Origin of the sequence: Pseudothauera rhizosphaerae, assembly GCF_004801305.1 — a bacterium.
In the GTDB taxonomy this organism is placed as follows: Bacteria; Pseudomonadota; Gammaproteobacteria; order Burkholderiales; family Rhodocyclaceae; genus Pseudothauera; species Pseudothauera rhizosphaerae.
Map to the genome: position 1 here is coordinate 1 of NZ_SSOD01000015.1, position 115,343 is coordinate 115,343.

At 69.7% G+C, this 115,343-nt stretch carries 82 protein-coding genes and 2 riboswitches (1 of these 84 running past the window's edge); of the genes, 36 read left to right on the top strand and 46 right to left on the bottom strand.

What is annotated here, in order from left to right; genetic code table 11:
- Positions 1–365 precede the first annotated feature (365 nt).
- Together pssA and E6O51_RS16525 are read left to right on the top strand one after the other, a co-directional pair.
- On the top strand, positions 366–1,148 hold the full coding sequence (gene pssA, locus E6O51_RS16520; protein ID WP_136386111.1) for a CDP-diacylglycerol--serine O-phosphatidyltransferase: 783 nt from the start codon (positions 366–368) through the stop codon (positions 1,146–1,148).
- A gap of 239 nt (positions 1,149–1,387) precedes the next feature.
- Positions 1,388–2,923 (top strand): 2-isopropylmalate synthase, encoded by a 1,536-nt coding sequence (locus E6O51_RS16525; protein ID WP_136386112.1) that lies wholly within the window; start codon positions 1,388–1,390, stop codon positions 2,921–2,923.
- A 55-nt stretch (positions 2,924–2,978) separates the two neighbouring features.
- Here E6O51_RS16525 and E6O51_RS16530 read toward each other — a convergent pair whose 3' ends face one another.
- Positions 2,979–3,338 carry a DUF2069 domain-containing protein gene (locus E6O51_RS16530; protein ID WP_136386113.1) on the bottom strand — a complete coding sequence of 120 codons (360 nt, stop codon included), beginning with the start codon at positions 3,336–3,338 and terminating at the stop codon, positions 2,979–2,981.
- Entirely contained in the window at positions 3,335–3,934 is a 600-nt protein-coding gene (wrbA, locus tag E6O51_RS16535) for an NAD(P)H:quinone oxidoreductase (protein ID WP_136386114.1), read from the bottom strand. Before wrbA ends, E6O51_RS16530 begins: the two co-directional genes overlap by 4 nt.
- A gap of 113 nt (positions 3,935–4,047) precedes the next feature.
- Here wrbA and E6O51_RS16540 point away from each other — a divergent pair, with 113 nt between their 5' ends.
- Positions 4,048–5,268, top strand: coding sequence for a YihY family inner membrane protein (locus tag E6O51_RS16540; RefSeq protein ID WP_136386115.1), 1,221 nt, complete (start codon positions 4,048–4,050; stop codon positions 5,266–5,268).
- Here E6O51_RS16540 and E6O51_RS16545 read toward each other — a convergent pair.
- Entirely contained in the window at positions 5,256–6,731 is a 1,476-nt protein-coding gene (locus E6O51_RS16545) for a hypothetical protein (RefSeq protein ID WP_230976822.1), read from the bottom strand. The genes E6O51_RS16540 and E6O51_RS16545 overlap by 13 nt on opposite strands.
- Positions 6,732–6,967: 236 nt before the next feature.
- Between E6O51_RS16545 and rpsP the strand changes: the two genes are divergently transcribed.
- The 4 genes from rpsP to rplS all read left to right on the top strand — a co-directional run bounded on the left by rpsP (position 6,968) and on the right by rplS (position 9,054).
- Positions 6,968–7,216 carry a 30S ribosomal protein S16 gene (rpsP, locus tag E6O51_RS16550; RefSeq protein WP_136386117.1) on the top strand — a complete coding sequence of 83 codons (249 nt, stop codon included), beginning with the start codon at positions 6,968–6,970 and terminating at the stop codon, positions 7,214–7,216.
- Positions 7,217–7,236: 20 nt separating this feature from the next.
- Positions 7,237–7,743, top strand: a complete 507-nt coding sequence (rimM, locus tag E6O51_RS16555; RefSeq protein ID WP_136386118.1) for a ribosome maturation factor RimM — start codon at positions 7,237–7,239, stop codon at positions 7,741–7,743.
- Positions 7,744–7,797: 54 nt separating this feature from the next.
- Positions 7,798–8,574, top strand: coding sequence for a tRNA (guanosine(37)-N1)-methyltransferase TrmD (trmD, locus tag E6O51_RS16560; RefSeq protein WP_136386197.1), 777 nt, complete (start codon positions 7,798–7,800; stop codon positions 8,572–8,574).
- Between the two features lie 84 nt (positions 8,575–8,658).
- Complete coding sequence (rplS, locus tag E6O51_RS16565) at positions 8,659–9,054, top strand: 50S ribosomal protein L19 (protein ID WP_136386119.1); 396 nt, start codon at positions 8,659–8,661, stop codon at positions 9,052–9,054.
- 78 nt (positions 9,055–9,132) lie between these two features.
- Here rplS and lptG read toward each other — a convergent pair whose 3' ends face one another.
- Positions 9,133–10,215 (bottom strand): LPS export ABC transporter permease LptG, encoded by a 1,083-nt coding sequence (lptG, locus tag E6O51_RS16570; RefSeq protein ID WP_136386120.1) that lies wholly within the window; start codon positions 10,213–10,215, stop codon positions 9,133–9,135.
- Entirely contained in the window at positions 10,212–11,294 is a 1,083-nt protein-coding gene (gene lptF, locus E6O51_RS16575; RefSeq protein WP_136386121.1) for an LPS export ABC transporter permease LptF, read from the bottom strand. The genes lptG and lptF overlap by 4 nt, the downstream gene beginning before the upstream one ends.
- A gap of 147 nt (positions 11,295–11,441) precedes the next feature.
- On the opposite strand from lptF, the gene E6O51_RS16580 reads away from it, so the two are divergent.
- The 4 genes from E6O51_RS16580 to E6O51_RS16595 all read left to right on the top strand — a co-directional run bounded on the left by E6O51_RS16580 (position 11,442) and on the right by E6O51_RS16595 (position 16,880).
- Positions 11,442–12,944, top strand: a complete 1,503-nt coding sequence (locus E6O51_RS16580) for a leucyl aminopeptidase (protein ID WP_136386122.1) — start codon at positions 11,442–11,444, stop codon at positions 12,942–12,944.
- 5 nt (positions 12,945–12,949) lie between these two features.
- Positions 12,950–13,387, top strand: a complete 438-nt coding sequence (locus E6O51_RS16585; protein WP_136386123.1) for a DNA polymerase III subunit chi — start codon at positions 12,950–12,952, stop codon at positions 13,385–13,387.
- Positions 13,384–13,968 carry a hypothetical protein gene (locus E6O51_RS16590; RefSeq protein ID WP_230976823.1) on the top strand — a complete coding sequence of 195 codons (585 nt, stop codon included), beginning with the start codon at positions 13,384–13,386 and terminating at the stop codon, positions 13,966–13,968. The genes E6O51_RS16585 and E6O51_RS16590 overlap by 4 nt, the downstream gene beginning before the upstream one ends.
- An 89-nt stretch (positions 13,969–14,057) precedes the next feature.
- The gene (locus E6O51_RS16595) at positions 14,058–16,880 is read left to right on the top strand and encodes a valine--tRNA ligase (protein ID WP_136386124.1); all 2,823 of its coding nucleotides are present in this window, start codon (positions 14,058–14,060) and stop codon (positions 16,878–16,880) included.
- 81 nt (positions 16,881–16,961) lie between these two features.
- On the opposite strand, the gene E6O51_RS16600 is transcribed toward E6O51_RS16595, so the two are convergent.
- Positions 16,962–17,192, bottom strand: coding sequence for a sulfurtransferase TusA family protein (locus tag E6O51_RS16600; protein WP_136386125.1), 231 nt, complete (start codon positions 17,190–17,192; stop codon positions 16,962–16,964).
- 75 nt (positions 17,193–17,267) lie between these two features.
- Entirely contained in the window at positions 17,268–18,698 is a 1,431-nt protein-coding gene (locus E6O51_RS16605) for a beta-barrel assembly-enhancing protease (RefSeq protein WP_136386126.1), read from the bottom strand.
- 103 nt (positions 18,699–18,801) lie between these two features.
- On the opposite strand from E6O51_RS16605, the gene moaC reads away from it, so the two are divergent.
- From moaC to E6O51_RS16620, 3 genes are all read left to right on the top strand, one after another.
- Complete coding sequence (gene moaC / locus E6O51_RS16610; protein WP_136386127.1) at positions 18,802–19,281, top strand: cyclic pyranopterin monophosphate synthase MoaC; 480 nt, start codon at positions 18,802–18,804, stop codon at positions 19,279–19,281.
- Between the two features lie 63 nt (positions 19,282–19,344).
- Positions 19,345–19,764, top strand: coding sequence for a DUF2946 family protein (locus tag E6O51_RS16615; RefSeq protein ID WP_211091441.1), 420 nt, complete (start codon positions 19,345–19,347; stop codon positions 19,762–19,764).
- 138 nt (positions 19,765–19,902) lie between these two features.
- Positions 19,903–21,918 (top strand): TonB-dependent copper receptor, encoded by a 2,016-nt coding sequence (locus tag E6O51_RS16620; protein WP_136386129.1) that lies wholly within the window; start codon positions 19,903–19,905, stop codon positions 21,916–21,918.
- 45 nt (positions 21,919–21,963) lie between these two features.
- On the opposite strand, the gene E6O51_RS16625 is transcribed toward E6O51_RS16620, so the two are convergent.
- The 15 genes from E6O51_RS16625 to E6O51_RS16695 all read right to left on the bottom strand — a co-directional run bounded on the left by E6O51_RS16625 (position 21,964) and on the right by E6O51_RS16695 (position 46,279).
- On the bottom strand, positions 21,964–22,248 hold the full coding sequence (locus tag E6O51_RS16625) for a hypothetical protein (RefSeq protein ID WP_136386130.1): 285 nt from the start codon (positions 22,246–22,248) through the stop codon (positions 21,964–21,966).
- Positions 22,249–22,265: 17 nt separating this feature from the next.
- Positions 22,266–22,808, bottom strand: a complete 543-nt coding sequence (locus tag E6O51_RS16630) for a flavodoxin (RefSeq protein WP_136386131.1) — start codon at positions 22,806–22,808, stop codon at positions 22,266–22,268.
- A gap of 380 nt (positions 22,809–23,188) precedes the next feature.
- Entirely contained in the window at positions 23,189–24,325 is a 1,137-nt protein-coding gene (locus E6O51_RS16635) for a ribonucleotide-diphosphate reductase subunit beta (protein WP_136386132.1), read from the bottom strand.
- Positions 24,322–27,126, bottom strand: coding sequence for a ribonucleoside-diphosphate reductase subunit alpha (locus E6O51_RS16640; protein ID WP_136386133.1), 2,805 nt, complete (start codon positions 27,124–27,126; stop codon positions 24,322–24,324). The genes E6O51_RS16635 and E6O51_RS16640 overlap by 4 nt, the downstream gene beginning before the upstream one ends.
- A gap of 153 nt (positions 27,127–27,279) precedes the next feature.
- A riboswitch (cobalamin riboswitch) is annotated at positions 27,280–27,480 on the bottom strand.
- A gap of 84 nt (positions 27,481–27,564) precedes the next feature.
- Entirely contained in the window at positions 27,565–28,557 is a 993-nt protein-coding gene (locus E6O51_RS16645) for a helix-turn-helix transcriptional regulator (RefSeq protein WP_168735302.1), read from the bottom strand.
- 71 nt (positions 28,558–28,628) lie between these two features.
- Positions 28,629–31,718 (bottom strand): efflux RND transporter permease subunit, encoded by a 3,090-nt coding sequence (locus E6O51_RS16650; RefSeq protein WP_136386135.1) that lies wholly within the window; start codon positions 31,716–31,718, stop codon positions 28,629–28,631.
- Positions 31,715–32,896, bottom strand: a complete 1,182-nt coding sequence (locus E6O51_RS16655) for an efflux RND transporter periplasmic adaptor subunit (RefSeq protein ID WP_136386136.1) — start codon at positions 32,894–32,896, stop codon at positions 31,715–31,717. The genes E6O51_RS16650 and E6O51_RS16655 overlap by 4 nt, the downstream gene beginning before the upstream one ends.
- Positions 32,886–33,971 carry a CDF family Co(II)/Ni(II) efflux transporter DmeF gene (gene dmeF, locus E6O51_RS16660; RefSeq protein WP_168735303.1) on the bottom strand — a complete coding sequence of 362 codons (1,086 nt, stop codon included), beginning with the start codon at positions 33,969–33,971 and terminating at the stop codon, positions 32,886–32,888. The genes E6O51_RS16655 and dmeF overlap by 11 nt, the downstream gene beginning before the upstream one ends.
- Positions 33,972–34,058: 87 nt before the next feature.
- Positions 34,059–37,364, bottom strand: coding sequence for an ABC transporter permease family protein (locus E6O51_RS16665; protein ID WP_136386137.1), 3,306 nt, complete (start codon positions 37,362–37,364; stop codon positions 34,059–34,061).
- Complete coding sequence (locus tag E6O51_RS16670; protein ID WP_136386138.1) at positions 37,365–38,252, bottom strand: ABC transporter ATP-binding protein; 888 nt, start codon at positions 38,250–38,252, stop codon at positions 37,365–37,367.
- Between the two features lie 41 nt (positions 38,253–38,293).
- On the bottom strand, positions 38,294–40,105 hold the full coding sequence (locus tag E6O51_RS16675) for an ABC transporter ATP-binding protein (protein ID WP_230976824.1): 1,812 nt from the start codon (positions 40,103–40,105) through the stop codon (positions 38,294–38,296).
- On the bottom strand, positions 40,102–41,913 hold the full coding sequence (locus tag E6O51_RS16680) for an ABC transporter ATP-binding protein (protein WP_330997920.1): 1,812 nt from the start codon (positions 41,911–41,913) through the stop codon (positions 40,102–40,104). The genes E6O51_RS16675 and E6O51_RS16680 overlap by 4 nt, the downstream gene beginning before the upstream one ends.
- Before the next feature lie 25 nt (positions 41,914–41,938).
- A complete protein-coding gene (locus tag E6O51_RS16685) occupies positions 41,939–44,068 on the bottom strand; it encodes a TonB-dependent receptor (protein ID WP_168735304.1) in 2,130 nt (709 codons plus the stop codon).
- 73 nt (positions 44,069–44,141) lie between these two features.
- A complete protein-coding gene (locus tag E6O51_RS16690; protein WP_136386140.1) occupies positions 44,142–44,918 on the bottom strand; it encodes a class I SAM-dependent methyltransferase in 777 nt (258 codons plus the stop codon).
- Positions 44,919–45,121: 203 nt separating this feature from the next.
- A complete protein-coding gene (locus E6O51_RS16695; protein ID WP_136386141.1) occupies positions 45,122–46,279 on the bottom strand; it encodes an AI-2E family transporter in 1,158 nt (385 codons plus the stop codon).
- 223 nt (positions 46,280–46,502) lie between these two features.
- Between E6O51_RS16695 and E6O51_RS16700 the strand changes: the two genes are divergently transcribed.
- From E6O51_RS16700 to E6O51_RS16720, 5 genes are all read left to right on the top strand, one after another.
- A complete protein-coding gene (locus E6O51_RS16700; protein ID WP_136386142.1) occupies positions 46,503–47,162 on the top strand; it encodes a PEP-CTERM sorting domain-containing protein in 660 nt (219 codons plus the stop codon).
- A gap of 229 nt (positions 47,163–47,391) precedes the next feature.
- Positions 47,392–48,198 (top strand): ABC transporter substrate-binding protein, encoded by an 807-nt coding sequence (locus tag E6O51_RS16705; RefSeq protein ID WP_136386143.1) that lies wholly within the window; start codon positions 47,392–47,394, stop codon positions 48,196–48,198.
- A 99-nt stretch (positions 48,199–48,297) separates the two neighbouring features.
- Complete coding sequence (locus E6O51_RS16710) at positions 48,298–49,026, top strand: amino acid ABC transporter permease (protein ID WP_136386144.1); 729 nt, start codon at positions 48,298–48,300, stop codon at positions 49,024–49,026.
- Between the two features lie 2 nt (positions 49,027–49,028).
- On the top strand, positions 49,029–49,721 hold the full coding sequence (locus E6O51_RS16715) for an amino acid ABC transporter permease (RefSeq protein ID WP_136386145.1): 693 nt from the start codon (positions 49,029–49,031) through the stop codon (positions 49,719–49,721).
- Positions 49,718–50,452, top strand: coding sequence for an amino acid ABC transporter ATP-binding protein (locus E6O51_RS16720; protein ID WP_136386146.1), 735 nt, complete (start codon positions 49,718–49,720; stop codon positions 50,450–50,452). The genes E6O51_RS16715 and E6O51_RS16720 overlap by 4 nt, the downstream gene beginning before the upstream one ends.
- Positions 50,453–50,518: 66 nt before the next feature.
- Here E6O51_RS16720 and E6O51_RS16725 read toward each other — a convergent pair whose 3' ends face one another.
- Entirely contained in the window at positions 50,519–51,583 is a 1,065-nt protein-coding gene (locus E6O51_RS16725; protein ID WP_168735305.1) for a phospholipase A, read from the bottom strand.
- A 391-nt stretch (positions 51,584–51,974) separates the two neighbouring features.
- Between E6O51_RS16725 and atzF the strand changes: the two genes are divergently transcribed.
- From atzF to E6O51_RS16740, 3 genes are read left to right on the top strand one after another with little or no spacing between them, the layout of a single operon-like run.
- Positions 51,975–53,795, top strand: a complete 1,821-nt coding sequence (gene atzF, locus E6O51_RS16730) for an allophanate hydrolase (RefSeq protein WP_136386148.1) — start codon at positions 51,975–51,977, stop codon at positions 53,793–53,795.
- 15 nt (positions 53,796–53,810) lie between these two features.
- Positions 53,811–57,425: an urea carboxylase gene (gene uca / locus E6O51_RS16735; protein WP_136386149.1), complete on the top strand. Its 3,615-nt coding sequence runs from the start codon at positions 53,811–53,813 to the stop codon at positions 57,423–57,425.
- A 16-nt stretch (positions 57,426–57,441) separates the two neighbouring features.
- Entirely contained in the window at positions 57,442–58,149 is a 708-nt protein-coding gene (locus E6O51_RS16740) for a GntR family transcriptional regulator (RefSeq protein WP_136386150.1), read from the top strand.
- A 105-nt stretch (positions 58,150–58,254) separates the two neighbouring features.
- On the opposite strand, the gene metE is transcribed toward E6O51_RS16740, so the two are convergent.
- Positions 58,255–60,537 (bottom strand): 5-methyltetrahydropteroyltriglutamate--homocysteine S-methyltransferase, encoded by a 2,283-nt coding sequence (gene metE, locus E6O51_RS16745; protein ID WP_136386151.1) that lies wholly within the window; start codon positions 60,535–60,537, stop codon positions 58,255–58,257.
- A gap of 111 nt (positions 60,538–60,648) precedes the next feature.
- On the opposite strand from metE, the gene E6O51_RS16750 reads away from it, so the two are divergent.
- Positions 60,649–61,554: a LysR family transcriptional regulator gene (locus tag E6O51_RS16750; protein ID WP_136386152.1), complete on the top strand. Its 906-nt coding sequence runs from the start codon at positions 60,649–60,651 to the stop codon at positions 61,552–61,554.
- Positions 61,551–62,861, top strand: coding sequence for a sensor domain-containing diguanylate cyclase (locus E6O51_RS16755; RefSeq protein WP_136386153.1), 1,311 nt, complete (start codon positions 61,551–61,553; stop codon positions 62,859–62,861). The genes E6O51_RS16750 and E6O51_RS16755 overlap by 4 nt, the downstream gene beginning before the upstream one ends.
- 48 nt (positions 62,862–62,909) lie before the next feature.
- Here the strand turns inward: E6O51_RS16755 and mmsB are convergent, their stop codons facing one another.
- From mmsB to E6O51_RS16780, 5 genes are read right to left on the bottom strand one after another with little or no spacing between them, the layout of a single operon-like run.
- Positions 62,910–63,818, bottom strand: a complete 909-nt coding sequence (gene mmsB, locus E6O51_RS16760; RefSeq protein ID WP_136386154.1) for a 3-hydroxyisobutyrate dehydrogenase — start codon at positions 63,816–63,818, stop codon at positions 62,910–62,912.
- Positions 63,819–63,839: 21 nt separating this feature from the next.
- Positions 63,840–64,985 (bottom strand): enoyl-CoA hydratase/isomerase family protein, encoded by a 1,146-nt coding sequence (locus E6O51_RS16765; protein ID WP_230976825.1) that lies wholly within the window; start codon positions 64,983–64,985, stop codon positions 63,840–63,842.
- The gene (locus tag E6O51_RS16770) at positions 64,982–65,770 is read right to left on the bottom strand and encodes an enoyl-CoA hydratase (protein ID WP_136386155.1); all 789 of its coding nucleotides are present in this window, start codon (positions 65,768–65,770) and stop codon (positions 64,982–64,984) included. Before E6O51_RS16770 ends, E6O51_RS16765 begins: the two co-directional genes overlap by 4 nt.
- Positions 65,767–66,927, bottom strand: coding sequence for an acyl-CoA dehydrogenase family protein (locus tag E6O51_RS16775; protein ID WP_136386156.1), 1,161 nt, complete (start codon positions 66,925–66,927; stop codon positions 65,767–65,769). The genes E6O51_RS16770 and E6O51_RS16775 overlap by 4 nt, the downstream gene beginning before the upstream one ends.
- A 19-nt stretch (positions 66,928–66,946) precedes the next feature.
- A complete protein-coding gene (locus E6O51_RS16780) occupies positions 66,947–68,461 on the bottom strand; it encodes a CoA-acylating methylmalonate-semialdehyde dehydrogenase (RefSeq protein WP_136386157.1) in 1,515 nt (504 codons plus the stop codon).
- A gap of 180 nt (positions 68,462–68,641) precedes the next feature.
- Here E6O51_RS16780 and E6O51_RS16785 point away from each other — a divergent pair, with 180 nt between their 5' ends.
- The 4 genes from E6O51_RS16785 (at position 68,642) to E6O51_RS16800 (ending at position 73,251) form a co-directional block, all read left to right on the top strand.
- Entirely contained in the window at positions 68,642–70,114 is a 1,473-nt protein-coding gene (locus E6O51_RS16785) for a helix-turn-helix domain-containing protein (protein ID WP_136386158.1), read from the top strand.
- Positions 70,115–70,198: 84 nt separating this feature from the next.
- Positions 70,199–72,229 (top strand): ribonucleoside triphosphate reductase, encoded by a 2,031-nt coding sequence (locus E6O51_RS16790; protein ID WP_136386159.1) that lies wholly within the window; start codon positions 70,199–70,201, stop codon positions 72,227–72,229.
- 205 nt (positions 72,230–72,434) lie between these two features.
- The gene (gene nrdD / locus E6O51_RS16795; protein ID WP_136386160.1) at positions 72,435–72,632 is read left to right on the top strand and encodes an anaerobic ribonucleoside-triphosphate reductase; all 198 of its coding nucleotides are present in this window, start codon (positions 72,435–72,437) and stop codon (positions 72,630–72,632) included.
- Between the two features lie 13 nt (positions 72,633–72,645).
- Entirely contained in the window at positions 72,646–73,251 is a 606-nt protein-coding gene (locus E6O51_RS16800) for an anaerobic ribonucleoside-triphosphate reductase activating protein (protein WP_136386161.1), read from the top strand.
- 155 nt (positions 73,252–73,406) lie between these two features.
- On the opposite strand, the gene E6O51_RS16805 is transcribed toward E6O51_RS16800, so the two are convergent.
- Positions 73,407–74,084 carry a 2'-5' RNA ligase family protein gene (locus E6O51_RS16805; protein WP_168735306.1) on the bottom strand — a complete coding sequence of 226 codons (678 nt, stop codon included), beginning with the start codon at positions 74,082–74,084 and terminating at the stop codon, positions 73,407–73,409.
- Positions 74,085–74,179: 95 nt separating this feature from the next.
- A riboswitch (cobalamin riboswitch) is annotated at positions 74,180–74,386 on the top strand.
- Between the two features lie 107 nt (positions 74,387–74,493).
- Between E6O51_RS16805 and E6O51_RS16810 the strand changes: the two genes are divergently transcribed.
- The 5 genes from E6O51_RS16810 to E6O51_RS16830 are packed head-to-tail and all read left to right on the top strand — an operon-like array spanning position 74,494 to position 79,377.
- On the top strand, positions 74,494–76,314 hold the full coding sequence (locus E6O51_RS16810; protein WP_136386163.1) for a TonB-dependent receptor domain-containing protein: 1,821 nt from the start codon (positions 74,494–74,496) through the stop codon (positions 76,312–76,314).
- Positions 76,315–76,369: 55 nt separating this feature from the next.
- Entirely contained in the window at positions 76,370–77,146 is a 777-nt protein-coding gene (locus E6O51_RS16815; RefSeq protein ID WP_136386164.1) for an ABC transporter substrate-binding protein, read from the top strand.
- Positions 77,134–78,120, top strand: coding sequence for a FecCD family ABC transporter permease (locus tag E6O51_RS16820; protein ID WP_136386165.1), 987 nt, complete (start codon positions 77,134–77,136; stop codon positions 78,118–78,120). The genes E6O51_RS16815 and E6O51_RS16820 overlap by 13 nt, the downstream gene beginning before the upstream one ends.
- The gene (locus E6O51_RS16825; protein ID WP_136386166.1) at positions 78,111–78,839 is read left to right on the top strand and encodes an ABC transporter ATP-binding protein; all 729 of its coding nucleotides are present in this window, start codon (positions 78,111–78,113) and stop codon (positions 78,837–78,839) included. The genes E6O51_RS16820 and E6O51_RS16825 overlap by 10 nt, the downstream gene beginning before the upstream one ends.
- A 13-nt stretch (positions 78,840–78,852) precedes the next feature.
- A complete protein-coding gene (locus tag E6O51_RS16830; protein ID WP_136386167.1) occupies positions 78,853–79,377 on the top strand; it encodes an ATP--cob(I)alamin adenosyltransferase in 525 nt (174 codons plus the stop codon).
- Here the strand turns inward: E6O51_RS16830 and E6O51_RS16835 are convergent.
- From E6O51_RS16835 to prpC, 6 genes are all read right to left on the bottom strand, one after another.
- Positions 79,368–79,961, bottom strand: a complete 594-nt coding sequence (locus E6O51_RS16835) for a GntR family transcriptional regulator (protein ID WP_136386168.1) — start codon at positions 79,959–79,961, stop codon at positions 79,368–79,370. The genes E6O51_RS16830 and E6O51_RS16835 overlap by 10 nt on opposite strands.
- A gap of 177 nt (positions 79,962–80,138) precedes the next feature.
- Complete coding sequence (locus E6O51_RS16840; protein WP_136386169.1) at positions 80,139–80,999, bottom strand: isocitrate lyase/PEP mutase family protein; 861 nt, start codon at positions 80,997–80,999, stop codon at positions 80,139–80,141.
- Positions 81,000–81,026: 27 nt separating this feature from the next.
- Positions 81,027–82,220 carry a 2-methylaconitate cis-trans isomerase PrpF gene (prpF, locus tag E6O51_RS16845; protein ID WP_136386170.1) on the bottom strand — a complete coding sequence of 398 codons (1,194 nt, stop codon included), beginning with the start codon at positions 82,218–82,220 and terminating at the stop codon, positions 81,027–81,029.
- Between the two features lie 83 nt (positions 82,221–82,303).
- Positions 82,304–82,744 carry an endonuclease domain-containing protein gene (locus E6O51_RS16850; RefSeq protein WP_136386171.1) on the bottom strand — a complete coding sequence of 147 codons (441 nt, stop codon included), beginning with the start codon at positions 82,742–82,744 and terminating at the stop codon, positions 82,304–82,306.
- A gap of 218 nt (positions 82,745–82,962) precedes the next feature.
- Positions 82,963–85,584 carry a Fe/S-dependent 2-methylisocitrate dehydratase AcnD gene (acnD, locus tag E6O51_RS16855; protein WP_136386172.1) on the bottom strand — a complete coding sequence of 874 codons (2,622 nt, stop codon included), beginning with the start codon at positions 85,582–85,584 and terminating at the stop codon, positions 82,963–82,965.
- Between the two features lie 210 nt (positions 85,585–85,794).
- Complete coding sequence (gene prpC / locus E6O51_RS16860) at positions 85,795–86,949, bottom strand: bifunctional 2-methylcitrate synthase/citrate synthase (protein ID WP_136386173.1); 1,155 nt, start codon at positions 86,947–86,949, stop codon at positions 85,795–85,797.
- 164 nt (positions 86,950–87,113) lie between these two features.
- Between prpC and E6O51_RS16865 the strand changes: the two genes are divergently transcribed.
- Positions 87,114–88,574 carry a short-chain fatty acyl-CoA regulator family protein gene (locus E6O51_RS16865; RefSeq protein WP_136386174.1) on the top strand — a complete coding sequence of 487 codons (1,461 nt, stop codon included), beginning with the start codon at positions 87,114–87,116 and terminating at the stop codon, positions 88,572–88,574.
- 16 nt (positions 88,575–88,590) lie between these two features.
- Here E6O51_RS16865 and E6O51_RS16870 read toward each other — a convergent pair whose 3' ends face one another.
- Together E6O51_RS16870 and E6O51_RS16875 are read right to left on the bottom strand one after the other, a co-directional pair.
- Positions 88,591–88,968: a hypothetical protein gene (locus tag E6O51_RS16870; protein WP_136386175.1), complete on the bottom strand. Its 378-nt coding sequence runs from the start codon at positions 88,966–88,968 to the stop codon at positions 88,591–88,593.
- On the bottom strand, positions 88,965–90,674 hold the full coding sequence (locus tag E6O51_RS16875; RefSeq protein WP_136386176.1) for an AAA family ATPase: 1,710 nt from the start codon (positions 90,672–90,674) through the stop codon (positions 88,965–88,967). Before E6O51_RS16875 ends, E6O51_RS16870 begins: the two co-directional genes overlap by 4 nt.
- A gap of 214 nt (positions 90,675–90,888) precedes the next feature.
- Here E6O51_RS16875 and E6O51_RS16880 point away from each other — a divergent pair, with 214 nt between their 5' ends.
- Positions 90,889–91,437: a class I SAM-dependent methyltransferase gene (locus tag E6O51_RS16880; protein WP_136386177.1), complete on the top strand. Its 549-nt coding sequence runs from the start codon at positions 90,889–90,891 to the stop codon at positions 91,435–91,437.
- Here E6O51_RS16880 and E6O51_RS16885 read toward each other — a convergent pair.
- The 8 genes from E6O51_RS16885 to E6O51_RS16920 form a co-directional block, all read right to left on the bottom strand.
- Positions 91,434–92,576: an ABC transporter permease gene (locus E6O51_RS16885; protein WP_136386178.1), complete on the bottom strand. Its 1,143-nt coding sequence runs from the start codon at positions 92,574–92,576 to the stop codon at positions 91,434–91,436. The genes E6O51_RS16880 and E6O51_RS16885 overlap by 4 nt on opposite strands.
- A gap of 4 nt (positions 92,577–92,580) precedes the next feature.
- Positions 92,581–95,319, bottom strand: coding sequence for a ribosome-associated ATPase/putative transporter RbbA (gene rbbA / locus E6O51_RS16890; RefSeq protein ID WP_136386179.1), 2,739 nt, complete (start codon positions 95,317–95,319; stop codon positions 92,581–92,583).
- The gene (locus tag E6O51_RS16895; RefSeq protein WP_136386180.1) at positions 95,316–96,380 is read right to left on the bottom strand and encodes an HlyD family secretion protein; all 1,065 of its coding nucleotides are present in this window, start codon (positions 96,378–96,380) and stop codon (positions 95,316–95,318) included. The genes rbbA and E6O51_RS16895 overlap by 4 nt, the downstream gene beginning before the upstream one ends.
- An 11-nt stretch (positions 96,381–96,391) precedes the next feature.
- Positions 96,392–97,801: an efflux transporter outer membrane subunit gene (locus tag E6O51_RS16900; protein ID WP_211091442.1), complete on the bottom strand. Its 1,410-nt coding sequence runs from the start codon at positions 97,799–97,801 to the stop codon at positions 96,392–96,394.
- Positions 97,802–98,038: 237 nt separating this feature from the next.
- Complete coding sequence (locus E6O51_RS16905) at positions 98,039–111,964, bottom strand: filamentous haemagglutinin family protein (RefSeq protein ID WP_136386182.1); 13,926 nt, start codon at positions 111,962–111,964, stop codon at positions 98,039–98,041.
- Positions 111,965–112,307: 343 nt separating this feature from the next.
- Entirely contained in the window at positions 112,308–113,321 is a 1,014-nt protein-coding gene (locus E6O51_RS16910; RefSeq protein ID WP_168735307.1) for a FecR family protein, read from the bottom strand.
- Between the two features lie 136 nt (positions 113,322–113,457).
- Positions 113,458–113,967 (bottom strand): RNA polymerase sigma factor, encoded by a 510-nt coding sequence (locus tag E6O51_RS16915; RefSeq protein WP_136386184.1) that lies wholly within the window; start codon positions 113,965–113,967, stop codon positions 113,458–113,460.
- Positions 113,964–114,728, bottom strand: coding sequence for an STN domain-containing protein (locus E6O51_RS16920; protein ID WP_136386185.1), 765 nt, complete (start codon positions 114,726–114,728; stop codon positions 113,964–113,966). Before E6O51_RS16920 ends, E6O51_RS16915 begins: the two co-directional genes overlap by 4 nt.
- A gap of 278 nt (positions 114,729–115,006) precedes the next feature.
- Between E6O51_RS16920 and E6O51_RS16925 the strand changes: the two genes are divergently transcribed.
- Positions 115,007–115,343, top strand: partial view of a hypothetical protein gene (locus E6O51_RS16925; protein ID WP_136386186.1) — the 5' portion only. It continues 266 nt past the right edge of the window; 337 of the gene's 603 nt are visible here — the first part of the coding sequence; the start codon lies at positions 115,007–115,009; its stop codon lies off the right edge, out of view.

Sequence of the window (115,343 nt, forward strand, 5' to 3'; positions counted from 1 at the left end):
GTACTCCAACTCGGAAAAGCTCGATTGCATCGGCCCACGTCCTGTCATTCGAACACAGCCTCCATTATCTCAAGCGCATCTCTGTGCCGGGGCGCCGGCGGAGGAATAAATCAGCGATTCCCTAGGCGGTATCAGCACGATGGCCAGCTGTGCGAGGTCGATCAGAAGCGCGTCGATTTCGGCCTGGCAGCCGCCAGCCCGTGCAGCGAGCGATAATCGCAAGACAGTGGCATGGCGAAGCCCGGTTTTCTGCAGACCGGCCCTCGTCCATTGCAGTACCGGCCGCCGGGCCGCGCTTGCGGTAGAATCCTGCATCGACCCCCTGCGGCCTGCGCGGCCGCGCTCCTGGCGGATCCACTGCACCGATGACCCTAATCCCGATCGAAAAACGCCGCCGCGGCATCTACATCCTGCCCAACCTGTTCACCACCGCCGCCCTGTTCGCCGGCTTCTACGCCATCGTGCAGGCCATGAACAGCCGCTTCGAATACGCCGCGGTCGCCATCTTCGTGGCCATGATCTTCGACGGCCTGGACGGCCGGGTGGCGCGCCTGACCCACACCCAGAGCGCCTTCGGCGCCGAGTACGATTCCCTGGCCGACATGGTGTCCTTCGGCGCCGCCCCGGCGCTGGTCATGTACGAATGGGCACTGCAGGACCTGGGCAAGCTGGGCTGGATCGCCGCCTTCATCTACTGCGCCGGCGCCGCGCTGCGACTGGCGCGTTTCAACACCAACATCGACGTCATCGACAAGCGCTACTTCCAGGGCCTGCCCAGCCCGGCCGCGGCGGCCCTGATCGCCGGCATGGTGTGGGTGGTCATCGACAACGGCCTCACCGGCGAGGACGTGAACTGGCTCGCCTGCTTCCTGACCGTGTTCGCCGGCATCTCCATGGTCAGCAACGTGCTGTTCTGGAGCGGCAAGGACATCAACCTGCGCAAGAGCGTGCCCTTCATCGTGCTCATCGCGTTGGTGCTGGCCTTCGCGCTGGTCTCCAGCTATCCGCCGGGCGTGCTGTTCGCGCTCTTCCTGGGCTATGCCTTCTCCGGCTACGCGCTGTACGGCTGGCGCTGGCTCAACCGGCGCAGGCGGCGCGCCGAGGCCCAGCGCAACGGGCCGCCGAGCCAGGAACCCCACGACGGCTGAGGGGCGGGCCCCACGCTTGCACACGCTGCGAGAGCTGATCTATAGTCGGCCCATGATTTCCGAACGCGACTCCCTCCCCCCGTCGCTTCGCCCCCTGCCGGCGAGCCTGCTTCCGCTCGGCCCGCTGCTGCGCCCCGCGCGCTGACCATACATCCCCCTCCTCCGCTGCCCGTTCCCTGCATCCGCTGCAGGGAACGTCCGTATTCATCCGCACGAGACCTTCCCCGCTGGAGCCCGACATGAACGACCAACTGATCATCTTCGACACCACCTTGCGCGACGGCGAACAGAGCCCCGGCGCCTCCATGACCCGCGACGAGAAGCTGCGCATCGCCCGCCAGCTCGAACGCATGCGGGTGGACGTGATCGAAGCGGGCTTCGCCGCCGCCTCCAACGGCGACTTCGAATCCGTGCGCGCCATCGCCGAAGCGGTCAAGGAATCCACCGTCTGTTCGCTGGCCCGCGCCAACGAGAACGACATCCGCCGCGCGGGCGAAGCCATCCGCCCGGCCGCCCGCGGGCGCATCCATACCTTCATCGCCACCAGCCCCATCCACATGGAGAAGAAGCTGCGCATGACGCCCGACCAGGTGGTCGAGCAGGCGGTCAAGGCCATCGCCTGGGCGAAGGAATACACCGGCGACATCGAATTCTCCGCCGAAGACGCCGGCCGCTCCGAGATCGACTTCCTGTGCCGCATCTTCGAGGCCGTCATCCACGCTGGCGCCACAACCATCAACGTGCCGGACACGGTGGGCTACAACGTGCCCGAGCAGTTCGCCGCCACCCTCCGCACGCTGATCGAGCGCGTGCCCAACTCGGACAAGGTGGTGTGGTCCGTGCACTGCCACAACGACCTGGGCCTGGCCGTGGCCAACTCGCTGGCCGCCGTGCGCGCCGGCGCGCGCCAGGTGGAATGCACCATCAACGGGCTGGGCGAGCGTGCCGGCAACGCATCCCTGGAGGAAGTGGTCATGGCCGTGCGCACGCGGCGCGACGTGTTCCAGTGCGACACCGGTATCGACACCACGCAGATCGTACCCGCCTCCAAGCTGGTGTCCGGCATCACCGGCTTCCCTGTGCAGCCCAACAAGGCCATCGTCGGCGCCAACGCCTTCGCCCACGAATCCGGCATCCACCAGGACGGCGTGCTCAAGCACCGGGAAACCTACGAGATCATGCGCGCCGAAGACGTGGGCTGGGGCGCCAACAAGCTGGTGCTGGGCAAGCACTCCGGGCGCAACGCCTTCCGCTCGCGCCTGCAAGAGCTGGGCATCGTGATCGAGTCGGAGGACCACCTCAACCACGCCTTCGCCCGCTTCAAGGAACTCGCCGACAAGAAACACGAGATCTTCGACGAGGACCTGCACGCCCTGATGAGCGACGAGGCCACCACGCCGGAACTGGAGCACTACCGCCTGCTGTCCTCCCGCTTCCACTCGGAAACCGGCGAGACGCCGCAGGCGGAGATCACGCTGGCCGTGGGCGGCAACGAGACCCACACCTGCGCCGAGGGCTCCGGCCCGGTGGACGCGGCCTTCAAGGCCATCGAGAGCGTGGCCGGGAGCGGCACCGAACTGCTGCTGTACTCGGTCAACGCCATCACCACCGGCACCGACGCCCAGGGCGAAGTCACCGTGCGCCTGGCGAAGGACGGCCGCGTGGTCAACGGCCAGGGGGCGGACACGGACATCATCGTCGCCTCGGCCAAGGCCTACCTGAACGCGCTCAACAAGCTGCACAGCAAGCTGGAAAGGGTGAATCCACAGGTCTGAGCGTATCTCGCGCAGACCGACGGGGCGGATCGGCCCATGCCGGCCCGCCCCGTTTTCATTCGCCGGCCAGCTTCTGCCGCGACGGGGCGGTGAGCCGCGAGTAGAACATCGTGGAAAAGAACAGCACCAGCGCCAACGCCAGTTCGAGCGCCGCGAACACCCCCGTCAGCCCCGGGTCGCCGACCCGCAGCACGCCCTCGGTGAAGTACAGCAGGGACAGCATGGAGGTCCATTGGTACGTATAGCGCCGGCCGCGCAGGATGCCGAACAGGGGCGCCAGCAGCGGCAGGGCCTTCAGCGTGAGCCAGGAACCGCCCGGACGGATGGGCGCGAGCCAGCCTTCCCACAGCACGCACAGCACGATCAGTGCGATCAGGGCGGCGCTGGCCACCAGTTGCAGTACGGCAGGCCTCATCGCGCCTCCGCCAGCTTCAGCGCGTATTGCGCAAGCAGGCGCCCCTGGGCCTGGGCCAGCGCCGCTTCGTCCGCGCTCAGCACCGGGCTGCCGTCCTGGCCGGCCACGTGGCTGGCGCCGTAGGGCGTGCCGCCGCCGGACGTGGCGTCGAGGGCCGGCTCGGTGTACGGCAGCCCGGCGATCAGCATGCCGTGGTGCAGCAGCGGCAGCATCATGGACAACAGCGTGCTCTCCTGCCCACCGTGCAGGCTGGCGGTGGAAGTGAACACGCAGGCCGGCTTGCCGGCCAGGGTGCCGTTCGCCCAGGGGCCGGCCAGGCCGTCGAGGAAGTACTTCATCGGCGCGGCCATGTTGCCGAAGCGGGTCGGGCTGCCGAGGGCGAGTCCGATGCATTCCTCCAGGTCGCACGCTTCCACGTAGGGCGGGCCGTCGGCAGGAATCGCCTCCTCCACCGCCTCGCACACCGTGGACACCCGCGGCACGGTGCGCACCCGCGCGGCCGCGCCGGGCACCTGGTGCACGCCGCGGGCGATCTGCTCGGCCAGGGCGCGGACGGAGCCGCGGTGACTGTAGTAGAGGATCAGAATCTCTTTCATCGGAACGGGATAAAAAGACGGGGCCGGCGCTGCGCCGGTCGGGGCATGCCGGCTAGAATGCCGGGATTATACCGTTCGCCGGCAGCCCACCCGGGTCGCCGGAACCCGCATCGATGAAATTCCTGTACGCCGCCCGCGACCTCCAGGGCCTGCTGCTCACCCGCTTCCGGGCCACCCATTGCACGCAGGTCGCCGGCAGCCTGGTGTTCACCACCCTGCTCGCGCTCGTACCGCTGATCACCGTGGCCATCGCGCTGTTCAGCAACTTCCCCGGCTTCGCCGAGTTGGGCGATTCCCTGCGCGCCTTCCTGCTGGAGAACCTGCTGCCCGAGCGCGCCGGCCGCATCGTCACCAACTACGCGCTGCAGTTCTCCCAGAAGGCCGCCGGCCTGACCATGCTGGGCACCGCCCTGCTGGTGGTCACCGCGCTGATGCTGCTGTCCACCATCGAGCGGGTGTTCAACCAGATCTGGGGCGTGCGCCAGCCGCGCCCGCTGCTGTTCCGCATCGCGGTGTACTGGTTCGCGCTCACCCTGGGCCCGCTGGTGCTGGGCGGCAGCGTGTTCGCTTCCGGCTACCTGATCAGCGCCTCCATGCAACTGGGCCACCACGTGCCCTACCTGGGCGAACTGGCGGCCCGCCTGCTGCCGCCGGTCATGCTCGCGGCGCTGTTCAGCTATCTCTACTTCGCCGTGCCCAACCATCCGGTGCGCCCGCTGCATGCCCTGGCCGGCGGCATCGCCGCGGCGATCGCCTTCGTGCTCATGCAGCGCGCCTTCGGCCTGTTCATCACCCGCTTTCCGACCTACACGCTGGTCTATGGCGCCTTCGCGGCCCTGCCCATCTTCCTGGTCTGGCTCTACCTGTCCTGGGTCATCGTGCTGCTCGGCGCCCTGGTCACCGCCACGCTGCCGTCCTTCCTCGAACGGCGCCGGGTGGCAGCGCCCTTTCCCGGCGACCGCACCCATGCCGCCCTGAACATGCTGGTGGATCTCGCCCACGCCCAGCACGCCGGCCGCCCGGAGTCCTTCGCCACGCTGCGCACGGGCGCGAGCCTGGCCGACGACCAGTGCGAGAACGTGCTGGGCACGATGTGCGATGCGGGCTGGGTGGCGCGCACCGAGAACGGCGAGTGGGTGCTGGGCATCGCGCCCGAGCGCCTGCGCCTGTCGGACGTGATCGCCCGTTTCGCGCTGGCGCCCGAGTCCTGGCTGCAGGCCACCGCCGGTTCGCCCGCGCAGCGGGCGGCCGAACGCTTCGCCGCCGCCCTGTGCCAGGCGGACCTCACGCTCGCCGAACTGCTTGCCGGCGGCGCCGAAACTCACAACGGGTAGGGGTCGATCTCGTACTGCAGCAGTTCGATGTTCGCGGTCTGCATGTCCAGGCTGGTCACCCTGCCCTGGGCCACGTACAGGCGGCCCCCGTCGCTGATCAGGACGAAGCGCCGCGACGTGTAGGAGCCCGTCTGCACCAGGATGGCCGGACCGTGGCGCACGCCGGGCAGCGGCGGCAGCACCAGTGCCGGAGTCATGGTCTTCACGTCGCCGCCGCGGAAACCCACGGTCGCGGCCTCTCCGCCCTGGGCGATGACCTGCAGGCCGAGTTCGACCTGCTCGGCATCGTCGCTGCGAATCCAGCGCACGATGCACAGCGACCACGGCTTGCCCGCATGGGGGCGCAAGGCCAGCACCATGCCGGCGCTGAGCACGCCGGACACCCCGGACACGCTGATGATGGCGTAACCGCCGGGGCTTTCGTTGTACACCATCCACTCGGCGATGCGGGCGTGCTGTTCGCCGCGCTGGAACAGTTCCCAGATGGCGCGCAGGCCGGCGCACACCTGCACCGTGTATTCCTGGTGCTGGCGCGGGCTCTCGCGATACGGCGGCGCATTCCAGCGCTCGTGCATGCGGCGCAGCAGGGACAGCACCTCGACCGGGGTCAGGCCGGCGGGCAGGCCCGAATGCTCCGAATCGAGCAGTTCCACGTCGCGTTCCAGGCCGAGCACTTCGGCCTGCGCGATGCGCAGTTCCAGCCATTCCAGGCGATCGGCGACGGCTTGCGCGAGGGCATCCGAATTGAAATAGAACAGGCCCGGCGCTCCGCCCGAGCCGCGGCGCGACGCCGCCACCGGCGCCTCGTCCCGCGCCGGGTCCATCCAGTACAGGGAGGATTCCGGCGCCGAACGCACCCGCCCGACCCGCCCGTCGGCCTCCGCATTCTCCAGGTAGTCGTGCACCCAGACCAGCTCGCGCCCGGTCAGGCTCTCCGGCTGCAGCGCGGCGACCGCCAGAATGCGGCTGGCCGCGGCCAGCGCCGCGGCGCCTTCGCCCTCGGCACCGCCGCCGAACAGTTCGGCCAGACCGAACAGCGCATACACCTGCAGCCAGAAGCCCGTCGGCGGCTGGGCGCCTATCATGCAGGCAAACAGGTAGGCCTCGCCGGACAGACGCAATGCACGCTCGGTGAGTGCGCCGCGCTCGGCGCGCGGCGCCCCGAACCAGCGCCCGCGAACGTCTTCCAGCCCCAGTTGAAAGCCCGCCGCCAGATCGAGCAGGGCATCGACCAACCCTTCGACCGGTTGCCGCAATTCGGGCCCGAGCGGCAGCGGTGCGTTGAGCAGGCGGGCGCGGAAGCGTTCGGCGATGTCGCGCGCGCGCCAGTCCAGTTGCGTCAGGCAGTCCAGATACTCGTCGGCGGAGCGTACCGCCCCGCGCAGTTCGCGGACATGCGCCCGCAGCGCGTCAAGGTCGGCGGCCGGATCGTCGGCCGGCTCGGCCGCAAGCCAGGCCGTCACGGCCGATACCGAAGAAGATTGTTGTTCTGGCGCCTGCATCGTTAAGGGCTTTCCGCTGTGATCTGCGCATTCTATTCAAAATCGCCATGCCTCGCGGGTCATCGCCCGGCCGCCGGGCGAAAAAACCTCTGCCGACGGGCATCCCCGAGGGCGCCGGGGCCAAGATCGTACTTGTCTGCCCGGGCGCGATCCGCTATAGTTCCGCGTTTTCCGAATCTTCCGATCAGGATACCCAGATGGTCGTCATTCGTCTTGCCCGTGGCGGCGCCAAGAAGCGCCCGTTCTACAACATCGTCGCCGCCGAGTCGCGCAACCGCCGCGACGGCCGCTTCATCGAGCGCGTCGGCTTCTACAACCCCGTGGCTTCCGGCGCCGAGAAGAGCCTGGTGATCAACACCGAGCGCCTGAGCTACTGGCAGCAGAACGGTGCCCAGCTCTCCGACACCGTCGCCCGCCTGGTGAAGCAGGCTGCCGCGGCCGCCTGAGCGGTACGCAAGGCAGCACCATGATCGTACTGGGGCGCATCGTCGCCCCTTTTGGCGTTCAGGGCTGGGTCAGGATCCACCCTTTCGGGGATGATCCGCTGTCCTGGCGCAAGATGCCGCAGTGGTGGCTGGCTCCGGCCGACGACGTGCCCGACGAAGCGTGGCGCCCGATGACGCTGACGGGCTGTCGGGCGCACGGCAAGGGGCTGGCGGCCGCCTTTGCCGAGGCAGCGGACCGCAACGCGGCCGAAGCGCTGGATGGCTGGTACATCGGCGCCCCGCGCGAGGCGCTGCCGGCCACCGGGGCGGACGAATACTACTGGCACGATTTGATCGGGCTGGCGGTGGAGAACGAGGCCGGCGAGGCATTGGGCACGGTTTCCGGCCTGCTCTCGACCGGCGTGCATGATGTGTTGCAGGTGCAGGACGGCGAAGCCGAACGGCTGATTCCCTTCGTCGCCGCCTACGTGCAGGAAGTGGATCCCGCCGCCCGGCGCATCCGGGTGAGCTGGGAGAAAGACTGGTAGCGAGGAACAGCCTTGGCGAACGGCGAGGCGGCAGGCGGGGCAGGCAGCAATCCGATGCGGCGCTTCGACGTGGTGACGCTGTTCCCGGAGATGTTCGCCGCCCTCACCGGCAGCGGCATCACGCGGCGGGCGCAGGATCGCGGTCTGTACCGGATCGCTTTCCACAACCCGCGGGACTTCACCACCGACGTGCATCGCACGGTGGATGACCGTCCCTACGGCGGCGGGCCGGGCATGGTGATGCTGGCGGAACCGCTGGAGCAGGCGATCCGTCAGGCCCGCCGGGCGCAGCAGGATGCGCTGGGCCAGGCTGGACGGGTGATCTACCTGTCGCCCCAGGGGCGCAGGCTGGACCACGAAAAGGTATTGGCGCTTGCCGCGCAGCCCGCCCTGGTGCTGCTGTGCGGCCGCTACGAAGGCATCGACCAGCGCTTGCTGGACCGCTGCGTCGATGAAGAGGTTTCCCTCGGCGACTTCGTGCTGTCGGGCGGCGAGTTGGCGGCCATGGTGCTGCTGGACGCCATCGTGCGGCAGTTGCCGGGGGCGCTGAACGATGCGGATTCGGCGCGCGAGGATTCGTTCGCGGACGGCTTGCTGGATTGTCCGCACTACACCCGCCCGGAGGTGTACCAGGGCGAGGCGGTACCGGCGGTATTGATGTCCGGCAACCACGCGGCCATCCGCCGCTGGCGGCTCAAGCAGTCCCTGGGCCGTACCAGCCTGTTGCGCCCCGACCTGCTGGCCGGGCGCCGGCTGAGCAAGGAAGAATCAAACCTGCTCGACGAGTTCGAGCGGGAGCAGGAAGGAACGCCCGGCGCCGGCACGGACTGAGCGTTCCCTTACAAACCGCATCGCACCAGGTACGCCTGCTCTGCATGCAAGGCCAAAGGCCGTTAGATACGACAGGAGTCACAGATGAACCTGATTCAGCAGCTCGAACAGGAAGAAATCACCCGCCTGACCGAAGGCAAGACCATCCCCGAGTTCGCCCCCGGTGACACCGTGGTGGTGCAGGTCAAGGTCAAGGAAGGCAACCGCGAACGTCTCCAGGCCTACGAAGGCGTGGTGATCGCCAAGCGCAACCGCGGCCTCAACTCCAACTTCATCGTGCGCAAGATCTCCTCCGGCGAAGGCGTGGAACGTACGTTCCAGACCTACTCCCCGCTGGTGGCCAGCATCGAGGTCAAGCGCCGCGGTGACGTGCGTCGCGCCAAGCTGTACTACCTGCGCCAGCGTTCCGGCAAGTCCGCCCGGATCAAGGAAAAGCTCGACTACAAGGCGGTTGCGGCGAAGAAGCAGCAACAGGCCTGAGCGGCTGCAGGCAGGTAATGCGAAACGGGCCTTCGGGCCCGTTTCGTCGTTTACGCCGCCCGCGCAGGCGGGCGGCCTTCAGCGCCGCTCCACCGCGTACAGCAGCGCGCCGGCGGCGAGCAGGAAGAGCAAGCTGGGGGTGATCGCGGCCATCAGCGGCGGCCACGCGTTGATCACGCCGAGGCTGGAGAACAGGCCGTTGAGCAGGTGGAAGCCGACGCCGACCATGACGCCGATGAAGATGCGCACGTTCACCCCGCTGCTGCGGCGATCGTGCACGAAGGCGAAAGGCAGCGCCAGCGCGATCATCACCAGCGCGGCGAGCGGATAGGTGAGCTTCTTCCACAGCGCGATCTCGTAGCGCTCCGTGCTCTGCCGGTTCTCCTCCAGGTGGCGGATGTAGGCGTACAGCGCATTCACCGACATGCGCTCGGGGGCCACCATCAGCACGCTCAGCACCTCCGGCGTGAGTTCGGAACGCCAGGTGATCTCCGGCAGTTCGACCACGGCAGTGGCGTCGTCGCCGAAGCGGGTCTGGCGCACGCCGGTGAGCCGCCAACTGGCGGCCGCCACGTCGTAACGCCCGGATTCGGCCTCGCTGATGGAGACCATCTGGTTGTGCTCGTCGAACTCGAAGATGCGCACCCGCTCCATGCTGCGGTCCGGGCGCAGCGTGCGCGCATTGACCACGCGCGGACCGTCCTTGACCCACAGGCCGGAGCGCAGTTGCTGGGACACCGTGGCCTGGGTGGCCATCAGCCGCCACTGCTGGGCCGCACGTTCGGCCGGCGGCGCAAGGTATTCGCCGAACACGAAGGTGACGATCACGAACACCACGCCGATCAAGCCGAGAATGCGCACCAGCGCTGCGTTGGACAGACCCGAGGCGCGCATCACGGTGATCTCGGAATGGCGCGCCAGCGCGGTCAGCGCATACAGCGTGCCGATCAGCACGACGATGGGCATCAGCTCGTAGACCCGGCTGGGCAGCGTCATGAGCACGTAGATCAGCGCGTGATGCAGCTCGTAGCCCTGCTTGCCCACGTCCTCGAGTTCGTTGATGAAATCGAAGAAGGCGAACAGGCCCAGGAATGCCACCAGCACGAGTGCGGTCGCGGCGAAGATCTCGCGCGCCAGGTAGCGCCACAGCACGCGGCTCATGCGCGCGCCCGCCAGAACGGCGACACCGCCAGGCGGCGGTAGAACATCAGTGCCAGCAGCATGACGACCACCAGGTGCGGCAGCAGCACGCCGGCCTCGAACGGAATGCGCCCGCGCGCCACCCAGGCCTGGCAGATGGAAACCGCGTTGCTGTAGATCAGGTAGGTCAGCACGGCCACGATCAGGTTGTTGGTGCGCCCGGCGCGCGGATTGACGAAGGACAGCGGAATCGCCAGCAAGGCCAGCAGCAGCGCGGCCACCGGCATGCCGATGCGGCCGAGCAGCTCACCCAGGTTGCGCGCATCCGGTTCGGCGAGCAGTTCGGCGGTGGGCATGGCGCGGGTGCGCAGCGCGCGGCCGGCCACGGCGCGCGGCTCGACCAGCACCGAATAGCGGTCGAACTCCATCACCCGGTATTCGGCGGTGCCCGGCACGCCCTCGTAGCGGCGGCCCTGTTCCAGCACCACGTAGCGGTCGCCGTCCTCGTCCACGAGGACCGAGCCTTCGGCGGAAACGATCACGCCATGACGGCCGTTCTCGCCTTCGCTGCTGACGAAGACGTTCTTGACCTTCTCCCCCTCGCCGGCACCCACCTCGACGAAGAACACCCGCTGCGCCCCTGCCGATTCGCGGAACACCCCCGGGGAGACGCGGGAGCTGTCGTCGCGGCTCTCCAGACGGTCGCGATAGTCGATGCTCATGCGCTCGGCCCACGGCGACAGGAACAGCGTGGCCGCCGCGACCACGGCGACCAGCGGCACGGCGAAGCGCAGCACGGGACGGATCCAGGCGGTGAGCGGCACGCCTGCGGCGAACCACACCACCATCTCGGAATCCCGGTAGGAGCGCGACAAGGACATCAGCACGGCGATGAACACCGTCAGCGACAGCACCACCGGCAGGCGCGCCAGCGCGCCGAAGCCGATCAGCGCCAGCACCGCGTCGGAGGGAATCTTGCCCCCGGCCGCATCGCCCAGCATGCGGATCAGCACCGTGGTGATGAGGATGGCGAACAGCGCCACGAACACGGCGGCGGCCGAATGGGCGAATTCGCGCTGCAAGGCGCGCCGGAAGATCATTGCGCGGGAGGAAAGGAGGCCGAGGGGGAACCGGGGATTCTTGTTGTGCGAAAGGGCGTGGCGGCGGACTGGACTTTTGACGGCCTCGACGCGAAAGCGCCATAATCGGCGACGTTTCGCGACACGCCCCTTCCCAAGGAACAGCGCATGGAATTTACCATAAAGACGGCTTCGCCGGAGAAGCTCGCCACCGGCACCCTGGTGGTCGGCGTGCTCGCCGGCGAGAAGCTCACCGGCCCCGCCGCCGCCCTCGACAAGGCCGCCAAGGGCAAGCTCGCCGCCCTGATCAAGCGCGGCGACCTGGAAGAAAAGGCCGGTTCCCAACTGCTGGTACACGATCTGCCCGGCACCGCGAGCGAACGGGTGCTGCTGGTCAGCCTGGGCAAGAAGGAAGACCTGGGCGACAAGGCCTGGCGCGATGCGGTATCCGCCGCCGCCAAGGCACTCGCCGCCGGCCCCGCGAAGGAAGCCGCCGTATGCCTGGCCGACGTGGACCTGCCGAACCGCGACCTCGCCTGGCGCCTGCTGCAGGCCACCCGCCTGCTGGCCGACGGCGCCTACCGCTACGACGCCCCCAAGGCGAACAACGGCAAGGCCGCCAGGGAACGCGGCGCGCGCAAGGTCACGCTGGCGATCGCCGACAAGGTCAACGCCGAACTGGAAAACGCCGTCAAGTGCGGCCAGGCCATCGCCGAAGGCATGGCTCTGGCGCGCGACCTGGGCAACAAGCCGGGCAACGTGTGCACCCCCACCCACCTGGCGGAAACCGCCCAGTCCCTGGGCAAGCAGTTCAAGTTCAAGGTCGAGGTGCTCGACCGCGCCGCCATGGAAAAGCTCGGCATGGGGGCGCTCCTCTCGGTGGCGCGCGGCTCCCACGAACCGCCGCGCTTCATCGTCATGCAGTACAAGGGCGGCAAGGCCAAGGACAAGCCGGTGGTGCTGGTGGGCAAGGGCATCACCTTCGACACCGGCGGCATCTCCATCAAGCCCGCCGCCGAGATGGACGAGATGAAGTTCGACATGTGCGGCGCGGCCAGCGTGCTGGGCACCTTCAAGGCGCTCGCCCGCATGGCGCTGCCCATCAACGTGGTCGGCCTGATCCCGACCACCGAGAACATGCCCGGCGGCAGCGCCACCAAACCCGGCGACGTGGTCACCTCCCTGTCCGGGCAGACCATCGAAGTCCTCAATACCGACGCCGAAGGGCGGCTCGTCCTGTGCGACGCGCTGACCTATGCGGAGCGCTTCAAGCCCGTCTGCGTCGTGGATATCGCCACCCTCACCGGCGCCTGCGTGGTGGCCCTGGGCAAGATCCCCAGCGGCCTGCTCGCCAACGACGACGAACTGGCCGCCGAACTCCTCGCGCGCGGCACCGAATCCGGCGACCGGGCCTGGCAACTGCCCCTGTGGGACGAATACCAGGAACTGCTGAAGAGCAACTTCGCCGACATGGGCAACATCGGCGGGCGCTACGCCGGCACCATCACCGCGGCCTGCTTCCTCGCCCGCTTCACCAAGGCCTACAAGTGGGCGCATCTGGACATCGCCGGCACGGCCTGGCTGTCCGGCGACAACAAGGGTGCCACCGGCCGCCCGGTGCCGCTGCTGAGCCAGTTCCTGATCGCCCGCGCGAGCGGCGCCGGAGCCTGAGCCCCGTGCCCCGGGTGCAGTTCTACCACGACGCTCCCGACCGCATCGCGCTGGCCTGCGAGCTGGCTGCGCGCGCCTATGCGGGCGGGCGGCAGGTGGCGCTGCGCACGGCCGACGGCGCCCTCGCGCGACGGCTGGACCAGGCCCTGTGGAGCTTCGAGCAGCTCGCCTTCGTGCCCCACGTGATGGCCGATTCGCCGCTGGCCGCCGAGACCCCGGTGGTCATCGGCCGCGGCGACGCGCCCGCCGCCTGGCCGCACGGGGACATCCTGTTCAACCTCGCCGACGATCTGCCGCCGGACCTGGAACGTTTCCGCGTGGTGGTGGAGATCGTCGGCCAGAGCGAGGCCGAGAAGGCCCCCGCCCGCCAGCGCTACCGCCACTACAAGCAGCTCGGCCTGCCCATCCAGCCCTTCGACGCGGTGCGCCGGGAGGCGATGTGAACCCCTGGCAGCCCCCCTCTTCCCCCTCCCCGCTGCAGGAGGACGAGTTCCAGGAGGCCGACCGCCTGCTCGACCAGGCCGACGCCCTGCTCCGCCGCCATCGCACCGGCGATGCCTCGCCGGCCGGGCCGGAACCGGCGGAAGGCGACGACCTGCCCATCCTGACCGACGTGGTGGACGAGTCCGAACTCGATCTGCCGCTGGTGGCCGAAGCTCCGCCCACCGAACTGCCCCCCGACTTCGGTGCCCCGCCGGAGGCCCTGCCGCCTGCCCCGGCAGCGGACGCGATCCCCGCTCCCGCCCCGGCAGCGCCGGCCCCCGCCGGCACCGGCTTCGAAGCGCCCGCCCCCGATCTCCTGACCGAGCGCCTGATCCGCCTCGACACCGAGCTCTCGCGCGAAGTCGAACGCTGGGTCAACGTCGAGTTCCCGCAGATCCTCGCCCGCGAACTGGACCGCCTCACCCAGCGCATGCAGACGGAAATGCTCGCCCATCTGCGCGCCACCCTGCTCTCCGAGCTGTCCGACCGCATCAGCAACCTGCTCGACCACCAGACGCAGGAACCGCCGGCGCGGCGCTGATCCTCCTCCGATGCCGCCGCTGCGCGCACCGGGCGGAGCGGGCGCATCCGCTATAATCCGCGCTTTGCCTCAACGCGCTCTGGAACACCATGGAACTGGCCAAAAGCTTCGAGCCCGCCGACATCGAGCGCCGCTGGTACCCGGAATGGGAATCCCGCGGCTACTTCGACGCCGGCCTCGACAAGTCGAACCCCAACGCCTTCTGCATCCTGCTGCCGCCGCCCAACGTCACCGGCACGCTGCACATGGGGCACGGCTTCAACCAGACCATCATGGACGCGCTCACCCGCTACCACCGCATGAAGGGTGACAACACCCTGTGGCAGCCGGGCACGGACCACGCCGGCATCGCCACGCAGATCGTCGTCGAACGCCAGCTCGACGCCCAGGGCATCTCCCGCCACGACCTCGGCCGCAAGAAGTTCCTCGAAAAAGTGTGGGAGTGGAAGGAATACTCCGGCGGCACCATCACCCGCCAGATGCGGCGGCTGGGCACCAGCCCGGACTGGAAGCGCGAACGCTTCACCATGGACGAGGGGCTGTCGAAGACCGTCACCGAAACCTTCGTCCGTCTCTACAACGAAGGCCTGATCTACCGCGGCAAGCGCCTGGTGAACTGGGACCCGGTGCTGCACACGGCGGTGTCTGACCTGGAAGTGGTGCAGGAAGAAGAAGACGGCTTCATGTGGCACATCGCCTATCCGCTGGCCGATGGGTCCGGTTCGCTCACGGTGGCCACGACGCGGCCGGAAACCATGCTCGGCGACACCGCCGTGATGGTGCATCCGGAAGACGAACGCTACGCCCAGCTGATCGGCAAGACGGTGAAACTCCCCCTCACCGGGCGCGAGATTCCGGTTATCGCCGATGAATACGTGGACCGGGAATTCGGCACCGGCGTCGTCAAGGTCACGCCGGCGCACGACTTCAACGACTACGCCGTGGGCCAGCGCCACGGTCTGCCGGTGATCTCCATCCTCACGCTCACCGGCTCGATCAACGAGCACGCGCCCGAAAAATATCGCGGCCTCGACCGCTTCGACGCACGCAAGGCCGTCGTCGCCGACCTCGAAGCTGAGGGAATACTGGCCAAGGTCGACAAGCACAAGCTCAAGGTGCCGCGCGGCGACCGCACCGGCGTGGTCATCGAACCCATGCTCACCGACCAGTGGTTCGTCGCCATGAGCAAGCCCGGCGCGGACGGCAAGAGCATCACCCAAAAGGCGCTGGACGTGGTGGCCTCGGGCGAGATCAGGTTCTACCCGGAAAACTGGGTGAACACCTACAACCAGTGGCTCAACAACATCCAGGACTGGTGCATCTCCCGCCAGCTCTGGTGGGGTCACCAGATTCCCGCCTGGTACGGCGTCAATGGCGAGGTTTTCGTCGCCCGCAGCGAACAGGAAGCCCGCGCGCTGGCGGACGAAGCGGGCTACGCGGGCCAACTGGACCGCGACGAGGACGTGCTCGATACCTGGTATTCCTCCGCGCTGTGGCCCTTCTCCACGCTGGACTGGACGCCGGAGTGGCCCGCGCAGAGCAACCCCGCGCTCGACCTCTACCTGCCCTCCACCGTGCTCGTCACCGGCTTCGACATCATCTTCTTCTGGGTCGCGCGCATGGTGATGATGACCAAGCACATCACCGGGAAGATCCCCTTCAAGCACGTCTATGTGCACGGCCTCATCCGCGACGCGGAAGGCCAGAAGATGAGCAAGTCCAAAGGCAACGTGCTCGACCCCATCGACCTCATTGACGGCATCGGCATCGAAGACCTGGTCAAGAAGCGCACCTTCGGCCTGATGAACCCCAAGCAGGCGCAGAGCATCGAGAAGAAGACGCGCAAGGAATTCCCCGAAGGCATCCCCGCCTTCGGCACCGACGCGCTGCGCTTCACCTTCGCCAGCCTCGCCAGCCCGGGCCGCGACATCAAGTTCGACCTCGCCCGCTGCGAGGGCTACCGCAACTTCTGCAACAAGCTGTGGAACGCCACCCGCTTCGTGCTGATGAACGTGGAAGGCCACGACACGGGCCTCGCCGCCACCGGCCCCGCCTGCGGCGGCAGCGCCCCCCTGAGCTTCTCCTTCGCCGACCACTGGATCGTTTCCCGCCTGCAACGGGCCGAAGCCGAGGTGGCCGAACAGTTCGACGCCTACCGCTTCGACCTCGCCGCCAAGGCCATCTACGAGTTCGTCTGGGACGAGTACTGCGACTGGTACCTGGAACTGGCCAAGGTGCAGATCCAGGGCGGCGACGAAGCGGTCCAGCGGGCCACCCGCCGCACGCTGATCCGCGTGCTGGAAACCGTGCTGCGCCTGGCCCACCCGCTGATCCCCTTCATCACCGAGGAGCTGTGGCAGACCGTGGCCCCGCTGGCCGGCCACAAGGAGGCCGACAGCATCATGCTGGTGCGCTACCCGCAGGCCGATCCGGGCCGCCTCAACGCCGCCGCCGAGGGCAAGGTGGCCGAACTGAAGCAGCTCGTCTACGCCTGCCGCAACCTGCGCGGCGAAATGGGCATCTCCCCCGCCCAGCGCCTGCCGCTGGTGGCCGCGGGCGATGCCGCCGCGCTGCGGCCCTTCGTGCCCTACCTCGCCGGGCTGGCCAAGCTGGCCGACGTCGAGCTGGTGCCCGACATCCCGGCCGACGCCCTGGCACCGGTGGCGGTGGTGGGCGAAACCCGGCTGATGCTCAAGGTGGAGATCGACCTGGCCGCCGAGCGGGAACGCCTGGGCAAGGAAATCGCCCGCCTGGAAGGCGAGATCGCCAAGGCCGAAGGCAAGCTCGGCAACGCCAGCTTCGTCGAGCGTGCTCCGGCCGCGGTCGTGGCCCAGGAGCGCGAGCGCCTGGCGGGCTTCCGCTCCACGCTGGAAACCCTGCGCCCGCAACTGGCGAAACTGGCCGGCCGCTGATCGGCGCATCCCCCAAAGCGAACAGGCCACCCGCGGGTGGCCTGTGTTTTTCTGCCGCCGCATCGACGGCGCGGAAACGACTTACTTGCGCTTGAGGTAAAACTCGAAGGCCTTGTCCTCGGTTTCGCCCTGGCGCGCCAGGTCGTTGCCGGTCTGTTTGGCGAAGGCCTGGAAGTCCTTGACCGAGCCCGGATCGGTGGCGAGCACCCGCAGGATCTGGCCCGGCAGCATCTCGGCCAGCGCCTTCTTGGCGCGCAGAATCGGGAGGGGGCAGTTGAGCCCGCGGGCGTCTACTTCCTTGTCGAATTCCATCGGTCCTCGTCCTTGCTGTGGATCAGCGAATCGCCCGATTCTAATGGCTCGTGCCGCGTGCAGGAAGCGGCGTGCTCACTGCTGACGCTGGCGCCGCTCCTCGTCGTGCAGCGCTTTCAGTTCGCGGAGCCGCGCGTCCATCGCGGAGAGTTCGTAGAAATCCGCATCGCCGGCGCGGCGGCCGATTTCCAGTTGCTCGATGGCTGCGGGCAGCGCGCCCTGCAGCGTGTAGACCTCGGCCTGGGCGCGATGCTGCGCGGCCCGTTTGCCCAGCGCCGCATTGGCGCGCGCCAGCGTCTGCCACAGGCGCAGATCCTCGCTGCGCGACTGCAGTCCCTCGCGCGCCAGCGCCGCGGCCTCGTCGGCCTGCTCGCCGGCCAGCAGCGCGTCGGCCAACGCATAGCGCAGGCTGCGGCTGGACGGATGGGCCGTGTGCGCCTTGCGCAGGATGCCGATCGCCGCCGCCGGCTGGCGCGCGGCCAGTTCCGCCTCGGCCGCCAGCGTGGCGACGAAGGGCGACGTCTCTTCGGCAAGCAGCGCCTGCGCGCCGCGGCGCGCCTCCTCCACCTTGCCGGCCCGCAGTTGGGCGCGTGCCAGCGCGTAGCGTGCGGCGGCATCGGCCGAATCATTGGCAGCCTGCACCTCCAGCGCCTTCAGGGTGTCGAGCGGCATGCCGCTGGCCGCGCGCAACTTGGCGCGCACGAAGCGGAAACCGGACGAATCGACCACCTGACGGTAGCGCATCTGACTGACGCGGTTGCCCATGTCGGCGATACGCGAGGTCGTCAGCGGGTGAGTGCGCAGATAGTCGGGCGCGTCGTTCTCGTACAGCCGCCCCGCGCGCTGCAGGCGCTCGAAGAAGCTCGGCATGCCGCGCACGTCGAAACCCGCGCGCTCCAGGGTCTGCAGGCCGACGCGGTCGGCCTCCTGTTCGAGCTCGCGGGTATAGCCCAACTGCGACTGCAGCGCGCCGGCCTGGCCGGCCGCGAGCGCCGCCTCGCTGACCTGCGAGTTGCTGCGCGCGGCAAGGATGGCCAGCAGTACCGAGGCCAGCATCACCATGCTGGCCTGGCTCTGCTTGCCGACCAGTTGGGCGATGTGGCGTTGGGTGACGTGGGAGATTTCGTGGCCGAGCACGGAAGCGAGTTCGGATTCGCTCTCCGCGGCGAGGATGAGCCCGGTATGCACGCCGATGTAGCCCCCCGGCAGCGCGAAGGCGTTGAGCGTGCGGTCGCGGATGGCGAAGAACTCCAGGCTCTGCTGCGGATTGGGGCTGGCGGCGGCGAGCCGGCGGCCCAGTCCTTCCAGGTAGTCTTCCACCTCGGGATCGTCGAGCCAGGCCGGATCGCGCGCGCGGATGTCCTGCATGATGCTCCTGCCGATGCGCCGTTCGGTCAGCGGGGACAATTCACTCGCGGCCACGTCGCCGAGGTCGGGCAGGTCGACCGCGGAAACGGGAAAGGCCAGCGCGAAGCTGAGCACGAGGGCAAGGGTTCGGCGCATCATCGGGTGCTATGATACAGGCCGATCGGCCGGGGTTCCGCACGGCATGTATCGACATGTAGACGCGTGCCCGGACTCGTCTCCCCTCCCCATCTCCATACGTCCGATGAGCGACTCCCTGACCCACTTCGACGCCGACGGCCAGGCCCACATGGTGGACGTGGGCGCCAAGGCCGAAACCCGCCGCGTGGCCGTGGCCACGGGGCGCATCCGCATGCAGCCGGCAACCTTCGCCATGGTACAGTCCGGCAGCGCGAAGAAGGGCGACGTGCTCGGCGTGGCGCGCATCGCCGCGATCCAGGCCGCCAAGCGCACCGGGGAACTGATTCCGCTGTGCCATCCGATCGCCCTCACCCGGGTGGCGGTGGAATTCGAACTGGACGCGGCCGCGAGCACGGTGGGCTGCACCGTCACCACGGAAACCGTGGGCCGCACCGGCGTGGAGATGGAGGCGCTGACGGCCGCGAGCGTGGCCCTGCTCACCATCTACGACATGTGCAAGGCGGTCGACCGCGGCATGACGGTGGAGTCCGTGCACCTGCTGGAAAAACTGGGCGGCAAGTCGGGGCACTGGCGCGCCGGCTGACGCGCCCGATTTGACCAGGCTCAACGGAGGCCATGGCGGGGGCCTGATATACTCCGCCCCGTCATGAACCCCAGCGTGCGCTCTTCCCGCTCCTGGCGCCTGGCCTTGCGGCTGGCGCTGTTCGCAGTGCTCGCCCAACTGGCGCTGGGCATCGCGAGCACCCAGCACCAGGCGCGCATGCTGGCCGCCGGCCCGCAGGCCTGGGAGGCGATCTGTACGCCTGCCGGCATCGAGTACGTCGACCTCGACGCGCTGACGGGCGAACCGCCCCTCGACGACGCGGCCGCCCGGCTTGCCGGCGGCATGCAGTGCGCGGTCTGCGCCGCGGCCGCCCTGTCGGCCGCTCCGCTCGCCCAGCCTCCCGCATTCGCCCCCTTCGAGCCGTTTGCGGCCGCATTGCCGCAGCCGATTCCCGCCGTCGCCCTCCCCGCGCCGGCCCTGGCGCTGCGCCCGCCACCGCGCGCTCCGCCCGCCCTTTCCTGAGTCCATCCTCCGATCCGTTCCGCCGCCTGCCCTAGGCAGGGCCGCGCGCACCTGCGCGCTGCGGAACGCTCCAGCCATTCGTTGCGCAAGCCCCGCCCGACCGCGGAACGCCTGCGCACGCACTCAGGAATTCCATTCATGCAACATCGTCAAACCCGCCTTGCCGCGGCCCTGTTCGTCCTGCCCTTCGCCCTCCCCGCCGCGGCGGAGGAAGAACCCACCCTGGCACCCCAGGTGGTCACCGCCGCGCCCATGAGCGAACCGCTCACCGTGGTCACCGACCCGCGCGCCGCGCGCCAGCCCATCCCGGCCCTGGACGGCGCCGACATCCTCAAGACCGTTCCCGGCTTCTCGGTGATCCGCAAGGGCGGCACCAGCGGCGATCCCGTGTTCCGCGGCATGGCCGGCTCGCGCCTGAACATCCTGCTCGACGGCGAGAACATCCTCGGCGGCTGCGGCGGCCGCATGGACCCGCCCACCGCCTACGTGTTCCCGGACTCCTACGACCGCATGACCGTGCTCAAGGGCCCGCAGACCGTCGCCCACGGCCCCGGCAACTCGGCCGGTACCGTGCTCTTCGAACGGGACCGCCGGCGCGCCGCCGAGGCGGGCGGCGAGGCGCACGCCAGCCTCACCGCCGGCAGCTTCGGCCGCCTCGACCTGCTGGGCGACGGCCGCTACGCCACGCCGGATTTCTACGTGCGCGCCACCGCCACCCGCACCCGCGCGGACGACTACGAGGACGGCGACGGCAACGAGGTGCATTCCGCCTACAAGCGCTGGAGCGGCACCGTGGCGCTGGGGTGGACGCCGGACGACGACACCGTGCTGGAACTGACCTATGCCCGCAGCGACGGCGAGGCCGCCTACGCCGACCGGATGATGGACGGGTCAGAGTTCGACCGCGAGAACGTCGGCCTGCGCTTCGAGAAGCGCAATCTGTCGCCCGTGGTCGAGAAGCTGGAAGCGCAGGTCTACCGCAACTACATCGACCACGTGATGGACAACTTCACGCTGCGCGACGGTCCCGCCATGCCCGGCATGCGCATGGTGAGCAACCCGGACCGCCTGACCCGCGGCGGACGCGTGGCCGCCGACCTGCGCCTGGCCGACCCCACGCTGCTGACCGTCGGCGTCGATGCCCAGTCCAACGACCACACCGCGCGCTCGGCCATGGGCGCCAACGCCTGGGACGCCTACCACGACGCGAAGCGCCGCACCGACGCCACCTTCCGCAATCAGGGCGTGTTCGCGGAACTGCAGCACCAGCTCGGCGAGCAGGACCGCATCGTCGGCGGGCTGCGCGCCGACCGCTGGCGCGCGAAGGACCACCGCAGCGGCGCCATCGTGACCGCCGGAGAACGCCGCAGCGAGACGCTGGAGAGCGGCTTCGCACGCTGGGAGCATGACTTGGCCAAGGGCGCAGCCACCGCCTATGCCGGCCTGGGCCACGTGGAACGCTTCCCCGACTACTGGGAACTGATCTCCCAGAACAAGCAGAGCGAGACCACCAATAGTGCTTTCCTGACCAAGCCCGAGAAGACCACCCAGCTCGACGTGGGCGTGAGCTGGGAGGCCGGTGCCGTGTCGGGCAGCGTGTCCGCCTTCTACGCCGACATCGACGACTACATCCTCGTGGACAAGGTCACCAAGGGCGGCGGCATCACCTCGGTGCGCAACGTGGAAGCGCGCAGCTACGGCCTGGAAGCCGGCCTGGGCTGGCGCTTCGCGCACAACTGGCAGGCCGATGCCACGCTCGCCTGGGTACACGGCCGCAACCGGACCGACGACACCCCCCTCGCCCAGCAACCGCCGCTCGAAGCGCGCCTCGCGCTGAACTGGGACGACGGCACCTGGTCGGCCGGCGCCCTGTGGCGTTTGGTGGCGGCGCAGAACCGCGTGGACGAGGGCAAGGGCAACATCGCCGGCCTGGACATCGGCAAGAGCGACGGCTTCGGCGTGTTTTCCATCAATGGCGGCTATCGCGCCAGCAAGCGCGTGCAGCTCATCGCCGGCATCGACAACCTGTTCGACAAGCGCTACGCGGAGCACCTGTCGAAGAGCGGCGCCGACGTGCCCGGCTACGAGACCGACGTGAGGGTCAACGAGCCCGGCCGCACCCTGTGGCTGAAGGCTTCGCTCACGCTCGACTGAGTGCCCGCCCGGCCGCCGGCGCATACCGGCGGCCGGGCGTGATGCTCAGTGTCTGGGCGTGTTCTCGTCGGGGCCGAAGTGCTCCTGCTGCGCCTCGCGCCAGGCGCGCAGCAGCGTCTCGGCGCCGCCGCGCACCTCGCTGCCCGCGGCCGGATGTTCGGCCAACTGGGCAAGATGGCGCACCAGGTTGCGCATGCGTCCGCGGCACACCCCCACCATCGCCGCCTGGGACAGCAGGTGCAGGGTGCGGGCGATGGTCCGCCCGAGTTCGGCGTCGATCTCGCGCGCCTGGCCCGATGCCGTGAGCGGCGGAATCCTGCGTATCGCCATCTTGCTCTCCCGGGTCGTCAGAGCGGCAGGTCGAAGTCCGGCGCGATCAGCTTCAGCCACGCATTGAGCCGTGCTTCGGTCTGGTCGGCCTGGTTGTCCAGATCCAGGGCGAGGCCGACGAACTTGTCGTCCACGACCGCCTGGGAGGTGGTGAAATCATAGCCATCGGTCGGCCACGCGCCGACGATGTTCGCGCCGCGGTCGGAGAAGAAGTCGTACAGGAAGATCAGCGCATCGACGAACTCGTTCGCGTAGCTGACCTGGTCGCCGAGGCCGAACAGGGCGATGGTCTTGCCGCTGAAATCCACGTCTTCGATCTTGGGCAGGAATTCCTCCCAGCTTTCCGCTTCGGTGTCCGAGGACAGGCCGGGCAGCTGGCCTTCGCCCAGGGTCGGCGTGCCGAGGATGAGGTAATCGTAGGCGGCGAAGTCCTCCGCCGTGACCCGGTTCACGTTGAGCGGGTCGGCCACGGTGTCGTCGTCGAAGCGTTTCTTGATCTGCTTGGCGATCTTGCGGGTATTGCCGGTGTTGGTGCCGAAAAACAAGCCGATGCGAGCCATTGCCATTCCTTGTCGAGTTGGGGATCGAAGGGGCGCACTGTCGGCGCCCGCCTGCCAATATAGACCATTACAGCAGAGTGGTTAATTGTTGCGATCTATTCTCAACTAGTCAACGCATGGCGATGGTTTTTCGATCTTGCGAATGCTTCCTGTTTACGTATCATGGACCGCACGCGCGAGCCCGCCCCGCCCGGTCGAGGATGAAACGATGAGCAAGAAATGCTGCGAGAAGCGCAAACGCTGCAAGGCCTGCCCACGCCGCCGGGGCCGGAAGGGTTATTAATCAAATACCGTTCGGGCTGAGCCTGTCGAAGCCCGCTTTGGGCCAACGCCCTTCGACAAGCTCAGGGCGAACGGTGTCGCCCGTTCCTGCCGGACCGTCAATCCCAGCTCAGGGCGCCGCCGGTCTGGTACTCGGTGACCCGGGTCTCGAAGAAGTTCTTCTCCTTGCGCAGGTTGGCCTGCTCGTCCAGCCAGGGCAGCACGTTGCGCGCGCCCGGGAAGGGCTCGTCCACGCCGAGCTGGCGGGCGCGGCGGTTGGCGATGAAGCGGAACTGGTCCATGTGCAGGGCCGCGCTGTAGCCCAGGATGGGCTCGCGCAGGACGAATCCGGCGTAGGCGGCCTCCGCGGCCTCGGCTTCGTCCCACAGCTCGCGCAGGCGCACCGGGTCGAGGGCGAGGTTTTCCTCCTGCAGCAACTGGCGCACCACGCGGATGCCGAAGGCGCAGTGCAGCACCTCGTCGCGCATGATGTACTGCAATTGCTCGGCGGTGCCCTTCATCAGCCCGCGGCGCTGCAGCGCGAAGATGGGCGTGAAGCCGTTGTAGAACCAGCAGCCTTCGAAGATGCCGGCGAAGAAGAGGTAGGAGAGCGCGAATTCGTGCAGGTTGTCCCGGTTCGCCAGGTCGAAGTCGGAACGCATGACGCGCTCCAGGCGGCGGTTGGCGAGGGCGATCTTGCCGTGGATCTCCGGCACGACCCGGTAGCGGTTGTAGATCTCCTGCTGGTCCAGGCCGAGGCTCTCGATGCAGTGCTGGTAGGTCCAGGTGTGCAGCGCCTCCTCGTACACCTGGCGGGCCTGGTAGATCTGCAGCTCGGGCGCACTCATCTTCTCCATCACCGCCAGGCCGATGTTGCGCATGGCGAGGATGTCCGAGGTGGTGAGATAGGCCAGCACGTTCTCGAACACGTGGCGCTCGGCCGCGTTGAGCTTGTGATGGTAGTCGTGCACGTCCTGGGCCATGGAGATTTCCAGCGGCGTCCAGTGGTTTTTGTTGGCGTTGAGGAAGAACTCCCACGCCCACGGATAGCGGAAGGGGGCGAGCTGGTTGATGTCGGCCTTGCCGTTGACGATGCGCTTGTCGGCCGCGCGCACCGGGGCGAGGGCCGCGGGCGCCGGCCGGTCGGGGGCTGCCGCGGTGCCGGCGGCGGAACTCGCGGGGGTACGGTCCTGGGCGGGCGCGGCAGGCGTGCGCGGCGGAGCCGGCGTGTCCCAGTCGTCGAAGATGGCGCTCATTGGCAGGCCTCGCAGTCCGGGTTGTCGATGGAGCAGAACTTTGCCTCCGCCACGGGCGCGGCGTCCGGCGCGCCGGCCTTCTCCACCGCGGTGGCGCCCAGGGTGCGCAGGTAGTAGGTGGTCTTGAGCCCGCGCCGCCAGGCCAGGCGGTACAGCTCGTCCAGCTTGCGGCCGGAGGGCGCGGCCACGTACAGGTTCAGCGACTGGGCCTGGTCGATCCACTTCTGCCGCCGGGCAGCGGCCTCCACCAGCCACGCCGGGTCGATCTCGAAGGCGGTGGCGTAGCGGGCCTTGAGTTCGTCCGGCACGCGGTCGATGGGGGCGAGGGAACCGTCGAAGTACTTCAGGTCGGCGATCATCACCTCGTCCCACAGGCCGAGCGCCTTCAGGTCGGCCACCAGGTGTTCGTTCACCACGGTGAACTCGCCCGACAGGTTGGATTTGACGTAGAGGTTCTGGTAGTCCGGCTCGATGGCAGCCGACACGCCGACGATGTTGGCGATGGTGGCGGTGGGCGCGATGGCCACGCAGTTGGAGTTGCGCATGCCATGGCGGGCAATGCGGCCGCGCAAGTGCTCCCAGTCCAGCGCGGCGCCCCGGTCCACCTCCACGAAGCCGCCGCGGGCGCGCTCCAGCAGGTCCAGGGAATCCAGCGGCAGGATGCCCTGCGCCCACAGGCTGCCATCGTAGCTGGAATAGCGCCCGCGCTCCTCGGCCAGTTCGGTGGAGGCGAGGTAGGCGTGCCAGCACAGGGCCTCGGCGGAGGCGTCGGCGAAGGCCACGGCCTCGTCCGAGGCGTAGGCCAGCCCCATGCGGTGCAGGCAGTCGGAGAAGCCCATCAGCCCCAGCCCCACCGGGCGGTGGCGCAGGTTGGCGGCGCGCGCCTTGGGCGTGGCGTAGTAGTTGATGTCGATGACGTTGTCCAGCATGCGCATGGCGGTGCGCACGGTGCGGGCGAGCTTGTCGTGGTCCAGCACCCAGCGGCCGTCGCGCTGCACCAGGTGGGCGGGCAGGTTCACCGAGCCCAGGTTGCACACCGCGGTTTCCCCGGCGGAGGTGTTGAGGGTGATCTCCGTGCACAGGTTGGAGCCATGCACGACGCCGACGTGCTGCTGGGGCGAGCGCAGGTTGCAGGCGTCCTTGAAGGTGATCCACGGGTGCCCGGTCTCGAACAGCATGGTGAGCATCTTGCGCCACAGTTGCAGGGCGGGAATCTTCTTGAACAGCTTGAGTTCGCCCCGCGCGGCCCTGTCTTCGTAGGCCGTGTAGGCGGCCTCGAAGTCCGCGCCGAACTTGTCGTGCAGGTCGGGCGCGTCCACCGGCGAGAACAGCGTCCACTCCCCGTTGTCCATGACCCGCTTCATGAACAGGTCCGGAATCCAGTTGGCGGTGTTCATGTCGTGGGTGCGGCGGCGCTCGTCGCCGGTGTTCTTGCGCAGTTCGAGGAATTCCTCGATGTCCAGGTGCCAGGTCTCCAGGTAGGCGCACACCGCGCCCTTGCGCTTGCCGCCCTGGTTCACCGCCACCGCGGTGTCGTTGACCACCTTGAGGAAGGGGATCACCCCCTGGCTCTTGCCGTTGGTGCCGCGGATCAGGCTGCCCAGGGCGCGCACCGGCGTCCAGTCGTTGCCCAGCCCGCCGGCGAACTTCTGCAGCAGGGCGTTTTCCTTGATGGCCTGGTAGATGCCTTCCAGGTCGTCGGCCACCGTGGTCAGGTAGCAGGAGGACAGTTGCGAGTGCAGCGTGCCGCTGTTGAACAGCGTGGGCGTGCTGCTCATGAAATCGAAGGAGGACAGCAGGTGGTAGAACTCGATGGCGCGCGCGTCCCGGTCGATCTCGTTCAAGGCCAGGCCCATGGCCACGCGCATGAAGAAGGTCTGCGGCAGTTCGATGCGGCGGCCGTCCACGTGCAGGAAGTAGCGGTCGTACAGGGTCTGCAGGCCCAGGTAGTCGAATTGCAGGTCGCGCCCGGCCTTCAGCGCCGCGCCCAGGCGGGGCAGGTCGTACTCCGCCAGGCGCGGGTCCAGCAGGCCCGCCGCCACGCCGCGGCCGATCAGCGCGGGGAAGCATTCGGCGTAGCCGGCGGCCATGTCCGCGTGGCTGCGTTCCGCGCCCAGCGCTTCCACGCGCAGGATGTCCAGCAGCAGGCGCGCGGCCACGCGGGAGTAGTCCGGCTCGCGCTCGATCAGGGTGCGGGCGGCCAGCACCAGGGACTGGCGCACGGCGTCCACCGGCACGCCGTCGTACAGGTTGTGCAGCGCGTGCTCCAGCACGGTTTCCGCCGACACGCCGGAGAGGCCCGCGCAGGCTTCCGTGCAACGCGCCAGCAGCGCGGCGCGGTCGAGAGGAACGCGGCGGTCGCCGTCGGTGACGTGCAGCAGCGGGCCGGTTTCCCCCTCGCCTGCGGTCTGGACGGCGGCGCGCTCGGCGGCGCGGCGCTCCCGGTACAGCACGTAGGCGCGCGCCACGTCGTGCTCGCCGGAACGCATCAGCGCGAGTTCCACCTGGTCCTGGATGTCCTCGATGTGCACCGTGCCGCCACCGGGCAGGCGGCGGGCGAACGCCTGCACCACGACGGCGGTCAGGCGTGCGACCAGGTCGCGCACCCGCGCCGAGGCCCCGCCCTGCCCGCCTTCGACGGCGAGAAAGGCCTTGGTCATCGCCAGCGCGATCTTCTCGGCATTGAAGGGCACCACGGCGCCGTTGCGGCGGATGACCTCGAAGGACTGCAGTTCGGCCAGGGCCGGGATCGGGTGCCGGAGGGTGGATGGGGTGGATGTGTCGCCTGCGACTGCCTGCATGCTTGCTCTCCCGCAGCATCGGGAACGGCATGCCGGCATGACGGAAGGCGGGAGGCCGCGGGCGCCGGAACCGGCCGCGGCGGGCAGGCCCGCGCGCTTCCGCCATGGAGACACCCCGCTCCAGGGTCAGAAAACCCGGCCGCACAAGAAAAGCGGACCGGAACCGCGCCGGCAGGTCTCCTGGCTCACGGGTCTTCGTCCTGCACCGGCCTTCCCGGAAGCGATGCCTTCCAGTGGCGTGCTGCGGTGGCGGACTCGCCGTTCACAGTTGCGGGGGCAGCTCCGGCATCGGCACACGGCCTGACCGGATTCCCTTCTCATCCCCTGTGGGGAACCGTCGCGTGGCGCAGTGTATCTCCGGCAGTGTGGCGTCGGCAAGGGGCGAAACACTATCTGTTGATCAGATTTGTCAATGAAGCCCCATATCTAGTCAGGAGACTACTTCAGACTGGAGGGCGCGATGCCGTGGATGCGCCTGAACGCGGCGGCGAACTGCGCGGGATTGGAGTAGCCGACGAACTGGCAGGCCTGCAGCACCGTCATCCGCCCGTTCTCTATCAGCTCGCGCGCACGACCCATGCGCGTGTGGCGCAGGAAGTCGCCGATGGTCTGCCCGGTGACCTGGCGGAAGGCCGTCTTCAGATAGCATTCGTTCAACCCCACCCGGCGCGCCAGCGACGCGATGGTATGGGATTGGGCGAATTCGTGGCGCAGGATGTCGATGGCGTCGTCCACCGCGACGCGATGCCTGGGGCGCGGCACCCTGGTGCGCGAATGCGCGCCCAGGCAGCAGGGGCCGGCCAGTGCGGCGACGAACTGCAGCGCCGCGCCTTCGATCTGCAGGCGCCCGACCGCGGATTCCGGTGAGGTGCCGAGCAGTGCCAGCGCCGTGCGGATGCCGTGGCGCTGGCAGGCGTGGCGCCGGTCGAGCACGGCGTAGCAGCGGTCCGGCGAGGGCCGCAGCAGGCCGGAATGGCCGGCAAGCGGGCGGCCGCCGAACAGTTCGTCGACCAGCGGCGCCGGAACGTCGATGGAAATGCCCTGGAAGGTTTCGTTGGGCGGGTACCGGTAACGCACCACGTGGTCTTCGTTCGCGTGCATGTGCTTCAGCGCCACCATGCAGCCCTCATAGGCGTGCCCGCCGCTGCCCGGCGTGGAGAGATGCATCGAGCCGGACAGCAGGATGCGCACGCTCAGCCACTCGGTGCGGTCGGTATAGGTGGTGTCGTAGGCTTCCCGGAAGGAGTAGGTGCAGCGCCCGATGGCGATGCCGTGGTCGATCTGGTAGAGGTCCATCCAGCCCTCACCCGCATCCGGCGTGACGCCGTAGCGCGCGTAATGCGGCGCCTGGGCGCCGTCATGGGCGGTTTCGGCAAAGACGTCGATGTCCCGGAGCACGGAACGGTAGTGCTCGAAGATGGTGTCACTCATGATCCGCGCCCTCCCGAGAAGATGAGAATGATAATCATGACTGACATCCACATCAATCCGGCCCGGCGTCCTCAGGCCGGGCGCGCGCCGCGGGCAGCCTCGCCCCCGGCCGGGCGGCGCAGCACGCGCCGCAGCCATTGCTCCACGTCGTCCGTGCACGTGAACACCGCCGGCACGACCAGCAGGCTCAGCAGTGTCGAGGTCATCAGCCCGCCGATCACCGCGATCGCCATCGGCGAGCGGAAGCTCATGTCCGCCCCGCCCAGGCCCAGGGCCACGGGCAGCATGCCGGCGCTCATGGCCAGCGTGGTCATGATGATGGGACGGGCGCGCTTGTGGCAGGCGTCCAGCAGCGCGTCGATGCGGGAGAGGCCGCGCTCACGGCGGGCGACGATGGCGTATTCCACCAGCAGGATGGAGTTCTTGGTGGCGATGCCCATCAGCATGATGAGCCCGATCAGCGAGGGCATGGACAGCGCCTGCCCGGCGAACAGCAGGCCGGCGAAGGCGCCGCCCAGGGACAGGGGCAGCGCGGTGAGAATGGTCAGCGGGTGCAGCAGGTCCTTGAACAGCAGCACCAGCACCACGTAGATGCTGACCACGCCGGCGATCATCGCCAGACCGAAGCTGGCGAAGAGTTCGCCCATGATCTCGGCGTCGCCCACGTCGATGGCGCGCACGCCGGGCGGCAGGGCCCGGATGGCCGGCAGCGCCTGCACGGCGGCGGTGGCCTGGCCCAGCCCGACCTCGCCCAGTTCGATCTCGAAGTTGATGTTGCGCGTACGGTCGTAGCGCTTGATGACCGCCGCGCCGCCGCCCATCTCCACGCGGGCGACCTCGTTCAGGCGCACCGGGCCGCTGCTGCCCGGCACGTCCAGGCGTTCCAGCAGCGCCAGGTCTTCCCGCGCGCCGTCGTCCAGGCGCACCAGGATGGGAATCTGGCGCTCCGGCAGGTTGAGCTTGGGCAGGTACTGCACGTAGTCGCCCACGGTGGCCACGCGCAGGGTGTCGGCGATGGCGGCGGTGGTCACGCCCAGGTCCGCAGCGCGGGCGAAGTCCGGGCGCACCACGATCTCCGGGCGCACCAGGCTGGCGCTCGACCCGATGTTGCCCAGGCCGGGGATGGTGCGCAGGTCGCGCCCCACCGCACGGGCGGCCTCGGCCAGGGCCCGCGGGTCGTCGCCGGCGAGCGCCAGGATGTACTTGTCGTTGGACCCGCCCAGCCCCACCCTCACCCGCAGGCCCGGCAGGTCGGCCAGGGCCGCGCGCAGGCGCTGCTCCAGTTCCTGCTTGCGCGGGCGCTCGCCGCGCGGGGCCAGGCGCAGGGTCAGCGTGGCGTGGCGCACCTCGCCGGAATCGCCCAGGGCAAAGGGGTCGGCGCCCGCGCTGCCGCCGCCGATGGTGGTGTAGATGCGCTCCACGTGGCCCACGTCCAGGGCCCGCTGGCGCGCCAGTTCGGCCGCCGCCAGGGTGTCCTGCAGGCGGCTGCCGGGGGGCAGTTCCAGCTTGATCTGGGTCTGCGCGTTGTCGTCGGGCGGGATGAAGCCCGAGGGCAGCAGCGGAATCAGCGTGAGCGAACCGATGAAGAAGGCCAGCGCCGCAGCCAGCGTGATCCGCCTGTGGTGCAGGCACCATGCGGCCAGGCGCATGTAGGCCGCGAGCCAGCGCGGCTCCCGCGCCTCGCCGCGGGCCGGCTTGAGCAGGTAGGCGGCCATCATGGGCGTGAGCAGGCGCGCCACCACCAGGGAGGCGAACACGGCCAGCGCGGCGGTCCACCCGAACTGCTTGAAGAACAGCCCGGCGATGCCGCTCATGAAGGCGGTGGGCAGGAACACCGCGATCAGCGTGAAGGTGGTGGCGATCACCGCCAGGCCGATCTCGTCGGCCGCCTCCATGGCCGCCTGGTAGGGCGTCTTGCCCTGCTTCAGATGGCGGACGATGTTCTCCACCTCGACGATGGCGTCGTCCACCAGGATGCCGATCACCAGGGACAGGGACAGCAGGGTGATGACGTTGATCGAGAAGCCGAACAGATGCATGCCGATGAAGGCGGGGATGACCGACAGGGGCAGCGCCACGGCCGAGATCAGCGTGGCGCGCCATTCGCGCAGGAAGAGCCAGACCACGGCCACGGCGAGCAGCGCGCCCTCGATGAGCATGCGCATGGAGCCGTCGTATTCGTCCCGGGCCACGTCGACGAAATCCACGGTCTGGGTGAGCTGCAGCGTGGGATGCGCGCGCTGGATTTCCGCCAGGGCCCGCAGCACGCCCTCGCCCACCTCGATCTCGCTCGCGCCGCGGCTGCGGGAGACCTCGAAGCCCACCACGGGGCTGCCGTCCAGCAGCGCCGCGGAGCGCACTTCCGCCACCGTGTCGCCCACCGTGGCGAGTTCGTCCACCCGCACGCGGCGGCCGTTGCCCAGCGTGAGTTCCAGGGCACCGATGTCCGCCGCGTTCCCCACCGTGCCCAGGGTGCGCACCGGCTGCTCGCCGCCGCCCAGATCGGCCCGCCCGCCCGCGCTTTCCATCTGCACCCGGCGCAGTTGCTGGGACACCTCCAGCGCCGTGGCGCCCAGGGCCTGCAGGCGCACCGGGTCCAGCGCCACGCGCACCTCGCGGGTGGCGCCGCCCACCCGCGTCACCGCACCCACGCCGGGCAGGGCGAGCAGACGCCGGGTCAGGGTGTCGTCCACGAACCAGGACAGGGCCTCCACGTCCATGTCGGGCGCAGTGAGGGCGAAAGCCTGGATGGGCTGGGCGGACATGTCCAGCTTGTTGACGATGGGGTCGCGCAGGTCCGCCGGCAGGTCGGCGCGCACGCTGCTGACGGCCGAGCGCACGTCGTCCACCGCCTCCTGCAAGGGCTTCTCCAGGCGGAACTCGGCCAGGATGGTGGCGCTGCCGTCCAGCAGCGTGGAACTGATGTGGCGCAGCCCCTGGATGGTGGCGATGGCGTTCTCGATCTTGCGCACCACCTCGCTTTCGAGCTGTTCCGGCGCCGCCCCCGGCAGGCTGACGCCGACCGTCACCATGGGCAGGTCCATGTCGGGGAAGTTCTGCACCTTCATGGCCCGGAAGGCCATCAGGCCGGCCGCCGTGAGCAGCACGAACAGCATGGCCGCGGCCAGCGGATTGCGGATCGACCAGGCGGAGAAATTCATCGGCCGGCCGGCACCACTTGCACCACGTCGCCGTCGTCCAGGAAGGCGCCGCCCCGCTCCACCACCTGCGCCTGGGCCGTCAGCCCCTGCACCGCGACCCGCTCACCCTTGTGCGGACCGGGCTGCACGCGGACCAGGCGCACGCGCTTGCTTTCCGCTTGCTCGTCCACGACGAACACGTGGCTGAAGCCGTCGCGCACCACGACGGCCTGCTGCGGCACGGTGAGGGCACCCTGTTCGCCGAGCAGGAATTCCCCGCGCGCGAACATGCCCGGCCGCAGGGCGGCGGCCTGCTCCCCGGCGTCCGGTTTGCCGGCGTCCGGTTTGCCGGCGTCAACTCCCGGCAGCGGCGGCAGATCCACGTAGACGAGGGCGTAGCGCGTGTGCGCATCCACCGTCGGGGCGATCTGGCGCACCCGCCCTTCCACCCATTCTTCCCCCCGCTCCCCGCCGCGGGCTGCCACGCGCGCCATCAGCCCCGGACGCAGGCGGGCCAGTTCGGCCGCGCCCACCTGGGCGCGCCATTCCAGGCGCCCCTGGCGCAGCAGGCGGAAGAGTTCGCCGCCCATGCCCACCACCGCCCCCACGCTCGCCACGCGGGCCGAGATCACGCCGTCGTCGGGCGCCAACACGCGGGTGCGGCGCAGGCGCAGTTCCTGGGCGGCCAGTTCGGCGCCGGCCACTTCCACGCGGGCCTCGGCGCTCTGTTCCGCCGCCAGGTGGCGGGCCACCTGCTGCTGCGCCATCGCTCCGCTGCCGGCGAGGTTCCGCGCCCGGGCCGCGTTGTCGCGGGCCTCGATCAGCAGGGCCTGCGCCTCGCCCAGGGCGGCGCGCGCCCGGGCCACGTCGGCGCGCACCATCTCGTCGTCGAAGACCGCCAGCACCTGCCCGGCGCGCACCCGGTCGCCCACGTCCACGAGGACCTCCCGCAGGCGCAGGTCGGCCACGTCGGAGCCGATGATCGCCTCCTGCCAGGCGGCCACGTCGCCATGGGCGGCCAGCGTGAGCGGCAGGGTTTCGGCCCGGGGCGCGGCCGTGGTGACGGCCAGCGCGGGCCGCGGCGGCGCATCCGGCGCGGCCGCGGCCTGCGGCGCGCGCACGGCGATCCAGGCCAGAACCGCGCCCAGCAGGGCCAGTGCAAGGGCGGCGACTGCGATGTGCCGGCGTTCAGGACGCATGCGCGGACCGGTTGGTGCAGCGTTCACAGCGCTCCACCTCGATGATGGGGTGATGGACATGGGCCAGTCCGTGCAGGCGGGCGCGGTAGTCCGCGGGCGTGGCCGGAGCGTGGCTGACCACGCTGGCGACCAGCGTCCATGCGCCCTGCCCCACCGACCACAGGTGCAGGTCCACCACCCGCGTGCCCTCCACGCTTTCCAGCCGTTCGCGCACCTGGCTGCGCAGGCTGTCCGGGCCTTCGGCGTCCAGCAGCACGGCGCCGGTCTGGCGCAGCAGGCCCACGGCCCAGCGCAGGATCACCAGGGAGGCCACCAGCGCGATGACCGGGTCCAGCCACCACCAGCCCCACAGCCAGGCCGCGAGCAATCCGATGATGGCGGCCACGGAGGTGACCGCATCCGCGATCACATGCACCAGCGCGGCCTTCAGGTTGTGGTCCTGGCGCGGTGCGTGCGCATGGGCGTGTTCGTCGTGGTCGTGGTCATGCTCGTGCTCGTGGTCGTGGTCGTGGTCGTGGTCGTGGTCATGGCCATGGTCGTGATGGTGGGCGTGGGCGTGCCCATGATCGTGGTCGTGCCCCCCGGCGAGCAGCCAGGCGGAAGCCAGGTTGACCACCAGGCCGACCACCGCCACCGCCATCGCTTCCAGGGGCCGCAGGGGCTGCGGTTCGATCAGGCGCCGGACGGACTCCACCACCAGCCACACGGTGGTGGCGCCGAGGAAGAGCGCACTGGTATAGGCCGCCAGGTCGCCGATCTTGCCGCTGCCCAGGCTCAGGCGGCGGTCGTCGGCGTGGCGGCGCGCCAGGTAGTAGGCCGTGCTGGCCAGCCCCAGCGCCAGGGCGTGGCCGCCCATGTGGATGCCGTCGGCGAGCAGTGCCATGGAACCGGTGATCCAGCCGCCGACGATCTCCGCCGCCATGGTGGCCAGCGTGAGCAGCGTGACCCACAGGGTGCGGCGTTCCGCCTCGTGCTTCCCGCCCTGGCCGAAATCGTGGGGGTGATGGCTGTGGCGGACGGTTTCGCACCGGGCCGGGTATTCGGGCAGCGAGTGGGCGGTCATGATGGCAAGCATGCGGGACGCGATGGAGGCTAAGGATAATCCAGAGACGGTTCATCCGGCGCGGCGTTTCGATGGAGGCCGGGCACGCCGGCCGCCGGGCTAGGGCCGTTCTGCGTTGTCCGCGGGCTCCCTCTCGTAGGCAGGCCAGTCATCGAGCAGCAGGGAATGCGGCGCGGCGGCGGGCACGCTCCAGGGCACGGGCGCGGCGTCGACGCCTTCCCAGCCGCCGTTGCGCCATTGCCAGCGCTCGCCGCTCACGGCGCCGTCCCGCCGGTGCAGGTCGACGGCATGGGGCGGGCCGAGGAACAGGGCCGCCTGGTCCGTGCCGGCGGCCTCGCCCAGCGGGCCGGCCACGTCCTGGCCGGCGCGCACCGCCGCCAGCAGCGCGGCGAAGGATGCCGGGGTCTGGCGCGCGCTCCAGGCCAGCGCGGCGAGCGGCGCGTATTGCGCGGCCCAGCCGTCGGCCAGGGCGGTGGACAGCGGGCCCACCGGCACCTCCGCCGCCGCCAGATCCTGGGTCACCCGGACGGCGCCGCGCCCCAGCAGGGCTTGCAGCGCGGCGGCGCCATCGGCCTCGGCCACGCACAGCAGACCCAGGGCGCCGGGCAGTCCTGCGCTCAGCCAGAGCGCGCCGGAGCCCTGGCGCAGATCGGCGGCGTCGAGCACCGCCCGCCGGGCGAGCGCGGCGGCGATATCGACGCGGCGCACCTGGCGGCCGGTCCCCTCGCCGGCGACGTCCCAGTGGGGCGCTTCGGCGAGCAGCAGCACATTGGCCGCCAGCGCGGCGTCCTCCGTGCCGGGCGGCAGGCCGCGCGGCCACTGGGCCACCGCCGCGACGGCCGGCACCCCGTCCAGATGCCGTGCGACGCAGGCGCGCATGGCGGCCAGGTCGTCGGCGATCACCGCGGCATCGGCGCCGCGGCCGGCGTCGTGGATCAGCACCACGCCGTTCGCCTCGGTGCGGCGTGCGTCCTCCGGCGCGTGCAGCGCGGCGAAGTCGAGCAGGCCGTCGATTTCGCCGCCGTGGACCTCGGACTCGCCTTCGATACCCACGCGCCAGCGCCAGCGGCCGGCCGGCGCCACCGCGTCGGCGGGCAGCGATGCGGCGTAGGCCGGCAGCACGAACCCGGCCGGCAACCCGTGGCGTTCGCGGTCGGCGGGGACGCGCGGCACGCGGCCGGCGTCGAGGCCGAGGCGCGGCATCACGTCTTGGGCACGCAGCCACCAGGCGTCGCCCACCAGCCATGAGGGCCGGCGCCCGGCGTCCCAGCCCGCGGCCGGCAGGCGCCAGGCGATCTCGACCGTGCAACCGGCGTCCCCGGCGCAGGCGGACAGGGGGATGGACAGGTGATCGTCTTCCGCCGTCGCCGCCGCCGGCTGGCCCGCGACGCGCGCCGCGACGAGTTCGAAGCCGATCGGCAGCAGGGCGTGGAGTTCGCCGCCGGCGGCGCGCACGCCGTCCAGCCGCCAGTCGCCGCGCAGCTCGCGCGCGGCCGGACGGACGGTCAGCGCGACCTCGCCGCCCGCCACCGAGAACGCGCCCTGGCGCGGCAGCCAGCGTTTCTCCCAGGCGGCGTCCTTGGCCAGGGTTTCTTCGTCCGTCTCGTAGCCGCCCTCGACGACGTAGCGCTGGTGCAGCCATGCCGACAGGCCGCCGATGGCGACCACGCCGGCCACGGCGCCGATGCCGGCCAAGCCGAACGCGCTGGCGCGCAGGTGCCGCAGGCGCGGCCGCCAGCCGAGGTCGGTGCCGCGCCGGGTCGCCAACGCCGTCACCGCCAGCAGCAGCCCGGCCACGGCAAGCTTGAAGCCGTCGCTGGCGAGAAGCTTTTCGCACCAGGGCGCGAAGCCGGTCAGGCCCGACAGCGCGATGGGGACGCCAATGCCGATCTGGTGCGGCGGATAGTTGATCACTTCGGTCTCGAAATTGACCACCGCGATGAAGGCGGCCAGCACCGCCGCAGCATGGGCGGTGCCCGCATGGCGGATCAGCGCGTGCAGCAGCAGCGTGATCGCGGCCAGTTCCAGGATCGGGGGCAGCAGCACGGTGAGTTGATAGGCGAGCGGCAGGACGACGCTGGTCGAGCCGCCGGTCAGGAGGCCGACCAGGGCCGCACCGAGAGCCGGCACCATCACGCAGGCCGTGCTCGCCGCCAGCGCGGCGGCGGCGCGGCCGGCCAGGCGCACGCCGTCCGGCGCGGGCGCGGCGTCGAACATCTCGACCAGGCCGGGCTGTTCGTCGCGGCGTGCGATCAGGCCCACCAGCGCCGCGACCATGAAGACGATGATGAGGTAGAAGGTGCGCGACAGCACCGGCGAGATGAATTCCGGCCGGGCCACCATCGGCCCCCAGGCATGCTGGACGCCGTGCACGAAACCGGCGGCGACGGCCAGCACGACCAGCAGGCCCAGGGTCGGCCACAGCCAGCGCCGGGCGAGCACGTACCTGACCTGCCAGACGGCCTCGGCCAGCGCGGCGCGCAGCCAGGTCGCGCGGACGACCGGGCCGGGTAGCGCGGCGCGTTCCGCCGCCGGTGCGCGGGCGTTCCGGCGCGGCGCAGCGGCCCTCTCCGCGCGGCCGAGCACCAGCGCCTCGCGGCTCGCCCGTGCCACGGTAAAGGCGAGCAGCAGCAGCGGCAGCAGGCCCCAGATCACCCGGTTCCAGGCCAGCGCCGGCACCAGCGGCAGCAGCGCGGTGCTCTTCTCGTGGGGCGTCCAGTGGTCCACGACCCGGTGCTCGACCTCGGCGAAGCCCGAGGGGTCGAGCACGGTGACCAGGAAGGGGTCGGCATGGCCTTCCTTCAGCACGATCATCGACACCATCCAGAAGGCCATCAGCGCGGCGGCGACGGCGAACGGACCGCCCACGCCGCGGGTCTTCATCGCCGCGACGAAATACAGCGCGCCGGCGCCCGCCGCCAGCGGCAGCGTGAAGATCAGGAAGGCCCAGCCGAAGGCGAACCAGGGCAGCGGCGCGACGGAGCCGGGCGGCAGCGCGCCGGCCGCTTCGAGCAGCGGTGCGCACAGGAAGCCGGCGATCTGCGAGGTGCCGAGCACCAGCGCGACGCCGAGCGCGCCCACGTAGCGCGCCGCCAGCAGCGCGCGCAGGGAGACCGGCGCGGCCAGAACGATTTCCTGGAGCCGCACGCCGCGGTCGCGCACGATGGGCTGGGCGAACACCCACGCCCAGGCGAAGAACAGGAAGAAGGCGTCGCCGGCGGTCATCAGGTAGACCAGGGCCGGCGCATTGCGCGGGATGTCCACCGCGCCCATGCTGCGCAGGCTGTCGGCGCTGGTCATGACGAGCAGGATGTAGCCGGTCAGCACCAGGTAGACCAGCGGCACGATGCCGTTCCTGAGGCCGGCGCGGAATTCGTGCCAGGCCTCGCGCAGGAGGAAGTCCATTCAGGCCTCCTCGTCACTGAGGCCGGCGGCGGCCAGCGCGACGTGGTAGGCGTCTTCCAGGCTGGCGCGGTGCGGCGCGAAATCCCCTCCCGGTGCGGAATCGGCCACCACCACGGCCAGCGTGCCGGCCGGCACCGCGGTCAATTGCACGGCCTCCGGCAGCGCCTCGCCGCGCGGCACCACGCGCGACCACAACCGGCCTTCCAGCGCCGCACTCAATTCCGCAGGGGTGCCTTCCGCGACGATGCGCCCGCGCGCCAGGATCGCCAGCCGGCCGCAGAGGTTCTCCACGTCCTCGACGATGTGGGTGGACAGCAGCACCACGGCCTCGGCGGCCACGTCGGCCAGCACGCGGTGGAAGCGATTGCGTTCGGCCGGGTCGAGCCCGGCGGTGGGTTCGTCCACGATGAGCAGGCGCGGCGAGCCGATCAGCGCCATGGCGATGCCGAAGCGGCGCAGCATGCCCCCCGAATAGTCGGCGACGGCACGCCCCGCCGCGTCGGAAAGGTTGACCCGTTCGAGCAGCACCTCCACCTCGGTGCGGCGCGCGGCGCGGTCGGTGCGGCCCTTCAGCCAGGCGAAGCGTTCGAGCAGGTCGCGCCCGGAGACGCCGGGGTAGGCGCCGATCTGCTGCGGCAGGTAGCCCAGCCGCGCACGCAGGCGCTGCGGCGCGGCCAGCACGTCCTCGCCGTCGAGGTGGATACTGCCCCCATCCGGGGTCTGCAGCGTGGCCAGCGTGCGCATCAGGGTGCTCTTGCCGGCGCCGTTGGGGCCGAGCAGGCCGTAAAGGCCGGGCGCGACCGTCAGGTCCACGCCGGCGAGCGCCTTGACGCCGTTGCCGTAGGTCTTGGTCAGGCCGCGGATCGCCAGGCCGGAGGGGTTGGACATGGAGGAGTCTCTCCGTTCTTGGAATGGGGTCGGGAAAACGTTCAGGCGGAAGCCGGCGCGGTCGCACCCGGCAGGTGCCAGTCCTTGACCCGCGCCTGCGCGTCCCACATGGCGCGGTAGCGGCCGCCGGCGGCGAGCAGTTCGGCGTGCCGCCCCTGTTCGACCAGGCCGCCGCCGTCGATGACGAGGATGCGGTCGGCCGCGGCGATGGTGGAGAGCCGATGGGCGATGACGATGACGGTCCGGTCACGCACCAGGGCGTCGATGGCCTGCTGCACGGCGACCTCGCTCTCGGTGTCGAGCGCCGCGGTGGGCTCGTCCAGGATGACGATGGGAGCATTCTTGAGCATGGCGCGGGCGATGCTGATGCGCTGGCGCTCGCCGCCGGAGAGCCGCCCGCCGATGTCGCCGACGCGCGTTGCGTAGCCCTCGGGCAGGCGGGTGATGAAGTCGTGGCAGTAGGCGGCGCGGGCCGCGGCTTCCACCTCCTCGTCGGTGGCCCCGGGCTTGGCCATGCGGATGTTGGCGAGGATGCTGTCGTCGAACAGATACACGTCCTGGAACACCGCCGAGATCAGCGCGTTGAGCCTGTCCGGCGGGATGGCGCGGACGTCCACGCCGCCGATCAGCACGCGCCCGCGCTGCGGGTCGGCGTGGCGCATCAGGAGCCGCGTGACGGTGGTCTTGCCCGCGCCCGAGGGGCCGACCAGGGCGCTCAGGCTGCGCGCCGGCAGGGTCGCGTCGAAGCCCCGCAGCGCCGGGCCGTCGCCGCGGGCGTAGCAGAAATCGACGTCCTCGAAGCGCACGTCGAAGGACTGCGGTTCCTGCGCCGGGGTGAGTTGCGGCAGCGGTTCGATGGCCAGCAGCGCCTCGATGTGGCGCAGCGCGGCTTCGGTCAGGTCGATGACCTGGGTGTAGAGTACGAAGGTCGCCAGCGGCTCGGCGAAACGCATCACCACCACCAGCACCGCCGCCAGCACGGCGATCTCCAGCGTGCCCATGACGGCGAAGGTCACCCCGGCGCAGGCCACCAGCAGCATCGCCAGTTCCATGACACTGGCCATGACCAGGTTGGGCTTGGCCCCTTTCTTCTGGCCGATGGCCTGAATCTGCTGCAGGTGGGCCAGGCTTTGCCGCAGGCGCTGGAACTTCTCCCCTTCGCGGCAGGCCGCGCGCAGCACCGGCAGCCCCTGGGTGTATTCCAGGATGTCGGCGCTGGTGCGGCGGTGGGCCTCGGCCACCATGCGCTTGCCCCGGCCGAAGGCCGGCCGCCGCCAGCGGTAGAGCGGGATCAGCAGCGGGAAGGTGAGCAGCAGGATGAGGCCCAGGCGCCAGTCGATGGGCAGCAGGGCGAGCGCGACGACCACCGGCGTGATCAGTGCGGTGGCCATCATGTTGGCGATGGTGAGCACGTAGTGGAGGTTCTCGTCCACGCTGCCCAGCAGGGTCGAGTTGATTTCGCCCGCACGTCTGTCCTGCAGCACTTCGAGCGGGATGCGGCGCAACTGCTCGCCCAGCAGGGTGCGCAGCTCGTGGGTGTTGGCCGTCATGTCGCCGCGGTAGTCGAAGCCCTGGGCCCACCAGCGCAGCACGGTGCTGACCAGCATCAGCACCGTCATCGCGGCGAGCCAGCCCAGCGTGGCGCCGGCATCGCGCTGCGTCAGCAGGGCTTGGAACAGGGGCGGCAGGCAGGCCAGCGCCAGGCCCTGGACCGCCGCGGCCAGCGCCAGCCCGATGAGGCTGGCGCGCAGTTGCGGCGCATGGCCGCGGGCGCTTCTCAGCAGTTGCCGCCAGGTTTCGGCGAGCGGCGTCACCGCCATGGAATCCGCTGCGGGGGATGTCATCCCGGTCATGGTGCCGTTCCTTCCGGTACTCGGGCGGTATCCGCAGACGCGGTGCCGCCCAGCGCCCAGTGCTGGGCCTTCTCGTAGTTGCCCCACAGGCGCGCATACACGTCGTGGCGGGCGAGCAGTTCGTCATGGCGCCCGGCCTCGGCCAGGCGGCCCTGGTCGAAGACCAGGATCTGGTCGGCATCGCGGATGGTGGACAGCCGGTGCGCCACCATCAGCACGGTCTTGCCGCGCATCAGGTTCGACAGCGCCGCCACCAGCGCGGCCTCGTTCTCCGGATCGGCGAAGGCGGTGGCCTCGTCCAGCACCAGGATCGGCCGGTTCTGCAGGATGGCGCGGGCGATGGTGATGCGCTGGCGCTGGCCGCCGGAGAGGAAGATGCCGCGCTCGCCCGCGGGCGTGTCGTAGCCCTGCGGCAGCGCCATGATGAAGTCGTGGGCCTGCGCCGCCTGCGCCGCGGCGATCACGTCTTCGAGCGGCGCGTCGGGCCGCCCCAGGCGGATGTTGTCGGCGATGCTGTCGGAGAACAGGAAGGTGTCCTGGAACACGAAGGCCACCTGCGTCATCAGGGTCTCCGGCGCCATCCCGCGCACGTCCACGCCGCCCACCAGGATGCGTCCGGCGGTCACGTCCCAGAAGCGCGGGATCAGCCGCGCCACCGTGGTCTTGCCCGCACCCGAGGGGCCGACCAGCGCGGTGACGCTGCCCGGCGGCGCACTGAAGCTCACCTCGCGCAGCACCTCCGGGCCATCTTTCGTGTAGCGGAAGCTCACCGCCTCGAAACGCACGCCGGCGTCGGCCGGGCGCCTGGCCGAAGCGGCGTCCGGCACGGGCATGGGCGGCGTGGCGAGCACTTCGTGGATACGCCGGATGCTGATGCCGGTCTTGTTGACCAGGTGCTTGAGGGACATCAGCGGCAGCATGGATTCGGCCATGCCGCTGCCGATCAGCAGCACCGCCAGCCAGGTGGCCGGCGCCAGCGCGTCGCGCCAGACGAGCCAGGCGCCCAGCCACAGCAGCACCGCCAGCGTGGGCATGGGGTTGAGGATGGCGAGCGAGAAGCGCGAGGCGAAACCGGCCTGGCGATACCAGCGCGTGACCATCTCCAGATAGCCTTCCAGCGCGCGCTGGTAGCGCCCGAAAGTATCGTTGCCCGAATCGAAGGTGCGCACCACCGGCATGGCCTGGACGAATTCCACCACCGCGGCGCTGACCCGCTCGCGCGCTTCGTTGTACTGGCGCATCAGCTCGGTGCTGTCGCGCATCGCCAGCCCCAGCACGATGAAGCCGAACACCAGCACGGCCGTGGCAGCCAGCGCCAGGCGCCAGTCGAGCAGCCACAGCGCGACGAAGGTGGCGAGCGGCGCGACGTAGGCGCGGGCGTAGAGCGGCGTGCTGTCGGCGACGAACACGTGCAGGGCGCGCACGTCGTCCTGCATGATCTTGGCCAGCGCGCCGGATCCCATCTGCTGCGCCCAGCCCAGGGGCACCCGCGCCAGGTGTTCGGAGAGGCGGGTGCGCAGGATGGTCTCCAGGCGGAAGGCGGCGTAGTGCGACTGGTTGAAGGCGAGGAGCCGCAGCGTGTAGGCCGCGACGGTCAGCGCCGTGGCCGCCGCCAGTCCGTGCCATGGCCATTCCCCCGGCCGGGCGAAGAGTTCATGCACGACCCAGGCCAGCGCGCCCAGGGCCAGCAGCGAGGCCAGCGCGCTCAGCGAGGCCAGGAACATCGCAAAGCGTATCTGCCCCCGCACCGGGCGCATGATGGCCCAGACGCCGGGGACGGCAGCGGTCGTGGTGGTGCGATCGGTCACGGAATCTCCTCCCGGCGCGGCCGCTTCAGAAGCTGTAGCGGGCGCCGACGCCGATCTTGCGCGGGGCGCCGAAGCTGGCCATGGTGATGGCGTAGTTGGACATGAAGCCGCTGGTGTATTCCTCGTCCGTGGCGTTATGGACGTAGGCGTAGAGATCCCAGTCGGCGAAACGGTAGCCGGCCTTGAGGTCGACGGTGGTGTAGCCGTCCTCGCGCGCGAAGCCCTTGACCGCGTCGTCGTAGAACATCACGCGGCCCACATTCCTGACGTCGACGCGGGCGTAGGCGCCGCCCGGCGACAGCCACGCCGCGCTCAGGCGCAGGGTGTGGGACGGCGTGTTCTCGATCTTCTTGCCGTCGAAGTCGTGGGTGCCGGCGTCGTAGCTCTTGTACTTCGCGTCGATCACGCCCAGCGCGCCGCCCAGTTCCCAGTTGCGGACGGGGTGCCAGGTCAGCTCGACCTCGGCGCCGGTGGAATGGGCCTTTCTGGCGTTGCTGGTGGTGTAGAGCGCGCCGACCGCCTTGTAGATGTGCACGTCCTCGATGTCCATGTGGAACAGGTTGGCGGCCACGGTGAGATGCTCGCCGCGGCCCCTGATGCCGATTTCGTAGTTGTCCGAGATCTGCGGCTTGAAGCGGTTGTCCGCCACCGCGCCGCTGCTGGAGAAGTAGTTGTAGCCGCCGGGCATGTAGCCTTTGGAATAGGAGACGTAGGCCGTCCAGCGCGGGTCGATGGCGTAGCTCAGCGCGGCGCGGGGCAGGAACTGGTTCCAGCGCTTCGTGTCCTCCATGCCGTACATCGCCGGCCCCGCCATGCCCACCGGCAGGTAATAGGTATCGACCTGGAATTCCTTCTCGATGCTCTGGTAGCGGCCGCCCAGCGTCAGTTCGGCCTTGCCGAACGGATAGATGATCTGTCCGAACAGCGCGTGGGTCTGCGTGTCGGTGGTCGAATCGGCGTTCATCTCGAAATTGCCCAAGGGAGGCACGGGCATCTGCATGCCGTAGGGGCCCTGGTCGTGGCTCTCCTTTTCGAAATACACGCCCGCCACCCAGCGCAGGCCCGTGGTGGCGCTGCTCGACAGCCGGATTTCCTGCGACCAGGTTTCCGTCTCCGAGTGGTTGAACTGGGTCAGCCCGGCATAGAGCGGATTGACCCCGAAATCGGCGTCGTAGATGCCGTCCAGCGTGAAGGTCTTGTGCGTGGTCACCGAATCGAGCGTCACCGCGCCCATGCGATACGTCAGCAGCAGGCTTTGTGCGTCGGTGTCGCCCTTTTCCTTCGGCGCGACGTCGTAACTGGCCTTTTCCGCCGCGTCGCGCTTGAAGAAGCCGAGCGGCGAGCCGCCCGGTCCGGCCTGGGTGCCCTCGTACCAGCGCGCCGTGTAGCGTTCCTGCGACAGTGCGAGCTTGGCGCTCAAGGCGGTGTTGGGCGTCCACAGCAGATAGGCGCTCAGCTTGTCGTTGTCGTGGGCCGAGGCATCCTTCTTCATGCCCGGCCAGGTGTTCTCGATCCAGCCGTCGCTGCTGCCGTACTGTCCGTTGATCCCCGCGTACAGGGCATCCTTGACCAGCGCGCCGCTGGCGTTGAAGGTACCCAGCCGGCCGTCGTCCTCGGCGATCTCCACGCCGGCGGTCCCGTGCCAGTCGTTCTCCGGCTTCTTGGTGACGATGTTGATGACCGCGCCGATGGCGTCCTTGCCGTAGAGCGAACCCTGCGGGCCGCGCAGCACTTCGATGCGCTCGACGTTGGCGAGCGACGGGTCGAAGCCGTAGCGGCTGGAATAGGCCACGCCGTCGATGTAAACGACGATCGGATTGTTGTTGGTGAACATCGAGGCGTTCAGGCCGCGGAAGCTGATGCCCATGCCGTGGCCGCCGGCCGCGTTCGAGTACATGTTGGGGATTTCGCCGAGCAGGTCGGCGACCTTGTTGATTCCCCGCTCCTCCAGCGTGGCGCCATCGATCACGGTGATGCTCTGGGGCACGGACTGAACGTCCTGCTCGATCTTGTTGGCGGTGACGGTAACCGGGGACAGGGTCGCCGCATCCGCCTGCCCGCCCGCGTCGGCGGCCGGCGAGCAAGCCGGTGCCATCGCTAGGATGGCGGCGGCTATGGCGTTCAGGGGAAAGCGTGGGCTCCTCGTTGCGGGCATGATGTTCCTCAAGGATTGGGGATGCGGAAAATCGGGGATCTCGCAGAAGGCCGGCACGCCCCTGCGCATTCCTTCATCGGGCGGACGAACGGCTTCTGAGGCGCACGATGCCCGGCATGAAGGCGCGCAGCATGGGGATGCGCGCGAAGACGGACATGTACCGGCCCGGCCCGACGCGGAAATTGCGGTAGGGCATGGCCCGCACCTCCTCGATCGCCGGGCTCCAGCCACGCAGCGTTGCGGGCGCGTCATGCAGCGCGATGCCCCAGGGCATGGGCGGCGCCTTGTAGTGGGGGGTGCGCCAATAGCCCTGCACGGTTTTCCTGGAGAACCAGACGGGAATGGTGTCGAACATGAATTCCACGCCGGGAAAGCGCTCGACCAGCGCAACGGTCAGCCCGCGCACCGTACTTTCGTCGAAATACATCAGCAGGCCCTGGGCGGTGACGAAGACTTCGCCGGCGGGAATCTCATCCATCCACGCCGGGTCGAGTGCGCTGCAGCGGACATGCCGGCAGCGCTCGCCCGCGGGCAGGAAGCGCTCGCGCACCTCGATGGCCTCAGGCACGTCCACGCACAACCAGCGCACCCTGCCGTCGTCGATACGCTGGAACTGGGTTTCCAGCCCGCAGCCCAGTTCCACCACCGAGCCGCCCGGATGCGCCTGCATCCACGCCGCGACGGCTTCGTCGAACATCAGCGAACGCACTGCGTGGGAGGAATCTGCCGGACCGAAGCTCTGCCGGTAGTCATAGGGAATCGCACGGTAGATGCGCTCGGCCTCCGGGTCGCGCAGCATCGCGTCGGGCCGCAGCGATTCGCTCGCACGATTGTGCAGTGTCCACAGCATGGTTTCCGGGACACCGGTGAGGCGGGGGGAAGCGGACGGCATGGTCGTCGGTCTGGCAAGGGATACGAATGAGAAGAGTTCGCATTTTTCTCATTCGCACCCATCCGCTCCACCCGAAGCGGGAACGAACGACCCCTGGCGGGAAATACTTGCCGGACAGCCCGCCCGGCACCGGGCTGCGGCCGGCCGGAACCGCCGCGGCCTCAGTCGGAGGCGGCCTTGGTCCCGGGGGCGGCCACGGGGTATGAGGGCGGCGCCTCGCCCGCCGCGGGCGCGGCCTGCGGCAAGGCCTCGGGCACGGCGCCTGCGGGACTTTCCATGCCGTGCAGCCATTCGCGCCAGATCGCCACCAGCAAGGCCATCAGCACCGGACCGACGAAGAGGCCCACCAGCCCCATGGTCTGCACGCCGCCCACCAGGCCGAAGAAGGTGGGCAGGAAGGGCAGCTTCACCGGGCCGCCGACCAGGCGCGGGCGCAGGGTCTTGTCCACGATGAAGAGCTCCACCGTGCCCCAGGCGAACAGCCCCAGGCCGGCGACGAGGTTGCCGGAACCGACCAGGTACAGGGACACCAGCGTGAAGGAAAGCGGCGCGCCGCCGGGAATCAGCGCCATGAAGCCGGTGGCTACGCCCAGCAGCACCGGCGAGGGCACGCCGGCGATCCAGTAGGCCACGCCGAGCACCACCCCTTCGCCCAGCGCGATCAGCCCCATGCCGGTGACGGTGGCGCTGACCGTGGCCGGCACCACGCGGGAGAAACGCTGCCAGCGCAGGGGCAGGATGCGTTCGCCGACCACGTCGATCTGCGCGGCGATGCGTTCGCCGTCCTTGTAGACGAAGAACAGCGTGATCAGCATGAACAGCGTGGTCAACGCGAGGCGGAACAGATCCCCGGTGACGGTGAGCAGGGTGCGGTAGATGTTGCCCAGATGCTCGCCGCTGAAGACCTGCACCCAATGCCCGAGGGCCTGCGGTTCGCCCAGGTGCTCGCTCCAGTAGCCCGCCAGCCGCTCGCCGACCACCGGCAGGGAACTGATCCACGCCGGCACCGGCGCGCCGGTGCGGTTGGCTTCCAGCAGCCAGGCGATGAAGTTGCCCGCCTCCTTCAGCGCGTAGTGGAGCGCGACGGTCAGCGGCACGATCAGCGCGCAGATGACCACGACGATCGCCACGCTCGCAGCCAGGATGGTGTTGCCCCTGCACGACTCGACGCCGCGGCGGTACAGCGGCCAACTGGCGAAGCCGATCACCAGCGCGGCCAGCACCGGCACCAGGAAGCCACGCAGGAAATAGGCTCCGGCGACGAGGATCAGCAAAAGCAGTGCGCGAACGACGAACGGGGCTTGCAGGACGGGCTGCATGACGGGCGGCGGAGCGGATGACGGACAGGACTATATACCGGATGGCGGCCGCCTTGCCCGTTCTGCGCGCCGACGGGATCGGTGTCGGCGTGCTTTACATAGTTCTTAGGTCGTATTTCATTTTTCATTTTTCGACAATGACTTACACGCTTGGCATGGAACGTGCTGCTCGCCTGGCATACGCCGGGCACCCGCCTGGCTTTTCCAAGAAAGGGGATCACTCATGAGCTCATTTTCTACCCGCGCGGTTCGCGGCACCTTCTCCAGGTTCCTGTGCGCCATCGCCGCGTGCTTCGCCATCGGCCAGGTGCAGGCGGCCGTCATCGCCCAGGACCTCGGCACCGATGCACCGCCTGCGACGCTGGGCGGGTACACGCTTACCCCGTTCGGCGACGACGGCATCGGTCTCTTCACCGACATCACGTCGCTCGCATCGCCCCTCGGCGGCAGCCTCACGTTCGGCACGGCCGTCAACGCCCGGGAGATCGGATCCGGCTGGGCGACCTGGAGCCACGGCTACACCGGCGACGTCTACTATTCGAATGGCGCATTCTCGCTGGCCATCGACTTGCCGGCAGGCACCGGGGCGTTCTATCTGTACGTGGAGCCCGATCCGTTCGACCTCTACAGTTTCACGATTACGGCGGACGACGGCACGTCGCTCACCAATGAGGCCCACGGAGATGCCGGCGCCCGTGGCTGGGGCTTCTGGGCCACGGCGGGAGAGCAGATCGCGTCCTTGCTCATTACGTCCAGCGTGAACTTCGCGGTCGGCGGGTTCGGCATCGCGTCCGCCACGGCCAGCGTGCCGGAACCGACGACGCTGGCGCTGATCGGTGCGGCGGCGCTGGCCTTCGGTGTGGGCCGCCGCCGGCGCGCCTGAGCCGACCGACGAACCACCCCGTCACCCGGTAGCACCAGGATCGGAAACCCGCAGGGCCGCAAGGCCGTGCGGGTTTTTTCTTGTATCGAGCCAGCCCCGTCCGCGCTGCGAAGCAACGCAGTTTTTCATGGTTCCGCACCATTATGGGGCTGCCTATCATCGGCTCACCATGGAGCCCGGCAGGCGCCCCGGACCCCATGGGCAAGAACAACTTTCCGGAGCTGCAAACATGATCAGGAAATTCCGCTTCCTCGCCCTGCTCGCCCTGTCGGCCCTGGCCGGCGTCGCGCAGGCCGATCGCCTCGACGACATCAGGAAGGCCGGCGTGCTGCGCGTGGCCGCCTTCGACAGCAACCCGCCGTTCGGCTTCGTGGATCCCAAGAGCAAGCAGATCGTCGGGCTGGACGTGGATTACGCCAGGGAACTGGCGAGCAAGCTGGGCGTGAAGCTGCAACTGGTGCCGACCAACCCCGCCAACCGCATTCCGCTGCTGTCGGCCAACAAAGTGGACATCGTGCTGGCCAACTTCACCATCACCGAAGAGCGCGCCAAGCAGGTCAATTTCAGCATCCCCTACTTCGCCTCCGGCCAGCAGTTCATCGCCAAGAAGGGCACCCTCAAGTCTGCCGACCAGCTCGGCAGCCTGCGCATCGGCGTGGACAAGGGCACCACCAACGAGATCGTGCTGCGCGAGAAATACCCCGGCGCGACCCTGGTGGCCTACGACGACACGCCCTTCGCCTTCACCGCCCTGCGCAACGGCAACGTGCAGGCCATCACCCAGGACGGCCCCAAGCTGATCGGCCTGCTCGCCAACGTGCCGGACAAGGAGAACTACGAAATCCCGCCCTTCTCCATCTCCGACGACCTGATCGGCGCCGGGCTGCCCAAGGACGAGACCCGCTTCACCGAATACGTGAACGCCTTCCTGCGCGAACTGGAAGCCAGCGGCAAGGCGCAGAAGATCTACGATGCGTGGTTCGGCCCGAGCACCAAGACCCCGCTCACGCGCATCTTCCGCATCGGCGACAAGTAAGAACGCGCTTTCCGTTTCACCGGGCTCCGCGCGGTCCTCGGGCCGCGCGGAGCCTTTTCTTGAGTTCCGCTTCACCCGCGCGCAGCCCGCGCCTCTCCCATGCTCGACCAACTGCTCGCACCGAAATACGTCGGCTGGCTGATCGATGGTTTCTACGTCACCCTGGCCGTGTCCGCGCTGGCCTCGGCCGCCGCCACCGTGCTCGGCCTGCTGCTCTGTCTGGCCCGCCTCGCCCCCACGCGCTGGCTGGCGTGGCCGGCGCTGGCCTGGCTGTCCCTGTTCCGCAACACGCCGCTGCTGGTGCAGCTCTTCTTCTGGTACTTCGGCCTCGCCGCGCTGATGCCCCAGGGCCTGCTGGAATGGCTGAACACGCCCCACCACTGGCACCTGGCCTTCTTCGGCGTGCGCTGGCCGCCCTTCGAATACGTGGCCGGCTTCACCGGCCTGACGCTCTTCACCGCCGCCTTTATCGCCGAGGAATTCCGCGCCGGCGTGCGCGGCGTGCCGCCGGGGCAGGCGGTGGCCGCCCGCGCGCTGGGCCTGCGGCCGTGGCAGGTGTGGCGTTACGTGGTCATTCCCCAGGCCTTCCGCATCGCGCTGCCGCCGCTGCTGGGCCAGTACATGAACGCGGTGAAGAATTCCTCGCTGACCATGGCCATCGGCTTGGCGGAACTGTCCTACGCCTCGCGCCAGGTGGAAACCGAGACCTTCAAGACCTTCCAGGCCTTCGGCATCGCCACCCTGCTCTACATCGGCACCGTCGCCGTCATCGAGCTGGCCGGGCAGTGGGTGCAGCGCCGCCGTCCGGCGCTGGGGGCGGTGCGCTGAACATGGATTTCTCCGTCATCGCCGACAACCTGTCCTACTTCCTGCTCGGCGCCTGGCCCCACGGCCCGCTGGGGGGCGCGGCGCTGACGCTGGTGCTGAGCATCTCTTCCGCACTCGCCTCGGGCGCGCTCGGCCTGGTGCTGGGCGTGGCGCTCGCCACCACGCACGGCCCCGCCCACCAGGGCCTGGTGCTGGCGCTCGGCTTCTTCCGCGCCATTCCGGTGCTGATGCTGATCTTCTGGACCTATTTCCTGCTGCCCATCGTGTTCGGCTTCAACGTGCCGGGCACGGGCACCGTGGTGGTGGCCCTGTCCCTGATCGGCGGCAGCTACCTCGCCCACTCCGTGTATGCGGGCATCGCCAGCCTGCCGCCGGGGCAGTGGCAGGCCGCCGCCGCGCTCGGGCTGCGGCGGGCAGATGCCCTGCGCCACGTGATCCTGCCCCAGGCCCTGCCCATCATGCTGCCGTCCTTCCTCAACCAGTGGATCGCGCTGATCAAGGACAGCTCGCTGGCCTACGTGATCGGCGTGGGGGAACTCTCCTTCGTCGCCACGCAGGTGAGCAACCGGGAGATGGTCTATCCGACCGAAATCTTCCTCTTCGTCGCCCTGCTCTATTTCATCATCTGTTCGTCGCTGGAACTGGGCGCCGGGGCCATCGCCCGGCGCTACGGAAGCGCGGAGAAGCAAACATGATCCGCATCGAGAACGTCTCCAAGTGGTACGGCCAGGCCCGCGTGCTGGCCGGCTGCAGCACCCGCATCGCCGAGGGCGAGGTGGTCGTGGTGTGCGGCCCCTCGGGATCGGGCAAGTCCACGCTGATCAAGACCATCAACGGCCTGGAGCCCTTCGACGAAGGGACCATCGTCGTGAATGGCGTCTCCGTCGGCGCGCCGGGGACCGACCTGCCCCGGTTGCGCGCCCGGGTCGGCATGGTGTTCCAGAGCTTCGAGCTCTTCCCCCACCTGACCGTGCGCGAGAACCTGGCCCTGGCCCAGGTCGTGGTGCTCGGCCGCAGCCGGGACGAGGCCCATGCCCGCGGCCGGGAGTACCTTGCCCGCGTCGGCCTGGCCGGCTTCGCCGACCGCCTGCCCGCCCAGCTCTCCGGCGGCCAGCAGCAGCGCGTGGCCATCGCCCGCGCCCTGTGCATGGACCCCGTGTGCATGCTGTTCGACGAGCCCACCTCGGCCCTGGACCCGGAGATGGTCGGCGAGGTGCTGGACGTGATGGTGGAACTGGCCGGCGAAGGCATGACCATGGTGTGCGTGACCCACGAGATGGGCTTCGCCCGCAAGGTGGCCGACCGGGTCATCTTCATGGACCAGGGCGCCATCCTGGACGACTGCCCCAGCGAGGAGTTCTTCGGCAACCGCGCCGGGCGCCCGGAGCGCGCGCAGCAGTTCCTGGCGCGGGTGCTGTCGCACTAGGACCACCACCGAGGCCATGCCGCATGGCACGGCCTCGCGCGGGGGCACTCACTCCGCCGGGGACCGTCAGAGCCGGTCGGTGAGGATGACGCCCAGCCCCACGGAAGTCTGCCGCCAGTTGTAGTCGATCAGGCTTTCGCCATAGCCGGAGAACAGGCGCACGTAGCCGCGCAGATGCCCGGCCAGCGGGAAGCTCCAGTCCGCATGCACCGACCCCCTGCTGTTCCTGAAGGTGCTGCGCAGCTTGAGGGAATAGAGGTGCCGGCCGTGGCGGTAGACGCCCACCAGCTCACCGCGTCCGACGTAGTCCTCGATGTCCCGGTTGTCGTCTTTCTCCCTCGATTCGGGGATGCGCCACCAGGGCCGGAACCACAGGGCCAGGTCGCCGTACTCGGCACCGACCTCGGCAAACACCCGGTCCCAACTGCGGGACAGGGGTTCGGAGCGGCCGTTGGACTGGTGTACGTAGCCGAAGGATGCGTAGCGCAGCTTCAGTCCGCCCAGGCTGCCGTTGAGGGGGCCGACCCACATCACCTCCGGCTCGTAGTTGGTTTCCCGGAAAGGGCGCGAGATGTCGCCGTTGAAGACCTGCCAGTTGCTTTGCTGGGTGTAGCCGAGCCAGATGTTGCTGCCGGTGGCGAACACGTTGCTCAGCAGTTTGGTCTTGAACGAGAACTGGAACTTGACCTCGTTGGAGTCCAGTTCCAGGTCGGGCGTGGACGTCCGGGCGATGAGCGGCTGGAAGGGACGGTTGTTGGGACGGTCGGTGACCTTGTAGATGACGTAGTTCTGCCGGTGGGGGCGCAGGCCGAAGGTGCCCCGGTCGGTGTCGGCGGTCAGTTCCCAGCGCGCCTGCAGCGCACTGGTGGTTCGCGCCGCATCGTGGGCCGGATCGGCGAAGCTGGCGCTCGGCGGCTCGGCCGGCGGTTCGGCCTGCAGTTGCACCGCCAGGGGCGAATCGGGCTGGTCGGAAAGCTGGTCGGCGAGCCGGAAGGCGATGCGGTCGTAGCAAGCGAGCCGGGCGGCCTCGTCGGTGACGCGCGCGCAGGCGGCGACCTCGTCTGGCTCCACGGCCTGGGCGGCGGGCCAGGCGCAGGACAGCAGCGCGGCGGCTAGCGATGTTCTTTTCATGTCTGTCCTCACAAAGGGCGTGAGCAGGCATCGGGTTGAGGGAATCGCCGACCGGCCGCCCAGCCCTGGCAAGGACGCGGCGATGCAGTCGAGCGGCCGGGCCATTATCGCCTCGATGTCCTGCCGCTCGGACAGGCGTTACTTCTGCAGATGATCCGTGGGCCCCGCCCTGCCGCATCATCCCGCCGGGATCGCATTCGCTGCACCGCGACGGTGCCGGCCCGCAGCGCGGCGCCCCGAATCGGGGCACCTGGATGCACTGCGTTCCGGGGCTCCGGAACGTCCCCCACCCTTGCCGCTTCAACGTTTCGGGCACGAAAGGCGAGCATCCCCATGGATTGGCATCGAATCTGCCTATTGGATTCCAACTTGTATACAAGAGGAATCCATCATGCAGGCAAGCCGTTCCACGATACCGTCCCCCGCCACGACTTTGGACGAGTGGCGGGCGCTGTACCGCAACGGCCGTCCGGTGGCCGAAGTGCTTGCGCCCTTTCTCGACCTGCCGACGGACGACCCGGCATGGATCGCCTGCCTCGATCCGCAGCGCCTGCAGGCCCAGCTCCAGGCGCTGGCGGCGCGGCTGGCGGAAGTGGGCGGCGACACCGCGAAGCTGCCCCTGTACGGCGTGCCCTTCGCGGTCAAGGACAACATCGACGTGGCCGGCTGGCCCACCACCGCCGCCTGCCCGGCCTTCGCCTACGTGGCCAAGAAGGATGCGGGCGTGGTCGCGCGCTTGAGGGCGGCCGGCGCCATCGTGGTCGGCAAGACCAACCTGGACCAGTTCGCCACCGGCCTGGTCGGCGTGCGCTCGCCCCACGGCGCGGTGCCCAACAGCTTCGATCCCGCCTACGTCTCGGGCGGTTCCAGTTCCGGATCGGCTTCGGTGGTGGCGCGCGGCCTGGTGCCGTTTTCGCTCGGCACCGACACCGCCGGCTCCGGCCGCGTGCCAGCGGCGTTCAACAACATCGTCGGCCTCAAGCCCAGCCGCGGCTGGCTATCCACCGCCGGCGTGGTGCCGGCCTGCCGCACGCTGGACTGCGTGTCGGTGTTCGCGCTGACCGTCTCCGACGCGGCGCAAGTCGCCGAACTGGCCGGCGGCAGCGATGCTGGCGATCCCTACTCCCGCGCCTTCCCCGCTGACGCGCCGGCCGCGCTGCCGCCCGCGCCGCGCCTCGCGGTGCCGGCCAGCCCCGAGTTCTTCGGCGACGCGAAAGCGGCTGCCGCATTCGAGCGCGCCCTGGGCGAACTGAAGCATTGCGGCGCTGAACTCGTGCCCATCGATTTCTCTCCCTTTGCCGAACTCGCCGCCCTGCTCTACCAGGGGCCGTGGGTGGCCGAGCGCCTGGTGGCGGTGGAGGCGACGCTGGCCGCCCACCCGGAAGCCATGCACCCCGTGGTGCGCGGCATCGTCGAGGGCGGCCGCGCCTACAGCGCCGCCGACACTTTCAAAGCCGAATACCGCCGCGCCGCACTGGCGCAGCGCATCGCCGCCGTGCTGGCACAGGTCGACGCGCTGGTGGTGCCGAGCACGCCGACCATCTACACCATCGCCGAGGTCGAAGCCGACCCGCTGTGGCTCAATTCGCGCCTGGGCACCTACACCAACTTCACCAACCTCGCCGACCTGGCTGCGCTGGCGCTGCCCGCTGGCATGCGCGAGGACGGCCTGCCCGCCGGCATCACGCTGATCGCACCGGCCTGGCACGACCGCGCGCTGGCCGACTTCGGCCGCCGCTGGGAAGCCGAAATGGCGCCGCCGCTGGGCGCCACCGGGCACCCCGCGGCAGCCCGGTCCCTCACGCCGCCCGCGGCCGGCGTCGTCCGCCTGGCGGTGGTCGGCGCCCACCTCAGCGGCATGCCGCTCAACCACCAGCTCAGCTCGCGCCGCGCCGCCTTCGTCGAACGCACCCACACCAGCGCCGACTACCGCCTGTACGCGCTGGCCGGCACGGTGCCGCCCAAGCCGGGGCTGGCGAAGGCGCAGGCAGGCGCCGCCATCGAGGTGGAACTGTGGGACGTGCCGCTGGCCGCCTTCGGCAGCTTCGTCGCCGAGATTCCGCCGCCGCTGGGCATCGGCACGCTCAGCCTGGCCGACGGCCGCGAGGTCAAGGGCTTCATCTGCGAAGCACGCGGGCTGGAAGGCGCGCGCGACATCACCGAATTCGGCGGCTGGCGCGCCTATCTCGCCAGCCTGAAAAAGAACGACTGATCCAGGGGAAATCCGATGTTCCATACCGTACTGATCGCCAACCGCGGCGAGATCGCCGTGCGCGCCATCCGCACGCTCAAGCGCCTCGGCGTGAAGAGCGTGGCGGTGTATTCCGACCCCGACCGCAACGCCGCCCACGTGCGCCTGGCCGACCAGGCCATCGCGCTCGGCGGCGACAAAGCCGCCGACAGCTACCTCGCCACCGAACGCATCCTCGCTGCCGCGCGGGAAAGCGGCGCCCAGGCCATCTACCCCGGCTACGGCTTCCTGTCCGAAAGCGCGGACTTCGCCGACGCCTGCGAAGCCGCCGGGCTCGCCTTCATCGGCCCCACGCCCCACCAGATCCGCGAATTCGGCCTCAAGCACCGCGCCCGCGAACTGGCCGCCGTCGCGGGCGTGCCGATGACGCCGGGCAGCGGCCTGCTCGCCAGCCTGGACGAAGCGCAGCGCGAAGCCGGGCGCATCGGCTACCCGGTGATGCTCAAGAGCACCGCGGGCGGCGGCGGCATCGGCCTGTCGCGCTGCGCCGACGCGGCCGAACTGCAGGCCGCCTTCGCCAGCGTGCAGCGCCTGGGCGAACACTTCTTCAAGGACGGCGGCGCCTTCGTCGAACGCTGCGTGGACCATGCCCGCCACGTCGAGGTACAGATTTTCGGCGACGGCCAAGGCAAGGTCGTCGCCCTGGGCGAGCGCGACTGCTCCATCCAGCGCCGCAACCAGAAGGTCATCGAGGAAACGCCGGCGCCCGGCCTGCCCGAGGCCACCCGCCGCGCGCTGCACGCCGCCGCCGTGCAACTGGGCGAATCGGTGGGCTACCGTTCGGCCGGCACCGTCGAGTTCATCTACGACGCCGTGCGCGACGCCTTCTACTTCCTCGAAGTGAACACCCGCCTGCAGGTGGAGCACCCAGTCACGGAAATGGTCACGGGCGCGGACCTGATCGAATGCATGCTGCGCGTGGCCGCGGGCGACGCGGTGGACTGGGCGGCCCTGTCCCGCCCGCCGCGCGGCGCGGCGATGGAAGTACGGCTCTACGCCGAAGACCCGGTGAAGAATTTCCAGCCCTCGCCCGGCGTGCTCACCGAGGTCGCCTTCCCGGAAGGCGTGCGCGTGGACGGCTGGGTCGAGACCGGCACCGAGATCACCGCCTGGTACGACCCGTTGATGGCCAAGCTCATCGTCCACGGCGAGGACCGCGAGGACGCCCGCGCCAAGCTCGCCGCCGCACTGGGCGCCACCCGCATCCACGGCATCGCCTGCAACCTGGACTACCTGCGCGCCATCGTCGCCGCGCCGGCCTTCGCCACCGGGACCATGCACACCCGCGTCCTCGACGGCTTCGCCTATCACCCACAAGTCGTGGAAGTGCTCGAACCCGGCACCTGGACCAGCGTGCAGGACTATCCGGGCCGCATGGGCTACTGGCACATCGGCGTGCCGCCCTCCGGGCCGATGGACGACTACGCCTTCCGCCTCGCCAACCGTATCGTCGGCAACCACGCCGCGGCGGCCGGGCTGGAATACACGCTGGTGGGGCCAAAACTGCGCTTTCACGGCGACGCGCTGATCGCGCTGGCCGGCGCATGCAGCCCAGCCACGCTGGACGGCGAGTTGCTGCCCATGTGGACGCCGGTGGCGGTGAAGGCCGGCCAAGTGCTAGACGTGGGCAAGACCACCTCGGGCTGTCGCGGCTACCTGGTGGTACGCAACGGCATCGACGCGCCGCTCTACCTCGGCAGTCGCTCCACCTTCGTTCTGGGCCAGTTCGGCGGCCACGGCGGGCGCACCCTGCGCCACGGCGACATGCTGGCGCTGGCCGATCCGGCGCTGCCAGCCTCCACCACGCCCGCGCCGGTCTCCGCGCCCGCGCCGCTGCCGGCAGAACTGATCCCGGCCTACGGCCGCGAGTGGCGGATCGGCGTGCTCTACGGCCCCCACGGCGCGCCGGACTTCTTCACCGAGGCGTCCATCGCCGGCTTTTTCGACACCGCCTGGGAGGTGCACTACAACTCCAACCGCCTCGGCGTGCGCCTGGTCGGCCCCAAGCCGCAATGGACGCGCAGCGACGGCGGCGAGGCCGGCCTGCACCCCTCCAACGTGCACGACTGCGAATACGCCATCGGCGCGATCAACTTCACCGGCGACTTCCCGGTGATCCTCACCTGCGACGGCCCCAGCCTGGGCGGCTTCGTCTGCCCCGTGACCGTCGCCCGCGCCGAACTGTGGAAGGTCGGCCAGTTGCGCCCCGGCGACCGCATCCGCTTCCACCCCATCTCCTGGGACGAGGCCGCCGCGCTCGAAGCCGCGCAGGACGCCGCGCTGGCCAGCCTCTCGGCACGCCCTGCCCCGACGCTGCCCGCGCCATCGCTCGCCCCGGCGAACGGCGCGTCGGCCACCGTGCTCGCCGCCCGGCCCGCCAACGGCCACCACCCGGCCATCGCCTACCGCCAGGCCGGCGACGGCTACCTGCTGCTGGAATACGGCGACAACGTGCTCGACATCGCCCTGCGCCTGCGCGTGCATCTGATGATGGAAGCCATCGCCGCCGCGCACATCGACGGCGTCGACGAACTGTCGCCGGGCGTGCGCTCCCTGCAGGTGCGCTACGACGGCCGGCGCATCGCCCAGCGCGCCCTGCTCGACCGCCTGCTCGCCATCGAAGACGGCCTGCCGGACGTGGAGTCGCTCAAGATTCCCACCCGCATCGTCCATCTGCCGATGGCCTTCGAGGATTCCGCCACGCTGGGCGCGGTGGCGCGCTACCGCGAGACCGTGCGCGCCGAGGCCCCGTGGCTGCCCAACAACGTGGACTTCATCCGCCGCATCAATGGCCTGCCCGACCGCGAGGCGGTGCGCGACACCGTGTTCTCGGCCAGCTACCTGGTCATGGGCCTGGGCGACGTCTACCTCGGCGCGCCCTGCGCGGTGCCGCTGGACCCGCGCCATCGGCTGCTCACCTCCAAGTACAACCCGGCGCGCACCTTCACCGCCGAAGGCACCGTGGGCATCGGCGGCGTGTACATGTGCATCTACGGCATGGATTCGCCCGGCGGCTACCAACTCGTCGGCCGCACCCTGCCGATCTGGAACAAGCACGTGGTCAACCCGTCCTTCGCCGACGGCAAACCGTGGCTGCTGCGCTTCTTCGACCAGGTGCGCTTCTACCCGGTGAGCGAGGCCGAACTGGACGCGCTGCGCGCGGACTTCCGCGACGGCCGCGCCGGCGTGCGCATCGACGAGGACGTGTTCGATTTCGCCGCCTACCGCGCCTTCCTCGCCGAACACGCCGCCGGCATCGACGCCTTCAAGGCCCGCCAGCAGGCCGCCTTCACCGCCGAAGTGGCGCACTGGCAGGCCAGCGAAGCGAGCGTGAACGACGCGCCGCCGGCCGCGGACGAAGCCCACGGCGAGGCCAGCGGCGAGGCCGTGGTGGCGGAGATGTGCGGCAACGTGTGGAAGATCCTCGTCGAGCCCGGCCAGCGGGTGGAGGCCGGCCAGCCGCTGGTGATCGTCGAGGCGATGAAGATGGAACTGGCGGTGAACGCGCCCGCGTCCGGCACGGTCGGCGTGCTGCGCTGCCGGGCGGGCACGCCGGTGAACGTCGGTGATAAGCTGCTCTACATCGACTGATCCACCCCAGCCCGCCATGCCACGTGCCGCCACGCCCGACGCGGACCGCCCCGACAGCCTCGCCGACCGCGTCTATGCGCGGCTCAAGGCGGACATCTTCGATTTCCGCCTGCTGCCGGGCGACCGCTTCACCGAAAACGAAGTCGCCGCCCGCAGCGGCGCCAGCCGCACGCCGGTGCGTCAGGCGCTCTACCGCCTGCAGCGCGAGGGCCTGCTGGAAGTGCGTTTCCGCAATGGCTGGCAGGTGCGGCCCATCGACTTCGGGCACATCGACGCCTGTTACGAGCTGCGCATCGTGCTGGAGTGCGCCGCTGCCCGCAAACTGTGCGAGGGCGGCGCGCCCGGCGCAGCGCTGGCGGCGCTCACCGCAATCTGGCAGGTGCCGCCCGCCGACCGCCTGACCGACCCGGCCGTGGTGGCCGCGCTGGACGAAGCCTTCCACCTGGGCCTCGTCGAAGCCGCCGGCAATGCCGAGATGGCGCGCGTGCACCGGGAACTGAGCGACAAGATCCGCATCGTCCGCCGCCTGGACTTCACCGAACCGGCCCGCGTCACCGCCACCTACGACGAGCACGCCGCCATCCTCGCGGCGCTGGGCGCGGGCGACGCCGCCCAGGGCGAACAACGGCTGCGCGCGCACATCGAGACGAGCCGCGTCGAAGTGCGCAAGATCACCCTGCACCGCCTGTCGGAGATCCGCCGCGCGGCGGCCGCGGGCGGCTGACCGTCCCCCGCGCATTCCCGTTCAGGAAATCAGTGCCGCGTTTCGGCGTCAAGCGAGCCGTTCCGGGCAGCTTGCGGCCGGAACGGCATGCCCCCACGGCGGTGCTCAGGTCGAGGCGCGCAGTGTCCGGGCGGCCGCGACCATGTTGGTGAGCGCGGGAATGACCTCGGACCACTGCCGCGTCTTCAGCCCGCAGTCGGGATTCACCCACAGCCGCTGCGCCGGGATGCGCTCGGCGGCCTTCCGCATGAGTTGCACGATGTGCGCCGTGGCCGGGATGTTGGGCGAATGGATGTCGTACACGCCCGGGCCGATCTCGTTGGGGTACTTGAAGTCGTCGAAGGCGTCGAGCAGTTCCATGTCGGACCGGGATGTCTCGATGGTGATGACGTCGGCGTCCATGCCGGCGATCGACGCGATGATGTCGTTGAACTCCGAGTAGCACATGTGGGTGTGGATCTGCGTTTCGTCGGCCACGCCGTTGGCAGTGATGCGGAAGGATTCGACCGCCCAGTCCAGGTAATCCTTCCACTGCGACCTGCGCAGCGGCAGCCCCTCGCGCAAGGCCGCCTCGTCGATCTGGATCACGCGCATGCCAGCCTTCTCCAGGTCCAGCACTTCCTCGCGGATCGCCAGGGCGAGCTGGGTGCACGACGCCGAGCGCGGCTGGTCGTCGCGCACGAAGGACCAGTTGAGGAGGGTCACCGGGCCGGTGAGCATGCCCTTCATCGGCTTGCCGGTGAGCGACTGGGCGTAGGTGATCCAGTCCACGGTCATCGGCCGGGGGCGGCTGATGTCGCCGAACAGGATGGGCGGCTTGACGCAGCGCGAGCCGTAGGATTGCACCCAGCCGAACTGGCTGAAGGCGTAGCCGTCGAGCTGTTCGCCGAAGTACTCCACCATGTCGTTGCGCTCGGCTTCGCCGTGCACCAGCACGTCCAGCCCCAGGGCCTCCTGCTCGCGCACGCTGCGGGCGATCTCGGCCCGCATGGCGGCCTTGTAGCCCGCTTCGTCCAGCTCGCCGGCCTTGTAGCGGCTGCGCGCCTGGCGGATTTCCGCGGTCTGCGGGAAGGAGCCGATGGTTGTGGTCGGATAGGGCGGCAGCTTCAGCAGGGCCGCCTGCCTAGCCGCGCGCACCGGGTAGGGGCTGTGGCGCCGGCCCAGGGCGGAGGTGACGGCCGCCAGCGCGGCTTGCACCGCCGGGTTGTGGACCCGGGGCGAACTGCGGCGTGCATCGACGGCGGCCCGGTTGGCGGCCAGTTCGGCAGCGACGGCCGCACGTCCCTGGTTCAGCGCGGTGGCCAGCAGCTTGAGCTCGTCCAGCTTCTGCAGGGCGAAGGCCAGCCATGAGGTGATCCCGGCATCCAGCGTGTGCTCGCTGGCGAGATCGACCGGCACGTGCAGCAGGGAGCACGACGGCGCGATCCACAGGCGGTCGTCGAGGCGCTCGGCCAGCGGCTCCAGCCAGTCCAGCACGGCGTCGAGGTCGGTCTTCCAGATGTTGCGGCCGTTGATGACGCCCAGCGACAGCACCTTGTGCGAGGGCAGCAGGTTCAGCAGCGGCACGATGTCGTCGCGGCCGTTGATCGCGTCGATGTGCAAACCCGCCACCGGCAGGTTGGCGGCGAGGTACTGGTTCTCCGCCAGTTGGCCGAAATAGGTCGCCAGCAGCAGCTTGACGCGGCTGCTCTTCAAGTGGTGGTAGGCGGTATTGAAGGCATGCTGCCAGTCGGCGTCGAGTTCGGTGACCAGCAGCGGCTCGTCGATCTGCACCCATTCGACACCCTGCGCGGCCAGCGTTTCCAGCAGTTCGGCATACACGGGCAGCAGGCGCGGGAGCAGCGCCAGCCGGTCCGAATCGTCCTTGGCCTTGCCGAGCGCCAGATACGTCACCGGGCCGACGATCACCGGCTTGGCCTTCACGCCCTGCGCCCGCGCTTCGTCCAGTTGCTCCAGCAGGCGCGAGGCATCCAGCCTGAACTCGGTGGCGGCGGTGAATTCCGGGACGATGTAGTGGTAGTTGGTATCGAACCACTTGGTCATTTCGCCGGCGGCCACGCCGCCGCAGCACTGGGCATGTTCCTCCGCCGACCTACCGCGGGCGACGCGGAAGTAGTTGTCCAACGCATCGCCGTGGAAGCCCTGCACGCGCTCGGGCAGGTTGCCCAGCGTGAAGCTCATGTCCAGCACCTGGTCGTAGAAGGCGAAATCGCCCACCGGCACCAGATCGAGCCCGGCCTGGTCCTGCCAGTGGCGCCGGCGCAGGCGGGCGCCCTCCGCCTTCAATTCGTCGCGCGTGGATTGCCCTTTCCAGTAGGACTCCAGCGCGAACTTCAGCTCGCGCTGCGCGCCGATGCGGGGAAAGCCGAGGTTGTGCGTCCTTGCCATGATGTGATCCTCATTCCGTCGGGTACGTGTCGGGGCGGATCGTAGAGAGGATTGTCCATGACGTAAAATGGTGTTATTTCAACAATCGATCGATAGCATTCATGGATTGCCATGCTTGAAAGGATGCACCTGACCATCGTCCGGGAAGTGGACCGGCAGGGGTCGCTGACCGCCGCGGCCGGCGTGCTCTGCCTGACCCAGTCGGCGCTCAGCCACACCATGAAGAAGCTGGAACAGCAGCTCGGCACCGACATCTGGCTGCGCGAAGGGCGCCGGCTGCGGCTGACCCAGGCCGGTGAATACCTGCTTGCGGTCGCCAACCGGGTCCTGCCGCAACTGGATTTGGCCGAAGCGCGCATCCGCCAGTACGCCCTGGGCGAGCGCGGCACACTGCGCATCGGCATGGAATGCCATCCGTGCTACCAGTGGCTGCTGAAGGTGGTGTCGCCCTATCTGGCGCGCTGGCCCGACGTGGATGTGGACGTGAAGCAGAAATTCCAGTTCGGCGGCATCGGCGCGCTGTTCGGCTACGAGATCGACCTGCTGGTGACGCCGGACCCGCTGTACAAGCCGGGCCTCTCTTTCGAGCCGGTGTTCGACTACGAGCAGGTGCTGGTGGTGGGCCGCCGCCATCCCCTGGCCACCGCGGCATACGTGGAGCCGGCGCAACTGGCGCCGGAGGTGTTGATCACCTACCCGGTGGAAATCGAGCGGCTCGACATCTACCAGCAGTTCCTGGTGCCGGCCGGCATCGCGCCGCGGCGGCACAAGATCATCGAGACCACCGACATCATGCTGCAGATGGTGGCCAGCGGCCGGGGCGTGGCGGCGCTGCCGCGCTGGCTGGTGGAGGAGTACGCGCAAAGGATGGAGATCGTCCCGCTGCGTCTGGGGCGCGAGGGCATTGCCAAGCAGATATTCCTGGGCGCCCGCGAGTCCGACACCGGCATCGACTACCTCGCGGCCTTCATCGAGCTGGCGCGCCAGCCGAAAAGCCGGGAACATCGATTCATATGACTGAACTTCCTTTTGACGCGCTTTGCAGAACGGCCCGGGCCCTGTTCGACGTTTCTGCCGCTTCCATCTGCATGCAAGGCAGTGGCATTCACTGGATCGACCTTGCCGGCGACGTGAACAGGCCGGAGTGGGATTTCGCGGCCGCGTTCGAGGGCTGCCCTGGCTGGGAGGCGCCGGTGCTGGTGGTCGGCGATACCTTGGCAAGTGCCGACTATTCCAGTCTGCCCTACGTGGCCGGCAGTCCCGGAGTGCGTTTCATTGCCGGCATTTCCTTTGGATCGGCTGAAATCGGGCGGCTTGCCCTGTTTGATACCCGCGCGCGCATCCTCGCGCCCGACAAGATGCGGTTGCTGCAAGACCTCGCGGAAATGGCCGGCCAGTGCTGCCGTCTCGCGAGAACCGCCCGCGATGCGGCGAAACGGGAATCCCTGTTCCGCCTGCTCGCCGAGGCATCGACAGATACCATCGTGCGCGGCGACCTCAACGGCAAGCGACTGTATGTATCGCCGTCCGTCCAGGAGTTGCTGGGATATGCACCGGAAGAACTCCTCGGCCAGCAAGCCATCGACATCACCCACCCCGACGACAAGCCGGCCTTCGGCGCCCTCATGCGGGAAATACGCGATGGGCACAGAAAGAATGCCAGGATCGAATTGCGCCAGCGGCACAAGAGTGGCTCATGGATCTGGATGGAGGCGGCAATCCGCCTCACGCACGATCCTTTCACGGGGGAGCCGGACGGCTATGTCACATCGGTGCGCGAAATCGGCCGCAGAAAGGAACTGGAAGCGCGACTGGAGCATCTTGCGTCCCATGACCAGCTCACGGGGCTACCGAATCGGACGTTTTTCGAACGCTACCTCGCGAGGCTCGCGGAAAGAATCCGGAAAACCAACCAGCGTTTCACGATTTTCTATATGGACCTGGACGGCTTCAAACTCGTCAATGACCAACTGGGGCACCAGGCCGGCGATGCCGTATTGCGCGAGGCGGCCGCACGCTTTCGCTCCCTCGTGCGGGCCGGGGATGTCGTGGCGCGCCTGGGCGGGGACGAATTCGCCGCGCTTCTCGAAATGGACGGCTCGGAAGCGGCTTGTCTGGCCGAGCGCCTGATCGCCTCCTTGACCAAACCTTTTCGGTACGAGGAAACGGAGATCTCCATCGGCCTCAGCATCGGTATCGCGTGCCTGGCGGAAATCGGGCAGCCCCCCGCCGTGCTGCTGTCCTGTGCCGACCAAGCCCTCTACGCGGCGAAAGCCGCCGGTAAGAATACCTTCTGTTTCTTTGACGAATCCGCGGCGGCCTGAAACCGGAGGCGATACCCGGACTGGCGGGTCCGCCCCGGGCATCGGGGATCAGGCCCCCCGCGGCCGCAGCAGGCCGATGATGCTCGAAAAATCCAGCCCGCCCTGCCCGGCGCGGCTGTGGGCGGCATAGAGCGACCCGGCCAGCCCGCCGAGCAGCACGGGCGTCCGGCTGGCGATGGCCGCCTCGGCCGCGAGGCCGAGATCCTTCAGCATCAGGTCGGTGCCGAAGCCGCCGCTGTAGCCGCGCGAGGCCGGCACGCCTTCCATCACGCCCGGCACCGGGTTGTACTTCTCCAGCACCCAGTTGGCGCCCGAGCTTTTCTGCATGATGCCCGACAGCACGGCCGGGTCCAGCCCGAGCGCCTCGCCCAGGGACAGCGCCTCGCCGGTGCCGATCATCAGGATGCCGAGCAGCATGTTGTTGCACAGCTTGGCGGCCTGGCCGGCACCCGCGCCGCCGGCGTGGAAGAGGTTGCGCCCCATGTGGCGCAGCAGCGGTTCGGCGCGGGCGAGGTCGGCGGCATCGCCGCCGATCATGAAGGTCAGCGTGCCGGCGGCCGCGCCCGCGGTCCCGCCCGACACCGGCGCATCGAGCACCGCGATGCCGCCTGCGCGGCCGGCCTGCGCGAGCTTCTGCGCGCTGGCGGGGGCGATGGTGCTGCAGTCGATGACCAGGGTGCCGGCGGCGAGCCCGGCGAGCAGCCCCGGCTCCCCGCCGCTGCCGAGGAAGAGCCCTTCGACGTGGCGGCTCGCGGGCAGCATGCTGATCACCACGTCGGCCCCTTCCGCCGCGGCACGGGCCGATTCGGCGATGCGGGCGCCGTGTTCGGCGACGCGCGCGCAGGCGGCCGGGTCGAGGTCGAAGGCCTGCACCGCGAGGCCGGCCCCGGCGAGGTTGGCGGCCATCGGTCCGCCCATGTTGCCCAGGCCGATGAAGGCGATGGTGTGGTCGTTCATGTCCGTGTCTCCTCTAGGGTGTCAGGCCAGATCGGCCAGCGGGTGCGGGCCGGTGAAACGGGGGCGGAAGTGGTCGGCGACGAAACCCCCACCAACCTCGGCGAGGCTGGCATGGCGCCAGCGCGGTTTGCGGTCCTTGTCGATCAGCAGCGCGCGCACGCCCTCGGCGAAGTCGCCGTGCGCGGTGCAGGCCACCGACACCAGGTATTCCAGGCGGAAGACCTCGGCCAGCGACAGCCGCGGCACGCGCTGCCACAGCGCCCAGGCGAGGTGGGCGGAGCTGGGCGCCCCTCCGGCGAAGGTCCTGCCGGCGGCGGCGAGCCAGGGGTCCGCGTCGGCGGCGAGCGCGGTCAGGCGCGCGCCGATGCCGGCCAGGCCGTCGTGGCCGATCAGCGCCTCGATACGGTCGAAGTGTTCGCGCAGCGGCGATGCCGGCACACCGTCGACGAGCGCAAGGCGGTCGAGCAGCGCGCCCAGGCGGGCATGGTTCGCCCCGGTGCCGGCCGCGTCCGGCGCGTCCCAGCGGGTGTCGGCGAGCAATCCGGGCAGGCGTTCGCGTTCCTCGTCGGCGACGATGAAGTCCGCCAGCCCGGCGAAACGCGCATCGGCGGCGTTGAGCGGCGCGCCGGTGAGCGCCAGGAACAGGCCCGTGCGCCCCGGCATGCGGCGCAGGAACCAGCTTCCGCCCACGTCCGGGTACAGGCCGATGCCGATCTCCGGCATGGCCATGCGCGTGGTGGGCGTGGCGACGCGGTGCGAGGCGCCCGCCATCAGGCCGATGCCGCCGCCCATGACGATGCCCTGGCCCCAGCACAGCACCGGCTTGGGAAAGGTGTGGATGCGGTAGTCCAGGCGGTATTCGCGCTCGAAGAAGGCTGCCGCCTCGGGAGCGGCTTCGCCCGCCGGCGCGGCCTTGATCGCGCGGTACAGCGCAGCCACGTCGCCGCCGGCGCAGAAGGCTTTTTCGCCCGTGCCGTCGAGCAGCACGCCGACGATGCCGGGGTCGGCCGCCCAGGCGTCGAGCTGCGGCGCCAGGCGGTCTATCATCGCCAGCGACAGGGCGTTGAGGCTCTTAGGCGCGTTCAGCGTGGCATGGCCGAAGCGCCGCCCGCAGGCGGTGGGGATGTCGCGCAGGATCACGCAGTCGTCCATGTGCGTGGTCCTCATGCGTTGCGCCACATCGGCGTGCGTTTTTCGAGGAATGCGGTGACGCCCTCGCGCTGGTCGGCGGTGTCGAACAGCTTGACGAACGCGGCGCGCTCGCTCGGCAAGGCTTCGCCCGGTGGCATGTGGCGCGCGCTCTGGATCATGCGCTTGCAGGCGGCCACGCTGGTGGGGCTCTGGTATTCCACGCCGCGGGCCAGTTCCAGCGCACGCGCCAGCGCCTCGCCGCGCCCGGTGACCTCTTCCACCAGCCGGATGCGCAGCGCGGTGGCCGCGTCCAGGCGCTCGCCGCACAGGATCAGGCGCTTGGCCCAGCCCTCGCCCACCATCCACGGCAGCCACTGGGTGCCGCCGGCGCAGGGCAGCAGGCCCACGGAGGCTTCCGGCAGGGCCAGCACGGCCTGCTCCTCGGCCACGCGGATATCGCAGGCCAGCGCGCATTCCAGCCCGCCGCCCATGGCGTAGCCGTTGATCGCGGCGATGGATACGCCGCGGAAGGAAGCCAGGGTCTCGAAGGCGCGGCCGAAATGGTGCGCCATGCCGGCGGCGATGGCTCTCTCGCCACTGGCGAAGAGCTTGAGGTCGGCGCCGGCGGAGAAGAACTTCTCGCCCTGGCCCGTCACCACCAGGCTGTAGATCTCGCGGTCGACGTCGAGCGCCTCGACCACCTCGACCAGCGCGGCGAGGCTTTCCTGGGTCCAGGTGTTGGCGGGCGGGTTGGCCAGCGTGAGGATGGCCGTGTGGCCCTGCTTTTCCAGTACGAGGCCGGGGTAGGTCTGCTTGCTCATTGAAAGGTCTCCGTGGAGGGATTGGCGAGCATGCGGCGGGCGATGATGACGCGCATGATCTCGTTGGTGCCTTCGAGGATCTGGTGCACCCGCGCGTCGCGCAGGTAGCGTTCCAGCGGGTATTCGCGGATGTAGCCGTAGCCGCCGTGGATCTGCAGCGCCTCGTTGCAGATGGCGAAGCCCAGGTCGGTGGCCAGGCGCTTGGCCATGGCGCAGTACAGCGTGGCGTCGGCCGCCCCGGCATCGAGTCGGCTGGCGGCCAGCCGCACCATCTGGCGCGCGGCGACCAGTTCGGTGGCCATGTCGGCGAGCTTGAACTGCAGGGCCTGGAAATCCGCCAGCGGCCGGCCGAACTGGCGCCGCTCCTGCACGTAGGCCAGCGCGGCGGCGAGCGCGCCCTGGGCCGCGCCCACCGAGCAGGTGGCGATGTTGATGCGCCCGCCGTCCAGCCCCTTCATGGCGATGGCGAAGCCCTCGCCTTCCTCGCCCAGCAGGTGGGCGGCCGGCACGCGCACGCCGTCGAAGGTGATGGCGCGGGTGGGCTGGCTGTTCCAGCCCATCTTGTGCTCCTTCTTGCCGTAGGTGATGCCGTCGCTGCCGGCCGCCACCAGGAAGGCGGAGATGCCCTTGGCGCCGGCCTCGCCGGTGCGCGCCATGACCACCAGCGCGCCGGTGGCACCGGCGCCGGAGATGAAGGCCTTGGCACCGTCCAGCACATAGTGGTCGCCCTCTCGCCGCGCCCGGGTGGTGAGCGAAGCGGCGTCCGAACCCGCGCCCGGCTCGGTGAGGCAGTAGGAGGCCAGCACCTCGCCCGCGGCCAGCCGCGGCCCCCATTCGGCGGCGATCTCGGGCCGGGCGAAGCGGGTCACCATCCAGGCGGCCATGTTGTGGATGGTGAGGTAGGCGGTAGTGGACGGGCAGGCGGCGGCCAGTTCCTCGAACACGATGCTGGCGTCCAGCCGCGGCAGGCCCAGGCCGCCGTACTCGGCCAGGGCGTAGAGGCCGCAGAAGCCGAGTTCGCCGGCATGGCGCAATGCGTCCACCGGAAAGATGCCTTCGGCGTCCCAGCGCGCGGCCTGCGGCGCGAACTCGCGCCGGGCGAATTCGCGCGCGGTGTCGCGGAAAGCGCGCTGGTCTCCGGACAGTTCGAAGTCCATGGCGATGCTCCGGGCCGGCTTACTTGAGGCTGATGGTGGTATTCACCGGCGCCACCACGTCGTCGTCGAACCAGCGCGCGGTGATGGTCTTGGTCTGGGTGTAGAACAGGATCACCTGTTTGCCGTAGGGGCCCAGATCGCCGAGCTTGGACGCGCGCGAGCCGGTGAAGGAGAACAGCGGCACCGGCACCGGGATGGGCACGTTGATGCCGACCTGGCCGACGTCGATCTCTTCCTGGAACTTGCGCGCGGCCGCGCCGGACTGGGTGAATACGCCGGTGCCGTTGCCGTTGGGATTGGCGTTGATCAGCGCGATGGCCTCGTCCAGCGACTCGACCGCCATCGTGCACAGCACCGGGCCGAAGATTTCCTCGTCGTAGATGCGCATGCCGGGCTTGACGCCGGAGAACAGCGTGGGCGCGACGAAGTTGCCGTCGGCATAGCCGGGCACGCGCGGGTTGCGGCCGTCCAGTTCCAGCGTGGCGCCCTGTTCGACGCCGGAGGCTATCAATTCGAGGATGCGCGCCCTGGCCGCGCGCGAGATCACCGGGCCGAGGTCGGCGCCCGGCTCGTGGCCGGCATTCACCTTGAGCGCGCGGGCACGCTCGACCAGTTCCGGCAGCCATTGCGCCGATTCGCCGACGAACACCACCACCGACGAGGCCATGCAGCGCTGGCCGGCGGCGCCGAAGCCCGCGCCGGCCAGCGCATTGAGGGTCTGTTCCTTGTGCGCGTCCGGCAGCACGACGACGTGGTTCTTCGCCCCCATCATGCACTGGGCGCGCTTGCCGGCCAGCGTGGCGCGGTTGTAGACGTGGGTGCCGACGCGGGTCGAGCCGACGAAGGACACTGCCTTGATGTCCGGGTGGTCGCAGAGGCCGTTCACCACCTCCGCCGCGCCGTGCACCACGTTGAGCACGCCGGGCGGAATGCCGGCCTCCAGCGCCAGTTCCACCAGCCGCATGGTGGACAGCGGGTCCTGCTCCGAGGGTTTGAGCACGAAGGTGTTGCCGCAGGCGATGGCCATCGGGAACATCCACAGCGGGATCATCGCCGGGAAGTTGAAGGGCGTGATGCCGGCGCACACGCCGATCGGCTGCAGCATGGTGTAGGTGTCGACGCCGGTGGCCACATTGTTGGCCAGCCCGCCCAGTTGCAGCGTGCCGATGTTGGCGGCGTGCTCCACCACCTCCAGGCCGCGGAACACGTCGCCCTCGGCGTCCGGCAGGGTCTTGCCCTGTTCGGCGGTGAGGATCGCCGCCACCTCCTTCATGTGTTCGCGGATCAGTTGCTGGTACTTCAGGAAGATGCGCGCACGGGCGCCGATGGGCGTCCTGCGCCAGCTCGCGAAAGCCTTCTTCGCCGCCGCCACCGCGGCGTTCAGTTCGTCGGCGGTGGCCATCGGCACCCGCGCCAGCACCTGCTGGGTGGCGGGATTGACCACGTCGCGCCATTCGGTGGTGCGCGATTCGACGAATTCGCCGCCGATCAGCAGCTTGACGGTGGGAATGCTCGGGTTGGGCGCTTGGCTCACGGGGTGTCTCCTCGGTCGGTTTTCTGCGGGGCATGCGGGACTTTCCGGCACGCTCGGAGCCATCATATTTACAGCCGTCCGGATCATCAATAAGCTATTGATGTAAAAGAGAAATATTGTAAATAAATTCGCAACCCGGAGCGTGATTCCGCGAATGTTGTGAACCAGGAGGAGACTTTCTTGAACCGCAAGCTCTTCATCGGCGCGCGCCTGCGCCGCCTGCGCGAACAGGCCAGGCTCAACCAGGCGGCGATGGCTGCGCGGCTGGGCATCTCACTCAGCTACGTGTGCCAGTTGGAGAACAACCAGCGCCCGGTCAGCGCCACCGTGCTGCTGAAGCTGGTCGAAGTGTTCGACTGCGACGTCGGCGAGTTCTCGGAAGACCAGGGCAAGCGCCTGCTCGGCGAACTGCAGGCGCTGTTCCGCGACCGCTCGCTGGTCGGCGAGGACGCCACGCAGGCCCAGCTCCTGCGCATGGTGGAACAGGTGCCCGAACTGGCGGCCGCCTTCGTCGGCCTCGCCCAGCGCCACCTGCGGCTGCAGGACGAGTATGCGCAGATGGTCGACCGCTTCTACGGCGAGCAACTGCCCACACCGCTGGCGCCGCTGCCGCACGAGGAAGTGCGCGACTTCTTCAATCGCCGCAACAACCACATCGACACGCTGGACGCACTCGCCGAAGCACTGGCGCAGGAACTCGCACTACAGCCCGGCGAGCGCGCCGCGAGGCTGCGCGACCTGCTGCGGCAGCGCCATCGCATCGAAGTGACGGCACTGGACGCGGCGGCCGGCGTGCTGCGCCGCTTCGACGCCCGCCGCCGGCGGCTGCAGGTGGCCGCCGGGCTGACCGACGCGCAGCAGTCCTTCCAGCTCGCCACCCAGCTCGCGCTCGTCGCCCACCACGACGCCATCGACGCGGAGATCGACACCGCGGGCATCGTCGATGCGCAAAGCCGCGCACTCGCGCGCCAGGGCCTGGCGCACTACTTCGCCGGCGCGCTGCTGCTGCCCTACGGCGACTTCCTCGCCGCGGCGCGGGCCGTGCGCTACGACCTCGAAGCCCTGCAGCGGCGCTTCGCGGTGGGCTTCGAAACCGTCTGCCACCGGCTGTCGACGCTGCAGCGGAGCGGCGCGCGGGGCGTGCCCTTCTACCTCGTGCGTGTCGACCAGGCCGGCAACATCTCCAAGCGCCAGAGCGCCACCGCCTTCCACTTCGCCCGCCACGGCGGCGCCTGCCCGCTGTGGCATGTGCACGACGCCTTCACCCGCCCCGGCGAAATCCTCGCCCAGGTCGCGGAAATGCCGGACGGCTCGCGCTTCTTCGGCATCGCACGCACCATCGGCCGCGGCGGCGGCGCCTATCTGGCGCCGCGCAAGCTGTTCGCCATCGGCCTGGGCTGCGAACTGTCCCACGCCCGGCACCTCGTCTATGCCGACGGCTTCGACCTCGCCTCACCGCGCAACGTGGTGCCGATCGGCCCCGGCTGCCGCGTGTGCCCGCGCACCGGCTGCGTGCAGCGCGCCTTCCCGCCCGCCGGCCGCCCGCTGGAGGCGGGCGTGGACGTCGAATCGCTGGTGTCTTACCGCTTCGAGAACGAAGCGGATGAACTCGCCTATGCGTCCCGGGGGAATTCGGCGGACGGACTGAAATGATCCCTTCTTGAGAGAGGTCAAATCAATATCTAGTGCATTGAATGGATAATCTCGCCATATTTAGTAGCCCATGAGGTGAGTGACATGCACACCCCGCCCCAGCCCGGCATCGCCACCCAGCCCCGCGAGGCGATCAAGCGCGACGGCCGCCGCGCCCCCTTCGACGCCGCCAAGATCCGCTCCGCACTGCGCCGTGCAGGTAGAGCCACCGGCGAATACGGCGACGACGAGGCGGCCCGCCTCACCGACCGCGTGCTGCGCGTGCTGGCCCACCGCTTCGGCCGGCACTCTGTCGCCATCGAGCAGATCCAGGACCTGGTCGAGGAAACCCTGATCGCCGACGGCTTTCTCGCCACCGCGCGCGCCTACATCGTCTACCGCGAGCAGCACGCCGCGCTGCGCGGCGAGCGCAGCGTGCAGGTGGACGTGGAAGCCTCGGTCAACGAATACCTCAGCCGCGCCGACTGGCGGGTCAATGCCAACGCCAACCAGGGCTATTCGCTGGGCGGACTGATCCTCAACGTGGCCGGCAAGGTCACCGCCAACTACTGGCTGTCCCACGTCTATCCGCCCGAGGTGGGCGCGGCGCACCGGGAGGGCGACCTCCACATCCACGACCTGGACATGCTGTCCGGCTACTGCGCGGGCTGGTCCCTGCGCACCCTGCTGCACGAGGGACTGAACGGCGTGCCGGGCAAGGTCGAGGCCGGGCCGCCCAAGCACATGTCCAGCGCAGTGGGGCAGATCGTGAACTTCCTCGGCACCATGCAGAACGAATGGGCGGGGGCGCAGGCGTTCTCGTCCTTCGATACCTACATGGCGCCCTTCGTGCGCAAGGACGGCATGCGCTACGAGGAAGTCCGCCAGCACATCCAGGAACTGATCTACAACCTCAACGTGCCCTCGCGCTGGGGCACGCAGACGCCCTTCACCAACCTCACCTTCGACTGGACCTGCCCGGACGACCTGAAGGAGCAGATCCCCATCATCGCCGGCGAGGAAATGCCCTTCGCCTACGGCGAGCTGCAGGCCGAGATGGACATGATCAACCGCGCCTACATCGAGGTCATGTCCGCGGGCGACGCCAGGGGCCGGGTGTTCACCTTCCCCATCCCCACCTACAACATCACTCCGGACTTCCCGTGGGAGTCGGACAACGCCGCGCGCCTGTTCGACATGACGGCGAAGTACGGCCTGCCCTACTTCCAGAACTTCGTCAATTCCGAGCTGCAGCCCAACATGGTGCGTTCCATGTGCTGCCGTCTGCAGCTCGACCTGCGCGAACTGCTCAAACGCGGCAACGGCCTGTTCGGCAGCGCCGAACAGACCGGCAGCCTGGGCGTGGTGACGATCAACTGCGCGCGCCTGGGGCACCTCTTCCGCGGCGACGAGGCCGGACTGTTCGCCCGCCTCGACCGCCTGCTGGAAATCGGCCGCGACAGCCTGGAGATCAAGCGCAAGCTGATCCAGCGCCTGATGGACCAGGGCCTGTTCCCCTACACCAAGCGCTACCTGGGCACGCTGCGCAATCACTTCTCCACGCTGGGCGTGAACGGCATCAACGAACTGATCCGCAACTTCAGCGCCGGCGCCGAGGACATCACCACCGAACGGGGCCACGCCTTCGCCCTGCGCCTGCTCGACCACGTGCGCGGGCGCATCACCGCCTTCCAGGAGGAGACCGGCCACCTGTACAACCTGGAAGCCACGCCGGCCGAGGGCACCACCTACCGCTTCGCCCGCGAGGACCGCAAGCGCTGGCCGGACATCCTGCAGGCCGGCACCGCCGAACAGCCCTACTACACCAACTCCTCGCAACTGCCGGCCGGCTTCACCGACGACCCCTTCGAGGCCCTCGCACGCCAGGAAACCCTGCAGGCCAAGTACACCGGCGGCACCGTGCTGCACCTCTACATGGGCGAACGCCTGTCCAGCGGCGAGGCGTGCAAGCGCTTGGTGCGCCGCGCGCTGGAAAACTTCCGCCTGCCCTACATCACCGTGACGCCCACCTTCTCCATCTGCCCGGTGCACGGCTACCTGGCCGGCGAGCACGCCTTCTGCCCGAAGTGCGACGAGGAACGCCTGGCCGCCAAGCGGGCGCGGCTGGCGGCCTGATCAACGATGCTCCATTACCTGCACGGTTTTCTCCCTCCCCCCTCGCGGGGGAGGGCCGGGGAGAGGGGGCGCCCCGCAGGGGCGTGAAGCGGGCCGTGCCATTGTGAAACCCCACCCCAGCCCCGTACGCCCCCTCTCCCCAACCCCTCTCCCGCGAGGGGAGAGGGGCTCCCGATTTGCCCCTTCCAACCACAAGGAATCCATCATGAACCTGCACACCGCCACCGAAACCCGCCACCTCGCCGACCCCGTCACCCTCAGCGACGACGAGCGCCAGCCCTGCGAGGTATGGACCCGCGTCATGGGCTACCACCGCCCGGTCGCCAGCTTCAACACCGGCAAGAAGGGCGAGCACGCCGAACGGCGCTTCTTCGCCGAGCACCGCTGCGGCCTCGGCGGCTGATCTCCGCTGCGGCATGGACGCTCTGCGCGTGGGCGGCCTGACGCCGCTCACCACCATCGACTTTCCCGGCCGGCTGGCCGCGGTGGTGTTCTGCCAGGGCTGCCCGTGGCGCTGCGGCTACTGTCACAACCCGCACCTGATCCCGGCCGGCGCGCCGCCCGCGCTGCGCTGGGACGAGGTGCTCGCCTTCCTCGGCCGCCGCCGCGGCCTGCTCGACGGCGTGGTGTTCTCCGGCGGCGAGCCGACCCTGCAGGCGGCGCTGCCGGAGGCCCTGCGCGAGGTGCGCGCGCAGGGCTTCGAGACCGCGCTGCACACCGCCGGCATGTACCCGGAACGCCTGGCCGCGGTGCTGCCGCTGCTCGACTGGGTAGGGCTGGACGTCAAGGCCCCGGCCGAACACTACGACGCCGTCACCGGCACGCCCGGCAGCGGCGAACGGATGGCGCAATCCCTCGACCTGCTGCTCGCCAGCGGCGTCGATCACGAATGCCGCACCACCTGGCACCCGGGGCTGTTCGGCGAGGACGAACTCGACCGCCTGGATGCCGGACTGAAGCAGCGCGGCGTGCGGCGCTGGCAAGTGCAGGACTGCCGCCTGGATTCGATACGGTCAGGTTAGGCCCGGATAGCCCCTCTCCCCTCGCGGGAGAGGGGTTGGGGAGAGGGGGAGCGGTGCCAGACTGCCACGAAACCTTCTTGCGCCCTTGCAGAGCGCCCCTCTCCCCGGCCCTCTCCCGCAAGGGGAGAGGGAGAAAAGCGGTGCCTGGATGGCCGTCAACAGGAAAACGGCAAGGCATCGTGCCAGCGCAGCATGCCGCTGGCGAAGTCGTAGTCGGCGATGCGCGCGAGCGGCCCGCCGATGTCCGCGGCGGCGTAGCCGAACAGGCCGATGCCACCGACGCGCAGGCGCAGTGCAGCGCCGGGCGCGAAGCTCGCCAGGCGCGGGCGCACGGCCTCGGCCGGCCAGGCGTCGGCGTACAGACCGACGGTGACGTGCGGCGTGTAGCGCCCGTCCGGCCGGTTGAGGTCGCCGGCGGCCAGGCAGGCGCGCAGCGCGGCGATCCGCCCGTCCGTGTCGTTCACCGTGAGGTAGGGGGCGGACGCGAAGCTGTCCAGCGCGCCGATGCCGATCTCGAAGGGCGCCGGACGCGCGGCGCGCAGTGCCGCCAGTTGGGCTTCCAGCGCCGCGGCGCCGAAATCGTCCGCATGCCGCGGTTCTGCACTGGGAAAGCCGCACAGGCTCAGCGTGACGTGGGGCTGGCGGCGGTAGCCGTCGAGCAGCAATCCGTCCAGATGCGCCTGCGCTGCGTGCATCCGCTGTTGCAGCGCCGGTACGTCCACATCCAGCGCCCACAGCGCGTAGCGCGGCCGGCCCCGATGCCATTCGGCGAAGTCGCGCCGCACGTTGCGGACGCAGCGGCTGCCGGGCGGGAGGTCGGGATGGGTGCTCATGGCGCGCGATGATAGCCGGCAGCCGCAGGTTTTTCCGAACCACGGACTATCGCACTGGCGTGACACCCGGAAATTCCGCCGCCGGGTGCCCATGTATAATCCGCCCCGTTACAGGTGCCGCCACGGGGTTCTCCCTGGCGGTTAAACGGGAAAGCGGTGCGTCTCGCCCACGGGACAATTCCGCTGCTGCCCCCGCAACGGTAAGCGAGTGCGGGCGCGCCACGATGCCACTGGGTTCATCCCGGGAAGGCGGCGCGTCAAGACTTGCGAGCCCGGAGACCGGCCTGCGACGACACGCGGAAGTGCCACGGGGTGGTGGCGCTGGCTGTTGCAGCCTGCCGATTCCCCTGCGCATTTCTTCATCAATGCACACCGGCATGCGGGGACGCCTGCCGAAAAGGGGAAGACGATGCATCCACGCCTGAAGCCGCTGGGGGCCCTGCTGCCGCTGCTGTTCTCCACCAATCTGCACGCCGAGGCGACCGCCGATCCGGTGGTCGTCACCGCGACGCGCCAGGAAGCGCGCGTATCCGAAGTCCTTGCCGACGTGACGGTCATCGAGCGCGAGGAGATCGAGCGCAATGCGGCCGGCACCATCGTAGACCTGCTGGCGCGGCAGTCCGGCATCCAGATCGCCACCAACGGCGGGCCGGGCACGACGGCCAGTCTCTACGTGCGCGGCGCCCGCCCCGACCAGACCAAGGTGCTGGTGGACGGCCTGCCGATCAACTCGCTGGACCTCACGGGTTCGCCGCTGCGCTATCTGCCGCTCGCCGACGTCGAACGCATCGAGATCCTGCGTGGCCCGGCCTCCACGCTGTACGGCGCCGACGCGGTCGGTGGCGTCATCCAGATCTTCACGCGCCGGGGCACGCCGGGCCTGAAAGCCGACGGGTTCATCGGCTACGGCACCCAGGACAGCTTCCAGGCCAATGCGGGCATTTCCGGCGGCGACGAACACTGGCGCTTCCGCCTCGAAGGCAGCCACGCGAAGTCCGACAGCATTTCCGCCCAGAAGCACGCCACCAGCCAGGACGCCGACGACGACGCCTACCGCAACAGCGGCGGCGCCGCCTCGCTGTCCTTCCTCCCCGCCCGCGGCCATGAACTGGGCCTCATCTACCGCCAGAACGAGGGCCGTACCCATTACGACAGCGGCAACGTGCCGGCGAACGGCACCTTCGACGCCTACGTGGATTTCCGCAGCAAGCAGTGGCAGCTCTTCTCCAGCAACCGGTTCACCGACAACTGGACCAGCAAGCTGCAGTACGGCCAGACCACCGACTGGCAGAAGAACTATGCGTCTTGGGCGCCGGACGGCAGCTACCTGGAGACGGAAAACCGCCTGCTGAGCTGGCAGAACGACATCGCCCTGCCTCTCGGCAGGGCCTTGCTGGGCGCCGAGCGTCTCGAACAGGAGGCCGCCCCGCGGGACAGCTTCGTCGGCGACGACGAGGCCACCAACGATTCCGTGTTCGCCGGATGGACGGGCAGCCTGGATTCGCACCGGTGGCAGTTGAGCGCGCGCCATGACGACCATTCCCAGTTCGGCGACAAGAGCACCTATGCCGTCGCCTACGGCTACCAGTTCACGCCCCAATGGCGCGTGCATGCCAGCTACGGCACGTCCTTCAAGGCCCCCTCGCTCTACCAGCTCTACGACCAGTGGTCCGGCAACGCGGAGCTGAAACCGGAGGAAGGCAAGAACCGCGAGGCGGCACTCATCTGGGAGAGCGGCAACCAGTCCGCCTCGGTGACCTGGTACCTCAACCGGGTCGAGAACATGATCGACTGGTCCTTCTCCACTTACACCTACCAGAACGTGTCCAGGGCAAGGCTCGAAGGCGTCACCCTCGCCTACGCCGGCCAGTTCGGCGACTGGGGCCTGAACGCCGCCTACGACTGGCTGGATGCGACCGACGAGGACACGGACCTGCGCCTGGGCCGCCGCGCCCGCCACAAGGCGGTCGTGGGCGTCACGAAGAGCTGGGGGCCGCTGGCAACCGGCGTCGAATGGGTCGGAGCCAGCAGCCGCTACGACACCAACGCGGAAACCGGGCGTCTGGGCGGATACGGCCTGGTCAACCTGACTGCGCGCTACGCCGTCAGCAAGGCCCTGGCCGTGGAAGGCCGCATCAACAACCTGTTCGACAAGGACTACGAACTGGCGCAGGGCTACAACACCCTCGGCTTCAATGCCTTCGTCGGTGTCCGCTACACGCCGCGGTAAGGTGTTCGGCCGGCACCGCCGCGCGTGGCGGTGCCGGTGCGCATCGGGCGAGGCCATGCGGCGCTCCTTCTCCTGCCTGCTGCTGGGCGCCTCCCTGTGCCTGTCCTCCCCGGCCGGCGCCATGCCGGCGCAGCGCATCGTCTCCCTGGACCTGTGCACCGACTGGATGCTGGCCCGCTACGCGGACCCCGCCCGGGTCGCAGCCCTTTCCCCCATGCACCGCCGGTTCCCGGTGGCCTGGCTGGACGCCGGCTGGCCGGCGCACGACGGCAGCCTGGAACGCATTCTCGAACTGCGGCCCGACCTGGTGATCACCGGCGAATACAACGCGCTGCAACTGCGCGGCCGGCTGCAGACGCTGGGCGTGCGCGTCGAGATCCTGCCGCTGCCGACGACCCTCGCGGCGGTCGGCGAGTACGAACGGCGCCTGCTCGCCCTGGTCGGCCGCTCCGATACGCCGCCCAGCGCCGCGCCACCGCCGAAGCCCGGCCCGCATCCCCCGAAGCGCCTGCTGCTGCTCGGCGCCAACGGCATCGGCACCGGACGCGGCACCTTCGAGGACGGCATCCTGGAGCGTGCCGGCTGGACCAACTACCTGCGCGACGAAGGCTATGTCCGCCTCGACCTGGAACGGATCGCGACCGACCCGCCGGACGCCGTGCTGTGGGCCGCGCCGGCCAGCCAGGCGCTGGCCAACCGCTTCGCGGAACACCCCGTCCTGCGCCGCACGGTCCCGCCGGAACGCTGGCTCGCCACCGACTACTGGCGCTGGCAGTGCCCCGGCCCGTGGACCTGGGAACTCGTCGGGCAGTTGAACCGATGGCTCGACTGACGCTGCCGCTGCTCCTCGCCGCCGTCTGCGGCGTGGCCTTTCTTTCGCTCGCCAGCGGATCGACAGCGGTCGCCGTCCTGGCCGGGCTGCGGGACTGGCTGCTCGGCATCAACAGCGCGGCGGCGATGGTGATCGGCGAAATCCGCCTGCCGCGCACCTTGTTGTCGCTCGCCGTCGGCGCCGCGCTCGGGCTCTCCGGTGCGGCGCTGCAGGGCCTGCTGAGGAATCCGCTGGCCGATCCCGGCCTCACCGGTGCCAGCCAGGGGGCCGCCCTGGGCGCCGCGGTGGTGTTCTATTTCGGCCTCTTCCCCGCGGCCGGCGAGGCGGCGCCCGCGCTGGCCGGCCTGCTCGGGGCCGGCGCGGCGCTGCTGCTGATGCTCACGCTGGCCGGTTCGGCCCGGCCATCGCTGGTGATCCTGGCCGGGCTGGCGATTTCCACGCTGGCCGGCGCGGCGCTGGCCACGGTGCTGAATTTCGCCCCCAATCCCTTCGCCATGCAGGAGCTGGTGTTCTGGCTGCTCGGCTCGGTCTCCGACCGCGGCCTGGACCATCTGGCCTTCCTGCTGCCGGCGCTGGCGCTCGGCGGCCTGCTGGTCTGGCGCCAGCGCCGCCTGCTGGCGGCCTTGAGCCTGGGCGAGGAGGTCGCCCGGAGCATGGGCTTCACCCTCACCCGCGGCAGCCGCCTGGTGGTGCTCGGCACGGCGCTGCTGGTCGGCTCCTCGGTGGCGATCGCCGGCAGCATCGGTTTCGTCGGCCTGCTGGTGCCCCACCTCGTCCGCCCGCTGGTGGACCATCGCCCCGACCGCCTGCTGCTGCCCTCGGCCGCGGCCGGCGCCGCGCTGGTCTGCCTGGCCGACGTGTGCGTGCGCCTGCTGCCGCCCGGACGGGAAATCAAGCTCGGCGTGCTGACCTCGCTCCTCGGCGCGCCGCTGTTCATCTGGCTGGTGTGGAAGGATCGCCGGCGATGGCTCTGATCGACGTCCGCGGCCTCGACCTGCCGCCGCGCCTGGCCGGAGTCTCCTTTTCGCTCGAAGCCGGCGAAATGCTCGGCGTGATCGGCCCCAACGGCTCGGGCAAATCGACCCTGCTGCATTGCCTGGCCGGCCTGCTGCCCTGCCGGGGCGGGATCGATTTCGACGGCCGGCCGGCGGATGCCCTGCCGCCCCGGCAGCGGGCGCGCAGCATCGGCCTGCTGCCGCAGACCTGCGACAGCGCCTGGTCGCTGAGCGTGGAGGACGTCGTCGCCCTGGGCCGGCTGCCGTGGGACGACCGGGACGAAGGAGCGATGCGCCTCGCCATGCAGCAGACCGGCGTCGAAGCGTTCCGGCACAGGAAGGTCGACCACCTGTCCGGCGGCGAACGGGCCCGCGTGTGGCTGGCCCGGGTGCTCGCCGGCCGGCCCCGGCTGCTGCTCGCCGACGAGCCCATCGCCAGCCTCGACCTCTATCACCAGCGCAGCGTCATGGAAACCCTGCGGCGCTACGCCGATGCGGGCAACGGCGTCGTCATCGCCATCCACGATTTCAGCCTGGCCGCGCGCTACTGCGACCGGCTCTGCCTGATGCACGGCGGCCGGCTCGACGCCTTCGGCACGCCGGCCGAAGTGCTGACCGAAAACCGCCTGACGCGGGTCTTCCGGGTTCCGGTCCATGTGGACCTGGCGGCCCGCCCGCCGGTGATCACCACCCAATGAAGGAGCGCGACCCATGAAACCCGGACGCAATCGGGACGAACTCTGCTATCCGTTCATCTACGAGACCTCCTGCCTGTGCGATTTCGAGGTCGCCACCGACGAGCTGTGCGGCCACATCGGCGCGGTCTTCTCGCTGCTGCCGGAGGGCATGGGAGACATCGCCGCCGATCTCGACCGCCTGCAGCCGCTGGCCTTTCACGTCAACGGTTCGCTGCGCGGCCGCCTGGCCGTCGAGGAATCCGACATCGCCTGGCTGCGGCAGCGACTGCTCCATTACCGGGCCGAGGTGCGCGACCGGATCGGCGGCTTCGTGCTGCCCCGCGGACAGCAGCCGGTGCCCCACCTGCATCTGGCCCGCTCGGCCGCCAAGAAGGCGATCCGCCTCATGGTGCGGATCGAGCAGGAAGGCCGGGAGATTCCCATGGTGCTGCCGCGGCTGTGCAACCTGATGTGCAATTTCTTCTTCGTGCTGACCCTGGTCATCAACCGGCGGCGCGGCCTGGACGAAACGCTCTTCGCCAGCAAGAGCTACGGCTGAACGGCCTGTGCAGGGGCAAGGGCATGGCCGGCCAGCCGCCGGCGCGCGGCGGCGTAGTCGCGCCATGCCCCTTCGGCCCGTGCCGCATCCTGCCGGCCCAGCGCGGCGGACAGGGCGGACGTACTGCGGACGAACAGCTCCGCTTCGCCGCGGCTGTAGGCGGGACCGAGGGCAAGCCGGAGTTTCTCGCGCAGGCGGGTGATGGCTTCGGCCGCATAGCGGTTGCCGGCCGTTTCGAACGGGTCCGTGCAGCCCGCCGGCCCGGCCGCGGCCAGACCGTCCCGCGCGGCCGCGCGCACGGCGTGGCCTTCGAGCAGGTCCAGCACGTCGAACAGTGCGGCCACGTCGGCGGAAGAAAATTCGGCCACGCAGCAGCCCCGGCGCGGTTCGATGAGCACCAGCCCCTGCTGGGCAAGCACTTTCAGCGCCTCCCGCACCGGCGTGCGGCTGACGCCGTAGCCGTGCGCCAGCGCGGCTTCGTCGAGCGCCGCGCCGGGCGGCAGTTCGTGGGCGAGGATGCGTTCGCGCAGCGAATCCGCGATGGCTTCGTAGAGCGCCCGCGGGCGCAGCAGATCGTCGTTCATGCGTGTGCTCCCTTGTCCTTGGCGGCCACTCCCTCTCCCCTTGCGGGAGAGGGCTGGGGAGAGGGGGACGCCCCGCAGGGGCGTAAGACCGATGGTGTCAGCCCGGTGATGCAGCCTGCCGGCTGCCCCCCTCTCCCCCGGCCCCTCTCCCGCGAGGGGAGAGGGGAGGCTTCTTGCTCAGCCGTAGCGCTTTTCCAGCGCGTCCCACTCGGGTTTGCCGACCAGGCGCTGGCGCTCGGCGAAGGGTGCGACGATGGCCGGCTCCTCGGTGAGCTGGCGGGTGTTGTGCAGCACGCCGAGCGCCTTCTGCATGCCGGCCACCGCGCCCTGCAGCGCGGCGTTGGCGTAGAGCACGATGCCGTAGCCCAGCTCGCCCAGTTCGGTGGCGTTGAAGATGGGCGTCTTGCCGCCGATGACCATGTTCATCAGTTGCGGCCGCGGCAGGCGCTTGGGCAGCGCGCGGATTTCGTCGGCGGTGGTCACCGCCTCGACGAAGAGGATGTCGGCCCCGGCATCGGCGAAGCGCGTGGCGCGTTCCACGGCGGCTTCGAAGCCGTGCACGGCGGCGGCGTCGGTGCGCGCCATGATGAGCAGGTTCTCGTCCTGGCGGGCATCGGCGGCGGCCTTGATCTTGGCCACGGCCTCCTCGGTGCCGATCACGTCCTTGCCGCTGAAGTGGCCGCAGCGCTTGGGCGCGACCTGGTCCTCGAGCTGGATGCAGTCGGCGCCGGCACGCTCCAGCGTGCGCACCGTGTGATAGACGTTGAGGGCGTTGCCGAAGCCGGTGTCGGCATCCACGATCAGCGGCAGGGACACCGCGTCGCGGATGCGCGCGGTATGGTCGGCGATCTCGGCCAGCCCCATGAAGCCCTGGTCCGGCAGGCCGAACCACATGTTGGTGACGCCGGCGCCGGTGACGTAGATGGCCTCGAAGCCGAGGTCTTCCACGACCCTGGCCGACAGGGCGTTGAACGCGCCCGGCACGATGACGCCGCGGCGGGCTTCGGCGAGCGCCTTGAGGGTCTTGCGGGTGGACATGCTCGTTCCTTTTTTCTCGAAGGGGAATCAGAAAGCGTCGCCGGGCACGCGCACCCGGCCTTCCATCAGCACGCGGGCGCTGCGGCTCATGATGGCCTTGGTGACGGTCCAGTTCTTGTCGACCAGCCGTGCCTCGGCGCCGACGCGCAGGGTGCCCGACGGGTGGCCGAAACGGACGGCCTTGCGCTCGCCGCCGCCGGCCGCGAGATTGACCAGCGTGCCGGGGATGGCCGCAGCCGTGCCGATGGCCACTGCCGCGGTGCCCATCATGGCGTGGTGCAGCTTGCCCATGGACAGGGCGCGCACCAGCAGGTCGACGTCGGCGGCACGGACGGCCCTGCCGCTGGAGGCGGTGTATTCCGCCGGCGGCGCGACGAAGGCCACCTTGGGCGTGTGCTGGCGGCCGGCGGCCTCGGCCACGTCGCGGATCAGGCCCATGCGCACGGCCCCGAAGGCGCGGATGGCCTCGAAGCGGTCCAGCGCGGCAGCGTCGCCGTTGATGGCGTCCTGCAGTTCTGTGCCGGTGTAGCCGATGTCCGCCGCGTTGATGAAGATGGTCGGGATGCCGGCGTTGATCAGCGTGGCCTTCAGCGTGCCCACGCCCGGCACTTCCAGGTCGTCCACCAGCCTGCCGGTGGGGAACATCGCACCGCTGCCCTCCCCTTCGCCTTCGTCGGCGGGGTCGAGGAATTCGAGCTGGATTTCCGCGGACGGGAAGGTCACGCCATCCAGTTCGAAGTCGCCTGTCTCCTGCATCGCGCCATCGGTGACGGGTACGTGGGCGACGATGGTCTTGCCGATGTTGGCCTGCCAGATGCGCACCGTGGCGATGCCGTCGCGGGGAACTCGCGCTGCGTCCACCAGGCCGTTGGCAATGGCGAAGGGCCCCACCGCGGCGGACAGGTTGCCGCAGTTGCCGGACCAGTCCACGAAGGGCCGGTCGATGGAGACCTGGCCGAACAGGTAATCCACGTCGTGGTCCGGCCGTTCGCTTTTCGACAGGATCACCGTCTTGCTGGTGCTCGACGTGGCTCCGCCCATGCCGTCGATCTGCTTGCCGTAGGGGTCCGGGCTGCCGATCACGCGCAGCAGCAGGCGGTCGCGCGCCGCGCCGGGCACCTGCGCGGCCGGGGGCAGGTCCTGCAGGCGGAAGAACACGCCCTTGCTGGTGCCGCCGCGCATGTAGGTGGCGGGGATCTTGAGTTGTAGGCTGTGGGTCATTTGCAAGTTGTCCTCATGTACGGGCGCCCCCCTCTCCCCCGGCCCCTCTCCCGCGAGGGGAGAGGGGTGATGGGGTAGCGGCGCTATTGCGTTCCGTGCTTGTCACCCGCCAAGTCATCGGCAATGCGCTTTCCATTGCCCCGATCGGGCTCCCCTCTCCCCTCGCGGGAGAGGGGCCGGGGGAGAGGGGGCCGTTCCCCCGCCACCGCCGCCCAGATGGCGCTCAACACATCGTCCGTCCGCAGCAGCACATCGTCGTTCCAGAAACGCATCACCCGGAATCCCTGCCCCCTGAGCCACTCATCCCGCTGCCGGTCGTGCGTACTGCCGTTGTGCTGACCGCCGTCGGCCTCGACGATCAACCGCACGCCGAAATGCACGAAATCCACCACGTAGGGACCGATCGGCTGCTGCCGGCGGAACTTCTGTCCATCCAGACGGCGGGCGCGGAGATGGCGCCACAGCAGGCGTTCGGCGTCGGTCATGTCTTGCCGGAGTTTCTTGGCGAACTGCCGTTGTTCCATGGGCGCCCCCTCTCCCCAACCCCTCTCCTGCGAGGGGAGAGGGGCTGGTTGAACAGGCAAATAGCATATCAGCAAGAACACTCCCCTCTCCCCTCGCGGGGCGGAGGCGGAAAAGCGAAGCACCGCTTCGCCCGCCGGAGCGCCCTGTGGCTGGCAGGCCACAGGGCCGGAGCGCGGAGCGGGGGCCGGGGGAGAGGGGAAAAGACCTCCGAACATCATCAAGACGCCTCAGCCGTCCCTTCCAGAAAATCCTTGGCGAAGCGCTGCAGCACCCCTCCAGCCTCGTAGATGGACACTTCCTCGTCGGAATCGAGGCGGCTGGTGACCGGCACCCGGACGGTCTCGCCGTTCCTGCGGTGGATCACCAGCGTCAGGTCCGCGCGCGGCGCGCGCTCGCCGACCACGTCATAGACTTCCGTGCCGTCGAGGCCGAGGGTGTTGCGGTCGGTGCCGGGTTTGAACTCCAGTGGCAGCACGCCCATGCCGATCAGGTTGGTACGGTGGATGCGCTCGAAGCCTTCGGCGACGATGGCTTCCACCCCGGCCAGGCGCACGCCTTTGGCGGCCCAGTCGCGGCTGGAGCCCTGGCCGTAGTCGGCGCCGGCGACGATGATCAGCGGCTGGCGGCGGTTCATGTAGGTTTCGATGGCTTCCCACATGCGCATCACGCTGCCCTCCGGCTCGACGCGGGCGAGCGAACCCTGGCGTACGCTGCCATCCGCGTTCCTCACCATCTCGTTGAACAGCTTGGGATTGGCGAAGGTGGCGCGCTGGGCGGTGAGGTGGTCGCCGCGGTGGGTGGCGTAGGAATTGAAGTCCTCTTCCGGCAGGCCCATCTTCGCCAGGTATTCGCCGGCGGCGCTGTCGGGCAGGATGGCGTTGGAGGGCGACAGATGGTCGGTGGTGATGTTGTCCGGCAGCAGCGCCAGCGGACGCATGCCGCGCAGCGTGCGTTCGCCGGCGAGCGCGCCTTCCCAGTACGGGGGACGGCGGATGTAAGTGGATTGCGGGCGCCAGTCGTAGAGCGGCGACGCAGCGCGTTCGGCGGCGCGTTTCTCGAACATCGGCACATAGACCTGGTTGAACTGGGCCGGCTTGACGGCCTGCGCCAGGACGGCGTCGATCTCCTCGTCCGACGGCCAGATGTCCTTCAGCCGGACACCCTGGCCGGCGCTGATGGTGAACCAGTCCTGCTCGATGTCGAAGCGGATGGTGCCCGCGATGGCGTAGGCCACCACCAGCGGCGGGCTGGCGAGGAACGCCTGTTTGGCATAGGGGTGGATGCGGCCGTCGAAGTTGCGGTTGCCCGACAGCACGGCGGTAGTGTAGAGGTCGCGGTCGACGATCTCCTGCTGGATCTTCGGATCGAGCGCGCCGCTCATGCCGTTACAGGTGGTGCAGGCGAAGGCGACGATGCCGAAGCCCAGCGCCTCCAGGTCTTCCAGCAGGCCGGCTTCCTTCAGATACAGCTCGACCACCTTGGAGCCGGGCGCCAGCGAGGTCTTCACCCACGGCTTGCGCTTCAGGCCCAGCTTGCGCGCCTTGCGCGCCAGCAGGCCGGCGGCGATCACGTTGCGCGGGTTGGAGGTGTTGGTGCAACTGGTGATGGCGGCGATGATCACCGCGCCGTCCGGCATCAGGCCGGCGGCTTCCTGCTCGCGCGCTTCCCGCAGATTGCCGGCGATGCCGCGCTCGGCAAGCTGGGAGGTGGGCAGGCGGCGGTGCGGGTTGCTGGGGCCGGCCAGGTTGCGCACGACGGTGGATAGGTCGAACCTCAGCACGCGCTCGTACTGCGCGGTTTCCAGCGCGTCGGCCCAGAAGCCGGCGGTCTTCGCATAGGTTTCGACCAGCCTCACCTGCTCGGCGCTGCGGCCGGTGAGCTTCAGGTAATCGATGGTCTGCCGGTCGATGTAGAACAGCGCGGCGGTGGCGCCGTATTCCGGGCACATGTTGGAGATGGTCGCGCGGTCGCCGATGGTGAGCGCGGCGGCGCCTTCGCCGTAGAACTCCAGGCAGGCGCCGACGACTTTCTCGCGGCGCAGGAACTCGGTCAGCGCCAGCACCACGTCGGTGGCGGTGATGCCGGGCTGCGGCCGGCCGGAGAGTTCCACGCCGACGATGTCGGGCAGGCGCATCATCGACGCGCGGCCGAGCATCACGTTCTCGGCTTCCAGCCCGCCGACGCCGACCGCGATCACGCCCAGCGCATCCACGTGCGGGGTGTGGCTGTCGGTGCCGACGCAGGTGTCCGGGAAGGCGACCTTTCCGTGCTTATCGTCCTGCACCTGGATCACCGGCGACATTTTCTCCAGATTGATCTGGTGCATGATGCCGTTGCCCGCCGGGATCACGTCCACGTTGTCGAAGGCGGTCCGGGTCCAGTCGATGAAGTGGAAGCGGTCCTCGTTGCGGCGGTCCTCGATGGCGCGGTTCTTGGCGAAGGCGTCGGGATCGTAGCCGCCGCATTCCACCGCCAGCGAGTGGTCGACGATGAGCTGCACCGGCACCACCGGGTTCACCGCGGCCGGGTCGCCACCCTGGTCGGCGATGGCGTCGCGCAGGCCGGCGAGATCGACCAGCGCGGTCTGGCCGAGGATGTCGTGGCACACCACGCGGGCGGGGAACCACGGGAAGTCGCGTTCGCGCTTGCGGTCGATCAGTTGCAGCAGACAGGCGTCGATGATCGCCGGGTCGGCTTTGCGCACGATGTTCTCGGCATGCACGCGGGCGGTGTAGGGCAGCGTGGCCCAGGCGCCGGGACGGAGGGCTTCGACCGCGGCGCGGGCATCGAAGTAGTCCAGCGACGTGCCGGATAGGGATTTGCGATAGCGTGTATTCATGGCGCGTGGTTTGTCCTGGCTCCCTCTCCCCTTGCGGGGCGGAGGCGGAAAAGCGAAGCACTGCTTCGCCCGCTGGAGCGCTCTGTGGCCGGCAGGCCACAGAGCCGGGGCGCGGAGCGGGGCTGGGGAGAGGGGGCACTGCGCTGGATACTTGCGGCGCCCTCCCCCTCTCCCCCGGCCCCTCTCCCGCGAGGGGAGAGGGGAGAGAAATCAGTGGCGCTCTTCGATCGGCACGAAGGCCAGATCGTCCGGCCCGACGTAGTTGGCGCTCGGGCGGATGATCTTGTTGTCGATGCGCTGCTCGATGATGTGCGCCGCCCAGCCGCTGGTGCGCGCGATCACGAAGAGCGGCGTGAACATGGCCGTCGGCACGCCCATCATGTGGTAGCTCACCGCGCTGAACCAGTCGAGGTTGGGGAACATCCTCTTCACCTCCCACATGACCTTTTCCAGGCGCTCGGCGATGTCGAACATCTTGGTCGAACCGGCCGCCTCCGAAAGCTGCCGCGCCACGCGCTTGATGACCTCGTTGCGCGGGTCGGACACGGTATAGACCGGGTGGCCGAAGCCGATCACCACCTCCTTGCTCTCGACGCGGCGGCGGATGTCGGCTTCCGCATCAATCGGGTTGTCGTAGCGCTTCTGGATCTCGAAGGCCACCTCGTTGGCGCCGCCGTGCTTCGGGCCGCGCAGCGCGCCGATCGCGCCGGTGACCGCCGAATACACGTCCGAGCCGGTGCCGGCGATGACGCGACCGGTGAAGGTCGAGGCGTTGAATTCGTGCTCAGCGTACAGGATCAGCGAGGTGTGCATGGCCCGCTCCCACAGCGCGGACGGCTTCTCGCCATGCAGCAGGTGCAGGAAGTGCGCGCCGATGGAGTCGTCGTCCGTCTCGACCTCGATGCGCTGGCCCTTGGTGGACCAGTGATACCAATACAGCAGCATGGACCCGAGGGAAGCCATCAGGCGGTCGGCGATGTCGCGCGCGCCGGGGAGGTTGTGGTCGTCCTTCTCCGGCAGCACACAGCCGAGCGCCGACACGCCGGTCCGCATCACGTCCATGGGGTGGGCCGAGGCCGGCAGGCGCTCCAGGGCTTCCTTGACGCTGGCCGGCAGGCCGCGCATGGACTTCAGCCTGGCCTTGTAGGCACGCAGTTCGGCCTTGTTGGGCAGCTTGCCATGCACCAGCAGATGGGCCACTTCCTCGAATTCGCAGCGTTCGGCGATGTCGAGGATGTCGTAGCCGCGGTAGTGCAGGTCGTTGCCGGTCTTGCCGACGGTGCACAGGGCGGTGTTGCCGGCGGTGACGCCGGACAGGGCGACGGATTTCTTCGGCTTGAAGGCGGTTTCGGCTGGTGTGTTCATGGGGCGCTCCAAGGGAAACAGGGCAGGAAGGGTTTGCATTCGCTTGCGTTTGTTCGCAATATACGCAGCAGAAAAAATTCGTAAATCACTGAATTAGTTGTGATTTGCGAACAACTCAGCGCAAATTTGCGAATATTGCGAATCACCCTCCCGATGGAACGGCAATGAAAAAGGTCTTCACCGGCGTGCGCGTGCGCCGCCTGCGCGAGGAACGCGGCCTCACCCAGGCCGCCCTCGCGCGCCTGCTGGAAATCTCCCCCAGCTATCTCAACCAGATCGAACAGAACCAGCGCCCGCTCACCGTGCCGGTGCTGCTGCGCATCAGTTCGGTCCTGGGCGTGGACGTGCAGCGCTTCTCGGACGACGACGAAGGCCGCCTGGTGGCCGAGCTGCGGGACGTGCTCGGTGACGCCGGGCTGACCACGGCCACCGGCGAGGCCGTGTCCCTGGCGGAGATCCGCGAACTCGCCGGCCAGATGCCGGCGGTCGCGCGCGCCCTGCTGACCATCGACCGGCGCCGGCGCGAGGCCGAGGACCGGCTCGCCGCCTACGCCGCCCTGCTCGGCGAGGAGCGCGGCGCGCCCCTGCCGGCCGCGCCCATGCCCTATGAGGAAGTGCGCGACTTCTTCTACGCACGGCACAACCACATCGCCAGCCTGGATGCCCTCGCCGAGCGCTGCTTCGACGACTGGGCGCTGGAAGCCGGCCCCATGGACCACGGCCTGGCCGACCGGCTCGCCGCCGTGCACGGCATCACCGTCGCCGGGCCGGCCTGCGCGGCCGCCGAGGCGGAGTTCGCGCCCCTGCGGGAATTCGACGGGCCGCGCCGCATCCTGCATCTTTCGCCCCTGCTCGATGCCGGCCAGCGGGCCTTCCAGATGGCCACCCAGCTCGCCTTCCTGGAGGCCCACGAAGACATCGAGCGGCTGGTGGCGGAAGGCGCCTTCCTGGGCGACGAAGCGCGCGTGCTGGCCCGCATCGGCCTGGCCAACTACTTCGCCGGCGCCCTGATCCTGCCCTACGGGCGCTTCCTCGCCGCCGCCGAGGCCCTGGCCTACGACATCGACCGCCTCGGCCGCCGCTTCGGCGTGGGCTTCGAGACCGTCTGCCACCGCCTGTCCACCCTGCAGCGGCCGCAGGCGCCCGGCGTGCCCTTCATCTTCGTGCGGGTGGACCGGGCCGGCAACATCTCCAAGCGCCAGTCGGCCACGGATTTCCACTTCTCGCGCGGAGGCGGCACCTGTCCCCTGTGGAATGTGTACGAGGCCTTCGCCCAGCCCGGCCGCATCCTGACCCAGCTCGCGGCCATGCCGGACGGACGCACCTATCTGTGGATCGCCCGCACCGTGGTCCACCGCCGCGGCGGCTGGGGCAGCCCGGCCAAGACCTTCGCCGTGGGCCTGGGCTGCGACCTGCGCCACGCGCCGCGCCTGGTGTATTCCCGCGGCCTGCCCCTGGACGACCCCGACGCGCGCACGCCCATCGGCGCCGGCTGCAAGGTGTGCGAGCGCCCGGCCTGCCCGCAGCGCGCGTTTCCGCCGGTGGGCACGCGGCTGGCCGCCGACCCGGACCACAGCCGCTTCGAGCCCTATGCGGTGGGGGTCGCCCCCGCTGGCGCAGGGTGAGCCCGGCGGCAGGCGATCAGTCCTCGCCCTCCTGCCCGTCCCGGCCCGGCAGCACCGCCTCCTGGCGCAAGCGGGCCTTGAAGGCCTTCATGACCGGGCGGGAGATCATGGTCTCGGCCAGCACCCGCTGTTCATACACCGCCTCCCGCAGGGCCTCCGACGGCTCGGTGCGGGCGCGGGCGACGATGTCGTGGAAGTCCGCGCCCAGGCGCAGGCCGTGGCGCCCCTTCAAGGCGTCGTACAGGGCCACCATGATGGGCTTCTCCAGCTCGGCCATGCGGCACTTGCCGTCCAGGATCTTGAGCATGACCGCCGTGACGCAGTCGATCTCGGCGGGGTAGAGGCTGGCATCGCGCACCCAGTCCCGCGGCTCGCGCAGCACCGCCGCACTCATGCGGCCTCCGCGGCCGGGCGGCTGCCGTCCATGCCGCGGAACATGGCGCAGCGGTCGAACACCGCCGCGTCGGGTTCCACCTGCTTGTGGGCACAGTACTTGGCCACCAGCTTGGCGAGCCCCTTGATGTCCCGCCCGGTGGCGTCGGGAAAGCGCCGCGCCAGTTCGGCGTGTTGTTCGCCGTCCAGCGCCAGGCCGAACTGCTCGGCCATGACCGCCCAGATGCGCCGGCGCTCCTCCTCGGAGGGCGCGGCGTAGCGGATCATGGCGATGCAGCGGGAGATGATGGCCTCGTCGATGTCGTCCAGGCGGTTGGTGGTCAGGAACAGCAGGCCGTTGAAGTATTCCAGCACGCGCAGGAACACGCCCACCACGGCGTTGGTGGCGATGTGGTCGTCGCGGCGGCGGATGTAGACGTCGGCCTCGTCGATCAGCATCACCGCGCCCCAGCGCTGGGCGCGGATCAGCGCCTCCCGCAGGGTCTTCTCCATGGCCGCCACGTCCAGCCCGAGCTGGCCGGAATGCACGCGGTAGAGCGGGCGCTGGATGATCTCCGCATAGACCTCGGCGGTCAGCGTCTTGCCCACGCCGGCCGGGCCGGTACACAGCACCGTGGTGCCGCCGGACTTGCCGGCGACGATGTCGTCCATCAGCACGTCCATCTCGGCGGTGAGGATGTCGATGAGGTCCACGTGCTCGGCCGGCAGCACCAGCTTGTCCTTCAATTCCGGCTGGTAGCGGTAGGGCTGCAGGTGGTCCACGTGCACCCACAGGTGGTGGTGCAGTTCCAGGTGGAACATGAGGATGTAGCCGTGCAGCGGCACCTGGGTGAAGAGCGAAGGCGGCAGGGTTTCGGCCAGGTGCTGCAGGCGCCGTTCCACCTCCGGCGTGAACATGGAATTGCGGTCGGCGCGCTTGAGCAGTTGCGCCAGCACCTGGCCGGCGATCTCCAGCGTCGTCTCCCGCTCCTGCAGCACCGCCTCGTCATTGACCAGGCGCGCGGGCTGGCCGCTGGCGGAGAGCACCACCACGTTCTTGCGCGCATGGTCCGTGTTGCGGTGGGTGGAGGTCGGGTCCTCGGCGAGGATGCCCAGCCCGTTGCCGGAGAACTGGGCCGAATACTCGCCGCGCCAGGCGTGGTAGCGCTGCAGCGCATCCTCGTAGGCAGCGAGCAGGGCCGGCGTTTCGGCCACGTAGCCCTTGGCGGCGAAGATCCGGGCGATGGAGCCATCGGCCAGGTCGCGCTCGCCGATGAAGACATTGGTGTGCACCACCTTGCCGCAACTGTTGGCCTTGAGGTCCAGCACCATGCGGGCACGCTCCTCGCTGGCGGGCGGCGTGTAGTCGATGCGCGAGACCACGTAGGGCTTGAGCGTGCCGCCCTCGTCCACGCGGAACAGCCAGCCGCGCTCGCCGCGGGCCAGCCAGGCCACCAGCGCCGGGATCATGCGCTCCATGTCGGTCTCGCCGAAGCGCTCGCCGTCCGGATCGAACACCGGCGCCAGCGCCTCGAACACCGCCACGCGCGCCTCGGCGCCGGGCCGGCCGCGGTAGAGGCCGAGCAGCGCGTCGAACTGCTCGGCGTCCAGCATCTCCAGCGGCACGTCCACGCGGCTGGCGATGCGGAGTTGCTCGCAATGGCCTTCCCAGGCCGGAAAGCGCCGGCGCATCGCCTCCGCCGGTTCCCGTTCGATGCGTAGTTTCACCCCTGTCCCCTGATGCGTTCGTCCGGGGCAGGCGTTGCAAGCCGCGTACCATGCCGAAAACGGCGCAACGACGGGAGTTCGGCGGTGCCGGCCATGTCGGATTCGCCACAATGCGACGCCGTGGAGTACGTCGCCGTCCACACATTTCGTGCCCGATGGAAGCACGCGCCGAATCTATGATGACAGGACAGCTTCCCGCCGCCACGGACCCGCCATGCCCATGCACCTGCTGCTCGCCATGCTGCGCAACCCCGCCACCACGGGCGCGCTGCTGCCTTCGTCGAGAGCGCTGGCGACGGCCATGGCCCGGGCAGCCGAGGGGGCGGATACGGTCATCGAACTGGGCGCCGGCACCGGCTCGGTGACCGGCGCCCTGCTGGGCATGCTGCCCGGCGTGCCGCTGATCTGTGTCGAATGGCAGCCGGCGCTGGCGGCCCGCCTCCGGCACCGCTATCCGCAGGCCGACGTGCGCCACGCGAGCGCCAAGCAGGTCGTGGATGAACTGGGGGACCTGCCCGGCCGGGTCGTGGTCGTCTCCAGCCTGCCCTTCCGCTCCCTGCCGGTGCCGGTCGCCAGCGAAACCGCCCACAGCCTGTGCCGCTTCCTCACCCGCGGCCGGGAACGCAAGCTGGTGCAATTCACCTACCAGCCCCGGGAGCCCTTCCCCGCCCCGCGCCAGTTGTGCTGGCGGCGCACCTCGGTAGTATGGCGCAACGCGCCGCCGGCGGGCATCTGGGAACTGCGGCTGGGGGGGCCGAATTAGCTCTGCATCGTCCCTATGGTCTGGCGCAGGCGGTGGTGCGCCAGCGCGAAGAACACCGTGCCGATCACCGCCACCATGGCCAGTTGCGGCCAGATCAGCGCCAGTCCGGCGCCGCGGAACAGCACCGCCTGGGCGAGCGCCACGTAATGGGTGGTGGGGAGCAGGGACATCAACGCCTGGATGATCCCCGGCATGCTCTCGAAGGGCGTCATGGCGCCGGACAGGATCTGCAGCGGCAGCAGTACCAGGATGGCCATCAGGCCGAACTGGGGCATGCTGCGCGCCACCGTGCCCATGAAGATGCCGATGGACGAGGCGGCGAACAGGTACAGGAAGGTGCACAGCCCGAACAGCACCGCCGAGCCGGCCACCTGGGCGCCGATGATGCCCTTGACCACGACCTGCAGCGAGAAGGACGAGGCCAGCAGCACCACTACGCCCATGGACCACACCTTGGAGAGCATGATCTCCAGCGGCGTGACCGGCATCACCAGCAGGTGCTCGATGGTGCCGTGCTCCCGCTCGCGGATCAGCGCGGCGCCGGTGAGCAGGATGCCCAGCATGGTGACGTTGTTGATGATGGCGGTGACCGCGGAGAACCAGGCGTTGCTCAGGTTGGGATTGAACAGCGTGCGCTGCACCAGTTCCACGGGCGGCACGGCGGCGGGCCGGCTGCGCTGGGCGAAGGCGCGGATTTCCTCGCCGACGATGCTCTGGATGTAGCCCGCCCCGGTCTGGGCCTGGCTCTGGCGGGTGGCGTCCACGTTGAGCTGCAGCGCGGGCGCGCGCCCGGCCAGCACGTCGCGCTGGAAGCCGGGCGGGATGTCGAGCACGAAGGTGTGCCGCCCGGCATCCATGCCCCGGTCCATGTCGTCGAGGCTGACCATCTCCGGCGTGATGAACTGGGGCGGATGCAGGGCCGCGATGATGCGCGAGGACAGTTGCGAGCCGTCCTCGTCCACCACCGCGATGGAGGCGCGGTGCAGGGTTTCCGGGCGGGCGCGGGCGTCGGCGTAGATGGAGGCCGAGAACATGAACACGATGATGAACATCAAGGCCATGTCGCCCGCCAGGCTGCTGAACTCCTTCAGCCCCAGGTGCCAAGTGTTGCGCAGCAGGTCGCGGGCGCCGTTGCTCATGGCTTCAGCGCGCCTGCTTCTTCAGCAGCAGCGCGGACGCCACGGTCAGCACCGGCACGGCGAGCAGCAGCGGCAGCAGCGAACCGCCCAGGTCGGCGAAACCCAGCGCCTTGGAAAAGGTGCCGCCGGACAGGGTCAGGAAGTGGGCCGTGGGGTAGACGGCGCCGATGGCCGCCCCGGCGCCTTCCAGGGAGGACACGGGGTCCATCAGCCCGGAGAACTGGATGGCCGGCAGCAGCGTGCCGATGGAGGTACCGGCGATCGCCGCGACCTGGCTGCTGGTCATCGTGGACACCAGGAGCCCCAGCCCGGTGGTGGCGGTGACGTACAGCAGCGCGCCCAGCGCCAGCGTGGCGAAGCTGCCCTTGAAGGGCACCTGAAACAGGGTCACCGCGAGGATGAACAGCAGCACGAAGTTGAACATGGACAGGGCGATGTAGGGCAGTTGCTTGCCGATCAGGAACTCCACCTTGGTGACCGGCGTGGTGTAGACGTTGAGGATGGAGCCCAGCTCCTTCTCCCGCACCACGCCCAGCGCGGTCAGCATGGACGGGATGAACACCAGCAGCAGCGGGATCACCAGCGGCACCATGGACACCAGGCTGCGCAGTTCCGGGTTGTAGCGGTAGCGCACCTCGATGCCCGCCAGCCCCGCGGGCGCGCTGCCGGTGAGGCGGGTGGCCGTCTCGGTGAGAATCTGCCCGTGCACGCCGGCCAGGTAGGCGCGGGCGATGTCGGCCCGCAGGGGCATGGAACCGTCCAGCCACATGGACACCTGGGTGGTCCTGCCGCGCGCCAGGTCGCGCCCGAAGCCGGGCGGAATCTCGATGGCCACCGCCAGCTTGCCGGCCTGCATGCGGGCGTCCATGTCCCCGTGGCTGGCCAGCGGCGGCGCCTCGGAGAAATAGCGCGAGCCGGAGATGTTCAGCGTGTATTCCCGGCTGGCGATGCTCTGGTCGTGGTCCAGCACGGCGTAGCGCAGGTCTTCCACGTCCATGTTGATGCCGTAGCCCATGACCAGCATCAGGATCATGCTGCCCAGCAGGGCCAGCGTGAGGCGGATGGGGTCGCGGCGCAGTTCCGTGGCCTCACGCCTGGAAAAGCTCAGCAGGCGCGCCAGGCTGAAGCCGGTGCCCGCCGGGGCGTGGGCGGGCGGCGGCATGCCGGTGGCGGCGGAACCTTCCTCCTGCCGCGCGCCGCCGGCCTCCTCCAGGTAGGCGATGAAGGCCTCTTCCAGCATGGCCGCGCCGCGCTGTTTCATCAGCACATCGGGCGCGTCGCTGGCCAGGATGCGCCCGGCGTGCATCAGGGAGATGCGGTCGCAGCGCTGGGCCTCGTTCATGAAGTGGGTGGTGATGAAGATCGTCACCCCTTCCTTGCGCGACAAATCGATGATGAGCTGCCAGAAATGGTCCCGCGCCACCGGGTCCACGCCCGAAGTGGGTTCGTCCAGGATCAGCACGTCGGGGCCGTGCAGCACTGCGACGGCCAGTTGCAGGCGCTGGCGGATGCCCAGCGGCAGCGCGTCCGGGCGCGCGTCCATGACCGGCGCCAGGTCGAAGCGGCGCGCTAGTTCGGCGATGCGCGCCGCCGCCTTGTCCGCCGGCAGGTCGAAGAGGTGGGCGTGCAGTTCCAGGTTGCGGCGCACCGTCAGTTCGCCGTACAGGGAGAAGGACTGGGACATGTAGCCCACCCGCCGGCGGGTGGCGATGTTGCGCGCGTCCAGCACCTCGCCCAGCAGGCGCGCCTCGCCCCGGGTGGGCGGCAAGAGGCCGGTGAGCATCTTCATGGTGGTGGACTTGCCGCAGCCGTTGGAGCCGAGAAAGCCGAAGATCTCGCCGCGCCGCACGTCCAGGATCACGTCGTCCACCGCCGTGAAGTCGCCGAAGCGCATCTGCAGCCCGCGCGCCTGGATCACCACGTCGCCGGCGGTGAGCGGGGGAATCGTCAGCGGCGTGTGGTCGTCGCGGCGTTCCTCGGGCAGCAGGGCGAGGAAGGCCTCCTCCAGGCTGTCCGCGCCGGTGCGGGCTTTCAGCTCCGCCGGGCTGCCGGTGGCGAGCACGCGGCCCGCGTCCACCGCCACCAGCCAGTCGTAGCGTTCAGCCTCCTCCATGTAGGCGGTGGCCACCAGCACGCTCATGCCGGGGCGGTTGGCGCGGATGCGCGCGATCAGTTCCCAGAACTGCCGACGCGACAGGGGATCGACGCCGGTGGTGGGCTCGTCCAGGATCAGCAGGTCCGGGTCGTGCACCAGGGAGCAGCACAGGCCCAGCTTCTGCTTCATGCCGCCGGAAAGCTTCTGCGCCGGCCGGTCGGCGAACTCCGACAGGCCGGTGGCGGCGAGCAGTTCGGCGATGCGGCGCTCGCGCTCGGCGCGGGACTGGCCGAAGAGGCGCCCGAAGAAGTCGATGTTCTCGAACACCGACAGGGTGGGATAGAGATTCCTGCCCAGGCCCTGGGGCATGTAGGCGATGCGCGGGCACACGGCGCGGCGGTGGCGGGCGTCCGCCATGCTGCCGCCCAGCACCTCCACCGTGCCCGCCTGGATCTGCCGCGCGCCGGCGATCAGCCCCAGCCAGCTGGACTTGCCCACCCCGTCCGGGCCGATGAAGCCCACCATGCGGCCGGCGGGAAGCTCCAGGTCCACGCCGTCCGCGGCCAGCGTATCGCCGTAGCGGTGGCGCAGCCCGGCCAGCCGCACGACCGGGCCGGCGGAGGCCCCGGCGGCCCCGGTCGCACTCACGGCAGCCTCACCTGCAGCGTGTCGGGCCAGGCGCGGTCGGCCGCGAGACGCACGTGGGCCACGCCAGGCAGGCCGGTCTTGACTTGTTCGGCATAGGTTTCCAGCAACTCGGGCGCCACCCGGGCCTTGACGCGGAACACCATCTTCTGGCGCTCGCTCTCCGTCTCCACGGTCTTGGGGGTGAACTGGGCCACGCTGGCCACGTAGGAAATCTGTGCCGGGAATACATAGCCGGGCGCGGCGTCGAGCACGATGCGCACCTCGCTCCCCAGCCCCACCCGGCCCGCCGCCCATTCGGGCAGGAAGAAGTTCATGTACACGTCGCCGATGTCCGCCAGGCTGACGATCTTGCCGCCGCTGCCCACCACCTCGCCGGGCTGCACGATGCGGTACTGCACCCGCCCGCTGCGCGGCGCGCGCAGCACGCCGTCCTCCAGTTCGGTGCGCAGGCGCTCCACCGCCGCCGCCGCGGCGTCGATGCCGGCCTGGGCCTGGGCCACCTGGGCTTCGGCCGCACGCAGGCCGGCCTCCACCGCAGCGATCTGCGCCTGCGCCACCCGGATGTTGGCCTCCGCGTTGCGCACGCGGGCGGTATCGTCGTCCACCTGCTGGGCGGAGATGGCCCGGTCGGCCAGCAGCGCGGCGGAACGTTCGGCGGTCTTCCTCGCCACGTCCAGTTCGGTGCGGCGCTGCACCAGCACCGCCTCGGCCATGGCCCCGTCGGCCTTGCGTTGTGCGACCTGTGCCAGCGCGGTCTCGCGGGCGCTGCGGGCGTTGGCCAGTTGCGCCTCGCCCTGGGCCATCTGCGCTTCCAGCGCGCGCAGGTCCATGCGCGCGACCACGTCGCCCTCGCGCACCAAGTCGCCTTCATTGACGAGGATCTCGGCCACGCGGCCGGCGAACTTGCTCGCCACGTCCACCTCGGTGGCTTCGATGCGCCCGTTGCCGCGCGCGAAGCTGCCGTCGTCGGCCGGCGCGCGCAGATACAGCCACAGGCCGCCCGCCGCCGCCAGCACCACGATCAGCGCCGCACCCCAGCGCCGCCCGTTGCGGATTTCCATTCTTCGTTCTCCTAGGGCAGTTGGCCGCCGCCCAGCGTTTTGTAGAGGTCCACCATGGCGCTCATGCGCGCGCGGCGCAGTTGCACCAGCGCCTGTTCGGCGGCGAACAGCCCGCGCTGGGCATCGAGCACGTCCAGATAGCTGCTCACGCCGCGCTCGTAGCGCAACTCGGCCAGGCGCGCCCGCTCCCGTTCCGCCGCCACCAGTTCGCCCTGGGCCGCCACCTGGCGGCCCAGCCAGTGATGGGCGGCCAGCGCCTCGGCCACCTCGCGGAAAGCGGTCTGCACGTCGGCCTCGTAGCCTGCCACCGCGCCATTACGGCGCGCTTCGGCCAGATCCAGGTTGGCGCGCAGGCGCCCGCCGTCGAAGAGGGGCAGATGCAACACCGGGGTGAAACTCCAGCTCCCGCTGCCGGCGCGGAACAGGCCATCCAGCTCGGCGCTGGCGGTGCCGGCGAAGCCGGTCAGGCTGATGTTGGGGAAGAAGGCCGCGCGCGCCGCGCCGACGTTGGCCTCGGCGGCGCGCAGGCGCTGTTCGGCCGCGCGCAGGTCGGGACGGCGGGCGAGCAATGCGGACGGCAGGCCCGCCGGCAGCGCCTCCGGCAGGCCCTGGGTTTCGAGCCCGCCCGGCGGGTCGGCGGGCAGCGCGTGGCCGGCCAGTTGCTGCAGCAGCGCCTCGTTCTGCGCGCGCAGGCGCTCCAGCGTGGCCAGTTCGCCGCGCGTGGCGAGCAGCAGCCCTTCCACCTGGCGCACCTCCAGGTCGGAACTCACCCCCACCTCCGCGCGGCGGCGCATGATGCGCAGGGATTCCTCACGGCTTTCCAGCGTGCGCCGGGCGAGCACGATGCGCTCGTCCAGTTCCCGCGCCAGCAGGTAGCTGTTGGCCACGGTGGCCACCAGGCTGAGTTCGAAGGCGGTCCTGGCCTCCTCGGTGGACAGGTACTGGGCCAGCGCCGCCTGTTCCAGGCTGCGCACCCGTCCCCAGAAGTCGATTTCGAAGGCCGGCAGGGCCAGCCCCACGCGGTACTGCCCGGCCACCGTGGCGACGCCGGTCAGGGACAGGTCCGCCGGCGTGCGCCCGCGGGTGCCGGTGGCGTTCACGTCGATCTCCGGCAGCCGTGCCGCCGACTGGATGCCGTACAGCGCCCTCGCCTCCTCCACCTGGGCTTGGACCACGCGCAGATCGCGGTTGTGCGCCAGCGCCGCCTCGATCAGCGCCACCAGCCCCGGATCGGAGAAGAAGCTGCGCCAGCCCGGCAACGCGCCGTCGCCGCCGGGGCCGGGGCCGGCCGCATCGTCGTAGGCGGGAAAAGCCTGCGGCAGATCGGCGCTTACCGCCGGCGGCCGGGATACCCCCACGCACCCGGCCAGCGCCAGGCCGAAAAGCAGGGAAAGGAAACGGAGCAAGGTGGGGGCTTGCATCGCCATAGCCTCGAAACGCGGGTCATGGTGAATCGGTAGGACAGGACGCTAGCGTTCTAGCGTTCCCGCCTGCCCCCAATGGTAACCGCTCTGCACGCCGATTCGCGCCCGATCCGCCGAGGTCTTGGGTCAGATCAAGAAACCCACGGGATGGCCGCCTGCCGGAAGACGGTGCCCTGCGGCCCACGCATCCTGCGTAGCCGCCCCGGAACAACTGGGGCGACCTGCAGGACGGCGTTACAGCCCAAGCGTGCGGCGCTCCTCAGCGGTCAACTGGCTGCGTGCAACCTCGTCCAGGTGGGCATCGCCCAGAATCTGGACGGCGCTGCCGGGGCGATACGCCGACTGCAGATTCACCGGTTCAGGCACGGTCCGGGATGCCGCCGGGTCGCTGCCGAAGCCCAGCACCTGCACGCTGATCACCGACGGGCGCGCCTGGCGGTTCTGGTTCTTCGCCATGTCCTGCGCCGCCTGCGAGGCGCTGCTGGCCGCCGCGCTGGCCGAGGTCAGCGCGCCCACGTTCACCGATACCGCCACCGGCAGGCCCGTGGCCTCGCCCTGCACCTGGATGTTATCGATGTTGAGCACCTTGAGCGCGGCGATGTTGACGTTGCCGGAGACGCGGATGCCGGCGTCGCCCGCATCCACATAACCTTCCGGCGCGATCAGGTCCACGTCCCCCGGCGGCGCGTCGGGCAGGGTCTGCAGCGTGCCGATGCCGCTGCCCGTCGCCAGGCCCGAGATGTCCTGCAGCACCAGGCCCGTCGAGGGGTCGATCAGGAAGCGCGCCGGCGGCACCGCCTTCAGCGTCTTCGAGCCGTGGCCGGCCGCGATGTTGCCCCGCATCGACCAGATCAGGATGTCCCCGCCCTGGAAGGTGAAGATGCGCGAGTCGCCGACTTCCACGCTGTCCCGCGCATAAATCGAGATGTCTCCGCCGCGCAGCGTCATGATGCCTTCGTCGAGGGGATTGGCCTCGCCGCCACGGGCGATGCCGACGTCCACGCCGCCGTTGGGCGCCAGCAGCATGACGCTGCCTCCCGCGTCCGAGCGCACGACGCGGCGCGCTGCGAGGCTGATGTCGCCCCACGGTTCGCCGCCGCCGTCCGGGAACAGCGCCGCGATCGCCTGGCGGCCGCGCAGATAGCTCTGGAAGCGGCGGCTGTCCGGATCGTTGTACTCGCGGCCGCTCAGCTTCAGTTCCTGGAAGTAGATCGCCGCCAGGAACACCGATTGCTGTTCGGCCGGCAGCGCCCGGAAGTAGGTCAGCGCGTCTTCCGCGCTGCCGGCATAGCCGAAGCGCTCGCCTAGCCATTCCAGCAGTTCCGCCTCGTAGGTCCTGGCCACTTTGCCCGGCTGATCCTCCAGCGCGGCCGCCGGGTCGGCCAGGTTGGCCGGATCGAGGTAGAGCGCGGCGAAGCCCGGCAGATCTGCCGCCGCGTCGGCGGACAGGTCCAAGCCGCCGAGGCCCGACGCCAGGACGACGTCGGCGCCCCGGCCCTCGGGCAGCCAGGGATTGCGCTGGTTGCCCAGGCTGATCACGCCGAGGGCCGCGCCCTGGGCGTTGTTGCGGGCGGTCTGGGCGGCGTCCGTGGTCTTGCCGCCCAGGTCGAGGTTGCGGCCGGCCGCGATTTCCAGCGTGCCCGGCCCGCTGACGAAGATGTCGCCCGACAGGGGGATCTGGCGGGCATCCCTGACGAAGTTGTCCGAGAGCTTCGTGCTGTCGGCGGCCGCGAGCGCCACGTTCCGCGCGGGCGTCGCCGGATTGTAGGCGACGATGTCGCGGCCGGCGACGATCATGCTGACGTCGTCGTCATGCAGGTTTTGCAGGTAGAGGGCGACGTCCCCGATGTCGTTGCCCGCGATCAGCCTCGTCTCCTTGGGCGAGTAGAGGGTGAGGCCCGAGATGTCGCCTTCGCCGGCATACACGCGCACGGGCTCCGGATCGTGGAGATGGAGGAGATCGCTGTCGTGCAGATTCTTGCGCACGAGGGCGGAAGCGTTGGCGCCGCGGGTGGCGCCGCTCTCGTCGAAGAGCCGGTTCAGGCTGCTGAACGACGGCGCCGTGCGTACGGTCATTCTGCGCGGCAGGCCGTCGGAATAGATAGACAGGGGCGACCAGACGCTGGGCAGCAGGGCCGGATCGGCGTCCGACACGTTGATCGTCGCGGTGACGTAGCGGCTGCCATGGTCCGGATTGAGCTGTATATACAGGCCCGTCCGTTGATAACCATCGACCGAACCGCGGGCGAGGATGTCGAGGCTGCCCTCCGGCGCGGGGGCGAGATTGATCACGCCGAGGAGGTCGATGTCCCCTGTGAACGCCGTCAGCGCCAGGTTCGCAGGCATGAGGCTGGTGGCGACACGGAGCTGGTCGCTGTCCAGCGTATCGTCCGTCTGGGACAGGCGCAGCCAGGAGCGCCGGTAGGAAGCCTGCGCGCCTTGGGCGGTGGCCATATTGCTGGTGGGGAAGGCGAGGATGTTCTGGAAGTACTGCGCCAGCGACCCCCCGCTCTCCAGGCCGCGGATGCCGTCGGACATATAGCCTTCGACCGTTACCGAGCCGGTCAGCGACGATACGCTGACGGCGCTGGTGTCGGCATAGGTGAGGAAGTAGGCCCGGTTGTAGAAGCTGTTCTGGATGCCCTGCGGCAGCAGGAAGGGGTTGGTGACCGCGCCGATGCGGACGTCGCCGACGGCACTGATCGTCAGGCCGCCCTTGCCCATCATGAGCTGCGTGGGCAGCCACTGTGCAGGGTCCGGAGACGGCGACAGAAAGTGGTTGGTCAGGCGCGGCGTGCGCCGCTCGTTGGTGGTGATGTCGCGCCCGGCCGCGAGTACGCCGTCGCCGCGTTCGACGTAATAGACGCCCGCATTGATGTCGCGCCCGGCCAGCACGGTGACGTCGCCGCCGCCGTATTCGAACAGCGGCTGGCTGGACGCCCGGTCATCGCTGGAAACGATGCGGCCGTGCTCGTCCAGATGCAGCGTCTGGTAGGGCATCCAGGCGTTCGTGGGCGCCACCGCGTCCACGTTCTTCACGTCGCGGCCCGCGATCAGGGTGACGTTGCCGCCGCCCAGCGCGCCGACGCCTTCGAAGAAGTTGCTGAAATCGACCCACCAGGCGGTCGAGGCGATGTCGCCGTTGCCGCCGGCGACGAACCGGCCATTCTCGACGGCGCTGCGGCGGTAGAGCCAGTTGACCGGCAGTTGCAGGTTCGTGTCGTCCTTCCATTCTCCGGCAGTGCGGACCTGGTGAATGATGTCGTTCTGCGCGGTGATGCTGACGTTGCCGCCGCCCTCGCTCCATTGCGGCAGGTAGTTCGGGACGAAGAGCCCCTGGTTCGGGTTGGAGGCGCTTGCGGTGCCTTGCCCGCCGAGCGTGCCGTACCAGTTGTTGCTGGCAGTGACACCGCTGCCGGGGAAACGCGACATGGCGTAGGCGGTGTTCGGCCTGTCGAAGGCGTACAGGGCGGAATCGGTGCCGAAAGGCTGGAGCACGTCGATGGCCTTGCCGGAGGGGCGCTGGAACACCGCCTGCCCGTCGGCATCGAGCCGGACGACGCTGCCCGGGGCCAGCGTCGCCGCCACGCCCGCTTCCAGGGGCTGGCGGATGCTGACGGGGATGTAGGCTTCACCTGCCAGGGTGGCGACCGTGCGGATGCCGCCGTTGCCCGAATCGACGGTGATGCTGCTGGCGGCGGGCAGGTAGACCTGTGTGGCGGCCGCCGCGCTGTGCGTCCTGTAGATGCCCGCGGGAATGTTGACGAAGCTGGTCGCGCCGCTGCTCCTGACGGTTGCGAGCTTGGCCGTGTCGTTGAAACGGAAGGTCACGCGCGCGATGCCCGTCGAGCCGTCGGGAACCGGTGCGTCGGGAAGCCGGCCGGCTTCGAAGGCCAGGGTGACGGGCTGGCTGGTGCTGCTGTTGCCATAGACGGTCATGACCCCGCCCGCGGTGGATTCCAGATAGCCGGACAGGACAGCGTCGAGATCGGCCGCGCCCGTGCCTGCGCCGCTGCGCAGATTCCCCAGGGTGATCAGGGCCCCCGCCGCGATGCCATCGATGCTGCCGGCGCCGTTGAAGCTGATGTTCGCGCCGTAGGCGCCGCCCTGTCCGGAGACGGTGACGATGTTGTCCGTCGCGAGCAGGGACGGCATGCCCTGACTGTGCCCGTGCAGGGGCACGTCCCCGACGATGCCCGTGATCCTGCCCATTTCGGCGCCATGGGGCAGCCCTTCGGTGCCGGCCGGCAGGGTGATGACCGTGCCGATCGGCAGGCCGTTCACTTCCGCCTCGAGCTTCACGTTGAGCTGGGCGTTGTTCAGCAACGGCGTATTCTGCCTGGCGTCCACCGCGCCGATCAGCACCGTGCGGGTGATCGTGCCGTCCTGATCGGCGATGATCGTGACGCGCTCCGAGGCTGCGAGCGCCTTGCTGTCGGGCAATTGCAGCGGCAATCCCGCCGGGATGGAGATGGCCCCTCCGGACGTGACGACGGTGCGGCTGCCCTGGCTGTCGGCGACCTGGCTGCCCGCCGTGTAGATGGTGGCGAACTGGTTGAGCAGTTTCACGTCACGCGTGGCGGCGATGCTGATGTCGCCCGATCCGGTGCGGATGGTCTGATACTCGGCCCGGGTGAGCGTGAAATTGTTGCTGACGTTGCTGCGCTCCGGCGAGGTCGAGGGCACGCCGAGCTGCAGCGAGCCGTATTCGTCAGCCATCCGCTCCAGCGGCACGACGTCGCCGTGTCGCACCGAATCCAGATCGGCCCCGGCGGTGATGCGGTAGCTCCAGGATTCCGCGCCGGCCGGCAACAGCACCCATTGCCAGAGCGGATGCGCGTTGGGCTGGAGGGTGCCGGCCGCCTCGCGGTAATAGCCGAGATTGTCGTAAGGCCAGCCATAGCCGCCTGCGCTGGCCTGGGTGAAACCGTCCGAAATCGACGCCCGCAGGATCACGTTGCCCGGTGCGCGCAGGGTGAGCACGCCCGGCTCGCCGGAACCCGGCGTGAACGGATCGACGCCGGGGCCGTAGCGCCACACGGCGAGGTCCCAGTTTCCGGCGCCGGTGGCGCCGGAATCGGGCAGCGTGATGTCCTGCGGCCGGCTCTGGAGTTGCGCCCGCGCCGCGCCGGTCACGTTGACCGCGTAGGTCTGTCCGGCGGTCCCCGCGAAGCCGAGCGACATCGGACCGCCCGCGCCCTCCGTCCAGGTCAAGGTGTTGCCCGCGCTGCTTTGCAGGGTGGCGCCGGACGAGATCGCCGTCAGCCGGGTGCCCGCCGGCACCGAGAACTGGCTGGCGCCGGCCACGGTCACCTGTTGGCGCGTATTGTCCCCTTCGATTCTGTACGTGCCGTTGAGGATGTTGTCCGAATACGGGAGCCCCACGATCCGGCTGTTCCGATCCAGCGTGTAGGCCGGGGCACTGGGATCGCTGGTGCCGTCGAGGCCGCGCAGCGCCACCCTGGCCCGGTGCCCGGGCGCGGCGGCGGTGTAGGTCAGCGGGCCGTCGGCAACCGCACGGGGGACCGACCAGGTCGCCGTGCCGCCCGACGCCAGTTGCACCGGTGCGTTCGCCGCGAGGCTCCCGGCCGTATAGAGCCCGGTGGCCGGGTCGAGCGCGGCGGTGACGCCGTCCACCGTGAAAGGTGTCGCGGAGTGGACGCTGACGCCCGCCCTGGCGAACGCCAGGGTGTCGCCGGCCCCGACATCGACGGCCGTGGTCGTGTTGGGATGGAAGGTGATCTGCTGGGCATCCGTCAACTCGACCACGATGCCGGGGGCCACGCCGTTGGAGACGGCGCTGTTCGCGCTGGTGAGCACGAGGCTGTCGCCTTCGCCCAGCAGAATGCTCCTGCCGTTGTTGAGGATCGTTGCGCCGGAAGCGTGGAGTATCTGCGCCGAACCGTTGCGCAGGGTCGCTGCGTTGGTCAGGCGGATCACCGCTTCGGGGTCCCCCGCCTTGAATTCGAAGCTGCGGTTGCCGGCGAATTGCACGATGCTGCCGGGGCCCTGGAGTTCCAGCGCTGCCCCGAGCTCTTCCACGCTGACCTGCAGCGCAGTGTCCGAGGCGAGTTCCGCCGTGCCCCCGCCGACCATGACGGCCTGGACCGCCGACGCGCTTGCGGAGACGACCAGTTCACCGCCCCGTTCGAGGGTCACGGCGTCGCTGGCCCCGATCGCGACGTTCTGGCCCGCGACGAAGGCCTGGGTGGAGCCGTCGGCGCGATGCAGCGTGCCGGCCCGGGTGAAGGCGACGCTGTTGTCCGCGCCGAGCCCGCCCGGGAAACGCAGGGCGTTGCCGGCGGCGATGGAGAGCCTGTCGCCGGCCTGCGCAAGCGTCACCGGCGTCTGCGAACGGGCGGACAGCTCCGCGCCCGGACGAAGATGGAAGACGGGGGCCAAGCCCGCGTTGCCGGCGAGCAGGCGGGTCACGATGTCCGGGGTGTGGGCCGTGAAAGCGAGGCCGTTGTTGCGGATGGCATTCCTGGCGTTGACGTCGATCACGCCGCCGCCCGAGCCGTTGTCGGTGAGGTCGAAAATCTGGAAGCCTTCGGCGACGATGCTGGCGGCATTGCGGATTTCGCCCGCGATCGGACGGACGGCCAGATCGCTGCCGGCGGCGATGGTGCCGGTCATGCTGGTCTGGGTCGGGATCGGCGTTCCCGCCGCGTCGATCTGCGGTGCACGCACATGCAGCGTGCCGCCCGGGCCGCCGGCGACCGAAAGGTCGATCAGCGAACCCGCGCCGATATCGACCCAGCCCTCGCCCGCCCTGAGGCTGCCGCCCACGAGCCGCGCGCCGCCGGCCTCGATCAGCACCGAGCCGCCCTTGCCGGCGGCGTCGAAGCGCTCGGCGGCGGCCGTCAGCACGGCGCCGTTCTCCAGCGCCACGCCGTCGTGGCCGTAGAGTTCGATGCGCCCCCCGGTCTCGCCCGATGCGTCGATGCGCCCCGAGACGCGGACGGCGCCCTGGTCGGCGGAAACGATGAAAGTGCGCGCCTGATTGGCCTGGCCATCCACCCGCACGTCGCCCGTGCGCACCCGGAACGAACGGCCCTGGGCGAAACCGCCCTCGCTGTTCAGCGCGGCGTTGATCGCGCCCAGCGCAGCCTGCCGCTGCGCGTCGAGGGAGAACTGTCCGCTCTTGCCGTTGGCCGCCGTGCCCCGCGCGCTGCCGTCGAGGATGAACGCCCCCCGGTCCAGGCCCGTCGCCCGGACCGTCAGCGTGCCCGCGTCGCCGGCATAGGGCGATGCCGAAACGTCGATCAGACCGCCCCTGCGCACCTCGACCACGCCTTCTTCCGCCTCCAGGGTGATGGTGCCGGCATTCGTGTAGCGGATCTGGTCGGCATACACCGCCCCCACGCCGGTGACGTTCAGTTCGCCGCCGTCAGCCACGACGAGATCGTTTCCGGCCCGCACGGTGAGCGCGCCGCTCGGCAGGTAGAAGCGGGAGGCGATTTCCACGTCCTCACCCGCCAGCGTGAGCCGGGCACCGATGCCGCTGCCGATCCCCGCAGCCGCGTCCCCCCGCGGCAGGATCGTCAGCTTGCCGCCGGCCGCGAGCGACTGGTCCGCCGCCGTGGCGGCCGTGAGGAGCGGCGCGCTCACCGTGAGATCGCCCTGTGCGTTCAGCCCGCCCTCGCCGGCGAAGAGCATGCCTTCGCGCGCCTTGAGCTCGACGGCGGCGTAACCGCTGATGTCGAAATGCCCTTCGCCGACCTCGATGCGCTCGGTGTTGAGGACCAGCCGCCCCGCGGCCACGCCCGCGCTGCGCAATGCCGTGCCGTCCTCGACGTTGTCCGCCAGATTGTCGATGGCTACGGTGCGGGCGTTGACGGTCACCTCGCCGCCGCCCGCATTGAAGCCGCGCAGGGCCGCCGCGCTCAGGCCCAACCCCGCGACCGAGGGACGGCCCTCGCCGTCGAGTTCGCCGATCGAGCCCGTGCCGTAGAAATCGATCGTGGAATAGCTTTGCAGGGTCAGCATGCCGACCTGGGACTGGATGCCCTTCACCACCGAACTCGACAGCACGATGCCGTCGCTCGTCTGCAAGGCCCCCGCATCGTCGAACTGCAGGCTGATTCGCCCGCCGCCGAGGGAGAGCGCGTCGGCCACGAGCCGCATGTCGGAGTCGAGATCGGCCATTCCGGTCGAGTCCAGGATGACGCCCGCACCCGACAGGCTGACGTTGCCGACGACGAGGTCGCCCGAGGCGCCGGACGCGACGCCGTGCCGGCTGGTGCGCGCCCCGGTGTCGCTGCTGACGCGCGCCAGCGCGCCGTTGCCCGACCCCGGCGTCTGCGCATCGCCGATGATCAGGGTTTCGGCCGCGCCGGAAAGCGCGCCGCGCTGCGCGATGGCCGCGCCGTCCTCGAGGGTCAGGGCGTCGCTGGCGACGAGAATCAGTTCGGAGCCGTGGAGGACGCTCGCCCCGGAATTGGCGAGCGTGACCTTGGCACTGGTGACGTCGACAGCGACACCATCGCTGGTCGCGCGGCGGATGCCGCCGATCAGCAGACTCTCCGCGCCGAGTCCGCTCAGATCGCCCGCACTCAGATAGAGCAGCCCTTCCTGCGCACCCGTGCCAGCATCGTTGATGACGATGTCGGTGGAACTACCGATGTCCACCAGCCCGCCCGATCCGCCCTCGGGCACGTCCATGCGCAGTGCGCCGCGCAGCGTCATCGCCGCGGTCGCCTGGATGACGAGGTGCCCGGCATCCACCGGCATCCGCGACGGCACGGCATCGAGCGTGCGGGCCAGCGCCGGCAGATCCCGGCTGGCCGAATAGGCGTCATAGCGCGCCCGCTTGAGCACGACTTCGCGGGACGCGACCTCGAACACGCCGGGCAGGGCATCGCGGCTGCCGGTCAGGGCATTGTCCCGCCAGCCCGACGCGACCACCGAGCCGTCGGGCTGCGCGGTCGGACCGAAGCCGGAAAGCGCCGACCCGCCTTTCGGAGTGACGAGGAATGCGCCCGGCAGCAGCGCATAGCGCGCCGGCAGCAGCATGTAGTAGCCGGCCGGGAGCCCATTGCCGACATCGAGCCAGACCCGGTCGCCCACCGCCAGCCCGTCGCTGCTCCAGCCCGCCTGCCAGCTCGGCGCGGTGCCGACGACACTCTGGTCGGCGGCGGTGAATACCAAGGGCGCATGGTCCGCCTGATAGGCGGGCAGGATGGCGAAACTGGCGGACGAGGCGAGAATGTCCCTGCTGCCGCCGAGGCCCGGCACCCAGTTGTGGGCGACGAGATCGCCGCCGCCGGAAAGATCGACCAGCGCGCCTTCGCCGACCTCCACCGTCGCGCCGGCCAGGTTGATCGTCTTCTGCACGGGGCCGCTGATGGTGATGTCGACGCCGAACGGATCGATCCAGGTCTTGTCGTCCAGCATCATGCCGTAGGGCAGCGTCAACCCCTCGCCGGTGACCGGGTCCACGCCGGAAACCGAGGTCACGCTGCCCGCGCCCAGCGTCAGCAGGGTGGTGGGCGGGATGGCGTAGCCGGAGACGGACGTCCCGGTCGATCCCAGATTGATCTCGCCGAAAGGTGCGCGCAGCACGCCGGCCTGGTGGATGGTCTCGGCGAAGACGTTGAGCTTGCCGCCCGCCGAGAGCGGCAGGGAACGCGCCGCGCCGGAGGAACGGAACGTGACCGAGCCGGAACCGCTGGCCGGATTGCGCGCCGCCAGCGTGAAATTCACGGCGCTGGCCGGATACACCTGGCCCGCCGTGACGACGATGCCGCCCGTGGCTTCGAACGTCCCGTAACCGCGCAGGTCGTGCGCGACGTGGAGATCGACGGTGCCGATGCCCTGCAGGGCGACCGGGCCGAGGTCGATCAACTCGGCGGCATGGACCGTGATCGCGCCCGGACCATGGCTCGACGCCACGCCAGGAGCGGAAATCGCCGACGGTTCCGGGGATGCCAGCATGCTCTCCAAGCTGCGCCCCAGGCGCACATGGGGAGCGTTGAGCATCACTGATGAATCAGCGGAGATCAGTCCGCTTTTCAGCGGGTCCTTGTGATCGCCCGCGAGAATCCCGCCGCGGGCGGTGATCTCCACCGGGCCGGAGAAGTGTACGCTGCCGTCGAGTACCAGCGTATCGAAGCCGCCCTCCAGGAAGCTGTCGGCGGCGAACACGCCCCGATCCAATTGGCCCGGAGTGGTATGGATCAACTGCGTGCTCGGTCCGCCGACGTCGGTGTCGGGCGCGAGGCTCTGCACGACGTTCAGCAGGACCCCCTGATGTTCGCCGGCAGGCGGTTCGATGTGCCGTTCGGACGAAACCGTGAGCGTGCCGCCCTTTCCGCTGCCCTGGGCCGCCCCCTTGAGCGTGCCCAGGGACAGCATGTGCCAGCTTCCCTTGAACGTGATGTCCCCCGCATCGCCGTCGACGCGCAACGGCTGCCAGGGATTGCCGGTGAACTGGCCGCCCTGGGCCGGCACGTCGAACACGGCGGACGCGCCGCTCACGTCCAGCACCGCCCCGCTCTCGATGACGAAGGCGCCCGAGATCGTGATCGAGCCCCCGTCCAGGACGCGCCCGGTATCCAGCCCCAGGGCGTTGAAGGTGGGAATCACCGCGCCTGCGGCGGAAAGCACGCTTTCCGGGCCGATATCGACCATCGTCATCCCCTCCCAACTGCGCGAAGCGCTGGAAACGATGGAGATGTCTCCGCCCGGCGCGTTGATCGACCCCAGGATGCGGGCAGCCTCCCCGCCGAGCAGCACCCGGCCGACGCCATCCAGCGTGGGCCGGGCGTGAATCCCGGCGCCCGCGCCCAGAACGACGTCGCCCCGCACGGAACTGGCGCCGTGTTGGAACGATTTCGCCTGGAATTCCAGCGAGAAAGGCGAACGCATGAGCGGGTCCAGTACCACCTGCTCCATACCGAACGACCCGCCGCCCGCCGGGACCAGCCGGTGGCTCCCGATGACCGGGTCGATGATCGTGCCCTCGGCGATTTCCTGATGGCCCGCGCTCGACAAGGAGAAATGCGCGAATCCCCCCTGGCTGAAGAAATCGGGCTGCAGCCACAGGGCATTGGGATCGGTGGGCGCCTCGCCGCCGCCGATCAGGACGCTGGCCCCGCCGACGCCGCTGTGGACGCTGGGCGCCTTGATCGCCAGCGAACCGCCGCGCTCGGCCGTTTCGGCACCGGCCACCAGCACGCCGAAGCCGCGCAGCATGCCGTCCATCACCAGGCGGCCCAGGCCCCAGCCGGGGTCGACGTCGACGCTGCTCTGGACCACGACGCTCTGCCCCGCGCTGATCAGGATCTCGCCGCCCCGGCCGCCGCTCTGCCTGCGCTGGATATCGACATGGCCGCCGCCCGAAACGTCGAGCACGCTGCCTTCGGCCAGCACCGTGCGGTAGCCCGTCAGGCTGATGCGCCCGCCATCGAGCGCCAGCGGGCGCGTCAGGGCGTCCGTGTCGGCATCGTCCACCAGAAGGCCGGCCGTCGTCAGCACGACGCCTTCCCCCACCCGCACGAGGCCGCGCCCATCGAGCATTTCCGGGGTCGAGTAATTCGCGGTGCCCCCCTCGAAATCCCACTCCGGCATGCGGGGCGGCAGATGCTCGGCCTTGGCGCTGATCACGCCGCCGGCCAGGTTCACGTCGGCCGCGAACTCCACGTTGCGGCCGATCAGATGCAGTTCGCCGCCCGCCGGCCCTTCGATCGCCGAAAGGACGCGGATGTCGCCGTTGCCGCTGTCGATCGTCAACCGGCCGACGCCGCCGCTGCTCAGGACGTCGGGCGCGAACAGGATCGGCGTGGCCGGATCGAGCGCGTAGCTGCCCTGCTCGAAGGCGGCGATCGATTGCGCCGCCATCCCGCTCTGGATGATGACCTCCTGGGTGACCGGCGGAGCGATGAAGTGCTTGCCCTGGACGTCCGCGGGCGTGAACAGCAGCAGTTCGAGCGCGCTGTTGTCGGGCCGGGCCTCGCGCTGGCGCTCGCCCACGATCACCGCTCCCCTCACCTCGCCGCCCAGCACCGCCCTCGGCGCACGTACGCTCACTACGCCGCCGGCGCCGCCATGGGTGTAGCCCGGCTCGTAGACCGGCAGGTTCAGCACCGGCGACATCCAGTCCTGCGACACGCCCCAGCGTGCGTGCTCCTCGGTGAAGCCGCCGTAGATGCCCGCGTACAGGCGGTCCGCCGTGGCCCGGGACATGTCGTACATCAGCCCGTCCGCCCCGACCAGCCGCGTGGTCCGGATCGGGCCGCCCGCATACTCCACCCAGCCGTTCGACACATCCAGCCAGGAACCTTCCTGCAGTACCACCGAGGCGCCGGCGTTGAGCGTGACCGTGCCGCCGTCGATGGTCAGTTCGCCGACGCCGCGCTCCACCAGCCCCGCGTAGCCCGACACGTCCGCCAGCGGCGTGCCGATCCACACCGTGCCGTCCTCGCGCACGCCCAGTTGCCGGATGTCCACGTACACCTTCTTGCCGTGCAGCGGGCCGTTGCGCTGCAAGGGCGAATCGGCAAACTCGGCCCCGCGCAGTTCCACGAGGATGACGTTGTCCGCGGCGTTGGCCGAGACGATGGAACCGAACACCTGGATCGAGGCGCCGGCGTCGAGGTAGATCTGGCCGTCGTTGAAATAGAAGCCTTCCTTGTTCGCCGAGCCGCTCGAATAGCCGAAGTTGCCGGCCCGCAGCGTCACGTCCGCGCTGGGTGCCAGGATGGTCGCGTTCCCGCCCAGATGGATCGCCTCGCCGGTGAGGTTGACCTGCGAATTCAGCGACAGCGCCTGCCCGACCACGCGCTCCACGCTGTCCAGTTCCGGCAGGACCAGGGTCAGGCTGTCCTGCCCCAGTTGCACCAGACCGCTTTCCTGGCGGACGAAATACGACGCGCCGACGCTTTCGTCCCGGTAGGTATACGCGCCGTATCCGGCCAACAGGTCGACGCGGCCGTTGAAGGTGGCCGAAGTCGTGGCGTGGACGACGCCGTTCTGGTTCACCTGGGCCCCGGCCATCGTGATGTTGCCGCGTTCGGCCCGGATCAGGCCGGTATTGGTCGCCACGCCGGTGCGCACGTCGCTGGCGGCAAGCGCCACGTCCGGGGCGTCGATGCCCACCTCCGGCGCCAGAACCGAGCCGATGTACACGTCCAGGCCACGCAGGCTGGGATCGTTCGAATCATGCGGCAGCAGCCCCACCTGCTGTCCCGCCGCCAGGATGGTCTGGCCGTCGGGCGTCAGGATTATGCCCGCGTTGCGCACCTCCGGCCCGATCAGCACCACGCGGCCGCCGCTCTCCCCCACCGGCGTCTTCGTGGCGATGGAGGCCCCCGCCTCCACCACCACCTGCGCGGTCTGCGAGGCCGCGGTCGCGGCCGGCGGGTCGAAGGCGGCGGTGCCCTGCTCGCCGGCCGTCTGCGCATAGGCGCTGAAAGTGAACCGGCTGTCGGGGTTGTCGTACAGCGTGCCGCTCTCGAACAGCGGCAGGTGGACCGGCAGCGCGGCCGCCACCAGCGCGCCCACATTCACCTGCGACCCCGCGCCGAACAGAATGCCGTTGCGGTTGATGACCCAGACCTGGCCATCGGCGTTGATGCGGCCGAGAACGGTGCTGGGCGCGGTGCCCGGGTCGTTGACCTTGTTGAGCGCAATCCAGGAGCGGTTGCCCTGCTGGTCGAAATTCACCGTCGTGTTCCTGCCGACGTTGAAGGTTTCCCAGTTGAGCACGGCCTTGTCGCCGGTCTGCTCGATGGTCACCGTGGTCTTGCCCGCGGCTACCGTCTGCGTCGGGGCGTTGGCGTTGCTCCAGCCCTTGGTCAGTTCGTTGTCGTCGATCTTCAACCCGCCTTCGCCCAGGCCATCGGGGACCGACGAGGGGCGCAACAGCGCCGCCTGGCGCGCCTGCGCCTGCAGCGCCTGCTGCAGGGCGATGGCCTGGGCCGCGGTGTTGAGGGTGGCGATGGAGGTCTGCAGGCGCTCGCGGGCAGCCGCCGACTGCTGCACCGGACCGGTGAGCGTGCCGGCCCGCAGGCCGTTGGGCAGCAGGCCCGTGGCCGTGGCCGTCGCCTGGTTCGCGCTCTTGGCCGCGAACCAGGCCGCGCTGAACGCCTGCTGGGCGTGGGCAGCGGGCGTTCCGGCGGACAGCAGCGCCGCCGTGATGGCCGCCGCGATCGGGCACATGCGCGGAAGTACGGTCCCGCGCGCCGCCGGGAGCGTGGCATGGCGGCGCGGCGTATGGCGGGAGGAAGGCGTGCAAGGCGTCATGACTGGGTTCCTGTACTCATCCAAGATGTTTGACTGCCCGGCCGCCGGGGACGGCCGCAAGCAGGCGATGAGAACAAGACGGCCCAGCGACGACGAACCGCACGATTTTTTGCCCCACCCCGGGATGCCCCGCCCTTGGTAGGAGCGGGCTTGCCCACGATACGGCCTGCGGGGAAACGACCGCCGTATCGCGGGCAAGGCCGCTTGTGTCTGCAAGACACCGTAGGATCGTGGGTGAGAGCGGCGGGTGGCAGGGGCCCTAGCCGACGATCACCACCCCGGCCGGCAGCCAGGTCACGTCGGCGTCGTATATCTGCTGGATCTGCCGGATCGCTTCGTCGAGGTTGTGGATCTGGAACTGGCCGCTGATCTGCCGCGCCGCCAGCGCCTCGCTGGTCAGCATGACGCGGCCGGGCCGGTAGCGGTTGATCTCTTCCACGGCATCGCTCAGGGGCGTGGCGCGGAACACGATGTTCCCTCGCTGCCATGCGCTGGCCACTTCGAGGTCCACCGCCGCGGCGGGCTCGATGCGGCCGCCGTCGTACCAGACGCGCTCGCGCTCGCGCAGTTCGACGCGCCCCTGCGGATGCTCCAGCCAAGCCTGGCCGGCGGTGCAGGTGACGCAGTAGCGCGGACCGGCGCGGCGCGCCTCCACGCCGCCGTGTTCCGGGACGATGCGCCCCGCGCCCGCCAGGATCTCCACCGGACGGGCGCCCGGCCGGCGCTGGACGGCCACCTCGCCGTCGAGCAGGCGAATGCGGTCGATGCCGGCGGCGGCGGGGCCCTGCTTCACGTCGATGCTGGTCCGGGTGTTGAGCAACACCTCCACGTCCCGCCCCAGCGCCAGCCGCGCCTGCTCGCCGGTGCCCGTGCGGCGGTCCGCGGCCATGTCCTGCAGGGACGGCCACAGGTGCAGCGGCGGACGCAGCGCGGCCAGCACCGCGGCGGCGGCCCCGGCGCTCACCGCGCCGCGCAGCAGCCAGCGCCGCTGCATGTTCACCGCCCTGCCCCGCAGCAGGTCGGCTCCGGCGCTCGCGCGCCGCCCCGGAAACGCCGCGTCGTAACGCGCCTGGGCGCCTTCCATCTCGCACCATTGCCGCTCGGCCCGCGTCAGGGCCTGCCGGTGCGCGGGGCTGCGCGCGCACCAGGCCTTGAATTCGTGCGCATCGCGGCCCGTTGCGCCGCCGCCGCGCAACCGGCGCAGCCATGCCCGCGCTTCTTCGTCGAGCGCGTCGGTCGCTTGGTCGGTGGCGGGTTCTCGGGAACCGAACATGTCTTTCTTCATTGCATCCGGATGCGGCCGGGGCCGGACGCGTATCCCGGCCTCTCCCACGTCAGACGGGCGAGCGTACCGGCAACCGCATCCCCGCATCAATCATCGTAGGCGCGGCGCCTGTCTGATGGCCTGGTCAATCGGTTTTCTTCCGCTGGATCTGTTCCGCGAGGTATTCGTGGGCGCGGTGGATTTCCAGTTCCACCTTGCGCAGCGAGATGCCGTAGTGCCTGGCCAGTTCCTTCTGCGGCACGCCGTCGAAGCGCGATGCCATGAAAAGCTGGCGCCGCTGGGCGGGCAGACGGTCCAGCGCGCGGGCCAGCGCATCCAGGTCCAGCCGGCCCGCCGCGGCCGCGGCCGGATCGACCGGGTCCATCTCCTGTTCGATCAGGAATTCCACTTCCTCTCCGGTCAGCAGGCGCCGGTCCGCGCGAATGCGGTCGATGGCCAGATTGAGCGCGGTACGCAGGACGAAGCTGGAGGGGTTGCGCACCGGTCCGCTCGGGACGTGGGCGTGCAGGCGGAGGTAGGTGTCCTGCATGACGTCCTCGGCCAGTTCCAGCGAACCCACCCGGTAGCTGATGCGGCGCTTGATGAGATCGTAGTGCGCCAGCAGGAAGTGGATCAGGTCCGCCGGCCGGGTCATGCCGCCGCCACCCGGCCGGAAGGCCGGACGTGAGCCAGGCCGCAGTCGCCGCTATGGGCGGGCGGCCGCGGCAGGATGAGCAGCGTGATGGGCTGGGAGACCCCGGCCGGTGCGCGGACGGGAATGCGCAGCCCCCGCAGCCTGGCTTCGATGCGGCGGTCGCGGACGGCGTCGCCCGTGGGATGCAGCAGGATGCGCTGGATGGCACCGTCCGGCCCGACCCACACGCGGGCGGCCAGCCGGTATCCGCCCGGCGCGGTCAGCGGGTCGCCGCACAGCGCCTGGCCGATGGTTTCCTGCAGGACGGCGAAGTAGGCGATGGCAGGGGTCGGCGCCATTCGGCCGCGTTGCGCGAAATCCTCCGCACTTCTTGCAGCCGCCGACATGCTGCCCGCATCGAGCAGCATGAAAGCCCCCGGCGCGGTCTGCCGGGCAACGATGCCGGTGCCGGCCAGCAAGGTCCGCAACGCAGCATCCGGCGTGAATACACCCCGCAACGGCCCCGCCTGCCTGCCCGTGGTGATGGCGTTATCGTAAAGCAGCGACAGCCCGGTGGTGTCGAGGTATTGCTCCAATGCCAGCCTCAAGGGCAAACGCTCGATATTGAAGACGAGCGGCCTGGCATCGGCGGGCTCGCCGCCGGAAACGGCGTCAGCAGCCATCATACTGCCGCACGCCAGCATCAGCGGCGCCCATCCCGCCAGCAGGCAGCGGCCGCCAAACCCGGCGCGGCGCCGTCGAGGAAGAAACGGAGCGGTCATACATCGGTATCGCTCGCGGTGCCGGGTCGCACCGCCATGAACTCGAAAACAAAACTCCCGGACCGTACCGTTCATTTATTGCACATTCGTGAAACGCCGCAGAGCGGCCGCGCCGCCGTGGGCCGAACAGTTCTCCCCCTCTCGCGTGTCAGCATGTAACATCCTTGCGGGTTGCGGTGCGTCGAACCGTCTTAGAAAAAACCCCTGTGATCAGCGCAATTCCGGCCTTCCCATTCATGCCGGGATGTTGCGGGAAGCCCTTGATGGACTCATTTGGCATGCAATCGAGAACCGAAGCGCCGACGAGCCGAAACAGCATTGCGAGCGACAGCCTACGCCCACGCCGTGACACGGCTGTTGCATCGTCCGCCGCGGAGTGCTCCCTCGCATGGCGCACGCCGTGGCTTTCCTGGCAGGCATTCGCCTGGCTGACGGCCACGCTGATGGCACCGCCCTTCTGGGGAATCGGCCTGATGCTGATGATCGATGCCCGCAGCGACCATCCCGCGTTCTGGCCGAGCGCCATGGCCGCAGTCGCCATCAGCCAGTTCGTTGCCATCCTCAGTGCCAACCAGTGCCATCACCGCAGGCCCTTCCGGCACCGCAGCCACCTGC

What these genes read in the sequence shown, in the direction of transcription:
- pssA (WP_136386111.1), top strand. Translation starts at nt 366, where the DNA reads ATGACCCTAATCCCGATCGAAAAACGCCGCCGCGGCATCTACATCCTG.
- E6O51_RS16525 (WP_136386112.1), top strand. Translation starts at nt 1,388, where the DNA reads ATGAACGACCAACTGATCATCTTCGACACCACCTTGCGCGACGGCGAA.
- E6O51_RS16530 (WP_136386113.1), bottom strand. Translation starts at nt 3,338, where the DNA reads ATGAGGCCTGCCGTACTGCAACTGGTGGCCAGCGCCGCCCTGATCGCA.
- wrbA (WP_136386114.1), bottom strand. Translation starts at nt 3,934, where the DNA reads ATGAAAGAGATTCTGATCCTCTACTACAGTCACCGCGGCTCCGTCCGC.
- E6O51_RS16540 (WP_136386115.1), top strand. Translation starts at nt 4,048, where the DNA reads ATGAAATTCCTGTACGCCGCCCGCGACCTCCAGGGCCTGCTGCTCACC.
- rpsP (WP_136386117.1), top strand. Translation starts at nt 6,968, where the DNA reads ATGGTCGTCATTCGTCTTGCCCGTGGCGGCGCCAAGAAGCGCCCGTTC.
- rimM (WP_136386118.1), top strand. Translation starts at nt 7,237, where the DNA reads ATGATCGTACTGGGGCGCATCGTCGCCCCTTTTGGCGTTCAGGGCTGG.
- trmD (WP_136386197.1), top strand. Translation starts at nt 7,798, where the DNA reads ATGCGGCGCTTCGACGTGGTGACGCTGTTCCCGGAGATGTTCGCCGCC.
- rplS (WP_136386119.1), top strand. Translation starts at nt 8,659, where the DNA reads ATGAACCTGATTCAGCAGCTCGAACAGGAAGAAATCACCCGCCTGACC.
- lptG (WP_136386120.1), bottom strand. Translation starts at nt 10,215, where the DNA reads ATGAGCCGCGTGCTGTGGCGCTACCTGGCGCGCGAGATCTTCGCCGCG.
- lptF (WP_136386121.1), bottom strand. Translation starts at nt 11,294, where the DNA reads ATGATCTTCCGGCGCGCCTTGCAGCGCGAATTCGCCCATTCGGCCGCC.
- E6O51_RS16580 (WP_136386122.1), top strand. Translation starts at nt 11,442, where the DNA reads ATGGAATTTACCATAAAGACGGCTTCGCCGGAGAAGCTCGCCACCGGC.
- E6O51_RS16595 (WP_136386124.1), top strand. Translation starts at nt 14,058, where the DNA reads ATGGAACTGGCCAAAAGCTTCGAGCCCGCCGACATCGAGCGCCGCTGG.
- E6O51_RS16600 (WP_136386125.1), bottom strand. Translation starts at nt 17,192, where the DNA reads ATGGAATTCGACAAGGAAGTAGACGCCCGCGGGCTCAACTGCCCCCTC.
- E6O51_RS16605 (WP_136386126.1), bottom strand. Translation starts at nt 18,698, where the DNA reads ATGATGCGCCGAACCCTTGCCCTCGTGCTCAGCTTCGCGCTGGCCTTT.
- moaC (WP_136386127.1), top strand. Translation starts at nt 18,802, where the DNA reads ATGAGCGACTCCCTGACCCACTTCGACGCCGACGGCCAGGCCCACATG.
- E6O51_RS16615 (WP_211091441.1), top strand. Translation starts at nt 19,345, where the DNA reads ATGAACCCCAGCGTGCGCTCTTCCCGCTCCTGGCGCCTGGCCTTGCGG.
- E6O51_RS16620 (WP_136386129.1), top strand. Translation starts at nt 19,903, where the DNA reads ATGCAACATCGTCAAACCCGCCTTGCCGCGGCCCTGTTCGTCCTGCCC.
- E6O51_RS16625 (WP_136386130.1), bottom strand. Translation starts at nt 22,248, where the DNA reads ATGGCGATACGCAGGATTCCGCCGCTCACGGCATCGGGCCAGGCGCGC.
- E6O51_RS16630 (WP_136386131.1), bottom strand. Translation starts at nt 22,808, where the DNA reads ATGGCTCGCATCGGCTTGTTTTTCGGCACCAACACCGGCAATACCCGC.
- E6O51_RS16635 (WP_136386132.1), bottom strand. Translation starts at nt 24,325, where the DNA reads ATGAGCGCCATCTTCGACGACTGGGACACGCCGGCTCCGCCGCGCACG.
- E6O51_RS16640 (WP_136386133.1), bottom strand. Translation starts at nt 27,126, where the DNA reads ATGCAGGCAGTCGCAGGCGACACATCCACCCCATCCACCCTCCGGCAC.
- E6O51_RS16645 (WP_168735302.1), bottom strand. Translation starts at nt 28,557, where the DNA reads ATGAGTGACACCATCTTCGAGCACTACCGTTCCGTGCTCCGGGACATC.
- E6O51_RS16650 (WP_136386135.1), bottom strand. Translation starts at nt 31,718, where the DNA reads ATGAATTTCTCCGCCTGGTCGATCCGCAATCCGCTGGCCGCGGCCATG.
- E6O51_RS16655 (WP_136386136.1), bottom strand. Translation starts at nt 32,896, where the DNA reads ATGCGTCCTGAACGCCGGCACATCGCAGTCGCCGCCCTTGCACTGGCC.
- dmeF (WP_168735303.1), bottom strand. Translation starts at nt 33,971, where the DNA reads ATGCTTGCCATCATGACCGCCCACTCGCTGCCCGAATACCCGGCCCGG.
- E6O51_RS16665 (WP_136386137.1), bottom strand. Translation starts at nt 37,364, where the DNA reads ATGGACTTCCTCCTGCGCGAGGCCTGGCACGAATTCCGCGCCGGCCTC.
- E6O51_RS16670 (WP_136386138.1), bottom strand. Translation starts at nt 38,252, where the DNA reads ATGTCCAACCCCTCCGGCCTGGCGATCCGCGGCCTGACCAAGACCTAC.
- E6O51_RS16675 (WP_230976824.1), bottom strand. Translation starts at nt 40,105, where the DNA reads ATGACCGGGATGACATCCCCCGCAGCGGATTCCATGGCGGTGACGCCG.
- E6O51_RS16685 (WP_168735304.1), bottom strand. Translation starts at nt 44,068, where the DNA reads ATGCCCGCAACGAGGAGCCCACGCTTTCCCCTGAACGCCATAGCCGCC.
- E6O51_RS16690 (WP_136386140.1), bottom strand. Translation starts at nt 44,918, where the DNA reads ATGCTGTGGACACTGCACAATCGTGCGAGCGAATCGCTGCGGCCCGAC.
- E6O51_RS16695 (WP_136386141.1), bottom strand. Translation starts at nt 46,279, where the DNA reads ATGCAGCCCGTCCTGCAAGCCCCGTTCGTCGTTCGCGCACTGCTTTTG.
- E6O51_RS16700 (WP_136386142.1), top strand. Translation starts at nt 46,503, where the DNA reads ATGAGCTCATTTTCTACCCGCGCGGTTCGCGGCACCTTCTCCAGGTTC.
- E6O51_RS16705 (WP_136386143.1), top strand. Translation starts at nt 47,392, where the DNA reads ATGATCAGGAAATTCCGCTTCCTCGCCCTGCTCGCCCTGTCGGCCCTG.
- E6O51_RS16710 (WP_136386144.1), top strand. Translation starts at nt 48,298, where the DNA reads ATGCTCGACCAACTGCTCGCACCGAAATACGTCGGCTGGCTGATCGAT.
- E6O51_RS16715 (WP_136386145.1), top strand. Translation starts at nt 49,029, where the DNA reads ATGGATTTCTCCGTCATCGCCGACAACCTGTCCTACTTCCTGCTCGGC.
- E6O51_RS16720 (WP_136386146.1), top strand. Translation starts at nt 49,718, where the DNA reads ATGATCCGCATCGAGAACGTCTCCAAGTGGTACGGCCAGGCCCGCGTG.
- E6O51_RS16725 (WP_168735305.1), bottom strand. Translation starts at nt 51,583, where the DNA reads ATGAAAAGAACATCGCTAGCCGCCGCGCTGCTGTCCTGCGCCTGGCCC.
- atzF (WP_136386148.1), top strand. Translation starts at nt 51,975, where the DNA reads ATGCAGGCAAGCCGTTCCACGATACCGTCCCCCGCCACGACTTTGGAC.
- uca (WP_136386149.1), top strand. Translation starts at nt 53,811, where the DNA reads ATGTTCCATACCGTACTGATCGCCAACCGCGGCGAGATCGCCGTGCGC.
- E6O51_RS16740 (WP_136386150.1), top strand. Translation starts at nt 57,442, where the DNA reads ATGCCACGTGCCGCCACGCCCGACGCGGACCGCCCCGACAGCCTCGCC.
- metE (WP_136386151.1), bottom strand. Translation starts at nt 60,537, where the DNA reads ATGGCAAGGACGCACAACCTCGGCTTTCCCCGCATCGGCGCGCAGCGC.
- E6O51_RS16750 (WP_136386152.1), top strand. Translation starts at nt 60,649, where the DNA reads ATGCTTGAAAGGATGCACCTGACCATCGTCCGGGAAGTGGACCGGCAG.
- E6O51_RS16755 (WP_136386153.1), top strand. Translation starts at nt 61,551, where the DNA reads ATGACTGAACTTCCTTTTGACGCGCTTTGCAGAACGGCCCGGGCCCTG.
- mmsB (WP_136386154.1), bottom strand. Translation starts at nt 63,818, where the DNA reads ATGAACGACCACACCATCGCCTTCATCGGCCTGGGCAACATGGGCGGA.
- E6O51_RS16765 (WP_230976825.1), bottom strand. Translation starts at nt 64,985, where the DNA reads ATGAGGACCACGCACATGGACGACTGCGTGATCCTGCGCGACATCCCC.
- E6O51_RS16770 (WP_136386155.1), bottom strand. Translation starts at nt 65,770, where the DNA reads ATGAGCAAGCAGACCTACCCCGGCCTCGTACTGGAAAAGCAGGGCCAC.
- E6O51_RS16775 (WP_136386156.1), bottom strand. Translation starts at nt 66,927, where the DNA reads ATGGACTTCGAACTGTCCGGAGACCAGCGCGCTTTCCGCGACACCGCG.
- E6O51_RS16790 (WP_136386159.1), top strand. Translation starts at nt 70,199, where the DNA reads ATGCACACCCCGCCCCAGCCCGGCATCGCCACCCAGCCCCGCGAGGCG.
- nrdD (WP_136386160.1), top strand. Translation starts at nt 72,435, where the DNA reads ATGAACCTGCACACCGCCACCGAAACCCGCCACCTCGCCGACCCCGTC.
- E6O51_RS16800 (WP_136386161.1), top strand. Translation starts at nt 72,646, where the DNA reads ATGGACGCTCTGCGCGTGGGCGGCCTGACGCCGCTCACCACCATCGAC.
- E6O51_RS16805 (WP_168735306.1), bottom strand. Translation starts at nt 74,084, where the DNA reads ATGAGCACCCATCCCGACCTCCCGCCCGGCAGCCGCTGCGTCCGCAAC.
- E6O51_RS16810 (WP_136386163.1), top strand. Translation starts at nt 74,494, where the DNA reads ATGCATCCACGCCTGAAGCCGCTGGGGGCCCTGCTGCCGCTGCTGTTC.
- E6O51_RS16815 (WP_136386164.1), top strand. Translation starts at nt 76,370, where the DNA reads ATGCGGCGCTCCTTCTCCTGCCTGCTGCTGGGCGCCTCCCTGTGCCTG.
- E6O51_RS16820 (WP_136386165.1), top strand. Translation starts at nt 77,134, where the DNA reads ATGGCTCGACTGACGCTGCCGCTGCTCCTCGCCGCCGTCTGCGGCGTG.
- E6O51_RS16825 (WP_136386166.1), top strand. Translation starts at nt 78,111, where the DNA reads ATGGCTCTGATCGACGTCCGCGGCCTCGACCTGCCGCCGCGCCTGGCC.
- E6O51_RS16830 (WP_136386167.1), top strand. Translation starts at nt 78,853, where the DNA reads ATGAAACCCGGACGCAATCGGGACGAACTCTGCTATCCGTTCATCTAC.
- E6O51_RS16835 (WP_136386168.1), bottom strand. Translation starts at nt 79,961, where the DNA reads ATGAACGACGATCTGCTGCGCCCGCGGGCGCTCTACGAAGCCATCGCG.
- E6O51_RS16840 (WP_136386169.1), bottom strand. Translation starts at nt 80,999, where the DNA reads ATGTCCACCCGCAAGACCCTCAAGGCGCTCGCCGAAGCCCGCCGCGGC.
- prpF (WP_136386170.1), bottom strand. Translation starts at nt 82,220, where the DNA reads ATGACCCACAGCCTACAACTCAAGATCCCCGCCACCTACATGCGCGGC.
- E6O51_RS16850 (WP_136386171.1), bottom strand. Translation starts at nt 82,744, where the DNA reads ATGGAACAACGGCAGTTCGCCAAGAAACTCCGGCAAGACATGACCGAC.
- acnD (WP_136386172.1), bottom strand. Translation starts at nt 85,584, where the DNA reads ATGAATACACGCTATCGCAAATCCCTATCCGGCACGTCGCTGGACTAC.
- prpC (WP_136386173.1), bottom strand. Translation starts at nt 86,949, where the DNA reads ATGAACACACCAGCCGAAACCGCCTTCAAGCCGAAGAAATCCGTCGCC.
- E6O51_RS16865 (WP_136386174.1), top strand. Translation starts at nt 87,114, where the DNA reads ATGAAAAAGGTCTTCACCGGCGTGCGCGTGCGCCGCCTGCGCGAGGAA.
- E6O51_RS16870 (WP_136386175.1), bottom strand. Translation starts at nt 88,968, where the DNA reads ATGAGTGCGGCGGTGCTGCGCGAGCCGCGGGACTGGGTGCGCGATGCC.
- E6O51_RS16880 (WP_136386177.1), top strand. Translation starts at nt 90,889, where the DNA reads ATGCCCATGCACCTGCTGCTCGCCATGCTGCGCAACCCCGCCACCACG.
- E6O51_RS16885 (WP_136386178.1), bottom strand. Translation starts at nt 92,576, where the DNA reads ATGAGCAACGGCGCCCGCGACCTGCTGCGCAACACTTGGCACCTGGGG.
- E6O51_RS16895 (WP_136386180.1), bottom strand. Translation starts at nt 96,380, where the DNA reads ATGGAAATCCGCAACGGGCGGCGCTGGGGTGCGGCGCTGATCGTGGTG.
- E6O51_RS16900 (WP_211091442.1), bottom strand. Translation starts at nt 97,801, where the DNA reads ATGCAAGCCCCCACCTTGCTCCGTTTCCTTTCCCTGCTTTTCGGCCTG.
- E6O51_RS16905 (WP_136386182.1), bottom strand. Translation starts at nt 111,964, where the DNA reads ATGTGCCCGATCGCGGCGGCCATCACGGCGGCGCTGCTGTCCGCCGGA.
- E6O51_RS16910 (WP_168735307.1), bottom strand. Translation starts at nt 113,321, where the DNA reads ATGTTCGGTTCCCGAGAACCCGCCACCGACCAAGCGACCGACGCGCTC.
- E6O51_RS16915 (WP_136386184.1), bottom strand. Translation starts at nt 113,967, where the DNA reads ATGACCCGGCCGGCGGACCTGATCCACTTCCTGCTGGCGCACTACGAT.
- E6O51_RS16920 (WP_136386185.1), bottom strand. Translation starts at nt 114,728, where the DNA reads ATGACCGCTCCGTTTCTTCCTCGACGGCGCCGCGCCGGGTTTGGCGGC.